The following is a 113,423-nucleotide window of genomic DNA, read 5'->3' on the forward strand; positions in this document are numbered from 1 at the left end:
TTCGCGTCTGCCCAGTCATCCACTTATCACACGGTCCCTACAAAACCCTCAGATCGACAAACGGAGAGCCCGCACCTCTGGTTGATCCGCCACCGACCGCCTTTTGTTCACCGCCAGCTCGCCCATCTTGATCAGCCGCGTGCGGGTGACGTTGCGGCTCAGGCCGAGCAGGTTGGCGGTGTGCACCTGGTTGCAATGGCTGAACCGATAGGCCGAACGCAGCAGGGCATCCTCGACCTTCTCGTGCAGGTCGCCGACCTGCTCGTCGAACAGCCGCTGGAACAGCCGATCCAGTGACGCCTCCACCGAATCGTCCACCGCCGGACTGTCATCGGCGCGCTCGATGCGCATGTTCGACAGGCGCAGGTCATCGCGCTCGATCACGCCGTTGCGGCAGATCAGCAAGGTGTGATGAATGACGTTTTCCAGTTCGCGAATGTTGCCCGGCCAGCTGTAGTGGCGCAGCTTGTGCTCGGCTTCGGCCGACAGTGTGGCGCGTTCGTAACCCAGGCGTTTGCAGTAAACCTCGAGGAAATGCCGGGTCAGCGGAATGATATCGCCAGGCCGTTCGCGCAGCGGCACCAGTTCCAGACTGACCACATCCAGGCGGTAATAGAGGTCTTCGCGGAAGTGGCCGGCATTGATCGCCTTTTCCAGCAGCACGTTGGTTGCCGCCAGGACTCGCACATTGATCGGAATGCTCTTGCGCGAACCCAGGCGCACCACTTCACGCTCCTGCAGCACGCGCAGCAGCTTCACCTGAATGGGCATCGGCAGGTCGCCGATTTCATCGAGAAACAAGGTCCCGCCGTTGGCCTCCTCGAACCACCCGGCCTTTGCCGCCAGGGCACCGGTGAACGCGCCTTTTTCGTGGCCGAACAGTTCGGCTTCCACTAGCGACTCGGAGAACGCGCCGCAGTTGACGGCCACGAACGGCTTGTTGCGTCTTGCGCTGAGGTTGTGGATATGGCGCGCGACCAACTCCTTGCCAGTGCCGGTTTCGCCGATGATCAACACACTGGCTTCGCTGGGCGCGACCTGTTCGAGATGGGCCAGCAACGCCTTGGATTTCGGGTCTTCGAACACCTGGGCGGTGGCACGGATGGAGGTGGCGAGGGCGGGCGATGGGGGAAGTGTCAAAAGCTGCATGGCGGCGCCTTCAAGGTGCGGATAAAAAGAAAGGGATCGAGCGGTAAAACATGGAATGAAGGCGATACTAATGGATATAAAAAACGATCGTTAAATACCTTATGAGCATTAGCTTATGTCGTGTCGCGCAATGAGCATGCGCTGCGCATCGCCATTGATCCACCGTCCGCTGCATGAAGTGAAAACTGCAACCCGATCATTTGATTGAAGAAAATCGCGATGCTTAGGTCCGTTCAGTGTTGCCTGAGCAACAGTCAAGTTGGCCAAGTGTTCATAGGCCAACAGCCACTCCAAATGAGTTGACCCTTGACTGCGCCTTATGCCGGATTGAAAGCTTGGAATAACAAACAATTACTTTTCGAACTAGCGGAGTTTGAACATCATTCGCCCGCCGAAGAGGCCGATTGGACTCGCTTCTTCACGATTACCCGTCAACAGGAGCAACTGATGAACAACCTCAAGGCCGCCCTGGAGGTGCGGTGGCATCCGGTACCCGGCGAATTGCTCGACCTGGGCCGGGTGTTCCGCGAACCCTTGGGCGAGCTGCGCCTGCAACGTGCGCCCAAGCGCATCCTCGGTCGCCGCGAGGCGGCATTGCTGGGCGTGTTCGCGCTGGTACTGCATGGTGCGGTGATCTACTGGATCAGTCAGACGCCAACACCGGTACTGCCGACAGTGCCGCCAGAAATTCCACCCATGACGATCGAATTTTCCCAGCCTGCACCACCGCCGGTGGTAGAGACGCCACCGCCGCCGCCCGAGCCGGTCGCGCCGGTTGTCGAACCGCCACCGCCTGTCGAGGATGAGCTGGCGGCCAAGCCAGCACCACCACCGCCGCCCAAGCCAAAGCCTCAGCCCGTGGTCAAGAAGCCGGTGCCCAAGCCGGCGCCCAAGCCGGTCGTGCAACCGCCCGCGCCGCAGCAACCTGTGGCCGCACCGACGCCGCCGGCACCTGCGGCACCACCTGCGCCGCAACCGCTGACACCGGCTTCGGCCAATGCCGGCTACCTGCACAATCCGGCGCCCGAATATCCCGCCCTGGCCATGCGTCGCAACTGGGAAGGGACCGTGCTGCTGCGGGTTCACGTGCTGGCCAGCGGCAAGCCCAGCGAAATCCAGGTACAGACCAGCAGCGGTCGCAGTCAGCTCGATGACGCCGCACTGGCAGCGGTGAAACGCTGGAGCTTCGTTCCGGCCAAACGAGGTGCCGACCCAGTCGATGGCTGGGTCAGCGTACCGATCGATTTCAAATTGCGCTGATCGACTTTTTTGCTGCATGAAGCGGGCTACCTGACAAAAGGCGCATCGCACCACCCAACGCCTTGCTACAGAGAGCCTCACCATGAATCTTCTGACAGAATCTCCCTTCACCTCCGTCGAGCACTCGGTCATCTGGCTGCTCATCCTGTTTTCCGTCGCCACCTGGGGGCTGGCATTGCTCAAGGGCCTGCAGTTCGCTCGGCTCAAGGGCCAGGATCGCAAATTCCACAAGCAGTTCTGGGCGGCGTCGAGCCTTGATTCGGCGGCCCATCTGGCCCAGGAACAACCCGGTGCAGCGGCTCGGGTCGCGCAGTCGGGCTACGCGGCCATCCAGGTCAACGAGCAGGCGCAAACCGACCTGAGCCAGTCGATCAATCATCAGGATGGCCTCGAGCGCGCCCTGCGCCAGCAGATCGTACGTGAGCGGCGCTCGTTGGAAACGGGCCTGGCGGTGCTGGCCAGTATCGGCAGTACCTCGCCGTTCATCGGCCTGTTCGGGACGGTCTGGGGGATCATGTCGGCGCTCAAGGGCATCAGCGCGGCCGGCTCGGCGAGCCTGGAGACAGTGGCGGGCCCCATAGGCGCGGCGCTGGTGGCCACTGGCGTGGGGATCGCCGTCGCGGTGCCAGCGGTGCTGGTCTACAACTATTTCCTGCGTCGCCTGAAGCTGACCGCCGCCGACCTCGACGATTTCGCCCATGACTTCTACAGCCTGGCGCAGAAGCATTCCTTCCGCGTGCTGCAACATCCGGCCCTGACTCGCAGCGGTGCTGCGGCTTCGGGCCACAAAGTGAAGGAGGCGTCCTGACATGGCCTTTTCCACTCAAGACACGGACGAGGTGCTCAGCGAGATCAACGTGACGCCTTTGGTAGACGTCATGCTGGTGCTGTTGGTGGTGTTCATCGTCACCGCGCCGTTGCTGACCAATTCGATCCCGATCAACTTGCCCAAGACCGAAGCGGTGGCGCCTGCCGAGCAGAAGGACCCGCTGGTGGTGAGCATTGACGGGCAGGGCAAACTGTTCATCAACAAGGACGAAATCCAGCCGGACCTGCTCCAGACCAACCTGCAGACCGCCAGGCAGAAAGACCCCGATGTGCGCGTACAACTGCAGGCCGACGACGGCGTCAACTACGGCGAAGTGGCCCGCGCCATGGCCTCCATCGAAAAGGCAGGCATCACCAAACTGGCGGTGATCACCGCCAAGTAGCAGCCGATTTGATGTGGGAGCGGGCCCTGCCCGCGAAGGCAGCGATGTGGAGTCACTTCGCGGGCAGAGACCCGCTCCCACAAAGTTCACTCCCACACTGTGGGAGCGGGCTCTGCCCGCGAAGGCAGCGATGTGGAGTCATTTCGCGGGCAGAGACCCGCTCCCACAAATTCACTCCCACACTGTGGGAGCGGGCTCTGCCCGCGAAGGCTCCACCGCACACTACCTGAAACACTGCGGCGCTCTTCTCGCGAGTAGCCCGCAGCCAAACCTGAAAGCCGATCCAATGTGGCAGCATGGAACCCACCGCTGTGCGAGGCAGTCCAGATCTGCACCACGCACACAGGGAACCACGCCGTGAAAGTAGGCATCATTTCCGACACCCATGGTCTGCTGCGGCCCGAGGCCGTGGCAGCGCTGCAGGGTTGTGAACGGATCATTCATGCCGGCGACATCGGCAAGGGTGACATCGTCCAGCACCTGGCTGCCATCGCTCCGGTGCAGGTCGTTTCGGGCAATAACGATGTCGGCATGCCATGGGCCGATTCGGTGGCGGATGTGCTGCATTTCGACCTCGAAGGCTGGCCCACCTTGCTCATCCACGACATGGCCGACGTACCCGCTGCATTGCGCAGCGACACCCGCTTGGTCATCACCGGCCATTCGCACAAGCCGCTGATCCAATGGCGCGGCGAGTGCCTGTACATCAACCCCGGCAGCGCCGGCCGCCGCCGCTTCAAGCTTCCGGTCACCCTGGTCGTGCTAGACGTGCAACCCCACGCCCTGCAACCGCAACTGATCGACCTGCTGCCCTGAACCGAACGCTCAACGCACCAGCGAATCCGAGCCGATCTCGGCGATGGATTTGGCCCCGGTCAACACCATGGCCACGCGCATTTCCTTTTCGATCAGATTCAGCAGATTGCTCACGCCCGCACCGCCGGCTACCGCCAGGGCATAGATGAAGGCACGGCCCAGCAGCACAGTATCGGCGCCCAGCGCAATCATGCGCACCACATCCAGCCCGCTGCGGATACCCGAGTCGGCCAGTATCGCCAGATCGCCCTTCACCGCATCGGCGATTGCAGGCAGCGCTCGGGCGCTGGACAGCACGCCGTCGAGCTGGCGTCCGCCATGGTTGGACACGACGATGCCATCGGCACCGAAACTCACGGCATCGCGAGCGTCCTCGGGGTCGAGAATGCCCTTGATGATCATCGGCCCATCCCAGAATTCGCGGATCCACTCCAGGTCCTTCCAGGAAATCGACGGATCGAAATTGCTGCCCAGCCAGCCGATGTAGTCGGCAAGCCCGGTAGGGTTGCCACGGTAGGTGGAGATATTGCCCAGGTCGTGCGGCCGGCCATGCAGGCCCACATCCCAGGCCCAGGCCGGGTGCGTCACCGCTTGCCACATGCGCCGCATCGGCCCGTTGGCGCCGCTCATGCCCGAGTGCGCATCCCGGTAGCGTGCGCCGGGCACCGGCATGTCGACGGTGAAAATCAGCGTCTTGACCCCGGCGGCGCGAGCGCGCTCCAGGGCGTTCTTCATGAAACCGCGATCCTTGAGCACGTACAGCTGAAACCACATCGGCCGGGAAATGGCTGGCGCGACTTCCTCGATCGGGCAGACCGACACCGTCGACAGCGTGAACGGAATGCCCTTGGCATCCGCCGCCTTGGCCGCCTGCACCTCGCCACGACGGGCAAACATGCCACACAGACCAATCGGCGCGAGCGCCACCGGCATGGCCAGGGCTTCACCGAACAACTGCGTTTCCAGACTCAACTCGGACATGTTGCGCAGCACCCGCTGACGCAGGGCGATATCGGCCAAGTCGCTGACGTTGCGCCTGAGCGTGTGCTCGGCGTAAGCGCCGCCGTCGATGTAGTGGAACAGGAAGGGCGGCAGGCGACGTTGCGCGGCGGCGCGGTAGTCGGTGGAAGCGGAAATGATCATGGGCGCGTCATCTCCCGCACAAGGAGGGCAGGCTGGGCCACAGGTGTCATCGGCATGGTTCGGGTTCCCCGATTGTTGTTGGAGGTCTGCCAGCAGTGAATCTGAATTGGTATGACCAATTTACAATCCGTTGGCTACAGATTAAGAGCGGCGCAGGGCGTCTGTCAATTTGCCCGCCTGCGGGGATGTTCGGCGAGAGGAATAGACACCGCAGTGGTCTATCGGCTACCTACCTGAACACCAGGCCTTCACACCCATGAACACCCCTCGCATCGGCTTCGCCTGCCAATACCGACATTCGATTCGCGCCCTGACCCTGGCCGAACTGAAGCTCATCGAAGGCGCCTACAACCCGCGAACCACCACCCTGCGCTGGATGAACAGCGTCGCCACCCAGGTGGCCCACGAGAAACTTCAGGAAGTGATCACCCACAACCTGCAAGCGCAGCTGCAATTGCTCGATTACGTGGCGCAGCTGCCCGAAGCCCTGCGCATGCTGCGCCTGAGCAGCGACTTGCTGCCGTTCTACAGCCATCCGCAGGTGGCAGCGTTCTACCAGCAGCCCGAACGTCAGGCCTGGCTGGCAGAGCGTTTCGCGCAGATGGGCGATCGCGCGCGCAGTGCCGGCATCCGCCTGTCTTTCCACCCCGGTCAGTTCTGCGTGCTGGGCTCGGACAAACCCCCGGTGGTGGAAAACAGCCTGGCGGAATTCGAGTACCACGCCGACATGATCCGCATGATGGGCTACGGCGTGCAGTTCCAGGATTTCAAGTGCAACGTGCACATCGCCGGTCGCCTCGGCGCCGAGGGCATCCGCGCCATCTGGCCGCGTTTGTCGGAGGTGGCGCGCCGCTGCATCACCTTCGAGAACGAAGAGAAAACCTACGGCGTCGACGACTGCCTGCAACTGGCCGACCTGGCACCGGTGGTGCTGGATATCCACCACTGCTGGATCAACGAGAACGACTACATCGCCGTGGACGATCCCCGCGTGGATCGCATCATTGACAGTTGGCGGGGTGTGCGGCCGGTCATGCATTACTCGCAGCCTCAGGAGCGCCTTCAGGAACTGGGCTTCACCGCCGAGCAGAAGCTGGAGATGGAAGCGCTGCTGCAGGTGGTCTCCAAGCGTGACCTCTATGGCCACAGCGAACTGATGTGGAACCACTGGACCAACCGCTACGCCCTGCAGTTTCTCGAGCGCTTCGACATCATGTTCGAAGCCAAGCACAAGAATCAGGCGACCCTGGCGTTCTACCAGAGTTACATGCTGTAACCACTGCGTACCCTCCAGGGGGCCGAACCCAGAGCGGTGGCATGGGTCTGCATTGATGACTATCGACGCCTGCACACTCGAGGAATCCTTGCATGACGCCCACGCCGGTTACCGCTGTTTCCCTGCTGCACGCCCGTGGACCACGCCGATGACGGATCGAGCGACCCACTCACTGGCCTTCGACCATTTCGAACTCGACGACGAACAGCGCCGCGAAGCGCTGTTTACCTTGGCCAACGGCGTGATCTCGTGGCGTGCGTGTTCGCCCGAAGCCTGCGCCGTGCCGCGTCCGCAAGGGCATTACCCCGGCCTCTACCGTGCAGGCTGGTACGACGATGCCGCGCGCCAGGTCAACGGCACCACGACCCATATTGCAGCCTTGGTCAATCTGCCCGACCCCTTCGGCCTGACCTTTTCGCTGAACGAGCAGCCATGGTTCGCGCTTGCCGAAGACACCTTGCGCAGCTATCACCAGCACGTCGACATGCAGCGCGGTGTACTGACCCGTCGGCTGTCGTTGCTGCTGGGCGGAACACCGGTCGAGCTGGTAGAGACCCGCTTCGTCAGCCTGGCCAATGCGCAACTGGCGGTGCTGCGCTGGGAGCTGCACGCGCAGACACCGCTGACTGGCCTGCGCGTGCGTGCGACGCTGGACAACAGCCGCGGCAACTACCTGATCGAGCGCGACCGCGACTACGAAGGCCGACGCCTGCGCAGCCATCGCTGGGAGCACCTGCCCGACGGCCGGGCAGGGGTGGTGGCGACCCTGGAGGACCCATCGCGCAAGGTGGCGGTGGCAGTGCAGACCGTAGCGCCGTGCCAGTGGCAGGGTCAGGTGGTGGACGATCGCCTGGTGCAGGAGGGTACGGTGGAGTGGCCCGAGCAAGGCCCGCTGGTGCTGGAAAAGCGCGTGATCGTGCAGGTCGATGACGAATTCCATGGGCTGTCCAGCAGCATGGCGGCATTGCCCGACGCCCCCTATGCAGCGTTACTGACCGCCCACCAACAGGCATGGCAAGACACCTGGGAATACGGACGCATCCGCGTGGCCGATCCGGCAGTGGATCATCCGCTGCAGTTCGCCGGATGGCATATCCAGCAGACGGTTTCGCCGTTAAGCATCGGCCGTGACCTGGGCTTTCCGGCGCGCGGATGGCAGGAAGGCTATTTCGGCCAGGTGTTCTGGGACGAATTGTTCGCCTTTCCGCTGTTCGCCACGCACCGTCCGGAACTGGCCAGTTCATTGCTCGACTACCGCCACACACGCCTGCCGGCCGCGCGGCGCCGAGCGGCCCGATTGGGCTACGGCGGTGCCATGTTTCCCTGGCGCAGCGCCCACGACGGCGAAGAGCAGACCCAGCCGTTCCAATACTACCCGCTTTCCGGCCACTGGGTGCCCGACCCGACGCACTTGCAGCGCCACATCGGTTCGGCCGTGGCCTACGACGCCTGGACGCTCTACCTGGCGACCGGCGACGAGCAGCAACTGGCCGGCAAGATCGGTGATCTGATCATCGAAGTCGCGCGTTACTGGGCCAGCGTGGCCCGCTATGACGAGTCTCGGCAACGCTATGTCATCGAAGGCGTGATCGGTCCCGACGAGTACCACAACGCCTACCCCCATGCCGAGCAACCGGGCTTGGACAACAACGCCTACACCAACCTGATGGCCGTCTGGACCCTGTGCCGCGCGCTGGACGTGCTACAGCGATTGCCCACCGTCCTGCGCGAGGACCTTGTCGAGCGCCTGGCGCTGCGCCCCGACGAGGCATCGCACTGGGAGCATGTCAGCCGCAACATGTTCCTGCCGTTCACCGCCGATGGCGTGCTCGACCAGTTCGAAGGCTTCGACAGGCTGCAGCCCGCGCCGGACGAGTGGAAGCGTGAAGACAATCCGCGCCTGGACTGGATGCTCGAAGCCCGGGGCGATCACTGCGACCACTATCAGGTGAGCAAGCAGGCCGACACCCTGATGCTGTTCTACCTGCTGTCACAGGATCAGTTGCAGGCGCTATTCGACCGCTTACGCTACCCATTCGACAGCGACATCGCCCGGCGGACCATGGACTATCACCTGGGCCACGTCTTCCACGAATCCAGCCTGTCGAAAACGGTCTGCGCCGGTGCGCTGGCCCACACCGACAGCGACGCTTCATGGACCTACTACCAGCATTGCCTGCGCACGGATCTGGACGCCAAGTCCGACAGCGGAGTCCGCGAGGGCGTGCACTTGGCGGCGATGTCCGGCGCGCTGGACGTGATGCAGCGGCATTACCTGGGCGTGTGTCCGGCGGTGGAAGGGTTGCGGGTGTTCCCGACGCCACCGCCCGGCCTGGGCGACGTCAGTCTCGCCGTGCAGTTTCATGGGCAGTGGGTGGACGTGACGCGGGTCGATGAAGTGATCACCGTGCACCTGCGGGCACTGTCGACCCAGGCGATTACTTTGATTCACGCGCTGGGCACGGAACAGCTCGAACCCGGTTCGTCGGTCAACCTCATCGGCTGAGTTCAGCGGGCGGCGAATACGGCTTCAGGACGCCTCATCGATCGGCGCAATCAGTTCGACACCCTGATTGCGCACATTGCCAACCGCCTTGCCCACTGCATGCCATCGAAAGTCGGCCACCGGCCGGCCTTCGTGCTGGGCGATCTCGATACTGCGCTCGGCACTCAGGTCGGCTTCCAGCCACTCCTGTGCCTGCTCCGGCGCCAGCACTACCGGGCGGCGGTCGTGGATGTCGACCATGCCTTCATTGCTGGCATCGGTGATGATCACGAAACCATCGCCTTCACCGGGCTCAAGTCCGGGCGTGACCTGGGCGAGGGCGGCGAAGAACATCGGCTTGTCGTCCGCAAGATGAATGAACCAAGGTTGTTTTTTCTTCGGGTCATTGGCGTCTTTGACCCACTCATACCAGCCGTTGGCGGGTATCAGCACGCGCCCATTGGGCCACAGCTGCTTGAAGAACTTTCCCGTCGCGACCGTCTCGACCCGCGCGTTGATCGGGGCAGGGCGCTTGCCCTGGGCCCAGAACGGCGCCCAGCCCCACTTCACCGAATCGATCGACAAGCCCTGCTCGGTGCCCTGCAACACCATGGCCCGCTGCGTCGGCGCAATGTTGTAGCGCGCCTGCGGCTGCGGGTCGACATAGCTGATGACCTGCTGACGCGGGGCCAATTCACGCAGATAGACGTCCATCGCTTCGTACATCGAGTAGCGACCACACATGGTGTTCTCCGTCAGATTGTCGCGGTCTCTTGTTGACCTCCAAGGTCCTACAAAGTTAACTGTATATTCGTACAGTATCAATACCAGGCAATCCCATGATCACTATTCTTGGCCCGCTCGCTCCGGGCAGCACCGCGCATCCGCTGTATTCATTCAAGGTCCCGGCCGGTTTTCCCTCGCCCGCCGCCGACCATATGGAGCAGCGCATTTCGCTGGATGAACTGCTGGAGATCCGCGCACCGCACATCTACCTGGTGCGCATCCAGGGCGACAGCATGCAGGGCGCGGGGATCTTCTGCGGCGACCTGGTGATCGTGGACCGCTCCATCGAGGCCGAACATGGCCATGTCGTCATTGCTGCGGTGAACAGCGAACCCATGTGCAAGCGCCTGCACAAGCGCGGTCGCGAGGTGATCCTCAAGTCGGCCAATCGCGAGTACCCGCCGCGCTACATCATGGAGGGCGACGAGCTGTTGATCTGGGGCGTGGTGACCTTCAGCGTACGTGCCCATGAAAAGGAATGAACCGGTCTTCGCGCTGATCGACTGCAACAGCTTCTACGCCAGTTGCGAACGAGTGTTTCGACCGGATCTGGCCAAGACGCCGATCGTGGTGCTGTCCAACAACGACGGCTGCGTGATTGCCCGGTCGGCCGAGGCCAAGGCGCTGGTGAAGATGGCGTCGCCGTATTTCCAGATCAAGGACTTGCTGCGCCAGCACGGTATCGTGGCGTTTTCCTCCAACTACGCGCTGTACGGCGACATCAGCGAACGGGTGATGTGCATCATCGAGTCCATGGTGCCCGCGCTCGAGGTCTACAGCATCGACGAAGCGTTCGCCGACCTCACCGGCATGCACCAGGACCTGGACGCACTGGGCCGCGACATTCGCGAACAGGTCTACCGGCGCACCGGCATACCGGTGGGGGTAGGGATTGCCGGCACCAAGACCTTGGCCAAACTGGCCAACCATGCCGCGAAGAAATGGCACAAACAGCTGGGCGGGGTGCTGGACCTGCGCGAAGCCGGTCGCCGCGATCGCCTGTTGAAGGTCACCTCGGTGAGCGACGTCTGGGGCATCGGCCGCAAGATGAGCGCACACCTGCAGGGCATGAACATCGCCACCGCCTGGGATCTGAGCTGCGCTGATCCTGCGCTATTGCGCAGCCGCTTCAGCGTGGTGATCGAAAAGACCGCCCGCGAACTGGGCGGCACACCGTGCCTGGCGCTAGAAGACCCCGATCCGCCCAAGCAGGAAATCTGCTGCAGCCGGATGTTCGGCAAGCGCCTGACCGAGATCGCCCCGATCCGCGAGGCAGTAGCCAGCTATGTGATGCGGGCCTCGGAGAAGCTGCGTGCGCAACGTTCGTTGTGTCGGCAGCTGCGTGTGAGCATTCGCACCGGCATGCTCAACCCACTGGAAGCCAAGTACGCCAATGGCGTGGTGGTACAACTGCCGTACCCCACCGACGATGTACGCCTGTTGACCAAGGCAGCGGTGCAGGGCCTGGAATTCATCTTTCGCAGCGGCTTCACCTACAGCAAGGCCGAAATACTCCTGCTGGGCCTGTGCCAGCGCGGCGAGTTCACCGACGACCTGTTCGCCAGCGCCCAACCGGCCACCGCCGAACGCCTGATGCAGGTGCTCGACGCGGTCAACGGTCGCTGGGGCAGGGGGACTTTGCGTCCAGCGGCTGTGCCGACCAACCCGGACTGGGGCATGCGTCGGGAGATGATGAGCCAGAGTTATACGACGCAGATCGAGCAGTTGTGGACGGTCAGGGGGTGAGCGTTCCGCCGTCGGGGCTGAGCATGGGCACATCCTCATCGGCACGATGAACAGCGAACCCATGTGCAAGCAACAACATCAACGTTGACCCACAACCAGGGACGAAAAGCGACGCGTCATGTCGGGATTAGACAACGCCTGGTTGTGGCTATCTATTCCTGCGATCCACACAGCTCCAGATCAAGTGCTCCCGGTGTGGAGCGCTGAATCATGTGAGGGCCTTGAGCTCCGAACTATCGCCTTTGCGCGACATGCAAGCGAAATCATATCTGACGGTGGATGGCAATTTGACGGGTATTGCACGTTGAAGCCAGATGCATATGATGCAGACCATAGCAATCGAACGTACATGCAGGAAAAGGTCGCCGATTTCCTTAGGTTTTTGGGCGATGGATTTGGGTACAAGAACTATCTGATCGTCATAGAATGTAGTCAGAAAATCAGCTTAAGTGGTCGAAAATAAGGAGTCCTATGCGCCAAGGTATCTTCATCGGTGCTGCATTGCTAGCAGCATTAGCTGGCTGTGATGATAGCGGCGATATGTTCTGCCCTGACAAAGGTCAAGATTTTTTTGATCAGTCCGTCAAGGCTTACTTCAAAAAACACCCACCTGTAGAAGGCATTGAGAACGTCAAAGTTCTGTCAGGTGCCACTTACAGCACTGCGACCAATTGGTGGGTGGTCCCTGTAGACGTAGGCGAGGATAAGTGGAACGCGCTATTGAGCTGTGACGGGCATTTGGAGCTGTCTGGTCGATAGTGATTCTAAACCATGGTGTTTGATGGTACCCGCCTGAGAGTGCCTGTACTTGGATTTTAGTGCGGTATCTGCTGTGGCCAGCTTCTAGCCTTTATGGGTGGAGGCTCCTTGAAACCCATGCAGGCCGCACTATATTCACTGTCAACGCACTGGCAAGAATGAGGGCAAAGCCAATGATTGTGCTGGCTGAAGGTTTTTCACCAAAATAGGTCATGGCCAACACAACAGAAATGACAGGTGAAAATAAAGTCGCGTAGCTTGCGTATTCGGCGCTCTGAAGTTTTATCAGGTAGAACCAGATATAAAAAACGATCGCGCCCCCAACGATGCCCATAAACAAAATCGCCGCAGCAGCAGATAACGACAAGCTTCCAGGAAACGCCATGATTTCGGTGGGCCAATCTAGAAATAGCGGGGACACCAGGAAGGTGCAAAAGCACCCGAAGGTGACCTGCCAGAATACCTTCACCCGAAAATCTATATCTGTCTTCAATCGCTGGGCGATGAGGGAACCGATCGACCAGGAGAGGGCGCTTGACAGGATGATCAAGTGGCTTGAAGAAAATTCAAGTTTTCCGATAATCAACCAGATGCCTATTGAGCAGAACGTCAGTGAAGCAATGGAAAAACCATCGAGTTTACGATTAAGTATCATCGCAAAAAAAGAGGTAAAGCAAGGCATTGTATAGATTAGGGAAGTGGAGTCGGAAATGCTCAGGCGCTCCAATGCTATATTGTTTAAAACCGGAACGAGAAAAACATTTGGAGCTGCGATAATGAAAAGCTTTAGATAAAGCATGGCGTCTAAGGTGGTGCTGAGGGCATTCACAGGTTTCCAAAATACGGCGTAGAGGAAAAGAACACTGATAAAAGCGCATGCCAATCGGAATGGCCAAGCGCCCAAGGCCTGAACACCAATCTTTGAAACCGGCAAGCCAGCGCCCCAGATCAACGCCATGACAGCTATAAGGAACACGCTTTTTTGAAAGGGCGACATTATCTGATTAACCATAACGAGCAATGAGGGCGATCCGGTTTTGAGCCAGGGGCGCCGTTACCATTGATGAGGGCTGCTGAATTTTTTGCTGCGTTGGTGTTTATAGGGTACGAGCCAGCGATTCGTTTTTTTGTTTTGCATCGAGTTGTTTCTCCAGGCTCCAGGATCGGTTCTCGATTTTTACTAAATCTTTGATTTGACGAAGAAGTCCTGTCAAGTTCAGTCATTGCACAGCAGTAGCATGAGTTCGCGATAGCTCGCTCGATGCTCAGCAATGAGCACGGGTTGAAGCTTGTTCCTACACGCGCTGAACGCTGACACCAAGCCGTGCCGAAAGCCTTGCCAGATTGGCTCGGTCCAGGCCAAGGCTCCTGGCGGCGGCAGTGACATTGCCTCGATGCTGGATCAATGCGCTTTCCAGAAGCTCTCTTTTGTAATCATCCACGGCGGCCTTGTAGTCGACAGGCGTAGACCGAGCTGGGTCAGGCGACTCAGGGAGTTCTGCTTTGAGTGTTGTCGTCGCAGCCGGCAGGTCGAAGTCGTCTGCCATCAGGACGAGCATGTCTTTACGGGCTGAACCTGAAACCCGCTTTTTCGCCTTCAGCACGGCCCTGGTGATCTGGTGTTCCAACTCGCGAACATTGCCGGGCCACGCGTAGTGACCGAGCGCCTGTTTGGCGGGGGCGGCGAACCTGACCGGGGGCAGTGCCATGCGGTACCGGTTTTCTTCGGCGAACGCGCCGGCCAGCAGAAGAATGTCCTCCTTGCGCTCTCGCAGCGGCGGCACGCGCAGCGGATACACCGTCAGGCGATGATAGAGGTCGGCGCGAAAGCGGCCGGTTCGAACCTCTTCAGCCAGGTCTCGGTTGCTTGCTGCCAGCAGCCGGATATCGACCACATGGGAACGATCGGACCCCACGCGCTGTACATCACCACCTTGCAGCACCCGGAGCAGCTTGGCCTGCACCGACAGCGGCAACTCGCCGATCTCGTCGAGGAACAGGGTGCCCCCACTGGCCATCTCGAATTTGCCCAGGCGATTCTCGACGGCGCCTGAGAACGCGCCTTTGACATGCCCGAACAGTTCGCTTTCGACAATGTGTTCAGGCAAGGCGGCGCAGTTGACGCTGATCATCGGCTTGTCGGCGCGGTGAGAGTGGCTGTGGAGCCGACGCGCCACCAGCTCTTTGCCGACCCCCGTTTCACCGGTAATGAGAACGGTCAGTTCACTGGGTGCCACCAGGTCGATTTCCCCCAGCAACTGTTTGAATGCCTCGCTGGTGCCGATCATCCGCTGAGGCCCGCCCTGGTGGGCCAGTCGGTAGGCATCGGCGCGCTTGCGTTCACCCTCGAGGGCGCGCATCAGTTGGTCGAAATGCCCGGCGGCGACCACCGTCGCGGCAGCCAAACGCGCGAACGTTTCCACCGTCTGCAGATCGTCTGCGGAAAATTGACCCACCTTCAACGCGTCCAGGGTCAGAACACCCCAGATCTTTTCGTTGATGCGCAGGGCGCAGCCCATGCAGTCGTGCACCGGCAACGCGCTGGCGCCGATAAGGCCGTCGTAGGGGTCCGGATAAGGGCAGTCGGGCGGAAAAAGTATCGCGCCCGGTGCCTCGATGATGGCTTTCAAGCGTGGGTGGCTGTCCACCGGGTACCGTCGGGCCATGGCATCGACCGCCAGTCCATGGGCGGCCTCGGGGATCAGCACGTGATCGTCAAGACGCAGGATGGCGACGGCATCGGTCGGCACCAACTCCCGTAGCGCATCGAGCACACGCTGATAACGGTGTTCTGCGCTGATCTCGGCCGTGAGGTCACCCAGCAGGGGCAGAAGCGCCTGAAGCGCCCGTGATGACTGAGTCGAAATGACCTTATCTTTCATGTTTGAGTCTTTTTAACCGAGTCGAAACGACTCTTGAAAACCAGCGGTAGCCTGATTTCATTGGGGTTTATTGATGGCATGACGGTTGCTGTGACGATATCACTAATCTGCATCTGGAGTTCACATGCTCACTCAAGCTCAGCGCGACATCATCAAGGCAACCATCCCGCTCCTGGAAACGGGGGGTGAGGCATTGGCGACCCATTTCTACACCATCATGCTGGACGGTCATCCAGAGGTTAGACCGTTGTTCAACCAAGCGCATCAGGCGAGCGGATCGCAACCTCGGGCGCTCGCCAAAGGCGTGCTGATGTATGCCCGCAATATCGACCGCCTGGAAAACCTGGGACCGCTGGCAAGCCAGATCGTCAACAAGCACGTCGCGCTGCAAATCCTTCCGGAGCACTACCCGATCGTGGGTGCCTGCCTGTTGCGCGCGATTCGTGAAGTGCTGGGTGAAAACATCGCCACCGATGAAGTGATAGCCGCTTGGGGGGCAGCCTATCAACAGCTCGCCGACCTGCTGATCGGTGCCGAAGAACAGGTGTACGAAAGCGTTGCCGCAGCACCGGGCGGGTGGCGCGGTGGGCGCTTGTTCCGGGTCGCCTGCAAAGTGCCTGAAAGCAGTGAGATCACGTCGTTCTACCTGGAGCCGGTCGATGGCAAACCAGTCATCGCGCACAAACCGGGGCAATACATCAGCCTGCGTCTGAATATCGAGGGGACCGAGTACCGTCGCAGTTACTCGCTGTCGGCGCCGTCCTCAGGGGTGGGAATGCGCATCAGTGTGAAGCGCGAGCCCACTGGCGTGGCCTCCAATTATCTGCACGATCAGGTCATCGCCGGATCGGTGCTCGAGCTGTTTCCACCCTCGGGCAACTTCACGCTGGCTGAAGGTACCAAGCCATTGGTGCTGATCAGCGGCGGGGTGGGCATCACGCCGACGATCGCCATGGCCGAGACCGCGCTGCAGGCAGGTGAGCGTCCAGTCGTCTTCATCCACTACGCAAGAAATGCCCAGGCTCAAGCGTTCAAGGACTTGCTTTGCGAGTGGTCGCAAGGCTTTCCGCAATTCAAGGGCTACATTGTTCATAACGAAGCCAGTGTCCATAACCAAGCCAGTGCCGATTCAGCAGTACAACCCGATGCCGTCGGCATGCCTTCGATAGAGCAGCTGCAACAATGGATGCCCGAAGACCGAGACGTCGAAGCCTATTTTCTGGGCCCCAAGCCGTTCATGGCGTTCATGAAGCGCAGCCTGCATGAAATGGGCGTGCCGGACGGCCAGGCGCATTATGAGTTTTTCGGACCAGCAGAAAAGCTGGCCTAGTACTGGTCAGGTCAGGTTGGATCGCGAACGCGCACGACCAATCGAGAGGAGGGATAAGAAATGCCGAAATCCGACAGGCTGTCCGAGTGGGGAATCACGCACCCTATCGTTCAAGCGCCCATGGTAGGTGTCTCGACGCCGCAATTGGCAGCGGCCGTTTCCAACGCTGGCGCGTTGGGCTCCATCGGTCTGGGCGCCAGTACGCCAGAGCAGGGGCGTGAGCTGATTCGGCAGACCAGGGCGCTGACCGGCAACCCCTTTAACGTCAATATGTTTTGCCATCGCCCTGCGGTGTTCGATCACGCCAGAAACGAGGCGTGGCTGAAGCATCTTTCGAGTTTTTTGCCGAGTTCGAGGGCGTACCGCCAACGGTCCTGAAGGAAATCTACAAAAGCTTTGTCGACGACCGCGCCATGCTTGAAATGCTCGTCGAAGAGAAACCCGTTGTCGTCAGCTTTCATTTCGGCGCGCCGCCTGCGCAGTGGATCGAAGAACTCAAGTCGGCGGGCATCTACACCATGGGTTGTGCAACCACGTTGTCCGAAGCCCGGCACCTTGAGCAGGCAGGGGTTCAGGCGATCGTTGCGCAGGGCTATGAAGCCGGCGGGCATCGCGGCGTGTTCGATGATGCGTTCGGTAAAGACCAGCAGATGGGGCTGTTTGCGCTGTTGCGCATTATCGTCGCGGCGGTGGATCTTCCAGTCATTGCTGCAGGCGGAATCATGGAGGGGGCTGGAATCAATGCAGCGATGATGCTTGGCGCCAGCGCCTGTCAGTTGGGAACGGCGTTCATCCTGTGCCCGGAGTCCTGTGCAACGCCAGAGCATCGAGACGCATTGAAAGGTCCGAAGGCCCATCAGACCCGGGTGACCAGCTACTTGTCCGGCCGCCCGGCGCGGGGCATTCCGAATCGCCTGTACCTGGAGTCCGGGACCGACAGGGTTCCTCTGCCAGCCGAGTATCCGCTAGCCTACGACGCTGCCAAAGCCTTGCATGGGGCGGCCAGCGCCAAGGGCTGCCACGACTTTGCTGCACAGTGGGCGGGGCAGGGTGCGCCGCTGGCCAGGGAGCTACCTGCACAGAGGCTTGTGCAGGTGCTTGTCGAAGAAATGCAGGCCGCCTCTCGCTTCAGTCACTCATGAAAAAACCGGGCAAGTGCCCGGTTCTTTCATTGACGCTTCAAGGCTATCGGAACGCCGGCACCACCTCATTGATGAATAGCTCCAGCGATTTCTTCTTTTCGGCATGGGGCAGGCTGTTGTCGCACCAGAAGCTGAACTCGTCGACGCCCAACTCCTGGTAGTGCTTGATGCGCGCGATGATCTGCTCGGGTGTGCCGATCATGGTGTTCTTGCGGATGTTCTCCAGTTCGAACTCCGGGCGCTCGGCGAACTTGGATTCCGGGCTGGGTTCCAGGAAGCCGTTGACCGGAGTGGTCTTGTTGCCGAACCAGGCATCGAAGGTGCGGTAGAACCGCGAGATCGCCGTGGCGCCAACCTTCCAGCCTTCGGGGTCGTCGTTACCGTGAACATGGGTGTGACGCAGCACCATCAATTGTGGGCGCGGTACGGTCGGGTTGTTGGCCAGGGCCGCTTCGAACTTGTTCTTCAGATCGACCACTTCCTCGTCGCCCTTCATCAGCGGCGTGACCATCACGTTGCAACCATTGGCGACCGCGAAGTTGTGCGAGTCGGGGTCGCGCGCAGCGATCCACATCGGTGGCGTCCTGACCGGCTTCGGCACGCTGGTGGAGGTGGGAAATTTCCAGATATCGCCGTCATGGGCGTAGTCGCCTTCCCACAACTTGCGCACCACTGGCACCATCTCGCGCAGTGCGTTACCGCCGCTGCTGGCGGGCATGCCACCGGCCATGCGATCGAACTCTACCTGGTAGGCGCCGCGAGCCAGGCCGACTTCCATGCGTCCGTTGCTGATCACGTCCAGCAGAGCGCATTCACCGGCAACTCGCAGCGGGTGCCAGAACGGCGCAATGATGGTGCCGGCGCCCAGGTGAATGGTCGTGGTCTTGCCGGCCAGGTAGGCCAGCAGCGGCATGGGGCTGGGGGAAATGGTGTACTCCATGGCGTGGTGCTCGCCGATCCACACCGTGCTGAACCCGCCTTCTTCGGCCATCAGGGTCAGTTCGGTCAGGTCTTCGAAAAGCTGGCGGTGGCTGGTCTTCTCGTCCCAGCGCTCCATGTGCACGAACAGCGAAAATTTCATCTTGCCTACCTCGGATCTGTTGGCGGTGGTTCGTCCCGGCCAGGGGCGTGCCGTGGCCCGGACAGTCAATGGCGTGGGATATGTCAGGCGAACGCGGGCAGGGCACCCATTTTTCCGCGGCAATAGACCAACGGGGTTTGCGGGGCGCTGGGCACCAGCAGATTCTTGACCGCGCCGACCATGATCGCGTGATCACCGCCTTCGTATTCCCGCCACAGTTCGCACTCGATGACCGCGATGGCGTTGTCGAGGACCGGATTGCCCAGCGCGCTCAGGCTCCATGCGATGCCATCGGCCTTGTTCTTGCCCTTGCTGGCGAAGGCGTAGGCTTCGGCTTGCTGGTCACTGGAGAGCAGATGGATGGCGAAGCGCTTGCTGCGAATCAGGTGAGGATAGGAGTCGGCCTTGTAGTTGGGGCAGAACAACACGAGGGCCGGATCGATGGACAGCGAACTGAAGGCGCTGGCGGTCATGCCCACGAGCTGGCCTTGATCGTCCAGCGTGGTGATCACGGTCACGCCAGAGGGGAACGAGCCCATGACTTGTTTGTAGATTTCGGCATCGATCATCAAAGGTACCTCGGGTTTGTTCGAATATTTATTGGTCTGATGGTATACCAAAGAATTGTTTGTGCAACCCTCAATTTCAGAGCTGCGCAGTGGTCCGGGTGGTCTTTTGAAACAGGTTGGGGTCAGACGCTTGCTTGCGTTTTCTTGGTATACCGTAATATGGTTTGTCTATCAGAAACGGGTTGCGCCTGGTGACCCGGATTCCTACAAGAACAACAACAGACTCGAGTGAAACCCTATGTCCGAGCGTTCATCGCAAGACCCTTTGATCGAGAGCCATACCGTCGAGCAGGTCCCCCACGCCGAGCGCCATGGGCGGGCTCGGGACCTCTTCACGCTGTGGTTCAGCACCAACATCGCGCCGTTGCCGATCGTCACCGGCGCCATGGTGGTCCAGGTCTTCCACCTCAATCTCGCCTGGGGGTTGCTGGCCATCGTGTTGGGGCATTGCCTGGGGGGTGTGGTCATTGCCCTGTCCTCGGCGCAGGGGCCAAGGCTGGGCATACCGCAGATGGTGCAGAGTCGCGGGCAATTCGGTCGGTTCGGCGCGCTGTTGATCGTGTTCTTCGCTGCGTTGATCTACGTCGGTTTCTTCATCTCCAACATCGTGCTGGCCGGGAAATCGATCCACGCCATGGTCGAGCCGATTTCATTGCCTCTGGGCAGCCTCATCGGCGCCCTGGCCGCGACCGCCATCGGCGTGCTCGGCTACCGCTTCATTCACACCTTGAACCGGATCGGCACCTGGGTCATGGGCGGCGCGCTGCTCGCCGGATTCGCCTTCGTGTTCAGTCAGCCGCTGCCGGTCGATTTTCTGACCCGGGGCGGGTTCACCTTGGCAGGGTTCATCGCCACGGTGTCGCTGGGCGTGATCTGGCAGGTCAGTTTTTCGCCCTACGTGTCGGACTACTCCCGCTACCTGCCCAGCGATATCGGCATCGCCAAGCCGTTCTGGGCCACCTACGCCGGCGCCACGCTGGGGACCATCCTGTCGTTCAGCTTTGGCGCCGTGGTGGTGCTGGCAACGCCGCCAGGCACCGAAGCGATGACTGCGGTTGAGCAGGCGACCGGCGTGCTGGGCCCCGTGCTGATGTTGCTGTTCCTGCTCAACATCATCAGCCACAACGCGCTTAACCTGTACGGTGCGGTACTGGCCATCGTCACCGCCGTACAGACGTTCATCGCCCACTGGACGCCGAGTGTGAAGGTGCGCATCGTGCTGTCGGCGCTGGTGTTGAGCGGGTGCTGTGTGGTGGCGGTGGGCGCGTCGGGCGACTTCATCCAGGACTTCATCGGCTTGATCCTGGCCCTGCTGCTGGTACTGGTGCCGTGGGCCTGCATCAACCTGATCGACTTCTACCTGATCAAGTACGGCGACTACGACATCGAGTCGATCTTTGCAGCCGATGGCGGCCAGTACGGCCGCTTCAATTGGCACGCGATCATCGCCTACGCCTGTGGCATCGCCGTGCAGTTGCCGTTCGCCAACACCGCGTTGTATGTCGGTCCCTATGCCCATCTGGTCGAAGGCGCGGACCTGTCCTGGCTGGTGGGCATCGTGGTTACCTGTCCGCTGTTCTACTGCCTGGCGACCCGCAAGCAGCAACGTGCCGAACGACTGCGGGCCGGATACGCCAAGTAGCGCTGGCTACCCGGCGATCAGTTGCAAAAAGGCCCCGATCGTTCGGGGCCTTTTGCGTTGCGGCGATTGCTAGGTGTGTCGACAGATCAGTGTGCGCCGGCCGCCTTGTTCAGGTCGCCGTCTTCCCAGTGCGTGTACACGCAAGCGTCTGCCGCTGCCCAGCGCACCTGGACCTGTTCACCGGCCTGCAGGGGCATACCGGCCGCCGACAAGGCTTTGACCGTCATCGCCGTACCGCCGCGGGTGACAACGCTGCAGGTCTGGCTTTCGCCCAGGAACAGGGTCTCGGTGACGGTGGCCGGAATCTGGTTCCAGCCTGGCAATAGCGGTTGCTCTGCCGCCTGGGCAACGCTCAAGGCCTGGGCCTTCTCCGGACGTACCATCAGCAGCACCTGCTGTCCGGCATTGGCGCCGGGAGTCAGGCGCATGCCCAGGCTGGCGCCTTCGAAGGTGGCGGAACCGTTGCTGGTGGTGGTCAGCTTGAGAAAGTTGGAGTTGCCCAGGAACGACGCGACGAAGGCATTGGGCGGGTTCTGGTAGAGGTCGTAGCCGCTGCCCAGTCCGACGATCTTGCCGTGGCTGAAGATGGCGATGCGCTGCGACAGGCGCATGGCTTCTTCCTGATCATGGGTCACGTAGACGATGGTGATGCCCAGGCGTCGGTGCAACTGCCGCAGTTCGTCCTGCAGATCTTCGCGCAGTTTCTTGTCCAGGGCGCCCAGCGGCTCATCCATCAGGAGGATGCGTGGTTCGTAGACCAGCGCGCGGGCGATGGCCACCCGTTGCTGCTGGCCACCGGACAGCTGCGCCGGGCGGCGGTGGGCGAAGGCCTCCAGCTGCACCAGCTTGAGCATCGCATCGACCTTGCGGTCGCGTTCGGCGCGGCTCAGTTTGCGGATGTCCAGAGGGAAAGCAATGTTGTCGCGTACCGACAGGTGCGGAAACAGCGAGTAGCGCTGGAACACCATGCCGATCCCGCGCTTGTGCGGGGGCACGTTCACCAATGACTGGCCGCCGACCAGAATTTCTCCGGAGCTGGGCGTCTCGAACCCGGCCAGCATCGACAGCGTGGTGCTCTTGCCCGAGCCGCTGGAGCCGAGGAAGGTCAGAAACTCACCGTCCTTGATGTCCAGGTCGATGTTGTCGACGGCGGCGAAGTCGCCATAGTGGCGGTTCAAGCCGCGCAGGCTGACCAGGGTGTCGCCGGCCTGCACGGCCTGTTGTTGTTTGATCACTGCACTCATGTCCAGCTCCTAGGCGTTGACGGGGTTACGGCGACGAATGATTTCGGCGACCACCATGACCAGTACCGACAGGGCGATCAGCAGCGTCGAGGCGACGGCGATCACCGGCGTCAGGTCCTGGCGCAGGGTGGTCCACATTTTCACGGGCAGGGTCTGCAGGGTCGGGCTCGCCATCATCACGCTGAGCACCACCTCGTCCCACGAGACCAGGAACGCGAACAGGCCGCCGGCCACCATGCCCGGCCGAATCGCCGGGAAGGTAACCTTGAAGATTGCCTGCAGGCGCGACGCGCCGCAGATCACCGCGGCATCCTCGATGGACTGGTCGAACAGTTTCAGCGAGTTGATGATCGAGATGATGGTGAAGGGCAGGGCCACGATCACGTGGCTGACCACGAAGGAGAACAGCGTGCCGGTGTAGCCCAGCTTGAGGAACAGCGCGTACACGGCCACGGCGATGATCACCAGCGGCACGATCATCGGCAGGGTGAACAGGGCATACAGCAGCTCGCGCCCCGGAAATTTGCCGCGCACCAGTGCAAAGGCCGTTGGCAGGCCCAGCAGCACGGCGAAGACGGTGGTCAGCGCAGCGACTTTCAGACTCGACCAGGCCGCCGCCATCCACTCCGGGTTGGCGAAGAACTGCAGGTACCATTTGGTAGTCCAGCCCGGAGGTGGAAACACCAGCCATTGGGACGAGCCGAACGACAGCAGCACGATGAAGACGATCGGCAGCAGCAGGAACAGGCCGATCGCAGCTGTGGTGAGGTACAGGCCGACGCGCAGGCGCCGGCTCATGGCATTGGGGGTAAGAAGCAAGATGACTTACCTCGAATTGCTGGCGCCAACCGGGGATTCCGGTTGCAGCTTCAGGTAGAAATAGAACAGCACCAGGGTGATCAGCACCAACAGCGCCGCAGCGGCACTGGCCAGGCCCCAATTGAGGAACGATTGCACCTGTTGCACGATGAACTCGGGCAGCATCATGTTCTGTGCACCCCCCAGCAGGGCCGGGGTGACGTAGTAGCCCAGGGACATGACGAACACCATCAAGGCGCCGGAGAACAGCCCCGAGCGGCACAGCGGCAGGAACACCCGAAAGAAGTTGGTCCAGGGGCTGGCGCCGCAGATGGCACCGGCCTGCAGCACCATGGGATCGATCGCCTGCATGGTCGCCTGCAGCGGCAGCACGATGAACGGGATCATGATGTAGCTCATGCCGATCACCACGCCGGTGAGGTTGTGCACCATCTCCAGCGGCTGGTCGATGATGCCCAGCGCCATGAGCAGCTTGTTGACCACCCCCGACGCCTGGAGCAATACCAGCCAGGAATAGGTGCGCGCCAGCAGGCTGGTCCACATCGACAGCAGCACGATGCTGAAGATCCAGCGGCCCCAGCCGCGCGGAACCAGGGTGATCACCCACGCCAGGGGAAAGCCCAGCAACACGCTGAACAGGGTCACCAGCCCGGCCACCGAGAAGGTGTTGAACAACACCCTGGCGTAGGCCGAGTTGGCGAACAGCTCACGGTAGTTGTCCAGCCCCGGCGTCGGTTCCAGCACACCGCGCAGCAGCAGGCCGATGAGTGGAGCGAAGAAGAACAGGCCGAGGAACAACAGCGCCGGCAGCAGGTTGCCCGAACCCCGCCAGCGCTGGATCAGGCTCGCTCGTGGCTGGACCGCATGCAGTGCATCGGGGCCGCCGGCGGCGCCCCCGGTGCTGCCCAGAGCGGAGGGCGAGGACAGCTTCACTTGACCAGCCATTCGTTCCACCGTGTCGCGATAGAGGGACCATTCTTGGCCCAGTAGGCGAAGTCCAGAGTGATCTGGTCGCCGACGTGCGCGGTCGACAGGTTGGGTGCCAGGACGGAGTCGAGGCGCTGCACGCTTTCGGTGTTGACCGGCGCGTAGGCCGTCAGGTTGGAAAAGTCGGCCTGGCCCCTGGCGCTGGTGGCGTTGGCCACGAAGCGCATGGCAGCCTCCTTGTTCTTCGAACCCTTGGGCACGACGAGGAAGTCGGCCATGGCCAGGTTCTGCTTCCAGCTCACACCCACGGGGGCGCCGTCTTGTTGCAGGGCGTAAACACGACCGTTCCAGAATTGACCCATGGCGACTTCACCGGACGCCAGCAATTGCTGGGACTGCGCGCCGCCGCCCCACCAGACAATGTCCTTCTTGATCGAGTCGAGCTTCTTGAAGGCCCTGTCCAGGTCCAGCGGATAGAGCTTGTCGGCAGCGACGCCGTCGGCCAGCAGGGCGATCTCCAGCACGCCTGGGCTGGGCCACTTGTACAGCGCGCGTTTGCCGGGGTAGGTCCTGGTGTCGAACAGCGCGGTCCAGTCCTGCGGCTTGCCGGCGGCGACCTTGCCTTCGTTGAAGCCCAGCACGAAGGAGAAGTAGAACGAGCCTACCCCGTAGTCCGAGACGAAGCGCGGGTCGAGCTTGCTGCGGTCGATGACCTTGAAGTCCATGGGTTCGAGCAGACCCTCGCTGGCCGCGCGCAGGGCGAAGTCGGCTTCCACGTCGACCACGTCCCACTGCACGTTGCCGCTCTCGACCATGGCCTTGAGTTTGCCGTAGTCGGTCGGGCCGTCCATGACCACCGCCGTGCCGCTGCTCTTGCTGAACGGGTCGGCCCATGACGACTTCTGCGCATCCTGGGTGGTGCCACCCCAGCTGACGAAACTCAGCGTCTCGGCCGCCACGGCAGTGCCTGCCGTGAATGCCAGGGTCGCCGCAGCCAACGCCGCTATCGCACGTTTCTTGAATACCATCGTGTACGCCCTCTTTTGTCATTGTTTGAGCGGGCTGTTTCCACACCCGCGTATCGGGAGCAGTCAGGTCGTGAAGACCTGGTGGATCGATTGCCTCAGGGGCCGTTGCCGTTCAAGGCTCAGGCCTCAGTGGTTGACGCATGAAACGGGATGCTTTCGACCACTTCCAGGTCGTAGCCGGTCAGGCCTGCGTACTTGAGCGGCGGGCCCAGGTGGCGCAGTTTGCCGACGCCCAGGTCCTGCAGGATCTGCGCGCCGGTGCCGACTTCCGAATAGATGCGGGTCTGAGTGCGTGAATAGGGGCGCACCGGCTGGGTCAGGTGCGGGACGCGCTCCAGCAGGGCTTGGGACGATTCATGATTGGCCAGCACTACCACCACACCCGCGCCATGCTCGGCGACTTTTTCCAGCGCGGCCCACAGCGTCCAGTTGGCCGGGCCGGTGTACTCGGCGCCGACCAGGTCGCGCAGCGGATCGATGACGTGCACGCGCACCAGCGTCGGTTCATCGCGGCGGATGTCGCCCATGACCATGGCCATGTGCACGCCGCCCTGAATGCGGTCTTCGTAGCTGACCAGGCGGAACGTACCGTGCACCGTAGGCAGTTCGCGTTCGCCCATGCGGGTGACCGTGTGTTCGTTGCTAAGGCGGTAGTGGATGAGGTCGGCGATGGTGCCGATCTTGATGCCATGGCGAGCGGCGAACAGTTCCAGGTCCGGACGGCGGGCCATGGTGCCGTCATCTTTCATGACTTCGACGATCACCGAGGCGGGCGTGAGACCGGCCAGGCGGGCCAGGTCGCAGCCGGCCTCGGTATGCCCGGCGCGGGTCAGCACACCGCCTTCACGGGCGCGCAGGGGGAAGATGTGGCCCGGTTGCACCAGGTCGGCGGCGCCGGCCCGTGGCGCTACCGCAGCGGCGACCGTACGGGCGCGATCGGCGGCGGAAATGCCGGTGCTGACTCCGCTGGCCGCTTCGATGGACACCGTGAACGCCGTGCCGAAACCGCTGCCGTTGCTGGGGACCATCTGCTCCAGGCCTAGCCGCTGGCAGCGTTCGTCGGTGAGGGTGAGGCAGATCAGGCCACGGGCTTCGCGGGCCATGAAGCTGATCGCTTCGGCCGTGCAGCAGTCGGCGGCAAGCAGCAGGTCGCCTTCGTTTTCGCGGTCCTCGTCGTCCACCAGCAACACCATCTTGCCCTGGCGAAAGTCCTCGATGATTTCTTCGATGCTGTTGAACGCCATGCCTGCACTCTCTTTTACGGGATCTTTCTTTTACGGGCTCTTTGATACGCACTTGGATACGGATCCGGGCTGACCGATCGTGGCTGACCGGTTGGGATAATCAGCTGAATCGTGGTATACCATAATACGCAAACAATCCCCCTGTCGAGGTGAAAATGAAGGCTTATTGGATTGCTCATGTGGACGTCACCGATCCGGCGCAATACGGGTTCTACACCCAGCGCGCACCCGCGGTTTTCGCCCAGTACGGCGGCCGCCTGCTGGCTAGAGGTGGCCGTTCGCAGGCCATGGAAGGCCGGGCCACGCCGCAGCGCAGCGTGGTCATCGAGTTCGATTCGTACGCCCAGGCGCAGGCCTGCTACCAATCCAGCGAATACCAGGCCGCAGCCAGCCTGCGCGCAGGTGCGGCCAGGGCCGAGGTGATCATCGTGGAGGGTTGCGAGGCGATCGGCGGCTAGCGCATGAAGTGAATGCGACCGGTGTCGTCATTGCCCATGTAGATGCCGTAGGTATCGGTCGCGCGTTCCTGAATGTAGCGCTCCAGGATCTGCCGGATGGCGGGGTAGTAGATGCTGTCCCAGGGAATGTCCGCCGGCGCGAAGAACTGCCGCGCGGCGGTTTCCGGACCGAAGTCGTCCGTCACTTCCAGGGCCATGGCGCGGAAGATGATGTACACCTCGCTGATGCGCGGCACGCTGAAGATCGAGTACGGTGAGATGATCTCGGCGCGCACGCCGGCTTCTTCCCACAGCTCGCGCAGGGCACCTTCCTCGGTGGTCTCGCCGCTTTCCATGAAGCCGGCGGGCAGGGTCCAGGTGCCGGGTCGCGGCGGAATGGCACGCTGACACAACAGGTACTTGCCATCGGCTTCGACGATGCAGCCGGTGATGACTTTCGGGTTGACGTAATGCACGTGCCCGCAACCGGCGCAGAAGGTCCGCTCGTGGGTATCGCCCGCCGGAATGCCCAGGCTCAGGCCGCCGGCACCGCAGTGTGGGCAGAACCGGGGAGTGGCCATGTCAGCGTCCGATACGGGGTTCGTCGAGGGCGATGGGCGCAGCGATGTCGCGGACCTTGTGGTCGTCGTTGCGTTGCTGGCGCAACGACTCCAAAGCCACCTTGGCCGCAGCGCGCACGTGATCGACCGAGGCCTGGTGCGCCGCCATCGGGTCGCCACTCTTGATCGCGGCAACGATGCGCTCCATCTCGTCGCTGCTGACGCCGCGGCGGTTTTCCTGCGACACCGAGGTAGCCCGCAGGTAGCTGATGCGCGCCTGCAACTGACGCAGCTGGGTCGCGGCGACCTGATTGCCGGAGCCTTCGAGCAGCACGTCGTAGAAGCCCTGGACGGAGTTGAGCACGTCCGACAGCGCGCGTTCCTCAAGGGCTTTGCGGTTGACCGCCAGCGCCTTTTCCAGGGCGCGGATGTCCTTGGCCTTGGCATTGAGGGTGAACAGCTGGACGATCAGGCCCTCGAGCACGCAGCGCAGTTCATAGATGTCGCGGGCGTCTTCCAGGGTGATGATCGCCACGCGGGGGCCCTTGGCCTCGGCGAACTCCACCAGGCCTTCGGATTCGAGATGGCGCAGGGCTTCACGCACCGAGGTGCGGCTCACGCCCAGGCGCTCGCACAGGTCGCGTTCCACCAGGCGGTCGCCGGGCAGAAGCTGGAAATTCATGATGGCGCTGCGCAACTTGTCGAGCACGATTTCGCGCAGGGTGACGGGGTTGCGATTGACCTTGAAGCTGTCGTCGAGGGGCAGGCGTTTCATCGGGTCCGCTCTGTTGAAAAGGCAAAAAAACAGCGGCGAGTCTAACACGGCACCCGGCGCTGCCGACCCGCGACCGGTGATTTGCCCAGGTTCAGTCGACAGGAGCGCTCAGCGCAGGGTCGGTCAGCCCAGGCTCGGCATCGCACCCAGTTTGCCGCGATGGTAGAGCATGGGGGGCAACGGCTCGCTGGGCAGGATCAGGTTCTTCACCGCGCCGACGATGATGGCGTGGTCGCCACCGTCGTATTCACGCCACAGTTCGCACTCGATGATCGCCGTGGCGTTTTCCAGCAGCGGGTTGCCCAGTTCGCTGAGATGCCAGGCGATGGCGCGGGCCTTTTCCTTGCCCTTGCTGGCGAACGCGTAGGCCTCCGCCTGCTGGTCGGCAGACAGCAGGTGAATGGCGAAGCGCTTGCTGTCGCGCAGGATCGGGTAGGTGTCCGACTGGTAGTTGGGGCAGAACAATACCAGCGCCGGGTCGATCGACAGCGCGCTGAAGGCGCTGGCGGTGATGCCGGCGATGCCGCCTTCCGGGTCCAGCGTGGTGACCACCGTCACCCCGGAGGGGAAGGAGGCCATCACTTCTTTGTAGATGCCGGGCTCTATCATTTCAAATTACCTCAACGCATCACGAATGGGTCGGGCATGGGGGCCTGGGACAGGTTGATCCATACCGTTTTGAGTTCTGTGTAGGCCAGCACCGAATCGATCCCGCTTTCACGGCCATAGCCGCTGTTCTTGAAGCCACCGATCGGTGCCATGGCCGATACCGCGCGGTAGGTGTTGACCCAGATGATGCCGGAGCGCACGTCGCGGGCCAGGCGATGGGCACGGCCCAGGTCACGGGTCCAGATGCCGGCCGCGAGGCCGAATTGCGAGTCATTGGCCATGGCCAGCGCCTGGGCTTCAGTGGAGAATCGAATCACCGACGCTACCGGACCGAACACTTCTTCCTGCATGATTTTCATCGAATGGCTGTCGCACTCGAACAGCGTCGGTTGGTAGTACCAGCCGTCGCTGTCGGTCTGCGCACGCTGGCCGCCCATGCGCAGGGTAGCGCCTTCTTGCACGGCTTGCGCGACCAGATTTTCCACCACGGCCAATTGCTGGGCGGTGGCCATCGGGCCCATCTCGCTCGCTTCGTCCTGCGGGTTGCCGATCTTGATGCGTCGGGCGCGTTCCACCAGGCGCTCGACGAACTCGTCGTAGATCTCGTCCTGCACCAGCAGGCGCGAGCCGGCCACGCAACTTTGCCCGGAGGCAGCGTAGATGCCGGCCACCACGCCATTGATGGCACTGTCCAGGTCGGCATCGGCAAAAATGATGTTCGGCGACTTGCCGCCCAGTTCCAGCGACAGCTTGGCGAAGTTCTCGGCGCTGCTGCGCACCACATGCCGCGCGGTGGCGGCACCGCCGGTGAAGGCGATCTTGCGCACCAGCGGGTGGCGGGTGAGGGCGGCGCCGGTGCTTGGGCCATACCCGGTGACGACGTTGACCACGCCCGGCGGAATGCCGGCTTCGAGGGCCAGGCGGGCCAGCTCCAGCAAGGTCGCGCTGGCGTGTTCGGATGGCTTGAGGACGATGGTGTTGCCGGCGGCCAGGGCCGGCGCCAGCTTGATCGCCGTCAGGTACAGCGGGCTGTTCCAGGGAATGATCCCGGCGACCACGCCGATGGGTTCGTGCACGGTGTAGGCGAACAGGTCAGGTTTGTCGAGCGGCAGCGTACCGCCTTCCAGCTTGTCGGCCAAGCCTGCGGTGTAGTGGAAAAATTCAGGCAGGTAGCCCACCTGGCCGCGGGTTTCGCGAATCAGCTTGCCGTTGTCACGGCTCTCCAGCTGCGCCAGCGCCTCTTTGTTATCGGCAATCAGGTCGCCCAGCCGGCGCAGCAGCTTGCCCCGCGCCGTGGCGGTCAGCCCGCGCCAGGCCGGCGATTCGAATGCCCGCTGTGCGGCCTGCACGGCGCGGTCGACATCGGCCTCGTCGGCGTCGGGCAGCAGCGCCCAGGGTTGCGCGAGCGCCGGGTTGTGACTTTCGAAGGTCTTGCCGGACAGCGCATCGACCCACTGGCCGTCGATGCACATCTGAAAGCGTGAAAGGGTCATGCGACGATCCCCTGTGCCTGATTGTCCAGGCGCTGGGCCCGGGTAAGAAATTTCAATAGCGTCTGGTTGACCAGCCGAGGCGATTCCACGGGCATCATGTGCCGTTGTTCGGAGAGTATCGCCACTTCGGCATGGGGGATGCGCTCGGCCATTTCACGGGCCATCTGCGGCGTGGAGCCCGGATCGAGTTCGCCCGTTGCAATCAGCGCTGGCGCTTGGATGCGGCCCAGGTCGTCGGCCCCGTACATGTCCTGGGTAGCGAACAGCTCGTAGGTGGTCAGGTAGCCCTGGGGGTCGTTGCCGGCCAGCGTCTCGCGCAGCGCTGTGATCTGCGCCGGGTTGGCCGCCTGATACTCGCGGCTGAACCAGCGCGACAGCGCGGCCTCGGCGTTGGCATCGGGGCCGTGTTCGGCAGCTTGCCCGGTGCGTGCCATCACGCCGGCGCGCTGTTCGGCGCTGCGGTTGAACACGCTGTTGAGCACCACCAGGGCCTGTAGCCGCTCGGGATAGTGCAAGGCAAACGCCCGTGCCACCAGCCCACCCATCGAGAACCCGATGACCGTTGCCGCCGGCAACTGCAAGTGATCCAGCAATTCGAGCAACTGCTCGGCATAACCCAGCAGCGCCGTGCCAGGCGCGGGCTGCGCGCTGGCGCCATGCCCCAGCATGTCGTAGGCGATGACCCGATAGTGCGGCATCAGCCCGACGAACTGGCCTCCCCACATTTCCTTGTTCAAGCCCACGCCATGGATGAACACCACGGGCGGGCCGTCACCGGCGGCAAGGTAACTGGTACCGGCCGCAGTGCGTTCAGCGGTAAGCCGAATCATGGAGCGCTCCTGAGTCAGGTGGATCACTGGGCCTTTTCGGCGGCCAGTTCTTCCAGGTCGATGTAGCGGTTGCCGATGCGCGGATGCAGGCGCCCGCCGTTGGCACAGCCCAGGACTACGACGATTTCGTCGGCGCGCGGCGCGTCCTCGATCTGCATTTCCAACGTGACGTAATGGGAGCGCAGGCCTTCGTCGTCCTTGTGCATCATCGGAATCTGAATCGAGGTGCCGGGCCCGCCACGCTTGTTGGTGAAGCTCAGGTAGCTCTTGGCTTGCACCGCCTCGCGGTAGTGGTTGCCGAAACGCAGGGTATGGATCACCGCCGAAGCGTGCTCGATCTCGCCATCGGCACCGACCACCGCAGCCTTGCCGTAAGCCTCGATCTTGTCGGCACCACCGATGCTGGCCACCAGACGCTCGACCATCAAAGCCCCGAGGTCCGAGCAGTTGGCCTTGATCTCCGGCTTCAAGTCATCCACGAAGCCGCGGCCCAACCAGGGGTTCTTGATGACGACCGCCAGGCCGACCATGGTCACCGGAGTGTCGGTGGTCTTGCCGCCTTCGATGCGGGTCTCTTCGGAGTAGGTGACGATTTTGCGGATCTCGAAGCTCATGCCTGTTTCCTTCTTGGAGGGTGTGTATCCGGTATTATGGTATACCAAGAACAGGCTTCGGCAAGCGTTTTTTATCGACGGGCGCTATAGCCCTATAGCAGCGGCGCAGGCCGCGTCCGGCTTTACCGCGATCCCGCAAGTACACCGCATATACCGCCGACGCGGCTTGCGCCGCTGCTACAGGGGGGGCGGTGTTGCAGATGTGAATGCTTGCGTTGTTGCAGGATTTGCACAGATCCATGGGTACCATGCTCCCTCACTGACGAGGGTATCCATGTTCGATTGGGAAGATCTGAGGCACTTTGCGGCCTTCGTGCGAGCCGGCTCGCTGGCGTCGGCAGCCAAGGCGCTGGCGGTAGACCATGCCACCGTGGCCCGGCGCATTGCTTCACTGGAAACCGCGCTCAACCTCAAGCTGGTCGATCGTCGCTCTCGCGCCTACGTACTGACGCACCAGGGGCTGCGGATTGCCGAGTTCGCCGAGCAGATGAGCGCTTCTTCGTTCGCCCTGGAGCATTACGCCGGTGCCGACCAGCCGGACGTGCAGGGCGAAGTGGTGCTGTCGGCGCCGCCAGTGTTGCTGGGCAGCCTGATCGCGCCCCATGCCGGTGCCTTGCTGGCGCAGCACCCGGCACTGTCGCTGCGCTTGGTGGGCACCAAGTCGCGGACCTCGCTGGCGCGCCGGGAGGCGGACGTTGCGGTCAGCCTGGCGCGGCCGCTGGAGTCGACTTTGGTGGCCCGTCTGCTCGGGCACCTGGACTATGCGCTGTACGCCAGCCCTGCTTACCTGGCGCAGGCAGCGAAGCCGCGCTTCATCGGCTACGACGCTTCGCAAGCCAAATCCATCCAGCATCGCTGGCTGGTGGAGCAGGCCAAGGGGGGCGAGTTCGTGCTGTGCAGCAATGACCTGCGCGTGCAGGCGCTGGCGGCCGCCGGCGCGGCGGGTATCGTCTGCCTGCCGGCGTTCATCGCTGCCGAACATGCCCTGCAACGGGTCGATCCGGAGGCGGACACCTTGAACATCGAAGTCTGGATGGCGTTTCACGAAGACGTGCGCGCCACGCCACGCATCCAGGCAGTCGGCGAATTCGTGCGCACCTGCATGGCCGTGCTGCCGCGCTTGTGAATTTCTGCATAGCTCAGGTGCGACGCCTGGGGGTTATGTCGGTGGGCGGTGGGCGCTAAGGTAACGGGCATCGGATCGGCATGTCGCGCGGTCCACCGCAGGAGCCACTCCATGAAATACGTCAAGCTGGGCAACACCGGCCTGGATATCTCCCGCCTGTGCCTGGGCTGCATGACCTTCGGCGAACCCGATGCCGGTACCCACCCCTGGACCCTGGGCGAAGACGCCAGCCGCCCGATCATCAAGCATGCGGTGGAGCAGGGCATCAACTTCTTCGACACGGCCAACAGCTACTCGGCCGGCACGTCCGAAGTCATCGTCGGCAAGCTGCTCAAGGAATTCACCCGTCGCGAAGAAACCGTGATCGCCACCAAGGTGTTCTTCCCGGCCAACATGTGGGAGGGTTCGAACAAGCCCAACGAGCAGGGCCTGTCGCGCAAGGCGATCATGGCCAGCATCGATGCCAGTCTGCAGCGGCTGGGCACCGACTACGTCGACCTGTACCAGATCCACCGCTGGGACTACCACACGCCGATCGAAGAGACGATGGAAGCGCTGCATGACGTGGTCAAGGCCGGCAAGGCGCGCTACATAGGCGCTTCGTCGATGTACGCCTGGCAGTTCGCCAAGGCCCAGCAGGTCGCGGCCAGTCATGGCTGGAGCCGCTTCGTCTCGATGCAGAACTACCTCAACCTGATCTACCGCGAAGAAGAACGTGAGATGATTCCGCTGTGCCTGGACCAGGGAGTGGGGCTCATGCCCTGGAGCCCGATGGCCCGTGGCAGGCTGACCCGCCCGCACGGTGTGCAGACCGAACGCACCCGTACCGACATTTCCGGGCAGTCGTTCTATGCCGCCACCGAGGCCGAGGATGGCAAGGTCATCGATGTGGTCGAGCAGATCGCCCAGGAACGTGGCGTGCCCATGGCCCAAGTAGCACTGGCCTGGGTGTTGAACAAGCCCGGCGTGTCGGCGCCGATCGTCGGTGCCTCCAAGGCCACGCAGTTGGACGATGCCCTGGCTGCACTGCAGCTGTCGTTGACCGAAGAAGAAACGGCGCGCCTGGAAAAGCCCTATGTACCGCACGCGGTGACCGGTTTTTCCTGATCAGCAGAGGCACAGGTGGGTCGCCCCAGACCCGTGCGGATGCTATGGTTGCTGCGCGATCCACTGCCTGAGTTGAACATGACCGAGCCATTTCCCTTTTCCCGAGAGGGCATGAGCGAGCAAGTACGCTGCCACGACTGGGCAGCGACCCCACTGGGACCGATCCACAGTTGGCCTGCAGCCCTGCGCATCGCCGTCGACATGTTGCTGGCGTCGCGCTTTCCCGGCTGTCTGGCCTGGGGTCCCGAACGCATCATGCTGTACAACGATGCGTTCGCGCCCTTGCTGACGGGCAAGCCGCCAGCGCTCGGGGTACCGATACACATCGTCTGGAGCGAGGTGTGGGACGAGATCGAGCCGATCATGGACCGTGCCTTTGAAGGCGAAGCGACCTTCATCGAAAACTTTCCCCTGGTCATCGATCGCAACGGCAGGGCCGAGCAGGCGTACTTCACGTTCTGCTACAGCCCGGTACGCGATGAGCACGGCACTATCGTCGGCATGCTCGATACGGTCATCGAAACCACGGCGACCCTGAAGGCCAGGGAAAAGGCCGAGCAGGCCGCCGAGGATTTCGAACGCGAAGCCATGGCACGTACGGCCGAGCGCAACCGATTCTGGGACCTGTCGTCCGACATCATGCTGGTGACCAGTTGCAAGCTGGAGGTCAGGGCCATCAACCCTGCCTGGTCGCGGGTACTGGGCTGGGATGCCGAAGAGCTGCTGGGCCGGCATGCGGTCGACCTGATTCACCCCGACGATCACGATGCCGTGGCCGTTGCGATGGTGCCGCTGTACCGCGGTGAACGCCTGCATGACATGACCTGCCGAGTGCGGCACCGCGATGGCAGCTATCGCTGGATCGCCTGGGCCGCCGTGCCCACGGACAACGCGTTCCACTCCGTGGGCCGCGATGTGACCGAGGAGCGCGAGCGCGCCGTGATGCTGCAGCAGGTCGAAGAGCAACTGCGCCACAGCCTCAAGATGGAAGCGGTCGGGCAGTTGACCGGCGGCCTGGCCCACGACTTCAACAACCTGCTGACCGGCATCAGTGCCAGCCTGGAGCTGCTTCGCCAGCGGGTCGAACAGGGCCGCACCACCGAGCTCAAACGATACATCGACGCTGCATTGGGTGCATCGGCTCGGGCCGCGACGCTGACCCACCGACTGCTGGCTTTCTCCCGGCGTCAGACCCTGGCACCACGTGCCGTCGAGCCACCGGTGCTGATCGCCGACCTCGAAGACCTGATCCGCCAGACCCTGGGCCCGAGCATCGAATTCAGCGCCCAGAGCGATGACGATGTGTGGTGGGTGCGCGTGGACGCCAACCAGTTGGAAAGCGCACTGCTCAACCTGTGCATCAACGCGCGCGATGCGATGCCCGAAGGCGGCAGCCTGTGGTTGCGCGCACGCAATCACCACCAGTTCGCTCGGGCTCGCACCGAGAACGATCTGCAGCCGGGTCAGTACGTGTGCCTGAGCGTGACCGACAGTGGCACTGGCATGGACCCGCAGACCGTGGCGCGGGTGTTCGATCCGTTCTTCACCACCAAGCCGCTGGGGCAGGGCACAGGGCTGGGCCTGTCGATGGTCTACGGCTTCGTGCGCCAGTCCGGCGGGCAGATCCGCATCGATTCCACGCCCGGACAGGGCACGGCCATGCACCTGTTCCTGCCGCGGCATGAGGGCGAAGTGGTCGCGCCATTGCCGCTGCCCAGCGGCTCGCCGATGGACACCGAAGCCACCGGTGAAACCATCGTGCTGATCGATGACGAGGGCACGCTGCGACAGATGGTTGGCGAAGCGTTGCGGGAAAAAGGTTATCGCGTGCTGGAAGCGGCGAATGGCGTGGAAGGTCTATCGCTGGTGCAGGGCGGGGTCAAGGCGGACCTGCTGATCACCGACATCGGCCTGCCCGGTGGGCTCGACGGCCGCCAGGTGGCGGACGCCGCTTGGTCGCTCGAACCCTATCTGAAAGTCCTGTTCATCACCGGTTACGCGGATCAGAAGGTAGACGCCGAGAGCTTATCCACCGCCGCTTCCCAGGTGCTGACCAAGCCCTTCACCCTGGATCACCTGACCTCCACCGTGCGCTCGATGCTGGCCAGGCGCATCTAGACCGGACTAGCTGGCGCCGCTGCCTGCATCCGCTTCACGGTGCTTTTCGATGGTGCGCGTGCGTTTTTCCAGCACCAGGTACACCACGCAGGCAATCGCCAGGGGCAACAGGAAATACAGCGCACGGTAGGCGATCAACGCCGCCAGCAGCGCACCCTTGGAGTACTGGCCCTGCAACAAGGTGATGAAGATGGTTTCTAGCACACCCAAGCCCGCAGGAATGTGCGTGATGACCCCGGCGATGCTGCTGATCAGCAGGATCGCCAGAATGGTCGGGTAGCCCACTTTATCCGGCAGCAGCGACCACACCAGCAGACCCATCAAGCTCCAGTTCAACGCACCCAGGCAGGCCTGGGTCAGCGCCATTTTGAACGAGGGCAGAAGGATCTCTTGCTTGCGAATGGTCCAGGTGCGCTTCTTCGAGAAGCGGCAGGCCGCCAGATACGCTAGCCCCAGCAGGATGATCACCACACCGATGATCTGCAGCCCGGTGCTGCCGATCTTGAAGCCCTCGGGAAGCGCCGGCAGGCCCATGGCGAACAGCGTACCGGCGACGAACAGGTAGCCCAGCCAGTTGGTGATCAGGCACAGGCTCACGATCTTGGTAATGGCCGTGGCATCCAGGCCCAGCTTGGAGTACAGCCGGTAACGCAAGGCGATCCCACCGACCCATGAGCCCAGGTTGAGGTTGAACGCGTAGCAGACGAATGCCAGTGGCAGCACCTGCCGATTGGGCACGTCGTGGCCGATGTATCGCTTGGCCAGCACGTCGTAGCTGGCGAACGTCAGATAGCTTGCCGCGACGATACCGGCGCCGATTAGCAAGGTGCTCAACTTGTAGGAGCTCAGCGCATGCTTGACCTCCTGCCAGTCGAGGTTCTTGACCAGCATGAACACCAGTACCGGGACCAGGATGAAACACAACACGGTCATGCCGCGCTTGGCCCACACCCACTTGCTGGATTTCGGCGAAGCCTTCGGCGCGCTCGGCGATGAGGTCGTCATACCGTCTCCTTGCGATCCAGCACTGGGGCCTGGCAATGCTGCGGTTCGACATCGATCAGCGGCACCAGCTTGGGCGAGTGCGCCGGGATGAAACCCACCATCGCCGGGAAATGCCGCAGGAAGTGGAAGGTGAGGAAGATGATCGGCGCCCGCCACCAGTAGCCGCGCAGCACGCGTTGCAGGCTGATCGACTTGCAGGTGCTGCGCGCCAGCTCCTCCAGGTGGTCGTGCAGGCGTTCGTTGAAGCGGCGGTCCTTGATGATCAGGTTACCCTCGAGGTTCAGCGACAGACTCAACGGGTCGAGGTTGCTGGAACCCACGGTCGACCATTCCCGGTCGATCACCGCGACCTTGCCATGCAACGGCCTCTGGCAGTATTCGCGGATGACCACGCCGTCCCGCAGCAGGTAGTTGTAGAGCAGCCGCGAGCACAAACGCACCAGCGGCATGTCCGGCATGCCCTGCAGAATCAGCGTCACGTCCACGCCGCGGCGGGCCGCGTTGCGCAGTTCGCGCAGGAAGCGGTAGCCGGGAAAGAAATAGGCGTTGGCGATGATGATCCGTTCGCGTGCGCCCCGAATGGCCTTGAGGTACTGCTCTTCGATATCGGTGGTGTGCTGGTCGTTGTCGCGGATACTCAGCATCAGCCGGGCACTGGCGCTGTCGGCGTCCGGCGAGGGACTGCGCGAGCGCCATGGCGCGCGGCTGCGCACGACCTTGCTGGTGCGATCGAGCAGGGCCAAGGTGGCACGGTGCAGATCCGCCACGATGGGGCCACGCACGCGCACCGCGTAATCCTGCTTGGCCATCGGCTCGCCCGAGTCAGCCAGGTGGTCGGAGCTGTAGTTGATGCCGCCGACGAAGCCGATTTCGCCATCGATCACGGCGATCTTGCGGTGCAGGCGACGGAACAGGTTGGTCCGCACGCCCATCACCCGCGGCTGCGGATCGAAGGCCAGCAGCTGCACACCGGCGTCGGCCAGTTCGCGCAGGAACTGAGTACTCAGTTCAGCCGTGCCATAGCCGTCCACCAGCACTTCCACGCGCACGCCGCGTTGCGCCGCTTCGATCAGCACCCGTTGCAGATTCTTGCCCACTTCGTCCTCATAGAGGATGAAGGTTTCGATCAACACTTCTTCACGGGCCTGGCCAATGGCCTCGAAGACCGCCGGAAAGAACTCCTCGCCATTGATCAGCAGCTGGATTTCGTTGTTGTCACGCCATTGCTCGCTCATAGGCGAACCTCCACTGCGAGGGGCACATGATCGGAAAGATGGGACCAGGGTTTGCGCGACAGCACCTTGGGCATGTGGGCCGTCGCGTTGCGAATGTAGATACGGTCGAGCCTGAGCAGGGGCAGCCGCGCCGGGAACGTCTTGGCCGCGCTGCCGAAGGCTTCGACGAACACTTCGGTCATGTGGCAGCCGGCCAGGGCTTCGTCGGCGCGCACGCGCCAGTCGTTGAAATCCCCGGCAACGATGACGGCTGCGGCGGGGTCGAGGCTGTCGAGCAACCGGCACAACAATGTCAGCTGCTGCTGGCGCTGGCTCTCACGCAGCCCCAGGTGCACGCAGATGGTGTGCACTTCGCCGTGCCCAGGCACGTCAAGGACCGAATGCAGCAGACCGCGTTCCTCGGTTCCGGTGACGCTGACGTCGAGGTTCTCGTGGCGCACGATGGGGAATTTCGACAGCAGCGCATTGCCGTGATCGCCATCGGGGTACACCGCATTGCGGCCGTAGGCGTACACCGGCCACATGCTGTCGGCCAGGAACTCGTATTGGGGAACGTCCGACCAGTTGTCGTAGCGCTGGCCATGGGAGCGATGCATCCCGAGCACTTCCTGCAGGAACACGACATCGGCGCCCAGCGTCCGCACGGCCTCGCGCAACTCGGGCAGCACGAAGCGCCGGTTCAGCGGGCTGAAGCCCTTGTGGGTATTCACCGTCAGAATATGCAGGGAGGTTACCGCCACAGCGTCCTGGGGTAACGGCTGAGGATTGGGGGTGGTCATTCTGAAGCTCCTGAGGGGACGACAGGGGCACTTTGGCCCATATGGTCCGACTCGGAAGCGATTGTGAAGGTTCAACGGTGCCCTTATCGTCGCTGGCGATAAAGGCACACCAGATGTTTCCCGCTGCCGCGGCTATCTGAGCAGATTGCCCTTGGACGTTTCCCGCAAGGTCAGGATGGCCAGCAGCGCGCACACCGCCGCACCCGCCATGAAGTAGCCCGGTACCAGCAGATTGCCGGTTCGGGTGATGATCGAGGTCACCACATAGGGTGTGATCCCGCCTCCCAGGATCGCACCCAGGTTGATGCTGATCGCCATCGCCGTGTAGCGCACGCGAGTCGGAAATTGCTCGGCGTAGGTGGGGTAGCCTACCGATTGCACGATCGGCATGGGCAGGGTGGCGACAAACATCGCCAGCGCCGCGATCCACAGGCTGCCATTGTCCATCAGCATCATCATCGGCACCACCAGCACGGCATAGCCGACGAAGCCGATGGCCAAGGCCTTGCGCCGACCGATGCGATCCGACAGGCCGCCCCAGAACGGCATCATCGCCGCCATGCACAGGCTGATCACTGCAATTACCCAGTAGACCTTGGATTTGTCGAAATGCAGGTAGGTGGTCAGGTAGATGTTCATGAACACCATGCCGATGAAATAGCCGGCATTCTGCGCAGACGCGAACACGATGACCCGCAACAGCGCCGGCAGATTCTTGCCGAACACTTCCTTGACCGGCGCAACCGGTGGCTTGTCCTTGGCCAGGAAAGCCTTGAATTCCGGTGTTTCTTCGACGTTATGGCGCATGTGGAACGAGAAGATCACCAGCGGGATGGACAGAAAGAACGGAATGCGCCAGCCCCAGGCCTGCAACTGCTCGGCGCTGAGCAGCCCGGTGGTGATACCGCAGACGATCGCCCCCAGCGCCCCTCCGACGGCCACCCCCAGCGGGGTGAACGCGCCGAAGAAACCACGCCGGCCATTGGGCGAAGACTCTGCCACGAACGCCGCAGCGCCCACCACTTCGCCGCCGGCGAAGAAACCTTGGGACAAGCGCAGCAGCACCAGCAACACAGGGGCGGCGAGGCCGATCTGCGCGGTGGTGGGCAGCACGCCAATCAGCGCCGTAGCGGTGCCCATGCCGATCACGGTACTGAGCAGCACCCGACGTCGTCCGATACGGTCGGCCAGACGGCCCAGCAGTACGCCACCGATCGGGCGTATGACGAAAGCGATGCCGAACACCGCCAGGGTGGCGAGCAGGGCCGCCGCCGGACTGTCACCGGGAAAGAACAAGGGCGCGATGATGATCGCCATGTAGCCGTAGATGCTGAACTCGTAATATTCCACCGCAGTGCCAGTCGCCGAAGCCATGGCTGCACGCCTGGCAATGACGGCTGAATGCACTGAGCCCTGGGTGACGCCTGCCTCGACGTCAGTGCGCCGCATTGGGGTACTTTCAGAAAGAACACCGGACATGAATACCTCCCGCTTTGGCTCGAGGCCAGGAAATTGGATGGCAGAAAGTGCTGCCTGAAAAGGCGTAACAAAAACCGGCAGTGCACCGTCCATCCGCGCACTGCGTGCGGATGCCCTGATGCCTTTGTTCGAAGCGCAACGTCCTTACTGCGAAGCCACTGCGGCAGCTGCAAGAGGAGGTTGGCAATTGAATCGGGGAAGAGGAGGAGGCCTGGGTGCGCCGTCGCTCTGCTGGCGACGGTCGCTTGCGTAACGGATTACTTGGCGAACAGCTGACTCATGTCCTTGAACGCCTTGAACTCCAGCGCGTTGCCGCACGGGTCGAAGAGGAACATGGTGGCCTGTTCACCCACCTGGCCTTGGAAACGGATATAGGGTTCGATGACGAACTGGGTACCGCGCGCCTTCAGGCGTTCGGCCAATGCTTCCCACTGCGCCCACTCCAGAATGATGCCGAAGTGCGGGACCGGTACATCGTGACCGTCCACGGGGTTGCTGTGCACGCTTTCCTGGGAAGCCGTCTTCGGGTGCTCGTGGATAACCAGTTGATGCCCGTAGAAATCGAAGTCGACCCACTGCGCACTGGAGCGGCCTTCGGAGAGCCCGAACACTTCACCGTAGAAATGACGTGTGGCCGCCAGGTCGTAGACAGGTATAGCGAGATGAAAAGGAGAAAGGCTCACGGTGGTTTCCTATGGCTTCGTTTTGATCTAAAGCCATTCTTGTCCGTGAATGCGTGAGATAAAAGCGTAAATCCTGTGTTCTGAGCACGAAATATTTCGATTGATTCTGCATTCGATCAGGGTTTTGCACCTTGATTGTTCATGCTGCCCCACAACGGTTCAATTCTCGGCTGGAAACCTTGTATCGTCACCCCACATCGCCGGCCTCCAGAACGCAGCTTCTGAAGATGTTGAAAAGTGCCGAGTGCTTTTGCCGGTATTTCGACACCAATACGATCTCCCGGAAAAACGTCAGCTCGTGCAGCTCCAGCACCCTCACGTCCGCCGAATGCTCCAGCCATAGACCCGCCCTGGGGACCAACGCGACGCCAAGGCCACTGCCGACCATTTTGACAATGGCGTCCAGCTCATCCAGCTCCAGTGCCTGCCGCACATGGAGCTTCTGTTCCTTGAGAAACTGGGTGACCAGGCGCCCTCCGAACGAGCCGCGGTCATACCGGACAAAAGGCTGTTGCGCCAGGATCGCCAGCGGGTCGTCGCCTGCAACCTCTTTCGCCGCGATCAGGACGAAGGCCTCGCGCGCGATGACTTCGGCATGCAGGTCCTTGGGCAGCGCAAACGGCGGCTTGATCATAATGGCCAGGTCCAACTCGCCTGCGTCCACCTGGCTGAGCAGGTTCAACGACACACCCGGCACGAGGTGGGTTTCGATGAAAGGCGCCTGCTTTCTCAACGCCACCAACGCCTGCGGCAGGATCCCGGTCTGCACCGTGCCGATGGCCCCAATGCGCAGCGAGCCGTGGAAATCATTGCCACTGTCCGCCGCGCCCATACGCTCGAAAAGCCGCAGGATCTCTTCAGCCAACGGAATGGCCCGCTGCCCGGCAGCATTGATGGTCGCCGCACGCCCGGTCCGATCAAACAGCCTGACACCCAGGGTCTGCTCAAGACTCTTGATCTGCGCGCTGACCGCCGACTGCGTCAGCCCCACCTGCTGCCCGGCCGCCGCGAAGGTGCCCCGTTGCGCGACGCAGATGAATGTCTTGAGTTCTCGGATCATGGGGTGCCTTGGAGAGTTGTGGGTAGTGCAAAGCTTCTGTCACAGACTGAACAACCGAAGCATCATTCTCAAAACTCAAGCCTCATCAAATCTGTTATGTTGTGTCTTAATGGTCGATATAGAAAATAGGCCACAAAGTATTGGATTTAGCGTTGGCCAGTCCAGATTGTTAACGTAGCGATTGCGTCTGTACAGCACAGGCTAGGTACAAACCATGTTGGAATTGAGCTTCAGCAAACCCGATGAGATCGTCAAGCGTCTTTGCGATCGATTGCGCACTGAGCGCTTGGCGTTGAACATGACCCAAGCCGAGTTGGCGGGGCGTGCCGGTATCGGCGCCAATACCGTGTCCAACCTTGAAGCAGGGCGCAATGTCGGCTTCGAGAACGTGGTAAGGGTAGCGATGGCCCTTGGCAGAACCCGAGAGCTCGAGGGCCTATTCCTGCCCAAGCTGGACAGCATCGAAGACATTCGCCGCTATGAAAACAGCGCCAAACGTGTTCGTTCAACGAGGAAAGCCGGCAATGCCTGAGCAGGTAGATGTGTTCTACGAAGGCTGGGGCGAGCGCTGGAAGTGGGGCACACTGGTGTCCACGACTGCCCTGACGGGGCGTCCGCTGATCGTATTCGAGTACAGCAACGAAGCCAGACAAAGAGGTTTGGAGCTGTCGTCCTACACACTGCCGTTACAGGGCGCTCTGTTGCGCCAGGACTTTCCGGAGCACCAGTTGCACCTGCCAGGTCCCGTCTATGACGCGTTGCCGGACGGGTGGGGCATGTTGCTGATGGACCGCATGTTCAGGCGTCGAGGGCTCAGCACGGCGCGTATTGGCCCGTTGCAGCGGCTTGCCTACATCGGCAATAACGCCATGGGCGCGATGACGTTCGAACCGAGGGTCCCGGAAGGACAAGCGTCTGACGTTCACATTCCATTGGAACAGCTCGCTGCAGGCGTCCGGGAAGTGCTTCAAGGAGAAGGTGGCGAATTCCTGCAGACGTTGCTGCTGGTTGGTGGCTCGCCGCAAGGCGCCAGGCCAAAGGCGCTGGTGTATCGCAACCCCGCAACAGGCGGATTTACTACAGCGGCCACACCGGGTTTCGAAGCCTGGTTGGTCAAGTTCCCTGCCAAGGAAGAGCATGCTGAAGTCTGCGCGGTCGAAATGATCTACGCCGAATGCTTGCGCATGTGTGGCATCCAGACCCCAAATACACAGTACTTCAGTTTGCCCAATGGCCTCGCGGCCTTCGCCAGCAAGCGATTTGACCGCCGTAATGGCTTGCGTATACCCATGCAGAGCCTTGCGGCTTTCACCGGGGCCGATTATCGATCGCCGGGAGTGTTGGACTATGTCAATTTCTTGCGGGCCACCCGGATGTGTACCAACGACGTGCGAGCAATGGCAACGGCCTTCGAGCGTGCGGTCTTCAATGTCGCGCTCAACAACCGGGACGATCATCCCAAGAACTTTGCCTACATCATGACGCAAGAGGGTCAGTGGGAACTGTCGCCAGCCTATGACGTAACATTCTGCGAAGGACCAGGCGGTTATCACCAGATGGATGTGATGGGTGAAGCGCTGTCGATCTCTCGCGCGCAAATGCTGCGGCTCGCTCAAGAGGCTGAAATATCCCCCGACGATGCAGGCAGAATGATCGACCGTATCTGTGGTGTGGCCAGTAGGTTTGCAACCCTTGCCGAGGATTTGTATCCAGGCGTTATCACTCGAGACACTTTGCGGATGATTCAGCATCGCATCGATGAGAACGTTGGTCGGTTACAGGATGGTCCTACGCATCCCTGAAAGCGTGATGTCGCGGGGGCGCTCGCCTGCGTGATCGCCAGCGGTACTTTCATTATCGGCTGATACAGCCAACGGCTCAGGAGCTAAGTTCAATGGTCAACGTCTCGCAGGCACCGTTGATTCTCATCACAGGAGGCAGTCGTGGGGTCGGTGCGGCAACCGCCCGGCTGGCCGCGGCCAGAGGTTATGACGTGGCTATCAGCTATGTGGCCAACGAGTCCGCAGCGCTGGCCGTGGCGGCGGATGTGGAAGCATTGGGGCGCAAGGCCCTGGCAATGCGGGCCGACAGTGCGGACCCCCAAGAGGTGGCCGAGTTGTTCGCCACCATCGATCGCACATTCGGGCGCCTCGACGTACTGGTCAATAACGCCGGCGTGCTGGCGCCTCAGTCACGCTTGGAGGACTTGGGTTACGAGCGGATGCAGCGCATCTTTGCCGTCAATGCCATCGGGCCAATACTCTGTGCCCAGCAGGCAGTGAAGCGTATGTCCACCCGCCACAACGGTCCGGGCGGCGTGGTGATCAACGTCTCTTCGGCCTCGGCCCGCCTTGGCAGCCCGAACGAGTACGTCGATTACGCGGCATCGAAGGGTGCCTTGGAGACGTTCACCATCGGCTTTGCAAAGGAGGTGGCTCGGGAAGGCATACGCGTCAACTGCATTCGCCCCGGACATATCTACACCGAAATGCACGCCAGTGGCGGTGAGCCGGGACGGGTCGATCGTGTCAAGGATTCGATCCCCATGGGGCGGGGCGGTCAGCCGGAGGAAGTGGCACGCGCGATTCTGTGGCTGGCCAGCGAGGAGGCATCGTTCGTTACCGGTACATTCCTCGACGTCACGGGCGGCAAGTGAGTCAGGGGTATGGATTCTAAGGAACGGCAGGCTGTCTCGCCTTGCGGCTCAAACCCGGTGTCTTGCCCGTGATGCGCTTGAATGCACGGCTGAAAGCGGCCTGTGAGGTATAGCCCAGACGCTGCGCCACTTCTTCGATCGGCAGCCGTTCCAGTGTCAGCCACTGGGTCGCGAGCCGCATTCGCAGTTCGGTGACATAGCGCAGCGGGGACATGCCGATCGTCACTTGAAAGCGGTCTGCGAAAACCGAACGTGATGTATGGCAGTGCTCGGCCAGTTGCGCAACCGTCCAGTCGCGGCCGGGTTGTTGATGCAGTGCAAGCAGTGCGCCGGACAGGCGTGGATCGCGCAAGGCGGCGACGAGGCCCGAAGCGTTCCCGCAGGCGCACTCCACCCAGCCGCGAACGATCATGGCGGCCACCACATCGGCCAGCCGCGCAAGAATACCGGCGAAGCCCACGCGTGCAGCGCTGACCTCGCGCTCCATGGTCGTCAGGATAGGCACTAGCCCAGGATAGCGCTGGCCACCGGCATCGATCAGCATCAGACCCGGCATCAGCTGGCCGAGGCCATGGATACTGCCCAGCTCGAACTCCATACAACCACTGAACAGAAGGGTACTGGGCGTGGGGCAGGTATCGGTTCCGATATCCACTGCGCTGACGGTATCCCCGAGGGCGGCTCCATTTAAACGGTCAATGTCCTGAACCGGCACGTCGGGGTGGGAAAGCAGTTCATGGGCCGCGCCATGGGAGATGAACACAGCGTTGCCGGCAGACAGCTCATAGGTGGTGCCATCCTCCATATGCAGCACTGCAGTCCCGACGGCCACGAAGTGAAACCAGGCGTGCCCCGGTTTTGCCGCGAAACCCAGCCCGAAGCGTGGACCTGCGTTGATACGCCGGTAGTCGACGCCCCGCAGACGCATGCCCTGCAACAACTCGTTGATGAGATCCGAGGACTGAGCGAACTGTTCTAACGACATGGTTCAGGTGCTTTGGTCAAAAATTAGGGTTTTTGGATCATAGATCATCCAGCTTTCGGCGCCTAGACTGCGGCTCGCAATGAAAATTGGGAGATCCGAGTAATGACCGACTGTGTATGCAATGCCCCATCCGACCCTTATGCTGGCGACGGCGCGAACGAGGCGCCCGCGACCCCCGCGTGGATGGCCGTCTTCTCACTGGCGATGGGCGTCTTCGGATTACTGACCGCAGAGTATCTTCCGGCCAGTCTACTCACGCTGATGGCGACTGACCTGGGCGTTTCCGAAGCGCTGGCCGGCCAGGCGGTAACCGTGACCGCCGTGGTGGCGCTGTTCGCCGGTTTACTGGTGCCAGGCCTGACTCGCAGCATCGACCGACGTTGGGTGTTGTTGGGTTTCTCCACGCTGATGGTCGCCTCCAATCTGTTGGTTGCCGTTTCCTCCAGCTTCGCCGTGCTGCTGTTGATGCGCATCCTGCTGGGTATCGCCCTTGGCGGATTCTGGAGCATGGCGGCGGCGGTCGCGATGCGCCTGGTGCCGAGCGCGTTGTTGCCCCGGGCGCTGTCGATCATTTTCAGCGGCATCGCCATCGGTACGGTCGTTGCCGTGCCGATGGGCAGCTATCTGGGCGGCTTGTATGGTTGGCGCAGCGCGTTCTTTGCCGCGGCTGCGGTTGGCATCGTGACGCTGGCGTTCCAGTCGTTCACGCTGCCCCGGCTTGCGCCACGCCGGCCGGCGCGCCTGCGTACCGTACTCGAGGTGCTGCTGCGTCCGGGCATCGCCATGGGCATGTTCGGTTGCGTGCTGGTGCACAGCGGCCACTTTGCCATGTTCACCTATGTCCGGCCCTTCCTTGAAGGGACCACCGGCATCGGCGCGCAAGGGCTGTCGCTGATGCTGCTGGGGTTCGGTGTAGCGAACTTCGCCGGCACACTGTTGGCCGGGAAACTACTGGAGCGCCATCCGCTGGCCACGCTCGTATCGATGCCCGCGCTGGTCGGCGTTGCAGCACTGGGATTGGTGCTGTTGCCGGCCTCGGTGCCGGGGCAGGCAGTACTGGTGGCGATCTGGGGCCTGGCCTTCGGCGGCGTACCGGTGGCATGGTCAAACTGGGTGGCCAACGCAGTGCCAGACCAGGCGGAAAGTGCTGGAGGCATGGTGGTGGCATCGGTGCAGTCGGCCATCGCCACCGGCGCCGCTGCCGGGGGAGCGATGTTCAGCCTTGGTGGCAGCGCGGCTGTGTTCGTCGCGGCGGCTGTGCTGATGCTGCTGGCGGCGTTGTTGATTGCGGCGAGGGTGCGGGTTTCTTCTGGTCGTGGGGTTGGCGAGCCTAAGCCTGCGTTGCATCTGTGATTCCGGTCAGTCTTGCGGCAAGTGCTTGCAGCGCCGCCAGGATCAGCGCCTGCTAGCGCTGGCGTGCTTGATCGCCGAACGGCGTCTGGGAGAACCTGAGGATGTCGACAATGTCGGCGCGCACCGGGTTAAAGACCTGATACTGCGGCATCCTTAGTACCTGAAGCGACTTATGGAATCTTGATACCCAACGCATTCAGCGATGGTGTATCCATTTGGCCGTTTATGGTCAGCCCACTGTCCATCTGAAAGGCCATCAATGCACCACGGGTCGCTTTACCCATTACCCCATCAATGGAGCCTTGGTAATACTGGCGTACCATGAGCGCGGTCTGCACACGGGTGACCAGGTCGTTTTTCTGCTCATTGGTAGCGCGGCTCTTTGAAGTGCTCGAAGTTGCTCCGTTGGTTGTGTCAGACGACTGGTAGAGGCTATTGCGGCTTGGGGCGCTGCTTGAAGCACTCGGCGTGCTGTAGCTTTGGGTGCTGGTAGCGGGCGGGCTGTAATAGCGAGGTGCGCTGTAGCCACCCGAGCCGCTGTAGTGAGAGCTGTGCGAACTATGAGACCGGTGAGAGCTGTGCGAGCGATGTGCTGCATAGATGTTGACGGCGTCTGGCGCATTGAGCGTATCGGCGAATACCGGGGGCTGTAGCTTGTCGTTGGGTTGCCAGTTCGCATCGGCGAGCGACAGATGGCCCGCCTGGGCAAGGGTGGTACTTGCCACTGGCAGCAGGCTTATCCCACTGATCAGGACTTTCCAGCGGTCGAGCAATTTCACTGTGCACTCCTTGCATAGGCGCTGAAGGCCTCGGTCGATAGTCGTTGTACACCGCGGCTTTGCCAACGGTCGGTGTGGGATTTGAAGAAACCAGAGCAATGTTTGACGGCAGCGCATTGCTGGCAGGTATCGATGAACAGGTTCTTCCAATCCGAGATGCTCTGGCGGGCGAAACGCGAGAGATGGGCCGGAATCAAGCACAAGGGCAGGTTGTAGATTGAAACCGGTACTCCTCGGTTGAACAGGAAATACACGGCCTGGCTCAACGGTTCTTGATAGTCCAGCGGGTCAATCCACAATTCTTCGTAGTTCTTCCTGGCCAGGCCGGTACTCTCGATCCCCATTAGCGCAACGTGTCGCACGAAGGGCAGATTTCTGAACACGTAGTGGGCGAGCTCTGGCAAGCGTGGCGTGGTCAGGCGATTGAGCACCACGCGTATCTCTATGATCTGGTTGGCGCGCGCCAGATTGTAAAGACCTTGCAGAGTTTCGCTGAACGCGCCTGGTGCCTGCACCACATGGTCATGGTCTTCAGCATTGTCGGCATACAGCGGGATGCCCCAGCTCAGCTGAGGGTGTCCTATGGCAGAGAGCGCCGCGATCCAGCTCGGATCTTGGAACAGGCGCGCGTTGCTGAGCACGTGAATGGATTTCTGCGGCAGAACGGCTTTGCATTTGGCCAGAATTTCGAGCAGGCCGTCGCGATAGATTGTTGGTTCTCCGCCGCTGATTCCCAGATTTTCCTCGACTCGGTCCATCAGGTCGATCAGCCGTAGGTTCTCCTCGATATGCCAGCGGTCATCGATATCTTTGGGCGGCTGCGAACACATCAAACAGAGGCTGTTGCAACGATCGGTCATGAACAGCAGGTTGCTGTCCGAGCCTCGTCGATAGAGCACTCGCACCAATGGGTTACCGGGTGTGATAGCAATGACATCGCCGGGCTGCACGACATCCGCATCTTTGGGCGTGTGCAGGTGTGGCCGCGCGCTGTCGAAGTCGCCGATCAATGGCTCCGGAATCAGGAAACCACCCACTGGTAATGAGAGTAGATGCGGGCTCCGTAGCCGCTCTTCGTTTGGCAGCCAAAGCAGCAGGTCACAGAACTCAGCGCTTCCCGCACAAACCGCCAGGCCTTGTTCGATGAACTCATCCAGAGTAATAACCTTGAGCAGCTTCGGCTCATTCAGGTGATGGATTTCGAAGTGGGTCTCTTTGCGCAGCATCGCCATCAGCCCCCGTAACCGGGGAACTGGACATCGTTGTAGGAGCGCCTGTTCAACCAGGACAGCAGAACCCTCTGTACGTTGTCGTCGCCATCGCAAAGCAGGCCGAAGAGATGCTTCAGCAGCCCCATGTTCTTCTTGCAGAAGCTGCTGAACACTCGGTGCCCGATCGGGTCAGCTTGACGGGCATAGTGTTCGATGGGGTCAGCACCGCAGTACGGGACAAGTGCGCAATCGGAGCAGCCTGGCAGCGCCTCTGCTACGCCACTGGCGAGCAACGCATTCATAACGGGCGATGCGAGTAATTCGGACAAGGGTTGCTGGACGGTGCCGAGCCTCAATCCGTCTTCACCCATCTCCAGCAACATTCGGGCTTCGTCCGAGGGATAGACGTAACCGTCATAGTTGTAGACCAGCGCCGCAGTACCTGCGCCAGCAGGGGAACGCAGGTCTACATACCCGGAGGAGAAGGGTGTCAGGATATTCTTCAGCAACAGGCTCGCATAACTCTCCGAGAGGTATACACCCTGTTGGTTGATATCCAACAGATAGGCCAGTGCCTTCTTGTAGAAAGCCAGGTACCGCTCAATAGGGTAATCAAGTCGCTGAGCACTTTTGGTGGCAAACCCATAAGGGCTAAGAGGCCGAAGCGAGATGGTGGAGAAGCCCTGGCTTACATACTCATCGATGATCGCTTCAGGTTGCTCGAGGCTTCTTGAGGTCAGCGTGGTCAGCGCGGAAACTGCATCATGTCCAAGGCGCTCACGGACCCACTGGATGCCTTTTACAGTGCGTTCGTAGGAGTCTCGTGACGGCGTAGGGCGGTTGGCATTATGCAAGGGCGCCGGCCCATCCAGCGAGGTCGAAAACTGGATGCGATTTTGCTCTGCGAAGTCGAGTATTTCCTCTGTCACGTGGTGCAGCGTGGTGGTGATAACGAACTGGATATCCCGTTGTTCGACCACGTTCCGTTCAACGATCCATTCGACAATCTGGCGGACGCGCTGGAAGGCCAGAAGCGGCTCGCCACCCTGAAACTCTACAGTCAAGGCGGGAGCGTTCGATTCGAACAGGCGATCGACCGCGGCCTGTGCATCCGCTTCCGACAGATCGTGGCCGGATCCTCCCAGAGGGGCCCGCGACACCTGGCAGTACTGGCAGGTGTGGTTGCAGCGCAATGTAACTACGAACAAGTGCAGTGCAGGGCCTTGGAAGAGGAAGTCCTTTCGGCTGCGATACTGTGCGGCCATTTCCGGAAACGGGTCGTGGCGGTCCGGTTCGTAAATGAAGTGGCGGGCCAGCAGGTCCTTGTAAAAAGGCGTACTTGCTTGAGCGTCGAAGTAACTGAGGGCTCGTAATTGCGCGTCGTTCACGTGCATGTACTCACCGGTATCGGAGGTGAGCAGGATGTCACGGTCATGTCCCGTGTTCATGCGCATGAATCGAAAAGGCAGCAAGCGGTAATGCTTGGCGTCTGTCGCAATCAGGGTCACTGCGAAACCCCACATCCAGCGAGCGCGGCTCGGGCCAGGACTTCGCGCAACCCTGCTGTTTCGCGGTTGATATGGTCGCGTAGGGCGAAGTCGTTCAGATGCTGGAGGATCAGTGAGTGAGCCTGCTCCGGGGAAAGCGTTAGCTTTGCTTCAGCGGGGTAGGCCGTGAGGCTTATCTGATTGGTTTCAATACCGACCTGGATCGCGACAGTGTCGGTCAAGGAATAAGCGGCGCGTTGCACCACGCTGAGCGGGTAGGCTGCGCTGTCGAGTTTCAGCGTGACTGGCCATGTCATCGGAACCGGTCCTTCAAATCCGTTGAGAACATGTGGATTTTGCCGGTTGCCAGGGCATTATGCCATCATCTTTTTTTCTACAATCGTCTACGAGTGTCGCGGCGCATAGCAGATAAAAGCTAGAACGCCAGTGTTTTCATCATTCTTCAAAAAGGTCAGCGTGGGTTCCTGCTCGAACGAATACGATTTGATCTTGTTTGCTTTCTGTAGCCAAGCGGTAAATCAGCAGGAAATCCCCGCCGACATGACATTCCCGAAAGCCAGCCCAGTTTCCCTTCAACGGATGATCTACCCATTCAGGCGCCAAAGCTCCTTCATTAGAGACCAACAGCATCATGACTTCCTTGAGTAGGTTGAGATCAAAACGACCGGAGGGGGAAAGTCACTCCCAGTCTTTCAGGAAGGTCTTCGCGTGGTCAGACACGCGAGGTAGCGTCGCACGTTTACTCGCCGCTGTTTTTCTTGAAGTCATCGAACAACTCGTCTAGTGATTCAAAGCGTGCCTTTTTATCTCGCGTGATCTCTTCCGCTTCGGACAAAGCTAAGCGGGTCTTCGCATTGGGAACTTTTAGCTCTAGTGGAAAAGCCTGATCAACCGCAATACGGTGTAAAAATATCCGAACGGCTTCGGACATGCTCATACCTATATGGCCGAGAGCAGCGTTGGCCTGAGCTTTGATGTCATCATCGACACGGACATGCAGCATGGATGTTTGGGTAGCCATATAGACCTCCTGAATGAATGGCAAGCAGTGTGTCGCAATTGAGATACGAGGCAGGTGGTTGCCGATGGAGAGGGCCTTTGGCCCTGGCAGGACAGCTTACGTGGCTGCCTAGAGATATCAGAGACTCTCAGGATCCCCAAAAAACATCTGAATCCGCGACCTCAACCACCGCTCCCCCGGATCATTATCCTGCGACCCTCGCCATGCCAGATGCAGCTCGAACGAAGGCGTGTCCAGCGGCAGCGGCTCTGCGCGCACGCCGCCAGCGGCAGTGAGGGAGTCGGCGGTGTAGTCGGGTACGGTGGCGACGATGTCGGTGCCGGCGAGCAGGGTGCTCAGGCCGTTGAATTGCGGGACGGCGAGCACTACGTGACGGGTGCGGCCGTGTTTCTTCAGTTCTTCGTCGATGAAGCCGCTCAGGTCGCCGGCGAACGACACCAGCGCATGGGGGCGGGCGCAGAACTCGTCGAGGGTCAGGTTGCCCGGTTTGGTGTCGGCGCGCAGCAGCATGGGGCGGTTGCGTCGCAGCACCTTGCGTTTGGCGTTGGCCGGCAGGTCGTCGGTGTAGCTGACGCCGATGGAGATTTCCCCGGAGGCGAGCAGGGCCGGCATGAGGATGTAGTTGGCGCGGCGGATCACCAGCACGATGCCCGGCGCTTCGGCGCGGATGCGCTTGAGCAGCATGGGCAGCAGGGCGAACTCGACGTCGTCGGACAGGCCGATGCGGAACACCGCGGTGCTGGTGGCCGGGTCGAACTCGGCGGCGCGGCTGACGGCCGTGGAGATGGAGTCCAGCGCCGGCGAGAGCAGGGCGAAGATCTCCATGGCCCGCGCCGAGGGTTCCATGCTGCGTCCGGTGCGCACGAACAGGGGATCGTCGAACAATCCGCGCAGGCGTGACAGCGCGGCGCTGATGGCCGGCTGGCCGAGAAAGAGCTTTTCGGCAGCGCGGGTGACACTGCGTTCATGCATCAGGGTTTCGAACACGATCAACAGGTTCAGGTCGACGCGACGCAGGTCGTTACGGTTCATCTATAGGCCCGCTGGAACATGAAGAAGAGGTGCAGGCGTGAATATTAAGGGCAAAGGCTGCTACCCTGCACCGGAAAATTTCGGTTTGGGCCATCCTCATGTCCGCGCCGCAGAGCGGTCGCTGGGTCGAATCGATGGCGAGCATGTCGACTATTAACAGGCGCTGATAGCTTATGCGCGAATGCCCAGATAAAGTTCAGGGCATTAGAGGTTTACAAGGCGAGGTTTGCGATGTCCCGCACGATCCGTTTTCATAAATTTGGCCCGGCGCAAGTCTTGACGTGCGAAGAGCACGCAGTGGCATCGCCCGCTCCGGGCGAAGTTCAGGTCCGTGTCGAGGCGATCGGTATCAGCTGGTATGACGTGCTCTGGCGGCAGAACCTGGCGCCCTCGCAAGCTCGCTTGCCGGCGGGCCTCGGTCAGGAGATGGCGGGCGTGGTGACCGCGGTGGGCGAGGGTGTCGAAGGTTTCGCGGTCGGCGACAAGGTTGCCAGCTTTCCGGCGCAGAGCCCTAACGAATACCCGGTCTATGGCGAGGCGATCCTGCTGCCGGCCACGGCCCTGACGCGCTACCCCGACATTCTCTCGCCGATCCAGGCGGCCGTGCATTATACGCCGTTGCTGATCGCCTACTTCGCCTACGTCGAACTGGCGCGTGCCAAGCCTGGGCAAACCGCCTTGGTGACCGACGCCAGCCACTGTGCCGGACCTTCGTTCGTGCAGTTGGGCAAGGCGCTGGGCCTGAAGGTGGTGGCCGCCACGCGCAATCCTGCCGAGCGCGACTACCTGCTATCGCTGGGCGCCGAGAAGGTGGTGGTGACCGAGGAGCAGGATTTGCTCATGCAGATCGACAAGTTCACCGGTAATCGCGGAGTGGACATGGTGCTGGATGGCCTGGGCGGGCCGCAGATGTCCGTCCTGGGTGACGTATTGGCGCCCCGTGGCAGCCTGATCCTGTATGGCCTGCAGGGCGGCAACCAGACGCCGTTCCCGGCCTGTGCCGCGTTCCAGAAGAACATCCAGTTCCATGTGCATTGCTTGGGCAACTTCCTCGGCAAGCCGGAACTGGGCATCATCCAGGATGCCGAGGCGTTGCAGCGCGCGCTGCGTGATATCAACCAGATGACGGCGGACCGGGTACTGGTACCGCAGGTTGCCAAGGTGTATCCGTTCGATGAGTTCGTCGAGGCGCACAAGGCCATGGACGAATGCCCCTGCGGCGGGCGCATCGCGTTGCAGCTGTAACTTGTCGAAGCGGCGCCCTGCCTGGGACGCCGTGTTTTCCTAGTGTTTTCCCTCTGATTCACGCTGGTTTGTAAGACCTTTCGCTGCCTTTTTTCAGATCCATCCGATTGCGCTCGACGCCGGTACAAGCGCCTCATGAGGCTTGTGCGGCCTTGCCGTGCCCTGCTGATCTGCACTGCCTTTTGCCGACTTTCTGTATCTTTTAATCGAAAGGCGGCTCTTCATAATGCGCGCTCTATGCCCGTCTCCGGGGCTTGGCAAGCGCGGTTCGAAGCGTGGCAGTCTTCCGGCGGGTTCCTGGCCAGAACTCGGAAACCACCCATGAGCGCAATGCACCAGCAAGCCATGAATCATGTTTACCAGCAGGTGCTGTCACGTTTGCTGGGGTCCTTTTCGCCCGCCCGGCGCATGGCGGTTCAGCCATTGATCCAGCGGCTGATGACGGCCGCCGGAGGGGCGCAGCGTCTGGGCAGCTATCGAATCGTCTACCGGCTCTGCGGCAGTACCGCTGGCAACTGCAACCTGGCGTTGTTGCGAGCCGCGCAACTGACCTTGGCTGCCCGCAACCAACCGACCTTTTTCATCCGCGCCGCGGTCGGCAATCAGGCCCTGCTCGACGATGCCCGCAACAGCAATGTGCAGAGGGTCTGCAACGCGTTGTTTCTGCACGATGATCCACGAGTCGAACTGCTGGCCTTCGATAACGAAACGCTGCAGCCCTATGAATACCGTCATGCCAGCGTCAACCAACGGCGCCTGAACCTGCGCACGGAAATGCTGAGCGTTGCCCATGAACTCGACACCTTGGTGCCAGCAGCATTTCAGCAGCATGGGTATCGCGCGATGGCTAGGATCTACCAGCGCTTGCTGGGCTATCGGGCGCCGGCCGACGCCATCGTGCTCGATCAGCCGCTGTTACAACGTCGGCGCTTCGTCGCCTGGGCTCTGCGCGAAAGGCGCCGCGCGGGCGGGGCGCGCGTCGCGCGTCATCATTGGCAAGCGAGCGATTGCCTGCAGCTCGTCGATGCTGGCGTTGAGTCCATGCCCCGCGGACAACGGATAGATCTGCCCGCCGGTGTGCATTTGCTGGGTGCACATGACCTGCTCGGCGAGCTGGTGGCTGGAGACGAAGCGCTGTGTCACTTTCTGGGCTGCCAGCCAGTGCAGGCGCTGTTCGATCTACGGGAAACCCGCTACCCGCTAATGGTGTGGTTGGCCTACCTGAGCGGCCTGCGCAACCAACAGTTGCACGTTGGCAGCTTCGAACAGGGGCTGGATGCGTTTCGCCATTCCATCGCACGCGTGGTGCCTGGGCCGGTAGAGTCGGCGCACCTTTCATCCCGAGCGCTGCCACGCGACGCTGCAGAACAGATGCAAGCTCGTCTGTGCACCTGGTATGGAATGGACTCGGCCCACGTGAGCTGCGCCGTGTACGCTCCGTTCAATGACCGCGGGGCACGTCTGGAGGCATTCCTGGCGGCGTGCCATCCTGGCATGCAAGTGACTGCGCCTTACCTGCATCAGGGGTTGCGTGGTTCCAAGGTGCCTGCGCAGGTCGTGCAGTGGCTGGAGTCGGTCAGCGGCCTGCCGCTGGCGACGTTGCAGCGGCTCTACCAGAGGCCCAGATTGTCATGAACGGCGCTGCCAAGGACAAGGCCGGCGCGTTCGCTTACCAAGGTGTCTACCGCTATCTGCTGCGCCTGATCGACGGGATCGAGCCAGGGGCGCGCATCAAGTTGCCGTCCTTGCGGGTATTGGGGCGAACGCTGGATGTTTCCGTTTCTACAGTGCAGGCCGCCTATGGGCTGCTCGAGGCCGAAGGACGCATCGAGCCGGTGGCCAAGTCCGGCTATTACGCCCGTGGCTCCACGGCGTTCGGGCCGGCGCTGGCCAGTCCCGATCTGCTCCAGCGCGTCCTGGCAGGTGCCTGCCAGTCCAACATGGAGGTGTTCAGTCGAGCCGCACCTGCGCCCAGAGCCGACGCGTTGAAAACGGTGCTGCGCTTCGAGGTCGAGTTGGCCAGGCGTTATCCCGCTGGGCTGGGCAGTACCGTGCAGCCCTGTGGCGAGCTGGAGCTGCGCCACGCCCTGGCGGCCCGCTACACCCGTTGCCTCGAGCACCACTGGTGCGCCGACGATGTCTACATCGGCAGCGATCTGCTGAGCGTGTTGCACATGACCTGGACGGCGATGCAACTGCAAGGTGCAGTGGTCGTTGTGCTGGTGCCGTGCGCCTGGCGCATTCTGCGGACCTTGCAGCAGGCGGGTGCGCGAGTGGTGGAGCTGGCGCTCGATGCGCAGGGCAGGGTGCCGATGCAGCGGTTGCAGGAGGTGCTTGTGGGCCGGCAAGTCCGCCTGATGGTGCTCGGCGCGTCTTTCCATGCACCTCACGGTACCTGCATCGATGACGCCGACAAGCGCACCATTGCCAGCTTGTTGGAACGGCACGGGGTGTGGGTGGCGGAGGACGATACCGAGGGCGACCTGTGTTTCGAGGCAGCGTTGCGCTTTCGCGAACTGCTGGCACCGCAACGTCTGCTGATCTTCGGCTCGCTACAGCATCTTTTAGGCGCCGAGGCACCTTTCGCCTACCTGCTGTCGCGACAGTGGCAAGGCCGCTTGCAACAGTACTGCCTGCAACGCGCGACGGTAGCGCCGCCGTTGCGGCAGAAGGTGCTGGCGCGATTCATCAGCGGCGGCGGCTACGACGACCATCTGAGCCCGCAGCGCGAATCGCTACGCCAACAGGTTGTGGCCTTCACCGCAATCCTGCGCAAGCATCTGGACGAGCGGTTGCAATTGGCAAAGACCGAAGGCGGGGCGTGCATATGGGCGCGCTCGCGCTACCCGGTCGACATGCGCAACGTCTTCGAAGACCTGCGCAGACAACGGCTGCTGATCGCCCCCGGGGACGTTTTCAGCCTGCAAGGGCATTGTCACCAGCACCTGCGCCTCAATGGTTGCGGACATTCGATGACGCAATGGGAGCGCTGTGCCAAGGCCCTTGCACTAGCGCTGGAAGCTCACGCAGTGTAGGGCGCCATCGGTCCATTTCCGATTGCCTTGGCTTTTTTCTGTATGTATAACCAGTGGCTTTTACGACTCTGGTTTGGCGACAACGTGGCATTTGCACCGCTTGAAGACCCTTTCTACTACCTGGCCAATTTCCGTCGCGTGCTGGCGTGGCTCGAACAACGCTACCTAGACGTGCTGGACGCTGAAGAGCTGGGTTTCATCCAGTGTTTCGAGACGCTGCCGCAGCCGTCACAGGCGCTGTTGGTGCGCATGATCATGCGCAAGGGCGAAATGTTTCGCGCCAGTCGCCTCGACTACGCCGAGATCGGTTGCCCGAAGCAGGCCGCCGAGCCGTTGCTGGCCAGTGGTTATCTAATGGATCAGGCACCCTTGACCCTGGAGCAGGTGGGCGAGGTGCTGCTCAAGCCGGAAATCGTCGCCTGTTTTTCGGCCCATCTTGCCAAGCCGTCGTTGCCCAAGCCGCAACTGCTGCTGGCCCTCGCCGAACAGGAATGGCCGGCGCAGCCTTTCGCCGCCTGGTGTCCGACGTTGGCCGATACCTTGTACTGCCTGACCGTGCAGGCCCTCTGCGATCGTCTGCGGTTGTTGTTCTTCGGCAACCTCCATCAGGGCTGGACCGAGTTCGTGCTGGCCGACCTGGGCGTCTATCGTTACGAGTCGGTGCAACTGGCGCCCGAGTCTCGGGGCCTGACCCATCGTGACGATGTGGCGGCGGGGTTGGCCCTGCATGCCTGCAGCGAAGCTATCGAAGCCGGTTTGCCGTGTGAAGAGATTCACCGGCAGTTGCTGGCGGTGACCACCGACAAATCGTGGTTGCAGAGCCGTCGCCAGAAGCTGTTGTTCAGGCTGGGGTACGCCTGCGAGCGCCAACAGGATCTGCAGCAGGCCCTGGTGGTATACCGCAGCTGCGAGTTCGCCCAGGCCCGGGCGCGGATCATTCGCGTGCTTGAACTGTGCGGCGACTTCGCCGAAGCGCTGGCGCTGGCCGAGCAGGCCACCCTGGCGCCGCTGAATCCCGCCGAGGCGCAGCAATTGCCACGGATGTTGCCGCGCCTGCGTCGACACCTGGGGTTGCCTGCCGAACCCAAGCGTCAGGCCGCCAAGGTCGCGCGCCTGGACCTGACGCTGGTGCTGTGCGAGCAGCGCCTGAGCGTCGAGCGCCGTGTGGCGGCCTCGTTGCACAGCGAAGACGCTCCGGTGCATTACGTCGAGAACACCCTGTTCAATGCGCTGTTCGGCCTGCTGTGCTGGAAGGCGATTTTCGCGCCGTTGCCCGGCGCGTTTTTCCACCCGTTCCAGAACGGCCCGGCCGACCTTCACCAGCCCGACTTCCGTCAGCGCCGCCGTGAGCTGTTCGACGCGTGCCTGGGTGAGCTGGACGACGGACGCTACAAGCACACCATCCGCCAGACCTGGCAGGAGAAGCGGGGCCTGCAGTCACCCTTCGTGCATTGGGGCATGCTCGACGAAACCTTGCTCGAGCTGGCGCTGGGCTGCATTCCGGCGCAGCACCTCAAGCATTGTTTCGACCGCGTTCTGGAAGACGTCAAGGCCAACCGCACTGGCATGCCCGACCTTATCCAGTTCTGGCCGTCCGAGGGTCGCTACCTGATGATCGAAGTCAAAGGGCCAGGCGATCGCTTGCAGGACAACCAGCTGCGCTGGCTGGAGTTCTGCGCTCGCCATGGATTGCCGGTGCAGGTCTGTTACGTGGAGTGGGCAGGACAGGCCGCGTGAGCTATACCGTGGCCGTGCGGGCCTTATGCGAATTCACGGCCAAGGTCGGCGACCTGGACCTGCGCTTCACGCCATCGCCGTCGGCTCAGGAAGGCATGCTTGGCCACCGCCGGGTCACCCAGGGCCGCGATGCCGGCTACCAGAGCGAAGTCACCCTCAGCGGTCAGTACCACGAACTGCTGGTGCGCGGCCGTGCCGACGGCTACGACCCGGCGCTCAACCGCCTGGAAGAGATCAAGACCCACCGCGGCGATCTCGATCTGCAGCCCGACAACCATCGCCAACTGCATTGGGCCCAGGCCAAGGTCTATGCCTGGCTGATGTGCCAGCAGTTGCAGCTGACGCGCATGGATGTGGCCCTGGTGTATTTCGATGTCGACTACGACAAGCAGACGGTGTTCAGCCAGCAGTGTCAGGCGCAGGATCTGGAGGCGCATTTCGAACGGCTGTGCTCGCGCTTCCTGAATTGGGCGCGTCAGGAACTGGCCCGCAGCGCCGAGCGGGACGCCGCCTTGCGCGCCTTGAGCTTCCCCCATGCCGACTTTCGCGTCGGCCAGCGCGAGTTGGCGGAGACCGTGTACAAGGCGGTCAGCACCGGGCGCTGCCTCATGGCTCAGGCCACCACCGGTATCGGCAAGACCCTGGCCACCCTGTTTCCGTTGCTCAAGGCAATGGTCCCGCAGCAACTGGACAAGATCTTCTTCCTCAGCGCCAAGAGCCCCGGCCGCGCCCTGGCCCTGGAGGCCGTGGCGCAGCTGCATCGCCAGCCGGGCCTGCCGCTGCGCACGCTGGAAATGGTCGCGCGGGACAAGGCCTGCGAGCATCCGGACAAAGCCTGTCACGGCGAATCCTGTCCGTTGGCCAAGGGCTTCTATGACCGTCTGCCCGCGGCACGCGAAGACGCGGTACGCCTGCAGATTCTCGATCAGGCTCAAGTGCGTCAGACGGCCCTGGCGCATCAGATCTGTCCGTATTACCTGAGCCAGGAGCTGGCACGCTGGGCCGACATCGTCATTGGCGACTACAACTATTACTTCGACCTCAATGCCTTGCTGTTTGGCCTGGCGCAGGAGCGTCAATGGCGCCTGGCGGTGCTGGTCGATGAATCCCACAATCTGGTCGACCGGGCGCGCGGCATGTACAGCGCCACCCTCGACCAGCGCACGCTGCAAGCCGTACGCGTGTCGCCGCCCGCCAAACTCAAGAGTCCGTTGCAGCGCCTGAATCGCGAATGGAATGCGCTGCACGCTGATCAAGTCGCGCCGTATCAGGCGCACGCGCGCTTGCCGGACAAGCTGATCCTCACGCTGCTGCGCTGCATCAGCCTGATTGGCGACGAGATGAACGCCCAGCCCCAAGGCATCGATCCGCAGTTGCTGGACTTCTATTTTCAGGCGCTGCAGTTCACCCGCGTCGCCGAGCTGTTCGACGAGCACTATGTGTTCGACGTCAGCCGCCGCGATGCGCCCGGCAAGCGCGTGCAGTCGCAGTTGTGCCTGCGCAACATCGTTCCGGCGCCCTTGCTCGGGCCGCGGATCGCTGCGGCTCGCAGTACCGTCCTGTTTTCGGCCACGCTCAGCCCGCGACGCTATTACGCCGACCTGCTCGGCCTGCCCAAGGACCACGCCTGGATCGACGTGCAATCGCCGTTCAGTGCCGATCAGCTGGAGGTGCGCATCGTCGACGACATCTCCACGCGCTTCAACCATCGCCAGGCGTCGCTGGGCCCTATCGTGGAGTTGATCGCCAGGCAGTATCAGGCGCGACCGGGCAACTACCTGGCGTTTTTCAGCAGCTTCGACTATCTACAACAGATCGAGGCCTTGCTGGCCGAGCGTTATCCCCACATCGAGCAATGGGCTCAGGCACGCAAGATGGATGAAGGCGCGCGGCGGGACTTTCTTGCCCGTTTTACTTCCACCAGTCGAGGTGTAGGTTTTGCGGTGCTGGGCGGGGCATTCGGAGAGGGCATCGATTTGCCAGGCGATCGCTTGATCGGGGCCTTTATCGCGACCTTGGGGTTGGCCCAGTTCAATCCGGTGAACGAGCAGATCAAAGGGCGAATGAACGCGCTGTTCGGTGCGGGGTATGACTACACCTATCTTTATCCTGGGCTGTGCAAGGTGGTGCAGGCGGCGGGCAGGGTGATTCGTGGTCAGGAGGATCGGGGGGTGGTGGTGCTGATCGATGACCGGTTTGCCGAGGCGCGGGTCAAGAGTTTGTTTCCGCGGTGGTGGGCGGTTTAGTGTTCGGCTTGAGGGCCTCTTCGCGGGCAGAGCCCCGCTCCCACAAAATGAAAACCTGTGGGAGCGGGGCGGGCGGCGAGCTCTCTGCCCGCGAAGAGGCCACCACTGACACCCAGAAAAAAACCCGCCGAAGCGGGTTTTTTCATGCAGCCAGTCTTCAGCCTTTCACCACCACCGAACCCAACTGGAAGCCGGCGTGTTGCACCAGCTCCAGCAGCGGTTGCGGGTACACGCCGAGCAGGAATGCCAGCACCGCGATCGCCAGCAGCATCACGCCACCGGTGCGCTGTTCCCACTTGAGCGGGGCATCGGTGCGGCGCAGGTTTTTCTCCATCAGGTACAGAGTCACCATCACCCGCAGGTAGTAGAACACACCGATGGCGCTACCGATCACCAGCGCGCCGGTCAGCCACCACAGCTGCGATTCGACGCCCGTGGCGATGATGTAGAACTTGCCGATGAAACCGGCCGTCAGCGGAATGCCGGCCAGCGATAGCATCATCACGGTCAGCACGGCGGTGAGGTATGGACGGCGCCAGAACAGGCCGCGGTATTCGTACAATGCGTCGGCGTCACGGCCGTTGTAGGGCGAGGACATCAGGGTGATCACGCCGAAGGCACCCAGGCTGGTGATCACGTAGGTCACCAGATAGACACCGATCGCTTCCAGGGCCAGGCCCTTGCTGGCAACCAGCGCGATCAACAGGTAACCGAAGTGGGCGATGGAAGAGTAACCCAGCAGGCGCTTGAGGTTGCTCTGGGTCACCGCCAGCAGGTTGCCGATCAGGATCGACGCCACCGCAATCACCGCCAGCACATCGCTGAGCACACCACTGCTGGCGGCTGGCGAGAGCTGGAACAGACGCACCACCACGGCGAACACCGCGACCTTGCTGGCTGTTGCCAGAAAAGCGGCAACAGGTGCAGGGGCGCCTTCGTACACGTCCGGCGTCCACAGGTGGAAGGGCACCAGCGAGAGTTTGAACGCCAGACCAACCAGCATCATGGCCAGGCCCAACTGTGCCAGCGCACTCGGCACGCCGGTGGCGGCCAGCGCCAGGCCGATGCCCGAAAAGCTCAGGCTGCCGGCATCGGCGTACAGCAGCGCCATGCCGAACAGCAGGAACGCCGAACCGGCGGCCGACAGCACCATGTACTTGATGCCGCCTTCCAGCGAACGCTTGTTGAAGAAGGCGTAGGCGATCAACCCGTAGGTCGGCACCGACAGCAGCTCCAGGCCGATGAACAGACCGGCAAGGTGCTGCGCGCAGACCAGTACCAGTCCACCCAGGGCCGCCATCAGGATCAGCAGGTAAAGCTCTTCGCGGTTGCCCGGGTAGCCCGAGGAACCATCGCCCAGATAGGCGTGGGCCAGGGTCACGCAGGCCAGCGTTGCCACCAGGATCAGCGCCATGTACAGCGCGGCGAAATTGTCCACCTGCAGCAACGGCGTGACGGTGATGGGCGTGAGCTTGAGCACCGGCAGGATCGACAGCAGCGCCAGGTTCAGCCCTGCGCACGAAAGCAGGAAGGTTTGCGAATGGTTGCGCCGCCAGGCGATCGCCAGCATCACCGCAACGACGGTGACCGTGGTGATCAGCAGCGGCGCAAGCGCAATAAAGTGTTGAATCGTCAGGTCCATAGCGCTCTTACCGGGCCGAAGCGAGTTGAGTGAAGGCGGTGCCGAACCACTGCTGCACACCGGTCATGGTGGCGGCGGAAGTGTCGAGGAAGGGCTGCGGGTAGACGCCAAGCAGAATCAGCAGGCCCGCAAGGCCCAGCACCATGATCAGTTCGCGGTTGTCCATGCCGGCCAGTACCGCGTCCGACTTGGAAGGGCCGAAGTAGGCACGGTGGATCATGATCAGCGAGTAAACCGAGCCGAACACCAGGCCGGAGGTGGCCACGGCGGTGATCCACGGTGCCACGGTGAAGCTGCCCAAAAGGATCAGGAACTCGCCGACGAAGTTGCCGGTGCCTGGCAGACCCAGCGAAGCGGCCGCGAAGAACAGGCTGATCGCTGGCAGGTAGGCGATGCGCGACCACAGACCGCCCATCTCACGCATGTCACGGGTGTGCAGGCGTTCGTACAGTTGACCGCTGAGGATGAACAGCGCGGCGGCCGACAGACCGTGGGCCAGCATCTGCACCACGGCGCCCTGCAAGGCCTGCTGGGTACCGGAGTAGATACCGATCAGCACGAAGCCCATGTGCGAGACGCTGGAGAAGGCGATCAGGCGCTTGATGTCGGTCTGCGCGAACGCCAGGAAGGCGCCGTAGAAAATACCGATCAGGCCCAGGGTCATGGCGATGGGTGCGAATTCCGCCGAGGCATTGGGGAACAGCGGCAAGGCGAAGCGCAGGATGCCGTAGGCCGCGGTTTTCAGCAGGATACCGGCCAGGTCCACGGAACCGGCGGTCGGCGCCTGTGCGTGAGCGTCGGGCAGCCAGGAGTGGAACGGCACCACCGGCAGCTTCACCGCGAAGGCGATGAAGAAGCCCAGCATCAGCAGGTATTCGACATGTTCCGGCAACTGAGCCTTGAGCAGGTCACTGTAGTTGAAGGTCATCACGCCAGTGTTGCTGTAGTTGAACAGCACCAGGCCCAGGATCGCCACCAGCATGATCAGGCCGCTGGCCTGGGTGAAGATGAAGAACTTGGTCGCGGCATAGATCCGGGTCTTCTTGCCGTCCGAGGAGCTGTGACCCCAGAGCGCGATGAGGAAATACATCGGCACCAGCATCATTTCCCAGAAGAAGAAGAACAGGAACAGGTCCAGTGCCAGGAACACACCGACCACGCCGCCCAGGATCCACATCAGGTTGAGGTGGAAGAAGCCGACGTGGCGCTGGATCTCTTTCCACGAACACAGGACCGAGAGCATTCCCAGCAGGCCGGTGAGCAGAATCATCAGCAGCGACAGGCCGTCCAGTGCCAGGTGCACGCTGATGCCGAAGCGCTGGATCCAGTTGAGCTTGAACTCGTAGGCCCAGGCCGGTTCGCCACCGGGTGCAGGGGCCAGGGTGTAGTCGCCATGGGCCCACAGCCAGAGGCCGAGAGCAAGTTCCAGGGACATGGTCAGCAAGGCGATCCAGCGGGGCAGGGTAGCGCTGCTGCGCTCCGCTACCCAGCACAGAAGGCCGCCGATGAAGGGGATCAGGATCAGCCAGGGCAAAATCATGACGGGCTCGTTTCCTTTCGCAAAGTCACAGGATTCATATCAGACCGCCGCCAGCACGACAGCGCCGAGCACCAGCACGGCGCCCGCGGCGATCGAAGCGGCATACCAGCGCAACTGACCGGTCTCGGTACGGCTCATGGCGTTGTTGCCGCCCTTGGCCGTACGCGGGATCAAGCCAATCACCTGGTCGACCGGGTCCTTGCGCAACAGGTGGCTGATCAGCAGATAAGGTTTGACGAACAGCTTGTCGTAGATCCAGTCGAAGCCCCAGGCGGCGAACCACCAGGCCGACAGCATCCGGCCGATACCGCTGTTGGCGACCGACGTGGCGAAGCTGCGCTTGCCGAGGAACAGCATGGCTGCCAGCAGGATACCGGCCAGGGCGATGGCGCCCGACGCGATCTCCAGGCTGTGCTTGGCTTCGCCACCGGCATGGCCGACGCTCTGCGGCAGCACACCGGCCAATGGCGGATGGATCCAGGCACCGATGAAGGTCGACAGCACGATCAGCACGCCCAACGGCAACCAGTGGGCAACCCCGTGGCCGGCATGGGCCTCGGTCTTGGCTTCGCCGTGGAAGGTGATGAAGATCAGGCGGAAGGTGTACAGCGAGGTCATGAACGCACCCACCAGACCGGCGTACAGCAAGCCGTTGTTGCCGCTGGCGAAGGCTTCCCAGAGGATCTCGTCCTTGGAGTAGAAGCCGGCCGTCAGCAACGGCAGGGCCGCCAGGGCCGAACCGCCGACGATGAAACTGGCGTAGGCCAGCGGCAGCTTCTTCCACAGGCCGCCCATCTTGAAGATGTTCTGCTCGTGGTGGCAGGCGACGATCACGGCACCGGAGGCGAGGAACAGCAGCGCCTTGAAAAAGGCGTGGGTCATCAGGTGGAAAATCGCGCCGTCCCAGGCGCCAACGCCCAGGGCCAGGAACATGTAGCCGATCTGGCTCATGGTCGAATAGGCCAGGATGCGCTTGATGTCGGTCTGCACCAGCGCGGCGAAGCCGGCCAGCACCAGGGTGACACCACCGACCACGCCCACCAGATGCAGAATGTCCGGGGCCAGGGAGAACAGGCCGTGGGTCCGGGCGATCAGGTAGACGCCTGCGGTGACCATGGTCGCGGCGTGGATCAGTGCCGACACCGGAGTAGGACCGGCCATGGCGTCTGCCAGCCAGGTCTGCAGGGGCAGTTGCGCGGATTTACCCACGGCGCCACCGAGCAGCATCAGCGTGGCCAGGACGATCCAGAAATCGCCGACCTTGAAGTGCTCGGGCGCACGCACCAGCAGTTCCTGAATGTTCAGCGTGCCCAGTTGCTGGAACAGGATGAACAGGCCGATGGCCATGAACACGTCGCCGATGCGGGTGACGATGAACGCCTTGAGCGCTGCGTTGCCGTTGTTGCGGTTGCCGTAGTAGAAACCGATCAACAGGTACGAGCACAGGCCCACGCCTTCCCAACCGAAGTAGATGAACAGCAGGTTGTCGCCCAGGATCAGGAACAGCATGCTGGCAATGAACAGGTTGGTGTAGGCGAAGAAGCGCGAGTAGCCCTCTTCACCGCGCATGTACCAAGAGGCGAACAGGTGGATCAGGAAACCCACGCCCACTACCACGCCGAGCATGGTGATCGACAGGCCGTCCAGGTACAGGGTGAAGTTGGGTTCGAACCCGTCCACCGACATCCAGCGCCACAGCAGTTGGGTGTATACGCCACCTTCGGGTGGAGCAACGTTGAACTGCCAGATGACGTAGGCGGCGACGATCGCCGACAGGCCGATGGAGCCGACGCCGATCAGCGCCGAGAGGTTTTCCGAGAAGCGCCCGCGGGAGAACGACAGCAGCAAAAAGCCGATCAGCGGGAATACGAAGGTCAGAAAGATCAGGTTCATCCGCGCATCTCACTGGCAGCGTCGATGTCGAGCGTGTGGAAGCGGCGATACAGCTGCATCAGGATCGCCAGGCCAATCGAGGCCTCGGCCGCTGCCAGGGTGATCACCAGGATGAACATGATCTGTCCATCGGGTTGACCCCAGCGCGCACCGGCCACGATGAACGCCAGGGCAGAGGCGTTCATCATGATTTCCAGACTCATCAACACGAAAAGAATGTTACGGCGGACCATCAGGCCGACCAGACCAAGGGTGAACAGGATGCCGGCGACTGCCAGGCCATGCTCTAGAGGGATAGCGGGCATCTGTTTACTCCTTTTCCGTGCGGCCGAGGTGGAACGCCGTCACCGCTGCGGCGAGCAGCAGCATCGACGCCAGTTCGACCACCAGCAGGTAAGGCCCGAACAGGCTGATGCCGACGGCCTTGGCGTCGACCGTGGTCTGACCGATACCGGCAGCGCTGGGGTTGGCGAACAGCACGTACAGCAGTTCGAGCAGCAGCAGCGCACCGAGGAAGACCGGACCTGCCCAGATACCGGGCTTGAGCCACACCCGTTCCTGCTGCACCGAGGCCGGGCCCAGGTTGAGCATCATCACCACGAAGACGAACAGCACCATGATGGCGCCGGCGTAGGCGATCACTTCGAGCACACCGGCGAACGGTGCGCCCAGGGCGAAGAAGGTCATGGCCACGGCGATCAACGAGATGATCAGATAGAGCAGGGCGTGTACGGGGTTGGTATTGGTGATCACCCTGAGGGTGGACACCACCGCGATACCCGACGCGAAATAGAAAGCGAATTCCATCTTTCTTCCTTAAGGGAGCAAGCTCTTCACGTTGATCGGCTGGGCTTCGTTCTGCGCGGCGCCTTTGGGCTTGCCGGCGACGGCCATGCCGGCCACGCGATAGAAGTTGTAGTCGGGGTTCTTGCCGGGTCCGGAGATCAGCAGGTCTTCCTTCTCGTACACCAGGTCCTGGCGCTTGAACTCGGCCATCTCGAAGTCCGGCGTGAGCTGGATCGCGGTGGTCGGGCAGGCTTCTTCGCACAGGCCGCAGAAGATGCAGCGCGAGAAGTTGATCCGGAAGAAGTCCGGGTACCAGCGACCGTCCTCGGTTTCTGCTTTCTGCAGCGAGATGCAGCCTACCGGACAGGCCACCGCGCAAAGGTTGCAGGCCACGCAGCGCTCTTCGCCGTCAGGGTCGCGGGTCAGGACGATGCGGCCGCGGTAGCGCGGCGGCAGGTACACGGCTTGCTCGGGGTATTGCAGGGTGTCGCGCTTACGGAAGCCATGGCCGAAGACCATGATCAGGCTGCGCAGCTGCGTGCCCGTTCCTTTTACGATGTCACCGATATATTTGAACATGGGTCAATTCCTCACTGAACCGTGCCGGCGGGCGTGTTCAACAACACGATCGCGGCGGTCACCAGCATGTTGATCAGGGTCAGTGGCAGGCAGAACTTCCAGCTGAAATCCATTACCTGGTCGTACCGGGGGCGCGGGATGGAAGCGCGCAGCAGGACGAACAGCATGATGAAGAACGCGGTTTTCAGTGCGAACCAGACGAACGACAGTTGCGGCAAGATCCCGAAAGGCCCGTGCCAGCCGCCGAAGAACAGCGTCACCAGCAAAGCCGAGATCAGGATGATGCCGATGTATTCACCTACGAAGAACATGCCCCATTTCATCCCGGCGTATTCGATGTGGTAACCATCGGCCAATTCCTGCTCGGCCTCGGGCTGGTCGAACGGGTGACGGTGCGTCACGGCAACGCCTGCGACGAAGAAGGTACAGAAGCCGAAGAACTGCGGAATGATGAACCACAGGTTCTGCGCCTGGTACTCGACGATGTCGCGCATGTTGAAGGAACCGGCCTGGATCACGATGCCCATCAGCGACAGGCCCATGAACACTTCGTACGACACGGTCTGCGCGGAAGCCCGCAAGCTGCCCAGCAGGGCGTACTTGTTGTTGCTCGCCCAACCGGCGAACAAGACGGCATACACCGACAGGCCGGCCATGGCGAAGAAGAACAGCAGTCCGATGTTCAGGTCGGCCACGCCCCAGGTGGGGGTGATCGGGATGATCGCGAAGGCGATCAGCAGGGCGCTCATGGCCACCACCGGTGCCAGGGTGAAGATCACCTTGTCGACGAAGGGTGGGTTCCAGTCTTCCTTGAAGAACATCTTCAGCATGTCGGCCGCGATCTGGAACATGCCGAACGGACCGACCCGGTTCGGGCCGTAGCGATCCTGCCACCAGCCCAGCAGGCGACGCTCGACGAAGCTGAGCAGCGCGCCGCAGATGACCACCGCCAGCATGATGACCAGGGCCTTGACCACACCGATGATGATGTCGATCACTTCAGGGGTGAACCAGGTCATTGTGCTGCCTCCTGCAGGCCTTCGACGGACGCGCCGGCGAACGCCGGTGGGATCCCGGCCAGGCCGGCGGGCAAGCCCACCAGGCCGGCGCCCAGTTCCTCGCTGATGCGCAGCGGCAGGCGCAGGGCCTGGCCAGCCAAGGTCAGGCTGAGCAGGGCACCGTCGTTGACGCCCAGGCGGTCGGCTTCGGACTTGGCCAGGGCCACGTAGGCCTGGGGAATGCGCTCCTGTACCGGCGCGGCACGCGAGGAATTCTCCTCGCTGCCGAACAGGTGGTAGAACGGCACCGCTTGCCAGGTACCGCGCGCCGGAGAAAACGCGCCGGGAACGCTGGCGAACCAGCCGAGGCCATCGCCCTGGCTTTCGATCAGGCGCGTACCGGGGTCACCGGCACGCAGGTGACCACCCACTTCGTCCTGGAACTTGTTCCAGGCCTGCGGCGAGTTCCAGCCCGGCGACCAGGCGAACGGCACCTGCTGATGCGGTTCGACGGAGCCCGAGTAGCCTTCCATGGAGAACGAGAACGCCGTGTCGGTATCTTGCGGTGTCCGTGGCTCGTGCACGCTGATGTTGGCGCGCATGGCGGTACGGCCGCTGTAGCGCAGCGGTTCGCGTGCCAGCTTCAGGCCCTTGATGCGGAACGAGGCCGACGGTGCGGCATCGACGATGCGCGCCAGTTGCGGTGCGCTGTTGGCCACCGCGGCGGTCACGTGATCGAGCTGAGTCCAGTCCACCGGCTTGTTCAGCAAGGTGCTGCGCAGCGCGTGCAACCAGCGCCAGCCTTCGTGGATCAGGATGCTGGAATCCAGGTAGACCGGGTCGAACACCTGGAAGAATCGCTGGGCGCGGCCTTCCTGGCTGACCAGGGTGCCATCGCCTTCGGCGAAGCTGGCGGCCGGCAGGACCAGATGGGCGCGCTCGACGGTGCGGGTGTGCTGGTGGTCGGCAACGATGACCACCTTGGCGGCGTTCAGCGCAGCGTCGACCTTGGCAGCGTCGACACGGGTGTAGAGGTCGTTTTCGAGGATCACCAGCGCGTCGGCATGGCCATCGATCACGGCCTGCAGTGCGTCGTCGACCGAGTCGCCGCCGAGCATCGCCAGGCCCATGCTGTTGGCTTCCGGGACGATCAGGCTCAGCGAACCGGCCTTGTCGCGGCCCTTCAAGGCCTTGGCGATATTGCCTGCGGCTTCGATCAGGGCGTTGCAACCCAGCGAAGTCCCACTGACGATCAGCGGACGCTTGGCCGCCACCAGGGCATCGGCGATACGCTGCGCCAGTTCCAGGGCTTCGCTGTCCAGACCGGCCACCGCTGGTGCGCTCGGGTCGATCGCGTGGGCAACGGCAAACCCGATGCGCGCCAGATCTTCCGGCGCGGCGTGGACGCACTCTTCGGCAACGTCGTCGAGTTTGGTGTCGGTCAGGCTGGCGATGAACAGCGGGTTCAGCTCGTGCTGACCGATGTTCTTCACTGCGGCGTCGAGCCATGGCTGCACGCGCATGGCTTCGGCCATCGCCTCGGCCTTGCCTTTCACCGATTGCCGCAGTGCCAGTGCCATGCGCGCCGCGGTCTGGGTCAGGTCTTCACCGAGCACGAACACCGCGTCGTGGTCTTCCACCTCGCGCAGGCTCGGGATAGGCAGCGGGCTGCTGCGCAGCACCTGCAAGGCCAGGCGGATGCGCGAAAGCTCGCCGGCTTCGATACCGCTGTAGAAGTGCTGGGCACCGACCAGTTCGAGCAGGGCGTAGTTGCTTTCCAGGCTGGCACGTGGCGAGCCGATGCCGACGATGTTGCGGCCACGCAGCAGGTCGGCGGCCTTGTCCAGCGCCTCGTCCAGGCCCAGCTTGCGGTTGCCTTCGGCCAGCAGCGGCTGGCGTGGGCGATCCTTGCGGTTGACGTAGCCATAACCGAAGCGGCCGCGGTCGCACAGGAAATAGTGGTTCACCGAACCGTTGTAGCGGTTCTCGATACGGCGCAGCTCACCGTAGCGCTCGCCCGGGCTGATGTTGCAGCCACTGGAGCAGCCGTGGCAGATGCTTGGGGCGAACTGCATGTCCCACTTGCGGTTGTAGCGCTCGGAGTGGGTCTTGTCAGTGAACACACCGGTCGGGCAGACCTCGGTCAGGTTGCCGGAAAACTCGCTTTCCAGGGTACCGTCCTCGACCCGTCCGAAATAGACGTTGTCGTGGGCGCCGAACACGCCCAGGTCGGTGCCGCCAGCGTAGTCTTTATAGAAGCGCACGCAGCGATAGCACGCGATGCAGCGGTTCATCTCGTGCGCGATGAACGGGCCCAGCTCCTGGTTCTGGTGGGTACGCTTGCTGAAGCGATAGCGGCGTTCGTTGTGACCGGTCATCACGGTCATGTCTTGCAGGTGGCAGTGACCGCCTTCCTCGCACACCGGGCAGTCGTGCGGGTGGTTGGTCATCAGCCATTCGACGACACTGGCGCGAAAGGCCTTGGATTCTTCGTCTTCGATGGAGATCCAGGTGTTGTCGGTGGCAGGCGTCATGCACGACATGACGATGCGACCACGGGTGTCGTTCTCGTCGGTGTACTGCTTGACTGCGCACTGGCGGCAGGCGCCGACGCTGCCCAGCGCCGGGTGCCAGCAGAAATACGGGATGTCGAGGCCCAGCGACAGACAAGCCTGTAACAGGTTGTCTGCGCCATCGACCTCGAGCGCTTTGCCGTCTACGTGGATAGTGGCCATGGTTCAAGTTCTTCGTTGGCCCGTTGTCAGCGGGCGTGGCTAATGGAAATCTTGTTATTCGCCCGGCGCAGCCAGCGATGGCGCGTCAACGGGCGATACCGGCGGCACGGGCCGCCGGGCGTGCATCGAGTCAGGCGCCGGCCATGGTGGGGGTGGCCACCTGGGTCAGGCTGCCTGGCGTGACGGGCTTGATGCCCGCCTCGAACTCGGCACGGAAATATTTGATCGCGCTGCCCAAGGGCTCCACGGCACCGGGCGCGTGGGCACAGAAGGTCTTGCCGGGGCCGAGGAAACCGACCAGGCCCAGCAGGGTTTCGATGTCCCCTGGCTGGCCGTTGCCGGTCTCGATGGCGCGCAGCAGCTTGACGCTCCACGGCAAGCCGTCGCGGCAAGGGGTGCAGAAGCCACAGGACTCGCGGGCGAAGAACTCTTCCATGTTGCGCAGCAGCGACACCATGTTGACGCTGTCGTCCACGGCCATCGCCAGGCCCGTACCCATCCGGGTGCCGACCTTGCCGATGCCGCCGGCGTACATCTGCGCATCCAGGTGTTCGGGCAACAGGAAACCGGTACCGGCGCCGCCGGGCTGCCAGCACTTGAGGGTGAAGCCGTCGCGCATGCCACCGGCATAGTCTTCGAACAGCTCGCGGGCGGTGATGCCGAACGGCAGCTCCCACAGGCCGGGGTTCTTGACCTTGCCGGAGAAGCCCATCAGCTTGGTGCCGTGGTCTTCACTGCCTTCGCGAGCCAGCGACTTGTACCAGTCGATGCCGTTGCCGACGATGGCCGGCACGTTGCACAGGGTTTCGACGTTGTTCACACAGGTCGGCTTGCCCCACACGCCGACGGCGGCAGGGAAGGGCGGCTTGGAGCGCGGGTTGGCGCGGCGACCTTCCAGGGAGTTGATCAGGGCGGTTTCTTCACCGCAGATGTAACGCCCGGCACCGGTGTGCACGAACAGCTCGAAGTCGAAACCCGACCCCAGGATGTTCTTGCCCAGCAGGCCGGCGGCCTTGGCTTCCTGCACCGCGCGGTTCAGGTGCTTGGCGGCGGTGGTGTACTCGCCCCGCAGGAAGATGTAGCCGCGATAGGCTTTCAGCGCACGGGCGGAGATCAGCATGCCTTCGATCAGCAGATGAGGCTGCTGCTCCATGAGCATGCGGTCTTTCCAGGTGTTGGGTTCCATTTCATCCGCGTTGCACAGCAGGTAGCGGATGTTCATGGATTCGTCTTTGGGCATCAGGCCCCATTTGACGCCGGTGGGGAAGCCCGCACCGCCGCGGCCCTTGAGGCCCGAATCCTTCACCGTCTGCACGATGTCGTCCTGCGACATGTCGGCGAACGCCTTGCGGGCGGCGGCGTAGCCGTCCTTGGCCTGGTACTCGTCGAGCCAGATCGGCTCGCCGTCGTCGCGCAGGCGCCAGGTCAGCGGATGGGTTTCAGCGGCGCGGGCAATGGTATTGGCCGGGCCGAACGAGGTGAGCTTCATACGTAGCCCTCCAGCAGTTGGGCCACGCCAGCGGGCTGGACGTCGCCAAAGGTATCGTCGTCGATCATCAGCGCCGGGGCCTTGTCGCAGTTGCCCAGGCAGCACACCGGCAGGAGGGTGAAGCGGCCGTCGGCGGTGGTCTGGCCCAGGCCGATGCCCAGCTTGCTCTGGATTTCGCTGACCACCGACTCGTGGCCACCGATGTAGCAGACCATCGAGTCGCAGACGCGAATGATGTGGCGGCCCACAGGCTGGCGGAAAATCTGGCTATAGAAGGTGGCCACGCCTTCGACGTCACTGGCCGGAATGCCCAGTATCTCGCCGATGGCGTACAACGCGCCGTCGGGGACCCAGCCACGTTCCTTCTGGACGATCTTCAGGGCTTCGATGGACGCCGCGCGCGGGTCTTCGTAGTGGTGCAGCTCGTGCTCGATGGCCGAGCGCTCGGTTTCGCTCAAGGCGAAACGGTCTGTCTGGATAAGCGTGCTGTTCATGCTTAGCGGTCCACGTCGGCCATAACGAAGTCGATACTACCCAGGTACGCGATCAAGTCCGCGACCATGCTGCCTTTGATCACCGAGGGGATCTGCTGCAGGTGCGGGTAGCTTGGGGTGCGTATGCGGGTACGGTAGCTCATGGTGCCGCCGTCGCTCGTCAGGTAATAGCTGTTGATGCCCTTGGTCGCTTCGATCATCTGGAAGGATTCGTTGGCCGGCATCACCGGGCCCCACGAAACCTGCAGGAAGTGCGTGATCAAGGTTTCGATGTGCTGCAGCGTGCGCTCCTTGGGCGGCGGCGTGGTCAGCGGATGATCCGCCTTGTACGGGCCTTCGGGCATGTTGCGCATGCACTGTTCGATGATCCGGATGCTCTGGCGCATTTCTTCCACGCGCACCATGCAGCGATCATAGGCGTCGCCGTTGTGGGCCAGCGGCACTTCGAACTCGAAGTTCTCGTAGCCCGAATACGGACGCGCCTTGCGCAGGTCGAAATCGCAACCGGTGGAGCGCAGGCCGGCACCGGTGACGCCCCATTCCAGGGCTTCCTTGGTGTTGTAGGCGGCGACGCCGATGGTGCGGCCCTTGAGGATGCTGTTCTGCAGCGCGGCCTTGGTGTATTCGTCGAGGCGCTTGGGCATCCACTCGATGAAGTCCTTGACCAGCTTTTCCCAGCCGCGCGGCAGGTCGTGGGCGACGCCGCCGATGCGGTACCAGGCCGGGTGCAGGCGGAAACCGGTGATGGCTTCGATCACCGTGTAGGCCTTCTGCCGGTCGGTGAAGGTGAAGAACACCGGGGTCATGGCGCCGACGTCCTGGATGTAGGTGCCCAGGAACAGCAGGTGGCTGGTGATGCGGAAGAATTCGGCCATCATGATGCGGATGGTGTCGACCTTCTGCGGCACCTTGATGCCGGCCAGCTTCTCGACGGCCAGCACGTAGGGCAGGTTGTTCATCACCCCGCCCAGGTAATCGATGCGGTCGGTATAGGGGATGAAGCTGTGCCACGACTGGCGCTCGGCCATTTTCTCGGCACCACGGTGGTGGTAGCCGATGTCGGGCACACAGTCGACGATCTCTTCACCGTCCAGTTGCAGGATGATGCGGAAGGCACCGTGCGCCGAAGGGTGGTTCGGGCCCAGGTTGAGGAACATGTAGTCCTCGTTGGTGCCCGAACGCTTCATGCCCCAGTCTTCGGGCTTGAAGCGCGCGGCTTCCTCTTCCAGCTGCTGCTTGGCCAGGGTCAGGCTGTAGGGGTCGAATTCGGTCGCGCGCGCCGGGTAGTCCTTGCGCAGCGGATGGCCTTCCCAGGTCGGCGGCATCATGATGCGCGACAGGTGCGGGTGGCCGGCGAAGTCGATGCCGAACATGTCCCAGACTTCACGCTCGTACCAGTTGGCGTTGGGCCAGATACCGGTGATCGTCGGCAGGTTCAGATCGCCTTCGTTCAAGGCCACCTTGAGCATGACGTCGCTGTTACGCTCGACCGACAGCAGGTGGTAGAACACGGTGAAGTCGCCGGCGCTGGGGATCGCGCGGCGATGGGTGCGCAGGCGCTCGTCCACACCGTGCAGGTCGTACAGCATGCTGTAGGGCTTGGGCACGTTGCACAGGAACGTGAGGATCTCGACCAGCTTGGCACGAGCCACCCACAGTACCGGCATGCCGGTGCGGGTTTCCTGGGCGAGGAAGGCCTCGGGGCCAAAGCGCTGGTTCAGTTCGACGACCACGTCTTGGTCGTCAGCCTTGTAAGGCGGGATATACAGAGCGGTGTCCGCTGTTGTCATGGTCTCGGTCGCTATCGGTCAACTACGGTGTGAAGCCAGGGTTCTCGCCTGCCGTTGCAGGCGTGGAAGGCGCTGGATCAGACTTCGTCGGGGCTGCGCAGGTTGGTTACCGCGATACGCTGTTCGCGGCGCTGTTCCTTCTGCGACGGCATCTCGGCGCGGTACACGCCTTGATCACCGACGACCCAGGACAGCGGGCGACGCTCTTGGCCAATCGACTCCTGCAACAGCATCAGGCCTTGCAGGAAAGCTTCAGGGCGCGGCGGGCAGCCAGGCACGTAGACGTCCACGGGGAGGAACTTGTCGACCCCCTGAACCACCGAGTAGATGTCGTACATGCCACCGGAGTTGGCGCACGAACCCATGGAAATGACCCACTTGGGTTCGAGCATCTGCTCGTAGAGACGCTGGATGATCGGCGCCATCTTGATGAAGCAGGTGCCGGCGATGACCATGAAGTCGGCCTGGCGCGGCGAGGCCCGGATAACTTCGGCGCCGAAGCGGGCGATGTCGTGGGGCGCCGTGAAGGCCGTGGTCATTTCCACGTAGCAGCACGAGAGACCGAAGTTGTACGGCCACAGGGAGTTCTTGCGACCCCAGTTGACCGCGCCGCTGAGGACGTCTTCGAGTTTGCCCATGAAGATGTTCTTGTGAACCTGATCTTCTAGGGGGTCGGAAACAGTTTCCCTGGTGCCGATGGGATACTGCTCGTTGGGAGCATCGGGGTCGATCCGGGTGAGATTGTATTGCATTGCCAAAGCCTCATTGTTTCAGCTTCGCCTGCCGCTTGCGACGAGCTTCCGGAGCCCAGTCAAGGGCGCCCACTCGGAACAGGTAGACAAGACCTGCCAACAGAATTGCTATGAAAACGAGAGCTTCGACGAATCCGGTCCAGCCGCTTTCGCGGACGGACACAGACCAGGCAAAGAGAAAGAGGGCTTCGATATCGAAGATCACGAACAGCATCGCGACCAGATAGAATTTGGCGGAAAGGCGCAGACGGGCGCTGCCGACCGGCAGCATGCCGGATTCGAAGGGTTCGTTCTTGCTGCGTCCGAAGGCTTTGCTGCCCAGCAGGCTGGAGAGCCCGAGCATGAACGCGCACAGACCGGCAACACCGAGAAGGAAGATGGCAAAGCCCCAGTTGTGGGCGATGAGTCCTGTCGAATCGGGCATGCTGGTTTCCTTGGCAGGGGCCTGGGCCGCTGAATTGAATGAAGTGTCGCAGTGACGATATGTCGCAGCAGAATCGATCGCGGTGATTTTATGGGTAAAAGCCAGGCAAGTAAATTTCGGATCGCAAATTAATTCGTATCATTACGCACATAGGCTTATTCAATGTAGCTCATGCTGGGGTTTTGGCAGGGTTTATGAAGAATATTCAACGCTGACAAGCTTTTACCGTCACTGTGTTTATATCTTAATGATAATTAATATCATTTACGGGCTAGTGCTGTTGTTCAAGTTGGGATAATTAACTGCGCTGAGTGTTTTACTGGGATATTCGATTGTCGGCATTGCGCCAGATCAATCGATCATGCAAAAAAACCGCCAGGCATTCGCCACGGCGGCTTCAAACCACACCCCCTCCCTTGTGGGAGCGGGTTCTACCCGCGAAAGCCACACCACGGTCCGCCAGATACACCGCACCAATCCTTTCGCGGGCAGAGCCCGCTCCCAGAGGGATCGATGGCAGCCCCTTGTGGGAGCGGGTTCTACCCGCGAAGGCCACGCTGCGGTCTGCCAGATACAACGTGGCGAATTCTTCGCGGGCAGAGCCCGCTCCCACAGGGATCGATGGCACCCTCCTGTGGGAGCGGGTTCTACCCGCGAAGGCCGCGCTGSGGTTTGGCAGGTACAACGCGCTGAATCCTTCGCGGGCAGAGCCCGCTSCCACAGGGATATCTGCTACCCAAGAAGGCAGCTGCTCCCCTGGGGGAGCAGATGCCTAGGGGGTCAGTGGAACTGCTCTTCCTCGGTGGAGCCGGTGAGTGCAGTGACCGACGAGGCGCCGCCCTGGATCACGGTGGTCATGTCGTCGAAGTAGCCGGTGCCCACTTCCTGCTGGTGTGCCACGAAGGTGTAGCCCTTTTCCGCATCGGCGAACTCTTGCTCCTGCAGCTTCACGTATGCGGTCATGTCGTTGCGCGCGTAGTCGTGGGCCAGGCTGAACATGCCGTGCCACATGTTGTGGATCCCGGCCAGGGTGATGAACTGGTGCTTATAGCCCATCGCCGACAGCTCACGCTGGAATTTGGCGATGGTTGCGTCATCCAGGTTCTTCTTCCAGTTGAAGGATGGCGAGCAGTTGTACGAGAGCAACTGGTCCGGGTACTCGCGCTTGATGGCCTCGGCGAAGCGACGTGCCTCGTCCAGATCCGGCTTGGCGGTTTCGCACCAGATGAGATCGGCATAGGGCGCGTAGGCCAAACCGCGGGCGATCGCCTGATCCAGACCAGCACGCACTTTGTAGAAGCCCTCGGGCGTACGGGTGCCCGTCACGAACGGCTGGTCGTAAGGGTCGCAGTCCGAGGTCAGCAGGTCGGCCGCGTTGGCATCGGTCCGCGCCAGGATGATCGTCGGCACGCCAGCGACGTCTGCAGCCAGGCGCGCGGCGGTGAGCTTCTGTACGGCCTCCTGGGTCGGCACCAGCACCTTGCCGCCCATGTGCCCGCATTTTTTCACCGAAGCCAGCTGATCTTCGAAGTGCACGCCGGCGGCGCCTGCTTCGATCATGCTCTTCATCAGTTCATAGGCATTGAGCACGCCACCGAACCCGGCTTCGGCATCGGCCACGATCGGTGCGAAGTAGTCGATGTAGCCCTGGTCGCCTGGGTTCTTGCCCGCTTTCCACTGAATCTGGTCGGCCCGTCGAAACGAGTTGTTGATGCGCTTGACCACGGTCGGCACCGAGTCGACCGGGTACAGCGACTGGTCGGGGTACATGGATTCGGCGGAGTTGTTGTCGGCCGCGACCTGCCAGCCCGACAGGTAGATGGCCTGAATGCCGGCCTTGACCTGCTGCACCGCCTGGCCGCCGGTGAGCGCGCCCATGCAGTTGACGAAGTCCTTGTCGGGGCGGAATGACGGCTTGGCGCCCTGGGTCACCAGGTTCCAGAGCTTCTCCGCGCCAAGGCGGGCCAACGTGTGCTCGGGTTGAACCGAGCCGCGCAGGCGGACCACGTCGGCGGGCGAGTAGTTGCGCGTTACACCTTTCCAGCGCGGGTTTTCAGCCCAGTCTTTTGCAAGGGCCGCTTCTTGTTGTTCGCGTGTCAGTGCCATGGAGATAAACCTCGTGCATAGGTTCGATGATGGGGTGCTGCGCCAGGCGCTGCGTGTGCCGAACACTTGATCGGCGCTCGCCGAACCTGCGCGTGCCGGTGGGCAGGAGGAGCGGTTCGGTGAGGGCGAGGCCATCATGCCCCACGGATTTTCTGCACGTCAAACGTTTTGTAGTTAAAAATACAAAGCACTACATTTCTTTCGAATCAGCGACTGGGCGGTCAGTTTTCGGGGCCTTGGTCGTCCGCATGTCTTTGGAGCAGGCGGCGAGCCATCGGCTCAATCCAGCGCGTCGACTTTCACGCGCACGGTGGTGTCGTTTCGGCCTTGAGTGCTGTACTGGCGGGCGATGCCTTGCTGATTGATGCTCGAATGTTCGTTCATCCCAGCCACGGTGATCCATTCGCCGAGCCGACCACTGAGAGTGGATTGAGTGCTTTGCACGTTGACCACGTCTGCCCGTTCCTGGCTCATGCGGTCGTTGTTTGTAGCGATGTTGAGATGCACTACATCGCCGGTCAGGCTGGCCGTGACGTAGAAGCCTTGAGTCACCTCGCGGTATTCGGTCTGCGCTTGCAGGCGACCATAGGCGTCGGTGCCGGCTGTGGTCAGCGGGACGCTTTGGCCGATCTGGATCAGGGCGGGGCTGCCTTCGCTGGCCTGTACCTGCTGCACGCCACCGCTGCGGTTGTCGGTGCCGTACTGGATGATGCGCGTGGTGCCGCCGCCGTTGACCCGATAGCCGCGCTGGTTGGCCGTATTGCTGTCGCTGGTGTCGACGCTGATCAGCAGCCTTCGCGCCGGCTTGTCCAGCTGTTCGAGCAAAGCGGTAAGTTCGTCGAGCTTGTCCGGTTCGGCGTTGACCACCAACTGGTTGCCATAGGCCGCGACGGTGCCGTCACGTCCCACCAGCTGCTGGGCAATGGGAAGAATGTCGGCACTGGTGCGATAGTGAAGCGGCAAGACCTGTGTGGCGGCGTTGGCCCCGGTGGCGAGGCACAACAGCAGGCTGGCGAACAGAAGGTGCAGCGGCATGTCCATGATCTCCGCATTGAGTGTGCGGACCAGTATGGCACGCTGGAGCCGCCGGTCGCGGTGCATCAGACAACCCGCAGCGCGCGTTCGCGGCCGATGGCCGTTCCTACAGGTCCGACGCATTCCTGCTTGTAGGAGCGGTCCGTGGCCGCGAACGGTGCGCTGGGGTGTGTCGGGCAGACCGCAGCGCGATCAATCCTGCGTGCGGACCATGTCCACATGGGGCAGGCCGGCTTCGAGAAATTCGCCGCTGACGACGCGGAAGCCATGGTGTTCGTAGAACGCCGTGGCGTGCACCTGAGCACTGAGTTTCTGTTCGCGCAGACCCAGCGAATTGGCATGGGCGATGACCGCTTGCAGCAGTTTGTCGCCCACCCGCAGCCCACGCCAATCCTTGAGCACCGAGACTCGCCCGATCTCGCCGTCGGCAAGCAGGCGGGCAGTACCTACCGCGTAGTCGCCTTCGACGGCCAGGAAATGCACCGCGCTCAGATCGTCCTCGTCCCACTCGAGTTCGGCCGGAATCGACTGCTCGGCGATGAACACCGCCTCGCGAATGCGCCGGATGTCTCGGTTGTCCTTGTGCCAGTCGGCCACGCGCACTTCGATGCTATTCATCGATGGCGAACCCCAGGCTCCCTTGCTTCACCAACTCGCAAAGCAACGCGCGACCCTGCTCGTCATTCATCCACGGCCCCAGGTTGTCGATGTGCAAGGCATCGGCCGCGCAGATCAACTTCAGCAGATCGCGCAGCTCGCCCGGCAATAGGCGGCTCTGGCCGCTGGCGAACAACAGCAGGTCCTCGTCGACTTCCGACCAGGCCAAGCGCGCGCTCGGGTTGCGCACCAGCAAGGCACCCTGTTCCAGCTCCGCCAGAAGATCGGCTTCGGCCACTTCTTCACCTGCCACGAGCTCCGGGTAGCGTGGTTCGGTCATGAACTGGCCGAACCAGGTCAGCAGCAGGCGCTCGTCGCTCATGTGCTCGGCCAGCAGGCGCTTGAGGCGGTCCAGCGCGTCGTGCTGAATCTGGTGCGGGTCGACCGCAGGCACGGCATCGGCGTCGCTGTAGCGTTCTTCGTCCGGCAGGAACTGGCTGAGGAAGTCGGTGAAGTGGGTCAGCACTTCGGCTGCGCTCGGGGCGCGGAAACCTACCGAATAGGTCATGCAGTCGTCCACGGCCACACCGCAATGGGCCAGGCGCGGCGGCAGGTACAGCATGTCGCCCGGCTCCAGCGTCCACTCTTCGCTCTGCTGGAAGTCGGCCAGGATGCGCAGATCCGGATGATCGAGCAGCGGGCTCTGGGAGTCGCACATCTGCCCGACTTTCCAGTTGCGCTTGCCCAGGCCTTGCAGCAGGAACACGTCGTAATTGTCGAAGTGCGGGCCTACACCACCGCCGGGCGCTGCGAAGCTGATCATTACATCGTCGATGCGCCAGCTTGGCAGAAAGCGGAAGTGCTCGAGCAGTTCGGCCACTTCCGGCACGAACTGGTCGACGGCCTGGACCAGCAAGGTCCATTCGGTTTCCGGCAGCTTGCTGAATTCATCTTCGGCGAAGGGGCCGCGACGCATTTCCCATGGCTGAGCGCCGTGCTCGATGACGATCCGCGACTCGACTTCTTCTTCCAGCGCCAGGCCGGCCAGCTCGTCGGCGCTCAACGGATTTTCGAAATCGGTGAAGGCCTGGCGCACCAGCAGGGGTTTCTTCTGCCAGTAGTCACGGAGGAATTCAGCGGCAGTCAGACCGCCCAGTATTTGAAGTGGGGTATTAGATTTCATGTGTAACCTGCTGAATAATATTGCTTTTATAGCCGGAATAAAAACGCCCGGCGAAGCCGGGCGTCGAAGCGTCGGTGGCGAGTGTCAGACGCGTTTGGCCTGAGCGGCCGCATTGCCGATGTAATTGGCTGGCGTCAACTGCTTGAGCTCGGCCTTGGCCTGATCTGGCATGTCCAGGCCGTCGATGAAGGTCTGCAGGGCTTCAGGGCTGATGCCCTTGCCGCGAGTCAGCTCCTTGAGCTTCTCGTAGGGGTTCTCGATGTCGTAGCGGCGCATGACCGTCTGAATCGGCTCGGCCAACACTTCCCAGCACGCGTCCAGATCTTCAGAAATGCGTTGAGTGTTGATCTCCAACTTGCTGATTCCCTTGAGACTTGCCTCGTACGCGATGACGCTGTGGGCGAAGCCTACACCCAGGTTGCGCAGTACGGTGGAGTCGGTCAGGTCGCGCTGCCAGCGCGAGATCGGCAGCTTGCTCGCCAGGTGCTGGAACAGCGCGTTGGCGATGCCCAGGTTGCCTTCCGAGTTCTCGAAGTCGATCGGGTTGACCTTGTGCGGCATTGTCGAGGAACCGATTTCGCCAGCGATGGTGCGCTGCTTGAAATAGCCCAGGGAGATGTAGCCCCAGATGTCGCGATCGAAGTCGATTAGGATGGTGTTGAAACGGGCGATGGCGTCGAACAGCTCGGCGATGTAGTCGTGCGGCTCGATCTGCGTGGTATAGGGGTTGAAGCCCAGGCCCAGCTCGTCTTCGATGAAGGCGCGGGCGTTGGCTTCCCAGTCGATCTGCGGGTAGGCCGAAAGGTGTGCGTTGTAGTTGCCTACCGCGCCGTTGATCTTGCCCAGCAGCGGCACTGCCGCCACCTGAGCGATCTGGCGCTCGAGGCGGTACACCACGTTCGCCAGTTCCTTGCCCAGGGTCGTTGGCGAAGCGGGTTGGCCGTGAGTGCGCGACAGCATCGGCACGTCGGCGAAGCGGTGGGCCAGTTCACGGATCGACTCGGCGATCTGGCGCATCAGCGGCAACATGACGTCGTCACGGCCTTCGCGCAGCATCAGGGCGTGGGACAGGTTGTTGATGTCCTCGCTGGTGCAGGCGAAGTGGATGAACTCGCTGACCTTAGCCAGCTCCGGCAGCTTGGCGGCCTGCTCCTTGAGCAGGTACTCGATGGCTTTGACGTCGTGGTTGGTGGTGCGCTCGATTTCCTTGACGCGCTCGGCGTGCTCCAGGGCGAAATCACTGGCCAGCACGTCCAGCACGGCGTTGGCCTCTGCCGAGAAAGCCGGTACTTCGGCGATTTGCGGATGCGTGGCGAGGCGCTGCAACCAGCGCACCTCGACCAGGGCGCGGAAGCGAATCAGGCCGTACTCGCTGAAGATGGTACGAAGGGCCTGGGTTTTGCCGGCGTAGCGGCCGTCTACAGGGGAAACCGCAGTGAGCGAAGAAAGCTGCATGGGTATTCTCGGACAGTCGGGCTTTGAAAAGGGCGCGAATTATACATGAAAAAAGCCGGTTGGGCGGCGCGGGCCGACCGTTCGGCCGTTCATCCGCGCATCAGGGGGTACAGCTCTCGCAGCAGTTTGCGGCGGCTGATCACCAGCTGCCAGCGATGCCCGCCCAGTTGCCGCCACAGCCGCGCCGAGCGAATGCCGGCCAGCAACAGCGCGCGAATCTTCGAGGCGTTGTTGGGTTGCTGCAGGTGGCGCGTATCGCCATGCACCTGAATGCGCTGGCGCAGTGTGCTCAGGGTGTCTTGGTAGAGCGCGCCGGTGGCCGCGATGACGTTCTCATGGCCCTGGCCGAAATGCTCCACCTGATTCTGGATCTGCGGGATGCGCTTGCCGATGATGTCCAGCATCTCGCCACGTTTGGCCAACTGCCGCTCCAGACCCAGCATCGACAGGGCATAGCGCAGCGGCTCGCGCTGCAGGCTGCCAGGATCGCGCTCCAGTGCGCTGGACAGCGCGCCGTAGCCTTCGCGCAGATGGCTGTCGTCACCGCCGTAGACTTGCAGCGTATTCTGCGGGTCGACCACCAGCAGGCTGCCCAGCAGGCAGGCAACCTCGGCCTCGGCGGCAGAACCGGTCTTGGCGATCCGGTCGACCAGCACGGCCGCCTGGAACACCGCACCTAGCGCTACCAGTTGTTCCTGCAGGTTGTTCATGACTGTCTCCAGGGCTCGGCGACTTCGATGACGCCGCCGCCCAGGCAGATTTCGCCGTCGTAGAACACCACCGACTGACCCGGAGTGACCGCCCGTTGCGGCTCGTCGAACACGGCGCGATAGCCTTCGGCGGTCTGTTCCAGGGTGCAGACCTGATCGCTCTGCCGATAGCGGACCTTGGCGGTCAGGCGCCGCGGCTCGGTCAGGTCCACCGGGTTCACCCAATAGATTTCCGAGGCGAGCAGGGCGCGGGAGAACAGCAGCGGGTGTTCGTTGCCCTGACCGACGATCAGTTCGTTGTTGGCCAGGTCCTTGATCAGCACATACCAGGGATCGTCACCAGCGTCCTTCAGCCCGCCGATACCCAGGCCCTGGCGCTGGCCGATGGTGTGGTACATCAAGCCATGGTGGCGGCCGATGACGTCGCCGGCGGTGGTCTTGATTTCGCCTGGCTGCGCGGGCAGGTACTGCTTGAGAAAGTCGCTGAAGCGTCGTTCGCCGATGAAGCAGATGCCGGTGGAATCCTTTTTCTTGGCGGTCGCCAGGCCGTGCATCTCGGCAATCGCGCGCACTTCCGGCTTTTCCAGTTCACCCACGGGGAACAGCGTACGGGCGATCTGCTCGCCACCCACGGCATGCAGGAAGTAGCTCTGGTCCTTGTTCGGGTCCAGGCCCTTGAGCAGTTGGGTCTGCCCGTCGATGTCGCGGCGACGCACGTAGTGACCGGTGGCGATCAGGTCGGCACCCAGCATCAGCGCGTAGTCCAGGAACGCCTTGAACTTGATCTCGCGGTTGCACAGGATGTCCGGGTTCGGCGTGCGGCCAGCCTTGTACTCTTCCAGGAAATGCTCGAAGACGTTGTCCCAGTATTCGGCGGCGAAGTTGGCCGTGTGCAGCTTGATGCCCAGCTTGTCGCAGACGGCCTGGGCGTCCGCCAGGTCCTCGCGCGCCGTGCAGTATTCGGTTCCGTCGTCTTCTTCCCAGTTCTTCATGAACAGGCCTTCCACGTGGTAACCCTGCTCCATCAGCAGAAGGGCGGACACGGACGAGTCGACGCCGCCGGACATGCCGACGATGACGCGCTGCTTTGCACAGTGGCGGGGAGCTGGCTCACGCATAGGGATTCGATGGGGTCTCTGAAAAGGACGCGATTCTAACAGGGTAAGCTGCAAAACGCTCAGGTGCGAATCAGCTCCAGGCTGTGCAGCGGTCCGTTCAGGTAGTCGTCCAGGCATTGCATGACCAGCTCGCTGCGCAGCCGATGGCCCTGTGCGGCCAGCTCGTCGCGGGTCAGCCAGGTTGTGCCGCTGATGTCCGGATCCAGTTCGAGCTCGGGGTTCAGGTGCAAGGGGCGTGCACTGAAGCAGATGCGCTGGTAGGTCACGCCGTTGCTGGGCGCGGTGTACAGGTACACGCCCACCACACCGGTCAGTTCGACGTCCCAGGCGGTTTCTTCCAGCGTTTCGCGCAGCGCTGCCTGCAGCAGATTTTCGTCGGGTTCCAGATGGCCGGCAGGCTGGTTGAGCACCAGCCGTCCGCCTTTCATTTCCTCGACGAACAGAAAACGCCCGTCGTCCTCGATGATGGTGGCGACGGTGATGTGGGGTTGCCAGGTCATGGTGGAATCTCCTGTTGATGGGGCTCTCGTAGGAGGGGGGCGCGGCCGCGAAACAAGCACCGCAGTGCATCAGCCAATTCGCGTTGCCTTTTTCGCGGCCGATGACCGCTCCTACGAGAGGTCGCGGATGCCAGAAAAAGTCAGCCCCGGCACAAGGCCGGGGCTGAGGGTGTTACCAAGGCAAACCTTACACCAGCGAAGCGATCGCGGCGTTCAGGGTTTCACTCGGGCGCATGGCCTTGCGGGTCAGCTCGGCATCGGCGTGGTAGTAGCCACCGATGTCCACTGGCTTGCCCTGAACGGCGTTGAGTTCGGCGACGATCTTCGCCTCGTTCTCGGCCAGGGTCTTGGCCAGCGGGGCGAACTGCGCCTTGAGGGCGTCGTCGTCGTTCTGCTCGGCCAGGGCCTGGGCCCAGTACAGCGCCAGGTAGAAGTGGCTGCCGCGGTTGTCGATGTTGCCGACCTTGCGCGATGGCGACTTGTTGTTGTCGAGGAACTGGCCGGTGGCCTTGTCCAGCGTTGCGGCCAGTACCAGCGCCTTGGGGTTGTCGTAGGTGCTGCCCAGGTGCTCCAGCGAAGCGGCCAGGGCCAGGAACTCACCGAGCGAATCCCAGCGCAGGAAGTTTTCTTCCACCAACTGCTGGACGTGCTTGGGGGCCGAACCGCCAGCGCCGGTTTCGAACAGGCCACCGCCATTCATCAGCGGTACGATCGACAGCATCTTGGCGCTGGTGCCCAGTTCCATGATCGGGAACAGGTCGGTCAGGTAGTCGCGCAGCACGTTGCCGGTGACAGAAATGGTGTCCTGCCCTGCGCGAATCCGCTTGAGCGAGAACGCCATGGCATCGACCGGCGACATGATCTGGATGTCCAGGCCATTGGTGTCGTGGTCCTTGAGGTACTTCTGCACCTTTTCGATCATCACGGCGTCGTGGGCGCGCGCCGGGTCGAGCCAGAACACGGCGGGGGTGCTGCTGGCGCGGGCGCGGTTGACGGCAAGCTTGACCCAGTCCTGGATCGGCGCGTCCTTGGTCTGGCACATGCGGAACACGTCACCGGCCTCGACCTTCTGCTCCATGAGCACGCGGCCATTGCTGTCGCTGACGCGAACCACGCCATCGGCGGCGATCTGGAAGGTCTTGTCGTGGGAGCCGTACTCTTCGGCTTTCTGCGCCATCAGACCGACGTTGGGCACGCTGCCCATGGTGGTCGGATCGAAGGCACCGTGCTTCTTGCAGTCTTCGATGGCGGCCTGGTAGATGCTGGCGTAGCAGCGATCCGGGATCACCGCCTTGGTGTCCTGCAGCACGCCTTCGGCGTTCCACATCTTGCCCGAATCACGGATCATGGCCGGCATCGAGGCGTCGACGATGACGTCGCTGGGCACGTGCAGGTTGGTGATGCCTTTGTCGGAGTTGACCATGGCCAGGGCAGGGCGCGTGGCATAGACGGCCTGAACGTCGGCTTCGATCTGCGCCTGCTGTTCCGCCGGCAGCGATTTGATGCGTGCGTACAGATCGCCAATGCCGTTGTTCAGGTTGAAACCGACCTGCTCCAGCACGTCGGCGTGCTTGTCCAGCGCCTGCTGGTAGAACTCGGCGACGATCTGGCCGAACATGATCGGGTCGGAGACCTTCATCATGGTGGCCTTTAGGTGCACGGAGAACAGCACGCCTTGCTTCTTGGCGTCCTCGATCTCGGCGGCGACGAAGGCGCGCAGGGCCTTCTTGCTCAGCGCGGCGCAGTCGATGATCTCGCCAGCCAGCACCTTGGTCTTTTCCTTCAGTACGGTGGTGCTGCCGTCATTGCCGACCAGCTCGATCTTGACGCTGCCATCGGCTTCGATCAGGGCGCTTTTTTCGCTGCCGTAGAAGTCGCCGCTGCTCATGTGGGCTACATGGGACTTGGAGTCGGCCGCCCAGGCACCCATCTTGTGCGGATGCTTGCGTGCGTAGTTCTTGACCGACAGCGGGGCGCGGCGGTCGGAGTTGCCTTCGCGCAGGACCGGGTTCACGGCGCTGCCCTTGACCTTGTCGTAGCGGGCGCGGGTGTCCTTGTCGGCGTCGGATTCGGCGGTGTCCGGGTAGTCGGGCAGGTTGAAGCCCTGATCCTGCAGCTCCTTGATGGCGGCCTTGAGCTGCGGTACCGAAGCGCTGATGTTCGGCAGCTTGATGATGTTCGCTTCAGGCGTGGTGGCCAGGGTGCCCAGCTCGGCGAGATCGTCCGGGACGGGTTTGCCGGCCTGCAGACGCTCGGGGAAGCTTGAAAGGATGCGCGCTGCCAGGGAGATGTCGCGCGTCTCGACGGCGATGTCCGAGGAAGCGGTGAAGGCTTCGATGATCGGCAGCAGCGAATAGGTGGCCAGGGCTGGCGCTTCGTCGGTGAAGGTGTAGATGATCTTTGAGCGGGTGGGCATAATCGAATTAACTCTCTTCTTTGCTGAGCGTGCACAGAATCTCGAGATGCGCAGGATAGGCGCTTTCGCTCGTTGTCATCAATGAGGCGAAAAGTCGAGCATTCGTCGCGGTGATGTGGGATGCATCAGTAGAGCGTCAAGCGGTCGACCGGCAACAAACGGCCCCAAGAATGGCCCCAAGACAACTCGCACGAGCGGACCGGTCCGACCAGGGTGACCCTGTGGTCACTGCGGCAGTATACCACTGGTCGTGGCGTTGAATACTGTGTAGGGGGCACAAAGCTGCGGCGCCGGGTGCACTGGAAACACATATGCCTGAAACGAGACAGGCCATCCGTCTGGATGGCCTTTCTGTGTTTGCATCGAACCAGACGGTGGTGCAATGACGGCGAGTAAACGCTCCGGTTGCAGGGCGTGGGCCCACGGAACGCTTGCTCGCGATCACTGTGCCAGCTTGAGCATCACGCGTCCGCGGACTCCTTGGTCTGGTTGTCGGACGTGGCAGTGGCTGCTTCGGACGTTGCTGTCTGCGCCGCCTGGATTTTCACCGCGTGCAGACCCTTGGGGCCCTGGATAATGTCGAAGACCACGGCCTGACCTGCCTTCAGCGTCTTGTAGCCTTCCATACCGATGGCGGAGAAATGGGCGAAAAGATCCTCGTCCTTGCCGTCCTCGATGATGAAGCCGTAGCCCTTGGCATTGTTGAACCACTTGACTTTACCACTGTGCATACCCATATCCCTCTGCAAAGGACTCCAGCTCTGGAGTATCATCCACTTCATGCGCAATCAATCGATTGAAAAAATTTGGTTGACTGCGCGGACCTTTCTTCCCCAATGTGGGTTCTACTGTTTGTAACACCGTTTTGCCGATAGTCAAGGTCATGCGGCGGCCGAGTCAAAATTCGGTCACAAGGTCCAACCCACTACTTCTATTCGCTCAACGATGAATCTTCTTTCCATGCATGCATTCAGTCAGATTCGACTAACCTTCAATCAAGACCGCCCGCAGTCGCACGAGGACGATTCGGCAGGCATTGCCGTTCAGGAATCCAAGCCGGCATTACAGGCCCCACCGATGTACAAGGTGGTTCTATTCAACGACGACTACACCCCGATGGATTTCGTCGTCGAAATCCTCGAGGTTTTTTTCAATCTGAATCGTGAGCTGGCGACCAAGGTCATGCTGGCCGTCCACACCGAAGGACGGGCAGTATGCGGATTGTTTACCCGAGACATCGCCGAAACAAAGGCCATGCAGGTCAACCAGTACGCCAGGGAAAGCCAGCATCCGCTACTCTGTGAAATCGAGAAGGACGGTTAACGCCGACCACTTGGGTATGAGGTGAAGCTATGTTAAACCGCGAGCTCGAAGTCACGCTCAATCTTGCCTTCAAGGAAGCCCGCTCCAAGCGTCATGAATTCATGACCGTGGAGCACCTTCTGCTGGCGCTATTGGACAACGAGGCAGCCGCCACCGTTTTGCGGGCGTGCGGCGCCAATCTCGACAAACTCAAACACGACCTGCAGGAGTTCATCGACTCCACCACGCCGTTGATCCCCGTGCATGACGAGGATCGCGAGACCCAGCCGACCCTGGGCTTCCAGCGTGTGCTGCAGCGCGCCGTGTTCCACGTGCAAAGTTCGGGCAAGCGAGAAGTCACCGGCGCCAACGTGCTGGTGGCGATCTTCAGCGAACAGGAAAGCCAGGCCGTGTTCCTGCTCAAGCAGCAGAGCGTGGCCCGAATCGATGTGGTCAACTACATCGCCCACGGCATTTCCAAGGTACCGGGCCACGGCGACAGTTCCGAAGGCGAGCAGGAGATGCAGGATGAGGAAGGTGGTGACACCTCCACGTCGAGCAACCCGCTGGACGCCTATGCCAGCAACCTAAACGAACTGGCACGCCAGGGCCGCATCGATCCGCTGGTAGGGCGCGAGATCGAGGTCGAGCGCGTTGCGCAGATCCTCGCCCGTCGCCGCAAGAACAACCCGTTGCTGGTGGGCGAGGCAGGCGTGGGCAAGACGGCCATCGCCGAGGGCTTGGCCAAGCGCATCGTCGACAGTCAGGTGCCCGACCTGCTCGCCAACAGCGTCGTGTATTCCCTCGACCTGGGTGCGTTGCTGGCCGGCACCAAGTACCGCGGTGATTTCGAGAAGCGCTTCAAGGCGTTGCTCGGTGAGCTGAAGAAGCGTCCGCAAGCCATCTTGTTCATCGACGAGATCCACACCATCATCGGTGCGGGCGCGGCGTCGGGCGGGGTGATGGACGCCTCCAACCTGCTTAAGCCACTGCTGTCCTCCGGGGATATCCGTTGCATCGGTTCGACCACGTTCCAGGAATTCCGCGGCATCTTCGAGAAGGACCGTGCCCTGGCACGACGCTTCCAGAAAGTCGATGTGTCCGAGCCTTCGGTGGAAGACACTATCGGTATCCTGCGCGGCCTCAAGGGGCGTTTCGAGCAGCACCACAACATCGAGTACAGCGACGAGGCGTTGCGTGCCGCTGCGGAGTTGGCTTCGCGCTACATCAATGACCGGCACATGCCCGACAAGGCTATCGACGTCATCGATGAGGCCGGTGCCTATCAGCGTCTGCAACCTGAAGCCAATCGGGTCAAGCGCATCGAAGTGCCTCAGGTCGAGGACATCGTGGCCAAGATCGCGCGGATTCCGCCAAAGCATGTGACCAGCTCCGACAAGGAACTGCTGCGTAATCTGGAGCGTGATCTCAAGCTCACCGTATTCGGCCAGGACGCTGCCATCGATTCGCTGGCCACCGCCATCAAGCTTTCGCGTGCGGGCCTCAAGGCGCCGGACAAGCCGGTCGGCTCGTTCCTGTTCGCAGGTCCCACCGGTGTGGGCAAGACCGAGGCTGCGCGGCAGTTGGCCAAGGCGCTGGGCGTGGAGTTGGTGCGCTTCGACATGTCCGAGTACATGGAGCGTCATACCGTTTCACGTCTGATCGGTGCGCCGCCCGGCTACGTTGGTTTCGACCAGGGCGGGTTGCTGACCGAGGCCATCACCAAGCAGCCGCACTGTGTGCTGTTGCTCGATGAAATCGAGAAGGCTCACCCTGAAGTTTTCAACCTGCTGCTGCAGGTGATGGACCACGGGACCCTTACCGACAATAACGGTCGCAAGGCGGACTTCCGCAACGTGATCCTCATCATGACCACCAACGCCGGTGCCGAAACCGCTGCACGTGCCTCGATCGGGTTTACCCATCAGGACCACTCTTCGGACGCCATGGAAGTGATCAAGAAGAGCTTCACGCCCGAGTTCCGCAACCGTCTGGACACCATCATCCAGTTTGGCCGCCTGAGCCACGAAGTCATCAAGAGTGTGGTCGACAAGTTCCTCACCGAGCTTCAGGCGCAGCTGGAAGACAAGCGTGTGCAACTGGAAGTCACCGACGCCGCTCGCGGCTGGTTGGCGGCCGGTGGCTACGACGTGCAGATGGGCGCGCGGCCGATGGCGCGCTTGATTCAGGACAAGATCAAGCGGCCGTTGGCGGAAGAAATCCTGTTCGGCGAGTTGGCCGAGCATGGCGGCGTGGTGCACATCGACATCAAGGACGGCGAGCTGACCTTCGATTTCGAGACCACGGCTGAGATGGCATGACGGCCTGACGCGGCTCGCGCCGCTGCTACATGGGTTTGTATGATCCCTGTAGCAGCGGCGCAAGTCGCGTAGCTTTTAATGTCCAAACCCTGCGCACACAAAAACGCCCGGCAATGCCGGGCGTTTTCATGTGTCTCGGTTCAGCGAGCGCGGTAGGTGATGCGCCCTTTGCTCAAATCATAGGGCGTCAGTTCAACACGCACCTTGTCACCGGTCAGAATACGAATGTAGTTCTTGCGCATCTTGCCGGAGATATGCGCGGTTACGACGTGCCCGTTTTCCAACTCCACGCGAAACATGGTGTTGGGCAGGGTGTCGACGACAGTGCCTTCCATTTCGAAGCTGTCTTCTTTCGACATGCAGTAAAACCCTCGGTATCCAGTTGATGGCCCGGTGCAACTGCGCCAGGCAAAAGCGGCGTGCATTGTGCCCGAAAAAGGGGGCTCAAGCCAAGGGGTTCAGTTAAGAGTCACCCATCTCTGGTTGATAAGCAGCTCGATCGGGCGATATTGGGTCTTGTAATTCATCTTTTGACAGTTCTTGATCCAGTACCCCAGATACACCGCATCCAGATTCAAGCGACGGGCTTCCTCGATCTGCCAGAGAATCGCCAGGCGGCCCAGACTGCGGCGCTCCTCGGTCGGTTCGTAGAAGGTGTACACGGCAGACAGGCCGTTGGGCAGTACGTCGGTCACAGCAACCGCCACCAGCTTCCCCTCCAGGCGGAATTCGTAAAAGCGGGAAAAGGGCAGGTCGCGCACCAGGAAGGTCGAGAATTGATCCCGGCTGGGCGGAAACATGTCGCCGTCGGCGTGACGCTGCTCGATGTAACGCTGGTACAGATCGAAATACTCTTCGGTGAAGCGCGGAGTGGCGCAGGTCACCTGCACGTCGGGGTTGCGCTTGAGGATGCGTTTCTGCTGGCGTGAAGGGGTGAAGCCTGCTGTCGGGATGCGCGCCGGCACGCAGGCGCTGCAGCGCTGGCAGTGCGGCCGGTAGAGATGGTCGCCGCTGCGGCGGAAACCCATTTCCGAGAGGTCAGCGTAGACATTGACGTCCATCGGCTGGCTCGGATCGAGAAACAAGGTCGTGGCTTGCTCGTCGGGCAGGTAGCTGCACGAATGGGGTTGAGTGGCATAGAACTTCAAGCGCGCCAACTCAGTCATGATGGACCCTCGGAATGAAACCAGTACGTTCAGTGTATGCCAGTGCTGGATAACTCGCCTAGCGCCGCCACGTCGCGCTGTTGGGCTGGTTCAGGTATTGGTTCAGATAGTCGGCAAATGTCTCGCGGGCAATGCTTCGGGCACCCAGGCTGTGCAGATGGTCTGTCGGCATCTGGCAATCGATCAGCACGAACCCGGCTTGCTGCAGGTGTTCGACCAAGGTCACGAAACCGACCTTCGAGGCATTGTCGGCACGGCTGAACATCGACTCGCCGAAGAACAGCCGGCCCATCGCCAGGCCGTAGAGCCCGCCCACCAGCGCATCGCCGTCCCACACTTCGACCGAGTGGGCGTGACCCTGCTCGTGCAGGGCAAGGTAGGCACGTTGCATGTCGTCGGTGATCCAGGTCCCGTCCGTGTAGTTCCGTGGCCCGGCGCACTCGGCAATCACTGCCGCGAAGTCACGGTCGAACGTGACCCTGAAACAGCCCTGGCGCAGCACTTTGCGCAGGCTGCGGGAAACGTGCACTTCGGCGGGCAGCAGCACGGTGCGCGGGTCGGGTGACCACCACAGAATCGGTTGGCCTTCCTCGAACCAGGGGAAGCAGCCGTGCCTGTAGGCCTGGATCAGGCGCTCGGGACTGAGGTCGCCGCCAGCGGCGAGCAGGCCGTTGGGCTCGCGCATGGCTTTGCTCAGGGGTGGAAAGACCAATTCGTTTCGTTTGAGCCAAGTCAGCATGGTTGTTCGCTACGGCAGGGGAGGGTGGTACGGGTGGGCGATGGGTTCATCCTGCCATGATCCGGCTGGCCCGCCAACGTGCACCGCCGATGCAGCGCGGTCTGCCTGCACGATACCGGACAGGATTGGGGTGGCCGCTTTCATGTAACTTTTCTGCGCTTTTGCAGTCCCACGTGACTGTTCTTCAAGATCCGCGCGTAAGGTCTTGTCGGCAAAGGCAATGTGCGGTCGAATCAACCGATGATTCGGTTCGACGACGGTGTCCGAAAGCGCACGGCGGCAGATGCTCATATTGCGGATGCGCGAATTGCCGACAAACCCGTACAATGCAATCTTTGCAGGGCCCGTTCCCAACCGATACTGGCCATTTGCTGTGTTTTTAGTCATTCATCAGTTGCGCGCTCCAACAGGCGCAGGAAATCAAGCGTTTTGAAGAAATCCACTGCCTCATCCGCTCCCGCATCGGTGCCTGTCTGGCGTCAGCAGATGCACTACCGCCTCAAGGAAGGCGCCCTGATCGCCATGGGCGCGCTGTGCCTGTATCTGTGGATGGCGTTGTTGACCTACGACCAGACCGATCCGGGCTGGAGCCATACCAGCAGCAACATGGACCAAGTGCAGAACGCTGCAGGCCGCGCCGGTGCGTTCGCCGCCGATATTCTGTTCATGGTGCTGGGTTATTTCGCCTACATCTTCCCGCTGTTGCTGGCCGTCAAGACCTGGCAGATCTTCCGTCAGCGCCATGAGCCCTGGCAGTGGAGCGGCTGGCTGTTCTCGTGGCGCCTGATCGGCCTGGTGTTCCTGATTCTCTCCGGCGCGGCGCTGGCGCACATTCATTTCCATTCCGCCGGCAGCCTGCCCGCGTCAGCCGGGGGTGCGCTGGGCGAAAGCCTGGGCAACCTGGCGCTCAGTGCCCTGAACATCCAGGGCAGTACCCTGCTGTTCATCGCGTTGTTCCTGTTCGGTCTGACGGTATTCACCGACCTGTCCTGGTTCAAGGTCATGGACATGACCGGCAAGATCACCCTCGATCTGCTCGAACTCATGCAGGGCTCAGTCACCCGCTGGTGGGCGGCGCGTGCCGAACGCAAGCAACTGGTGGCCCAACTGCGCGAAGTGGACGAGCCAGCCTACGCCGCGCCGCGGATGAGCGAACCGCGGGATCTGGCCAAGCCCAAGCCCGCTCGGCCTTTGCCGGTGGAACCGACGCTGTCGAGCCAGCCGAGTCCGCAGCCTCGTCCCGTGGCGCCGATCATGCCGGCCTCCTCGGTCGCAACCAATCCTGCACCGGCTCAGATCGCGCCGAGCCAGCCTGCGCGACCTGCGGTGCCGATCAAGCCGTTGAGCGAAGAAAGCAGCCTCGGCGCATCCAGTGCCAAGCCTGCCGAGCAGAGCGCGCGGGTGCAGAAGGAGAAACAGGCGTCGTTGTTCGTCGACAGCGCCGTGCAGGGTACGCTGCCGCCGATTTCCATCCTCGACCCGGCCGAGCAGAAGAAGGTCAACTACTCGCCCGAGTCGCTCGCGGCTGTCGGGCAGTTACTGGAGGTCAAGCTCAAGGAATTCGGCGTGGAAGTGACCGTCGATTCCATCCACCCCGGCCCGGTCATCACCCGCTACGAGATTCAGCCTGCGGCCGGCGTCAAGGTCAGCCGGATTTCCAACCTGGCCAAGGATCTGGCGCGTTCGCTGGCCGTGTTGAGCGTACGGGTGGTCGAAGTCATTCCCGGCAAGACCACCGTGGGTATCGAGATTCCCAACGAAGACCGGCAGATCGTGCGCTTTTCCGAAGTGCTGTCCTCGCCCCAGTACGATCAGGCCACGTCGCCCGTCACCATGGCCCTGGGTCATGACATCGGCGGCAAGCCGGTCATCACCGACCTGGCGAAGATGCCGCACCTGCTGGTAGCCGGTACCACCGGTTCCGGTAAGTCGGTGGGCGTGAACGCGATGATCCTGTCGATTCTGTTCAAGTCGGGTCCTGAAGACGCCAAGCTGATCATGATCGACCCCAAGATGCTCGAGCTGTCGATCTACGAAGGCATTCCGCATTTGCTGTGCCCGGTGGTCACCGACATGAAGGACGCGGCCAACGCGCTGCGCTGGAGCGTGGCCGAGATGGAGCGGCGCTACAAGCTCATGGCTGCCATGGGCGTGCGCAACCTGGCGGGCTTCAACCGCAAGATCAAGGATGCCGAAGAGGCTGGCGAACCGCTGAGTGACCCGCTGTACAAGCGTGAAAGCATTCACGACGAGGCGCCGTTGCTCAAGACCCTGCCGACCATCGTGGTGGTGGTGGACGAATTCGCCGACATGATGATGATCGTCGGCAAGAAGGTCGAAGAGTTGATCGCCCGTATCGCCCAGAAGGCCCGTGCTGCCGGTATCCACCTGATCCTGGCCACCCAGCGACCGTCGGTGGATGTCATCACCGGCCTGATCAAGGCCAACATTCCGACCCGTATGGCGTTCCAGGTGTCGAGCAAGATCGACTCGCGGACCATCATCGACCAGGGTGGCGCCGAACAACTGCTGGGTCACGGTGACATGCTCTACATGCCGCCAGGCACCAGTCTGCCGATTCGCGTACATGGCGCCTTCGTTTCCGACGAAGAAGTACACCGCGTGGTCGAGGCCTGGAAGCAGCGGGGCGTGCCGGATTACAACGAAGACATCCTGGCCGGCGTCGAAGAGGCCGGCAGTGGCTTCGAAAACAGCGGCGGTGGCGGTGACGGTGACGACAGCGAGAGCGATGCGCTTTACGACGAAGCGGTGAACTTCGTCCTCGAAAGCCGTCGCGCGTCCATCTCGGCAGTGCAGCGCAAGCTCAAGATCGGCTACAACCGCGCGGCGCGGATGATCGAGTCGATGGAAATGGCCGGTGTGGTCACGCCGATGAATACCAATGGCTCGCGCGAAGTGATCGCGCCGGGCCCGATGCGCGACTGATGCAACGCTCGCGCCTTACCCTAGAACGAGGATTCCCATGCGCCTGATTCGCATGCTGTTGGTTTCTGCTTTGGCCCTGTCCAGCCTGTCGGTGCATGCCGACCAGAAGGACGTGGCGCGCTTGACGCAACTGCTGGAAAAGTCCCAGACGTTGACCGCCCGCTTTTCCCAGTTGACCCTGGATGGCAGCGGTACCCAGTTGCAGGAAACCGCTGGGGAGATGGCCCTGCAGCGCCCTGGCCTGTTCAACTGGCACACCGATGCGCCCCAGGAACAGCTGATGGTTTCCGACGGCAAGAAAGTCTCGCTGTGGGACCCGGACCTGGAGCAGGTCACCATCAAGAATCTCGACCAGCGCCTGACCCAGACCCCGGCACTGCTGTTGTCTGGTGACGTGTCCAAGATCAGCCAGAGCTTCGACATCAGCGCCAAGGAAGCCGGTGACGTGATCGATTTTGTGCTCAAGCCCAAGACGCGTGACACCTTGTTCGACTCGCTGCGCCTGTCGTTCCGCAAGGGCATGATCAACGACATGCAGTTGATCGACAGCGTTGGCCAGCGCACCAATATCCTCTTCATGAACGTCAAGGCCAACGAGCCGATCGCTGCCAGCAAGTTCAAGTTCGACATCCCCAAAGGGGCGGACGTGATCCAGGAATAATTCGAGGTCGATTGCCAGCCCATGGACCTGTTTCGCAGCGATCCCATCGCCCAGCCGCTGGCTGCCCGCCTGCGCGCAAGCAACCTGGACGAATATGTCGGCCAGGAGCATCTGCTCGCCCGTGGCAAGCCGTTGCGCGAAGCGTTGGAGCAGGGCGCCCTGCACTCGATGATCTTCTGGGGTCCGCCGGGCGTGGGCAAGACCACCCTGGCGCGGCTGCTGGCGAAAGTCTCGGACGCGCACTTCGAAACCGTCTCGGCGGTGCTGGCCGGGGTCAAGGAGATTCGCCAGGCGGTCGAGGTGGCCAAGCAGCAGGCCGGTCAGTACGGCCGTCGCACGATTCTGTTCGTCGACGAAGTGCATCGCTTCAACAAGTCCCAGCAGGATGCCTTCCTGCCCTATGTGGAAGACGGCACGCTGATCTTCATCGGTGCCACCACCGAGAATCCTTCCTTCGAGCTCAATAACGCCTTGCTCTCGCGGGCTCGTGTCTACGTGCTCAAGAGCCTGGACGAGGCGGCCCTGCGGCGTCTGGTCGATCGCGCGCTGAATGAGGAGCGGGGTTTGGGCAAGCGTCGGCTGCGCCTGGGTGACGAAGCCTTCGCCATGCTCATGGCGGCCGCCGACGGTGATGGGCGCCGCGTGCTCAACTTGCTGGAGAATGCGTCGGACCTCGCCGAAGACGGCGAGGAAATCGGCACCGAACTGTTGCAGAGCCTGCTGGGCGACACCCGTCGGCGTTTCGACAAGGGCGGCGAGGCGTTCTACGACCAGATCTCGGCCCTGCACAAGTCAGTGCGCGGTTCCAATCCGGATGCGTCGCTGTACTGGTTCGCGCGCATGCTCGACGGCGGTTGCGACCCGCTCTACCTGGCGCGGCGCGTGGTGCGGATGGCCAGCGAAGACATCGGCAATGCCGATCCGCGCGCGTTGCCCCTGTGCCTGTCGGCGTGGGACGTGCAGGAGCGCCTGGGCAGTCCGGAGGGCGAGTTGGCCGTAGCCCAGGCGATCGTCTATCTAGCGTGCGCGCCCAAGAGCAACGCTGTGTACATGGGCTTCAAGGCGGCCATGCGCGAAGCAGCCGAGCACGGTTCCCTGGAAGTGCCGCTGCACCTGCGCAACGCCCCGACCAAGTTGATGAAGCAGTTGGGCTATGGCGACGAGTACCGCTACGCCCACGACGAGCCCGACGCCTACGCGGCCGGCGAGGACTATTTCCCCGAACAACTGAGCCCGCGCCACTACTACCGACCTGTGCCCCGCGGCCTGGAATTGAAGATCGGCGAGAAGCTCAAACACCTGTCCAGCCTGGACGACAATAGCCCCCGACGGCGGAGAACCGAGTGATCCCGACCATCATCGCGGTCTCCCTGGGTGGGGTGGTCGGCACCTTGCTGCGGCTGTTTACCGCCACCTACATCAATGCGAACTGGCCACGCCTGTTCTATACCGGTACGCTGGCCGTCAATATTGTCGGCTGCCTGATCATCGGCTACCTGTACGGCCTGTTCATGATTCGCCCGGACATTCCGGTCGAAATCCGTTCGGGACTGATGGTGGGGTTCGTGGGCGGCCTGACCACCTTTTCCTCATTTTCGCTGGACACCGTGCGCTTGCTCGAAAGCGGCCAGGGACTGGTTGCCATGGGCTACTGCGCAGTGAGCGTATTCGGCGGCCTGCTGGCCACCTGGGCCGGCCTGGCACTGACTAAAATCTGACCAATACTGATAAACGAGAGACCGACATGCTCGATTCCAAACTGTTACGTAGCCAGCTTCAGGACGTAGCGGATCGCCTTGCCAGCCGTGGCTATGTCCTAGATGTGGCACGCATCGAGGCGCTGGAAGCCCAGCGCAAGACCGTGCAGACCCGCACCGAGCAACTGCAGGCCGAACGCAACGCGCTGTCCAAGTCCATTGGCCAGGTCATGAAGAGCGGCGGCGACGTCGACGCGTTGAAGGCGCAGGTCGAGTCCATCGCCGAAGAATTGGGCCGCGGCAAGGTCGAGCTGGAGCAATTGCAGGGTGAGCTGGACGGTATCGCCCTGGGCATTCCCAACCTGCCCCACGAATCGGTCCCGGTCGGCGAAGACGAAGACGGCAACGTCGAAGTCCGTCGCTGGGGTACGCCTGCCACCTTCGACTTCCCGGTGCAGGACCACGTCGCGCTGGGTGGCAAGACCGGCGGCCTGGATTTCGAAACGGCGGCCAAGCTGTCCGGTGCGCGCTTTGCCATCATGCGCGGCCCTATCGCTCGCCTGCACCGTGCCCTGGCGCAGTTCATGATCAACCTGCACGTCAGCGAGCATGGCTACGAAGAAGCCTACACCCCGTACCTGGTCCAGGCACCGGCCTTGCAGGGCACCGGCCAGTTGCCCAAGTTCGAGGAAGACCTGTTCAAGATCAGCCGTGACGGCGAGGCCGATCTGTATCTGATTCCAACGGCCGAAGTGTCGCTGACCAACATCGTGGCCGGCGAGATCCTCGACGTCAAACAGCTGCCCCTCAAGTTCGTTGCCCATACTCCGTGCTTCCGCAGCGAAGCCGGTGCGTCGGGGCGCGACACCCGTGGCATGATCCGCCAGCACCAGTTCGACAAGGTCGAGATGGTCCAGGTGGTCGAGCCGTCCAAGTCCATGGAAGCGCTGGAAAGCCTGACTGCCAACGCCGAACGGGTGTTGCAGGCCCTGGAGCTGCCGTACCGCGTCCTGGCGCTGTGCACCGGCGACATGGGTTTCAGCGCCGTGAAGACCTACGACCTGGAAGTCTGGGTGCCGAGCCAGGACAAGTACCGCGAGATTTCCTCGTGTTCCAACACCGGTGATTTCCAGGCGCGCCGCATGCAGGCCCGCTTCCGCAATCCGGAAACCGGCAAGCCTGAACTGGTGCACACCTTGAACGGCTCGGGCCTGGCGGTCGGTCGTACCCTGGTGGCGGTGCTGGAAAACTATCAGCAGGCCGACGGCAGCATCCGCGTGCCCGAGGTTCTCAAGCCTTACATGGGCGGCCTCGAGGTCATCGGCTAAATGGAGTTCCTACCGCTTTTCCACAAACTGCGCGACAGCCAGGTCCTGGTGGTGGGCGGGGGCGAGATCGCCCTGCGCAAGTCGCGCCTGCTGGCCGAAGCGGGCGCGGTGCTGCGGGTGGTTGCGCCGAGCATCGATCCGCAACTGGCCGAGCTGGTGCGCGGCAGCGGCGGACAGATGCTCGACCGAGGCTACCTGAGCCACGACCTGGACGGCTGTCAGCTGGTGATTGCCGCCACCGACGATGAACCGCTCAACGCCCAGGTGTCGGCCGATGCCCGCGCGCGCTGCGTCCCGGTCAACGTGGTCGACGCTCCGGCGCTGTGCACGGTGATCTTCCCAGCCATCGTCGATCGCTCGCCGTTGGTGGTGGCGGTCTCCAGTGGGGGTGACGCGCCCGTGCTGGCCCGTCTGATCCGCGCCAAGCTGGAAACCTGGATTCCCTCGACCTATGGCGAGCTGGCCGGCCTGGCGGCGCGCTTTCGGCAGAAGGTCAAGGCGTTGTACCCGGACGTCACTCAGCGCCGTGCGTTCTGGGAGGAAGTGTTCCAGGGCCCAATCGCCGACCGTCAACTGGCCGGGCAGGGCGCCGAGGCCGAGCGCATGCTGCAGGCCAAGGTCGACGGCGCGCCGCCCCATGCGCCCGGTGAGGTGTACCTAGTGGGCGCGGGGCCTGGCGATCCGGACCTGTTGACCTTCCGTGCTCTGCGCTTGATGCAGCAGGCCGACGTGGTGCTGTACGACCGCCTGGTCGCGCCGGCGATTCTCGATTTGTGCCGCCGCGACGCCGAGCGTGTGTACGTCGGCAAGCGTCGCGCCGAGCACGCCCTGCCGCAGGAACAGATCAACCAGCAGCTCGTGGCGCTGGCCCAGCAGGGCAAGCGTGTGCTGCGCCTCAAAGGCGGCGATCCGTTCATCTTCGGTCGTGGCGGTGAAGAGATCGAAGAGCTCGCCGCTCACGGTATTCCCTTCCAGGTGGTGCCCGGCATCACTGCGGCCAGTGGTTGTGCGGCCTATGCCGGGATTCCGCTGACCCACCGCGACTACGCGCAATCGGTGCGCTTCGTTACCGGGCACCTCAAGAACAACACCAGCGACCTGCCCTGGCACGATCTGGTGTCACCGGGGCAGACGCTGGTGTTCTACATGGGCCTGATCGGTTTGCCGATCATCTGTGAAGAGCTGATCCGCCACGGGCGTGGCGCGGATACACCGGCGGCGTTGATCCAGCAGGGCACCACAGTGAACCAGCGGGTATTTACGGGCACGCTGGCGGATCTGCCACGCATGGTTGCCGAGCACGAAGTGCATGCTCCGACCTTGGTGATCGTGGGTGAAGTAGTGGTGCTGCGGGAAAAACTCGCCTGGTTCGACGGCGCGCAATACCGCTGAGCAGGGGCACACCGATCAACGCCGACGCACGCCGGCGATGATCGGTGTGCCGCTGTGCGGATCACGCAACAGCTCGCACTTCACGCCGTATAGCCGTTCGATCAATGCCGAGGTCACCACCTCTACCGGTGGGCCTTCGGCAACGATCCGCCCATCGTGCATGGCCACCAGATGATCGGCGTAGCGGCAGGCGCTGGAAATGTCGTGCACCACCATGACCACGGTCTTGCCGACGGCGGCGAGGTCGCGAATCAGTTCGAACACTTCAATCTGATGGCCCAGATCCAGGGCAGACGTCGGCTCGTCCAGCAGGAGCAGAGGTGTGGCCTGGGCGATTGCCATGGCGATCCAGGCGCGTTGCCGCTGGCCGCCGGACATCGACTCCAGAGGGCGGTCGGCCAGCGCTTGCAGGTCGGCGGCCGCCAGCGCGGCCTCGACGATACGCTGGTCGTGCTCGGACCACTGGCGCAGCAGGCCCTGATGGGGTTGTCGACCGAAGCGAATCAGCTCCTGGACCGTCAAACCATCGGGCGCCGAAGCGTCCTGAGGCAACAGGGCCAGGCGCTGGGCGACCTGGCGGGTCGGCAGGCGGGCGATGTCCCGGCCGTCGAGTACTACCGCGCCGTGGGTGGCTCTATGCAGCCGACAGAGACCGGCGAGCAGGGTCGACTTGCCGCATCCATTGGGGCCGACGATGGCGGTGACCTGATGGCTGGGGACGTCCAGGGAAAGGCGCTCGATCACGGATGTGCGGCCATAGCCCAGGCTCAGGTCCCGCGCGTTCAGGCGGGCAGGTTCAGCGTTGGCATCCAGCAGGGCCGGGTCCAGACTCATGGGGTGCTCCGTACGGGTTGGCGGATCAGGATCCACAGCAGATAGGGGCCGCCGATGACGGCGGTGACGATGCCCACCGGGATTTCCACCGGCGCCAGGACGGTGCGGCCGCTCCAGTCGGCGCAGACCATGAGCAGGGCGCCGGCCAGCCCGGCATTGACGACAGCGACGCCGCGGTGTCCGGACAGGTAGCGCGCCATCTCTGGCGCAGCCAGCGCGATCAGTCCGACTGGCCCGACCACGGCCACGGCCAAGCCGGTCAGCAGGACCGTCAGGGCCAGGGTCAGCAGGCGCACCCGTGCTACGTCGATGCCCAGGCCGCGGGCAACGCTGTCGTTGAAGCGCAAGGTGGCCAGTGCCCGGTTCAGCCCTTTCGCGCAGGGAATTGCCAACAGCACCGCAATGCCCAGCACCTGCACCGCCAGCCATGGTCGGGCGCTGAGGCTGCCGACGGTCCAGGGGTAGGCCTGGTTGGCGCTGTCGAGGTCGGTGCGCGCGAGCATCAGGTTGGTCAGCGCGCCGAACACTGCCCCAACGCCAATGCCCACGACGATGAATCGATACCCCCGTGCGCCGCTGCCGCCGGCCAGGCCGAAGGCCAGCGCGGCGGCGGTCATGGCGCCGATCAGTGCCAGGGCGGGCGGTGCGAGGCTGGTGGGCACGGCCACGATGGAGGCGACGGCGAACGCCGTGGCACCGTCGTCGATGCCAATCACGCCGGGGGTGGCCAGGCGATTGCGCGCCAGCGTCTGCAACAGGCAGCCGGCGATGCCCAGTGCGGCGCCGGTGAACAGCCCGGCCAGCAGTCGCTCCAGCCGCAGTTCGCGGACCAGGAAAACCTGCATCGGCTCACCGACCCCGAACAGGGCGCGCACTGCGGTGATGGCGTCGATGTTGGCTGAACCGCTGGCCAGACTCAGCGCGCCGGCCAGCACCAAGGCAAGGCTCAGGATCAGGCCGGCCAGGCAGGCGCGACGGTCGACCAGCACCGACCAGTTGCCGCTGCGCAGCAGCCAGTGGCCTGGAGGGATCGAGCGCTTCACAGGCGCGGCATCCGCTGTCCGCGAACCACGGCGATCAGAATCGGCGCGCCGATGAACGCGGTGATGACCCCGATGGGCAATTCGTAGGGGCGCACGGTCAGACGCGAAATGATGTCGGCGCTGATCAGCACGCAGGGGCCAAGCAACAAGGCCGGTAACAAGGTGCGGCGGATGTCCGGCCCGACCAGGCGGCGTGCCATGAACGGCACGATCAGGCCGACGAAGCCGATTGGCCCCGCCGCCGCAGTGGCCGTACCCACCAGTATCGCCACGGCAACCAGGGCCCACATACGGGTCAGTTGCGGATGGTGGCCTAGCCCGGCGGCCACGCGCTCGCCCAAGGCCAGGCTGGCCAGTGGCCGAATGGCCGGAAGCAACAGCAGCAATCCGCCGATCACACCGGGCAGGCTCCAGAGCAGGGTGTCGCCGGAGCGACCGGCGAGGGCGCCGATCACCCAGAAGCGGATTTCGTCGGCACTGCGCTGATCGTGCAGCAGGATCAGCGAAGTCAAGGCTGCCAGCAGGCTACTGAACGCCGCGCCTGCCAGTACCAGCCGCACCGGGTCGTCGCCCAGGCTGCCGACGCGGCTGACCAGCAGCACCAGCGCACAGCCCACCAGCGCGCCGGCGACGGCAACGCCGAGGTTGACCGTGGCCGAGCTCGCGCCCAGAGCTACGGCGATCACCACGGCCAGCGAAGCGCCGGCACTGACCCCGAGCATGCCTGGCTCAGCCAGGGGGTTGCGCGTGGTCGCCTGCAGCACGATACCCGCCGCACCCAGCGCGGCACCGACCAGCAGGCCGAGCAGGGTTCGCGGCCAACGCAGCTGGAACAGCACGAAGCGCTCCTCGCTGCTGCCCTGGCCCAACAAGGTGCACAGCGCACGCCAGGGCCCGGTGTCGCCGGCCCCCAACAGCAGGCTCGCCAGCATGGCTAGTGCCAGCAGGGCGGCACACTGATACACCCTCCAGCGGTAGCGGTGGACCAGGGTTGGCGCGGGCAGGGTGTGGGTCATGAACAGAACCGGGCTCAGGGCGCGAGGATGCGTTGCAGGTCGTCCAGCACCTTGTGCGCGGCCAATGGCCCCGACCCGCTGGCCCAGACCTGACCGTCGACGGTCGCCACATGGTTATGCCGCACGGCGGACAGACGCGTGAACGCCGGTTGCTGGCGTGCCGCTTCCAGAGCGCTGGCACCGTCGGCGTTCAGGCTGGCGACGAACAGCCAGTCGGCGTCGATCCGGCTCAGGTTTTCCAGGCTGAGGACATCGCTGTGCGGCCCTTTCAGGCCGTTGGCCAGTTCGGTGGTCTGCAACCCTACCTTGTGCAGCATCTGTCCGACGAAGATCCTGCCGGACATGGCGATCGGGCCTTGGGGGTTCCAGCGCACCACAGAGATTCGCTGATCGGCGGGCAGACGCGCCTTGAGCTCGGCGGCGCGCTGGTCGATGGCGGCGAGCACCTGCTGGCCTTGCGCCTGACGATCCAGGGCCAGCGCATAGAACGCGGTGGTGGCCTGCCAGTCGTTCATGCTCGAGTTCTTCGACGCCACTGTCGGCGCGATGCGGCTATAGGTGGCGAACAGTTCCTGACTGACGCCGGCGGGCGCCAGGATCAGGTCGGGCGCCAGCTTGAGGATCGCCTCCAGATTCGGCGCCCGCGCCGTACCGACGATTTGTGGCTGGCCGGCGCGTTCCTGCAGGTAGGCCGAGACCTGATCGCTGCCGCGGGTTGAAACGGTACCTACCGGTTGCACGCCAACCGCCAGCGCGGCGTCCAGGCTGCTCTCGTCGAGGGTGATCACCCGAGTGGGCGAGCCTTGCAGGGTGACGGCCCCATAGGGCGTGTCGAGGGTGCGTGGTGCGGCCAGCGCCCAGGTGCTGGCGAGCAGGGTGCAGAGCGCGAGGCACAGTGGCTTGAGCATGGTTCAGATCCTTCTTAGAACGAGGTGGTGACGGACGCGAAGTAGGCGCGTCCGGGTTCGTTGTAGGTCTGGGCGCCGGCCGAGCTGGCGCCGCCTTCACGGTATTGGCGCTTGTCGAACAGATTGATCACGCCGACCCGCACACTCAAATGTTCGTTGAACGCATAGCCGCTGCTCAGCCCGGCAATCGCGTAGGGAGCGACGTCTTTCTGGGCCAGGTCGTCGTAGACCGCACCGGTACGGGTATTGAGCGATGGCGCTTCCTGCTTGCCGAACCAGGTGGCATTGGCCTGGAACGACAGTTTTTCGCTGGCCTGCCAGTCCAGAGTGGTGTTGAGGGTGTACTTGGGGATCACGCTGAGCGGCTCCCCGGTATCACGGTTCTCGGACTCGATCATGTAGGTCAGGTTGGTGTTCCAGTCCAGCTCGGGGGTGAGGGTGATGAACAGATTGCCTTCCACGCCCTCGACCACCGCCTTGCCCGAGTTCTCCCATTGCAGCACGCGGGCGCCACTGTTCAGGCGGTGGAGCGGATCGATCCCGCCGACGATCTTGTTCTTGTAGTCATTGCGGAAGTATGTCGCGCTCGTGCGCCAGGTGCCCTTGTCGTAAGCCAGCCCCAGCTCCTTGTTGACGCTGATTTCGGGCACCAGGTTTTCATTGCCCACCAGGTAGCAGCCGCCGTTGTTGGTCTGGGCGATGCTGCAACCCTGGCCACGGCTGTACAGCAGGTAGTTGGGGTTGGACTGGTAGAGGTTGGGCGCCTTGTAGGCACGTGCGATGCCGCCCTTGAGGGTCAGATCGTCGGTCAGCTTGTGCGAGGCGTTCAGGCTGGGGCTGAAGTTGTCGCCGAAGGTCTCGTGGTGGTCGTAGCGCAGGCCCGGGGTGACGATGGTATCGGGCGTCGCCTCGATGTTGTCTTCCACGAACACGGCGAAACTGCGCGCGGTGATCTTGTCGGTGCTGCGGTCCACGCCCAAGGCGCCTGCGGCACCGCCATTGCCGTCGAACGATTGCGAACTGAGGGCGCCAGGGTCGCTCATCGACTCGTACAGGTACTCACCGCCCAGGGTGAGGACCTGATCTGTGCCCCAGCTCAGGGGCAGGTTGACCTCGCTCGCCGCGCGGGTGTTGCGCAACCGTGATTCGAAGCGTCCGGAGCCGTTGGGCGCGCCCTCCGGGCCACCGGCGAGGCCTTCGCGCAGCCGGTTGTTGCGGGTGAAGTCATAGGTCAGGGAGGACTGGCTGCTGCCCCACTCATAGTCGCCGTGGTGGGTGATGCCGAAGCTCGAGCGGTGCAGCACGTTGCTCTCCTTGCCCAGCTGGCTGTTGACGAAGTCGCTGCCGACGTTGTTCATCGTGTCACCGGTGTAGATGTTGCCCTGGCGACTGTAGCTGGCTTCCAGGTCCACGGTGTTCTCGGGGTCGAGCTTCCAGCTCAGCAGGCCGTTGACGTCCTTGTTGCGTACGCCTTCGCGACCGGCGACCAGCGAGCCGGGATCGGCCTGGTAGCTGCTGTTGATGTCGGCGTCGTCGGCATCGGTCTTGTTCGCGCTGCCATACACACGGAAGATCAGATCATCGGTCAGCGGTCCGCTGAGGTTGAAGTTGGCCCGCTTGCCGGCGCCCTCGGCGCTGTCTTCGGGTTGCAGGGCGTAGACGGTCATCGACCCGTGCATTTCGTCGGTCGGCCGTTTGGTGATGATGTTGACCACGCCGCCCATGGCCCCGGAGCCATAGCGCGCTGCGGCCGGACCCCGGAGGATCTCGACGCGTTCGACTTCCTCGGCCGGTACCCAGTTGGTTTCGCCACGGGTGTCGCGGTCGCCGTTCCAGCCGTAGCGCACGGCATTGCGCGACGAGGACGGCTTGCCGTCGATGAGGATCAGGGTGTTCTCCGGGCCCATGCCGCGCAGGTCGATCTGGCGGTTGTTGCCGCGGTTGCCGCTGGCGCTGTTGCCGGTCAGGTTGACACCCGGCTCGCGACGAATGATTTCCGACAGGTCGTTGGTGGGCGGGCGCTTCTTGATGTCCTCGGCGGTGATGATCGACACCCCGGGTGCCTGCTTGAGCTCCTGCGCGGCGGTTCCCAGAATCCGGGTTTCCTCCAGCTGCAAGGCCTGCTCACTGCCATCCACGGGCAGGTCGGTAGGTTGAACCGGGATACGCTGGGAATTCGTGGATGCCGATTCGGCAAAAGTCGGGGGTGCAAGCGCGGCCAGCAAGGCGACGGACAGGTGGCTCAGGTTCAAGCGCATCGGGGCTCTCCAGCAATTCAGTGGCGTGACGAGAGCGACCGGGAAGGGGAAGAGCTATGGAGCAGCTATGGTCCGGAGCGCTCGACACGAGGTGCGAGCGCAGATGATATGTTTTCGCATTTGAGAGTAAAGCGCATTTACAATCTATACAGTTTGTCTGTAACTAGATGTAAATGACGCTGCAAAGCGATTGATCGAGGCTTCGACGATGTGGTTGCCGACACACCGGTTGCACCGATAATCGCTGCCGCGTCTATTTTGGAATGGGTCGAACGTCCTGAATCACGGCATTGCCACGCCTGACCAGCACAAAGCTGTCACCCATCTGCACCCATTGGCTGTCGATGTCCGGTTGCTTGAGGCCGGCAGCCTTCCAGCCCGTGAAGGCCGATTCAGGGAGGGCATAGTTGGGCGGAACACGGTCGCCTTTGCTCAGCGAAACCATCTGCGCACCGGTGCCGGGCGCTTGCAGGACTTCGATGGCGAAGGTGGCGGTCGACGCAGCCGTCAACAGTGCGCCCGTGATGCACAGCGAAGCGAATAGGGTGCGGCGCATCGGCAGAGCTCCCGAATAATTGGCGGTGAGCCATTGTCGCCCCATTCGCCACGCACGGCCAGTGCGCGGCGAGGGAGCACGGGTCAGTCTCGAGCCAGGGCCAGGGCAACGCCTTGGCCACCACCGATGCACAGGGTTGCCAGACCCTTGCGGGCGTCGCGGCGCAGCATCTCGTGCAGCAAGGTCACCAGAACCCGGCAACCCGAAGCACCGATCGGGTGACCCAGGGCTATGGCACCGCCATTGACGTTGACCTTGCTCGCGTCCCACCCCAGGACCTGGCCCACCGACAGCGCCTGGGCGGCAAAGGCTTCGTTGGCCTCGATCAGGTCCAGTTGGTCCAGGCTCCAGCCGGCCTTTTCAAGGCAGCGGCGCGTCGCCGACACCGGGGCGATGCCCATCACCGCCGGATCGACGCCGGCATTGGCGTAGGCAGCGATGCGCGCGAGCACCGGCAGGCCCAGCGCTTGCGCCTTGGCCGCACTCATCAGCAGGACCGCGGCGGCGCCGTCGTTGAGCGACGACGCATTGCCAGCCGTCACGCTGCCATCGGGCTTGAAGGCGGGCTTGAGCTTGCCCAAGGTTTGCGCGGTGGTGCCGGCGCGGGGCTGCTCGTCGATCGTGAAGGGCAGGGGGTCGCCCTTGCGCTGCGGCACGTCGATGGGCGTGATCTCGGCGGTGAAGCGACCTGCCTCGATGGCCGCCACGGCCTTTTGCTGGGACTGCGCCGCGAAGGCATCCTGCGCTTCTCGGCTGATGCCGTATTGTTCGGCGAGGTTTTCCGCAGTGATGCCCATGTGGTAGTCGTTGAAGGCGTCCCACAGGCCGTCCTTGATCATGCTGTCGACCAGGGGCGCGTTGCCCATGCGCAGCCCAGTACGGGCCGCTGGCAATACGTAGGGCGCCAGGCTCATGTTTTCCATGCCACCGGCAATCACCACCTCGGCATCGCCGCAACGAATGGCCTGGGTCGCCAGGTGCACGGCCTTGAGCCCCGAACCGCAGACCTTGTTCAGCGTCATGGCCGGTACCGCGCTGGGCAGGCCGGCAAACAGGGCCGCCTGACGCGCCGGGTTCTGCCCGGCACCGGCCGTGAGCACCTGCCCCAGAATCACTTCGTCGACCTGCGCCGGGTCCAGGCCGGTCTGTGCAAGCAGCCGGCGAATCACCGCGGCGCCCAGTTCGACGGCGGGCACGCTCGCCAGTGAACCCTGGAAACTGCCTACGGCAGTGCGTGTGGCGGCAACGATAACGACGTCTTGCATGAAGGAGTCCTCGGTAGGTGGGCCAGTGGCCTTGTTCTTGTGGGGCGCGGACAGCGCACGACGTACCGGAAATACAGCGACGGCACAGGGCGATTGTCGGCCCTGTGCACTGATTTGATAAGTTGCATTTTCAAACGGGTTGATAAGCAAAGCGGAACAATGATGAAGACGGCCGCCGCGATCAGCCGCCGGTCATGTTCATGAAACGCACCACCTGCACATCGTCGTCAAGGCGGAAGTTGTGGCTCCATGGCTTGAGCTGCATGGCCTTGATGATTGCCTGTTCGAGCACTTCCGGCTGGCCGGGATGCTCGCGCAGCACCTGCTTGAGGTCTGCCGAATGCTCGTTCCCCAGGCACAGCAGCAGCCGGCCTTCGACGGTCAGGCGCACTCGGTTGCAGGTCGCGCAGAAATTGTGGCTGTGCGGCGAGATGAAGCCGATGCGAGTGCCTGGCGCCTGAGGAATGCGCCAGTAGCGCGACGGGCCTTGGGTGGAATCGGTGGACGGCAGCAATTCGTAGCGTTCGGCGAGCCGTGCGCGGACCTGCTCGCTGGAGTAGAAGGCCTCGGCGCGGCTGTGCTCGCTGATCGCACCCAGGGGCATTTCCTCGATGAAGGAAATGTCCAGGCCGCGCTCGATGGCGAAGGCCACCAGATCGACGACTTCGTCATCGTTGCGGCCCTGCATGACCACGCAGTTGAGCTTGGTATGGCGGAAACCGGCAGCATTGGCCGCGTCGATGCCGGCGATCACCTTGTCCAGGTCGCCGGTACGGGTGAGTTCGCGGAAACGTGCCGGGTCGAGGCTGTCCAGGCTGATGTTCAGGCGCTTGAGCCCGGCGTCGAACAACGGCTGGGCCAAGGTCGCCAGCTGCGAACCGTTGGTGGTCATGCACAGTTCCTGAAGGCCGGGCAGGGCGGCGATGCGTCGGCACAGATCGACGATGCCCGAACGCACCAGGGGTTCGCCCCCGGTCAGGCGGATCTTGCGCGTGCCCAGGGCGACGAAGCTGGCTGCCACCTGTTCGAGCTCTTCGAGGCTGAGGATCTGTTTGCGCGGCAGAAACGTCATGTCTTCGGCCATGCAGTACACGCAGCGGAAATCACAGCGGTCAGTAACCGACAGTCTCAGGTAATCGACTTTGCGGGCGAAGCCATCGTGCAGGGTGCGCTCAGGGGTGTGCATCAGGGGTACCAATAAAGGGCATGACCATTTCGACTGCCAACGCCGCACAGGCGTTGCAAAAAAAATGCAGACCTTGAAGGTACGCGCCACACCGGGGTCAAGCCAATCGCTTTTTTCAATGCGCCCATCGACAAGGTCGATGAGCGCCCCCGGTGCGGATACCGATCAGGGCATCTGCGGCAGCTCGTTCGGGCGCAAGTCGAACACCAGCACCTCGGCATCGACCCCGTTGGCCAACTGCAGCACGGTTTCCTGCCGCAGGCGCACGCCATCCCCTTCGGTCAGGCGCTGGCCGTTGAGTTCGACACTGCCGGTGGCCACATGCACATAGGCGTAGCGGTTGGCCGCAAGCGTAAGCGTGGCCTGTTCCTCGCTATCGAACAACCCGGCATAGACCCGCGCATCCTGGCGGACATGCAACGAGCCTTCGGCGCCATCGGGCGAGATGATCAACTGCAGGCGGCCGCGTTTCTGCTCGGCGGAAAAGTGCTCCTGCTGATAGCGCGGCTTGGTGCCTGCCGCTTCGGGCACGATCCAGATCTGCAGAAAGTGCACGGGATCGACGTCGCTGTGGTTGAACTCGCTGTGGGCGACGCCGTGGCCCGCGCTCATCAGCTGCACATCGCCGGGGCGAATCACCGAGCCGGTACCCAGGGTGTCCTTGTGCGCCAGTGCGCCTTCCAGCACGTAGGAGAAGATCTCCATGTCGCGGTGCGGGTGCTGACCGAAGCCCTTGCCGGCGCTGACGCGGTCGTCGTTGATCACCAGCAGGTCGGAGAAGCCCTGTTCCTGAGGGTTGCGGTAATGCCCGAAGGAAAAGGTATGGAAGGATTGCAGCCAGCCGTGGTTGGCGATACCGCGATCCGAGGCTTTGCGAAGTGCGAGCATGACGTTCTCCCGAGTGAAGGTGCCCAGCGGTGGAAATGCTGTGCGATGGATCAAGAGTATGCGTTCTTCGCAAGAGGATAAATCCGTCAAAGCGGTCAGGACTGTCGCGCTGAAGTTGACAGTGAACCGTGGTGCATTTCGTGATGCCTGTAGGGGGCCGGTTATAAGCTAATGCTGCATAGTTATAAATGGCTATAACAGAAGTTGATATCCTGCCGCCCGGCTACCGCTCCCGCGATGCTGAATCTGATGTGTAGGACGTAAGAATGGAAGTAGGTACCTGGGGTTTCACCATTGCCGGATTGGTCGTCGGCTTCATCGTCGGCATGACGGGCGTCGGCGGCGGCTCACTGATGACGCCGATTCTGCTCTGGTTTGGCATCAATCCAGCCACGGCGGTCGGCACCGATCTGTTGTACGCGGCCATCACCAAGGCCAGTGGCGTCTGGGTCCATGGACGCAACAAGAACATCGACTGGAAGATCACCGGCTGGCTGGCGCTGGGCAGCGTGCCCGCGGCAGCGTTCGTGCTCTGGTACCTGAAAAGCCTGAATGCCGAACCGCAGGCCATGGGCGTGGTGATCAAGCAGGCGCTGGCGGTCGTGCTGTTCCTGACGGCGTTGGCGATCCTGTTCAAGAAACGTCTGCAAGCCCTGGCCAGCCGCCATGCCGGGGATCGCTACAACCTCAGCCCGAAGACCCTCAACGCGCTTACTGTGGTAACTGGTGTCGTGCTCGGAGTGATGGTCTCGCTGACCTCGATCGGCGCCGGTGCCTTGGGGACGGTGGCGTTGTTCATGCTGTATCCGTTCCTGGCGACCCGACGGCTGGTGGGCACCGAAATCGCCCATGCCGTGCCATTGACTCTGGTCGCGGGCATGGGGCATGCCAGCATGGGTAACATGGACTGGTCATTGCTCGGGCATTTGCTGCTCGGCTCGCTGCCGGGGATCTACTTGGGTAGCCATCTGTCCGGGCGGGTTTCGGACGGTATCCTGCGGCCCTGCCTGGCGGTGATGCTGCTGTTGATCGGTTACAAGCTTGCCTTCTAAGCTCACTGACGCAGGCCTATGGGGAGGACAGACATGGTGAACGCCATCGACATCCGTCCGGCAGCGCCGGACCAGATACCCGCGGTTCTCGACTATGTCATGGCCGCCAGGGCCTCGATCTTCCCGCAGCTGGACGCCACCCAGGTGCCGCACGATCTGGCCCGCTTCGACGAGGTGTACCTGGCTTCGAACCAGGGCTGTTTTCTGCTCGCCTGGCAGGAAGGTCGCATCGTCGGCGCCATCGGCTACCTGCCCTATGACCAGCGCTTCAGCCAGCTGCAATTGACGGCCAGGGACACGGTCGAGGTGGTCAGGCTGTTCGTCTCGCCGAGCTGCCGGGGCGCCGGGGTTGCCAGGGCGCTGTACGCAGCGCTGCTGGCGCAGGCGCGCCGGGCTGGTGTGGCCACGTTGTATCTGCACACCCATCCGTTCCTGCCCGGAGCGATCGCGTTCTGGCAGAAACAGGGCTTCGAGGTGATCGACGTCGAGTCCGATCCCGTCTGGCAGACGACGCACATGTGCCTCTATCTCGGCGCAGCGTCGAACAGGTCCACGCCTGCTTCAAGCTGAACCAACGGCCATGGGCGCCGGTCGGTGATAGACACACCGACAGCCAAGGAGCTCCCATGAAGCCCTATGTAATCTGCCACATGATGTCCTCCGTCGACGGTCATGCCCTCACCGACGGCTGGGCCCGGCCGTTCAAGAACGCCGCCGGCGAGCTGTACGAGCGCTTGGCTAAACAGTTCGACTTCGACGCCTGGGCCTGCGGGCGCGTGACGATGCAGGAAATCGCTCACGACGAGGGGTATCCGTCCGGCCTGGCCAAGGGGCCGATCGAGCGGGCGCATCATTTCGCCGATCGCTCGGCGAGTGCCTACGCCATTTCCATCGACCCCCAGGGCAAGGTCGGCTGGAAGTCCAACACGGCGTTGGAGTCACACATCGTCGAAGTGCTCACCGAAGCGGTCAGCGACGACTATCTGGCCTATCTCCAATCGATCCAGGTGTCTTACATCTTCGCCGGCAAGGACTCCCTCGACCTGCATCAGGTGGTGGATATCCTTGGCCGGGAATTGGGCATCAAGCGCTTGGTCGTCGAAGGCGGCCCCCACGTCAGTGGCTCGTTCGTCAACGCCGGGCTGGTCGACGAGATCAGTGTCCTCCTGTTGCCGTTGGTGGATGGCCGGGGCGAGCATCCGGCGTCGTTCGAGATCGATGCCAAGCAGTGGCAGCAGCCGACCTACCTGACCCTCGACAGCGCCGAGGTGCAAGAGGGCGGCGCGGTGTGGCTGCGTTACCGGCAGCAGGAGCAGCCCACCGCCTAAGTTCCTGACACAGGTTCAAGCGAGGGTCTGCGCGGGCA

General features: G+C 62.5%; 103 protein-coding genes and 4 pseudogenes (1 of these 107 only partly in view). 37 read left to right on the forward strand and 70 right to left on the reverse strand.

The genetic code is table 11. The features are described from left to right. Positions 1-48: 48 nt before the first annotated feature. Positions 49-1,149 (reverse strand): sigma-54 interaction domain-containing protein, encoded by a 1,101-nt coding sequence (locus ASF66_RS01545; RefSeq protein ID WP_056842441.1) that lies wholly within the window; start codon positions 1,147-1,149, stop codon positions 49-51. 447 nt (positions 1,150-1,596) lie between these two features. Here ASF66_RS01545 and ASF66_RS01550 point away from each other — a divergent pair, with 447 nt between their 5' ends. The 4 genes from ASF66_RS01550 (at position 1,597) to ASF66_RS01565 (ending at position 4,436) form a co-directional block, all read left to right on the forward strand. Beyond that, positions 1,597-2,409 carry an energy transducer TonB gene (locus ASF66_RS01550; RefSeq protein WP_056842442.1) on the forward strand — a complete coding sequence of 271 codons (813 nt, stop codon included), beginning with the start codon at positions 1,597-1,599 and terminating at the stop codon, positions 2,407-2,409. A gap of 82 nt (positions 2,410-2,491) precedes the next feature. Further along, entirely contained in the window at positions 2,492-3,217 is a 726-nt protein-coding gene (locus ASF66_RS01555) for a MotA/TolQ/ExbB proton channel family protein (RefSeq protein WP_056842443.1), read from the forward strand. 1 nt (position 3,218) lies between these two features. Next, complete coding sequence (locus ASF66_RS01560; protein ID WP_049860037.1) at positions 3,219-3,620, forward strand: ExbD/TolR family protein; 402 nt, start codon at positions 3,219-3,221, stop codon at positions 3,618-3,620. 357 nt (positions 3,621-3,977) lie between these two features. Next, positions 3,978-4,436, forward strand: a complete 459-nt coding sequence (locus tag ASF66_RS01565) for a metallophosphoesterase family protein (protein WP_056842444.1) — start codon at positions 3,978-3,980, stop codon at positions 4,434-4,436. Positions 4,437-4,445: 9 nt separating this feature from the next. Here ASF66_RS01565 and lldD read toward each other — a convergent pair whose 3' ends face one another. Beyond that, the gene (lldD, locus tag ASF66_RS01570) at positions 4,446-5,579 is read right to left on the reverse strand and encodes an FMN-dependent L-lactate dehydrogenase LldD (protein ID WP_056842445.1); all 1,134 of its coding nucleotides are present in this window, start codon (positions 5,577-5,579) and stop codon (positions 4,446-4,448) included. 256 nt (positions 5,580-5,835) lie between these two features. Between lldD and uvsE the strand changes: the two genes are divergently transcribed. After that, positions 5,836-6,855, forward strand: coding sequence for a UV DNA damage repair endonuclease UvsE (gene uvsE / locus ASF66_RS01575; RefSeq protein WP_056842446.1), 1,020 nt, complete (start codon positions 5,836-5,838; stop codon positions 6,853-6,855). Between the two features lie 55 nt (positions 6,856-6,910). Further along, positions 6,911-9,361 carry a glycoside hydrolase family 65 protein gene (locus ASF66_RS01580; RefSeq protein WP_236707033.1) on the forward strand — a complete coding sequence of 817 codons (2,451 nt, stop codon included), beginning with the start codon at positions 6,911-6,913 and terminating at the stop codon, positions 9,359-9,361. A gap of 24 nt (positions 9,362-9,385) precedes the next feature. Here the strand turns inward: ASF66_RS01580 and ASF66_RS01585 are convergent, their stop codons facing one another. Beyond that, positions 9,386-10,084 carry an SOS response-associated peptidase gene (locus ASF66_RS01585; protein ID WP_056842448.1) on the reverse strand — a complete coding sequence of 233 codons (699 nt, stop codon included), beginning with the start codon at positions 10,082-10,084 and terminating at the stop codon, positions 9,386-9,388. A gap of 95 nt (positions 10,085-10,179) precedes the next feature. Here ASF66_RS01585 and ASF66_RS01590 point away from each other — a divergent pair, with 95 nt between their 5' ends. The 4 genes and pseudogenes from ASF66_RS01590 (at position 10,180) to ASF66_RS01600 (ending at position 12,631) form a co-directional block, all read left to right on the forward strand. Further along, positions 10,180-10,608 (forward strand): LexA family protein, encoded by a 429-nt coding sequence (locus ASF66_RS01590; RefSeq protein ID WP_056842449.1) that lies wholly within the window; start codon positions 10,180-10,182, stop codon positions 10,606-10,608. Next, positions 10,595-11,872: a translesion error-prone DNA polymerase V subunit UmuC gene (umuC, locus tag ASF66_RS01595; protein WP_056842450.1), complete on the forward strand. Its 1,278-nt coding sequence runs from the start codon at positions 10,595-10,597 to the stop codon at positions 11,870-11,872. The genes ASF66_RS01590 and umuC overlap by 14 nt, the downstream gene beginning before the upstream one ends. Before the next feature lie 167 nt (positions 11,873-12,039). After that, positions 12,040-12,180, forward strand: a pseudogene (locus ASF66_RS21855) (Com family DNA-binding transcriptional regulator); the annotation flags it as partial. Between the two features lie 163 nt (positions 12,181-12,343). Further along, positions 12,344-12,631 (forward strand): hypothetical protein, encoded by a 288-nt coding sequence (locus ASF66_RS01600; RefSeq protein WP_056842451.1) that lies wholly within the window; start codon positions 12,344-12,346, stop codon positions 12,629-12,631. A gap of 91 nt (positions 12,632-12,722) precedes the next feature. On the opposite strand, the gene ASF66_RS01605 is transcribed toward ASF66_RS01600, so the two are convergent. Together ASF66_RS01605 and norR are read right to left on the reverse strand one after the other, a co-directional pair. Beyond that, positions 12,723-13,628 (reverse strand): DMT family transporter, encoded by a 906-nt coding sequence (locus ASF66_RS01605; RefSeq protein ID WP_162240066.1) that lies wholly within the window; start codon positions 13,626-13,628, stop codon positions 12,723-12,725. A gap of 298 nt (positions 13,629-13,926) precedes the next feature. Then, complete coding sequence (gene norR, locus ASF66_RS01610; RefSeq protein ID WP_056842453.1) at positions 13,927-15,513, reverse strand: nitric oxide reductase transcriptional regulator NorR; 1,587 nt, start codon at positions 15,511-15,513, stop codon at positions 13,927-13,929. Positions 15,514-15,637: 124 nt separating this feature from the next. On the opposite strand from norR, the gene hmpA reads away from it, so the two are divergent. Together hmpA and ASF66_RS01620 are read left to right on the forward strand one after the other, a co-directional pair. Further along, positions 15,638-16,843 carry an NO-inducible flavohemoprotein gene (gene hmpA / locus ASF66_RS01615; RefSeq protein ID WP_056842454.1) on the forward strand — a complete coding sequence of 402 codons (1,206 nt, stop codon included), beginning with the start codon at positions 15,638-15,640 and terminating at the stop codon, positions 16,841-16,843. A 60-nt stretch (positions 16,844-16,903) separates the two neighbouring features. Then, positions 16,904-17,985 (forward strand): annotated as a pseudogene (locus tag ASF66_RS01620) (NAD(P)H-dependent flavin oxidoreductase). Positions 17,986-18,028: 43 nt separating this feature from the next. Here the strand turns inward: ASF66_RS01620 and ASF66_RS01625 are convergent. Together ASF66_RS01625 and ASF66_RS01630 are read right to left on the reverse strand one after the other, a co-directional pair. Continuing rightward, complete coding sequence (locus ASF66_RS01625) at positions 18,029-19,066, reverse strand: LLM class flavin-dependent oxidoreductase (RefSeq protein WP_056842455.1); 1,038 nt, start codon at positions 19,064-19,066, stop codon at positions 18,029-18,031. Between the two features lie 83 nt (positions 19,067-19,149). Further along, positions 19,150-19,635 carry a flavin reductase family protein gene (locus tag ASF66_RS01630; protein ID WP_056842456.1) on the reverse strand — a complete coding sequence of 162 codons (486 nt, stop codon included), beginning with the start codon at positions 19,633-19,635 and terminating at the stop codon, positions 19,150-19,152. A 238-nt stretch (positions 19,636-19,873) separates the two neighbouring features. Here ASF66_RS01630 and ASF66_RS01635 point away from each other — a divergent pair, with 238 nt between their 5' ends. Further along, on the forward strand, positions 19,874-21,277 hold the full coding sequence (locus ASF66_RS01635; protein ID WP_049860052.1) for a purine-cytosine permease family protein: 1,404 nt from the start codon (positions 19,874-19,876) through the stop codon (positions 21,275-21,277). Positions 21,278-21,363: 86 nt separating this feature from the next. Here the strand turns inward: ASF66_RS01635 and ASF66_RS01640 are convergent, their stop codons facing one another. The 5 genes from ASF66_RS01640 to ribBA all read right to left on the reverse strand — a co-directional run bounded on the left by ASF66_RS01640 (position 21,364) and on the right by ribBA (position 26,539). After that, positions 21,364-22,521: an ABC transporter ATP-binding protein gene (locus tag ASF66_RS01640; protein WP_056842457.1), complete on the reverse strand. Its 1,158-nt coding sequence runs from the start codon at positions 22,519-22,521 to the stop codon at positions 21,364-21,366. Between the two features lie 9 nt (positions 22,522-22,530). Then, complete coding sequence (locus ASF66_RS01645; RefSeq protein ID WP_049860054.1) at positions 22,531-23,340, reverse strand: ABC transporter permease; 810 nt, start codon at positions 23,338-23,340, stop codon at positions 22,531-22,533. A 6-nt stretch (positions 23,341-23,346) separates the two neighbouring features. Then, positions 23,347-24,285 (reverse strand): ABC transporter permease, encoded by a 939-nt coding sequence (locus ASF66_RS01650; RefSeq protein ID WP_056842458.1) that lies wholly within the window; start codon positions 24,283-24,285, stop codon positions 23,347-23,349. Then, positions 24,270-25,295, reverse strand: a complete 1,026-nt coding sequence (locus tag ASF66_RS01655; protein WP_056842459.1) for an ABC transporter substrate-binding protein — start codon at positions 25,293-25,295, stop codon at positions 24,270-24,272. Before ASF66_RS01655 ends, ASF66_RS01650 begins: the two co-directional genes overlap by 16 nt. A gap of 119 nt (positions 25,296-25,414) precedes the next feature. Beyond that, a complete protein-coding gene (ribBA, locus tag ASF66_RS01660; RefSeq protein ID WP_056842460.1) occupies positions 25,415-26,539 on the reverse strand; it encodes a bifunctional 3,4-dihydroxy-2-butanone-4-phosphate synthase/GTP cyclohydrolase II in 1,125 nt (374 codons plus the stop codon). 155 nt (positions 26,540-26,694) lie between these two features. Between ribBA and ASF66_RS01665 the strand changes: the two genes are divergently transcribed. Beyond that, on the forward strand, positions 26,695-26,997 hold the full coding sequence (locus tag ASF66_RS01665; RefSeq protein WP_056842461.1) for a DUF1330 domain-containing protein: 303 nt from the start codon (positions 26,695-26,697) through the stop codon (positions 26,995-26,997). Here ASF66_RS01665 and ASF66_RS01670 read toward each other — a convergent pair. From ASF66_RS01670 to ASF66_RS01695, 6 genes are all read right to left on the reverse strand, one after another. Beyond that, the gene (locus ASF66_RS01670) at positions 26,994-27,557 is read right to left on the reverse strand and encodes an NUDIX hydrolase (RefSeq protein WP_056842462.1); all 564 of its coding nucleotides are present in this window, start codon (positions 27,555-27,557) and stop codon (positions 26,994-26,996) included. The two genes, ASF66_RS01665 and ASF66_RS01670, sit on opposite strands and share 4 nt — an antisense overlap. Before the next feature lies 1 nt (position 27,558). Continuing rightward, positions 27,559-28,311 (reverse strand): GntR family transcriptional regulator, encoded by a 753-nt coding sequence (locus ASF66_RS01675; protein ID WP_056842463.1) that lies wholly within the window; start codon positions 28,309-28,311, stop codon positions 27,559-27,561. 123 nt (positions 28,312-28,434) lie between these two features. Further along, positions 28,435-28,920, reverse strand: a complete 486-nt coding sequence (locus tag ASF66_RS01680) for a flavin reductase family protein (RefSeq protein WP_056842464.1) — start codon at positions 28,918-28,920, stop codon at positions 28,435-28,437. An 11-nt stretch (positions 28,921-28,931) separates the two neighbouring features. Continuing rightward, a complete protein-coding gene (locus tag ASF66_RS01685; protein ID WP_049860062.1) occupies positions 28,932-30,413 on the reverse strand; it encodes an aldehyde dehydrogenase in 1,482 nt (493 codons plus the stop codon). Continuing rightward, a complete protein-coding gene (locus ASF66_RS01690) occupies positions 30,410-31,243 on the reverse strand; it encodes an alpha/beta fold hydrolase (RefSeq protein ID WP_056842465.1) in 834 nt (277 codons plus the stop codon). The genes ASF66_RS01685 and ASF66_RS01690 overlap by 4 nt, the downstream gene beginning before the upstream one ends. 23 nt (positions 31,244-31,266) lie before the next feature. Beyond that, a complete protein-coding gene (locus ASF66_RS01695) occupies positions 31,267-31,857 on the reverse strand; it encodes an amino acid synthesis family protein (RefSeq protein WP_056842466.1) in 591 nt (196 codons plus the stop codon). A gap of 274 nt (positions 31,858-32,131) precedes the next feature. Here ASF66_RS01695 and ASF66_RS01700 point away from each other — a divergent pair, with 274 nt between their 5' ends. The 3 genes from ASF66_RS01700 to ASF66_RS01710 all read left to right on the forward strand — a co-directional run bounded on the left by ASF66_RS01700 (position 32,132) and on the right by ASF66_RS01710 (position 36,208). Continuing rightward, positions 32,132-32,983, forward strand: a complete 852-nt coding sequence (locus tag ASF66_RS01700) for a LysR family transcriptional regulator (protein WP_056842467.1) — start codon at positions 32,132-32,134, stop codon at positions 32,981-32,983. Positions 32,984-33,094: 111 nt separating this feature from the next. Continuing rightward, positions 33,095-34,090 (forward strand): aldo/keto reductase, encoded by a 996-nt coding sequence (locus tag ASF66_RS01705; protein WP_056842468.1) that lies wholly within the window; start codon positions 33,095-33,097, stop codon positions 34,088-34,090. A gap of 78 nt (positions 34,091-34,168) precedes the next feature. After that, on the forward strand, positions 34,169-36,208 hold the full coding sequence (locus ASF66_RS01710) for a hybrid sensor histidine kinase/response regulator (RefSeq protein WP_236707034.1): 2,040 nt from the start codon (positions 34,169-34,171) through the stop codon (positions 36,206-36,208). 6 nt (positions 36,209-36,214) lie between these two features. On the opposite strand, the gene ASF66_RS01715 is transcribed toward ASF66_RS01710, so the two are convergent. From ASF66_RS01715 to ASF66_RS01740, 6 genes are all read right to left on the reverse strand, one after another. Continuing rightward, positions 36,215-37,213 (reverse strand): lysylphosphatidylglycerol synthase domain-containing protein, encoded by a 999-nt coding sequence (locus ASF66_RS01715; protein ID WP_056842469.1) that lies wholly within the window; start codon positions 37,211-37,213, stop codon positions 36,215-36,217. Beyond that, positions 37,210-38,448 carry a cardiolipin synthase ClsB gene (gene clsB / locus ASF66_RS01720; RefSeq protein ID WP_049860073.1) on the reverse strand — a complete coding sequence of 413 codons (1,239 nt, stop codon included), beginning with the start codon at positions 38,446-38,448 and terminating at the stop codon, positions 37,210-37,212. The genes ASF66_RS01715 and clsB overlap by 4 nt, the downstream gene beginning before the upstream one ends. Further along, positions 38,445-39,227, reverse strand: a complete 783-nt coding sequence (locus tag ASF66_RS01725) for an endonuclease/exonuclease/phosphatase family protein (RefSeq protein ID WP_043190162.1) — start codon at positions 39,225-39,227, stop codon at positions 38,445-38,447. Before ASF66_RS01725 ends, clsB begins: the two co-directional genes overlap by 4 nt. Before the next feature lie 132 nt (positions 39,228-39,359). Next, the gene (locus tag ASF66_RS01730; RefSeq protein ID WP_236707035.1) at positions 39,360-40,601 is read right to left on the reverse strand and encodes an MFS transporter; all 1,242 of its coding nucleotides are present in this window, start codon (positions 40,599-40,601) and stop codon (positions 39,360-39,362) included. Positions 40,602-40,963: 362 nt separating this feature from the next. Further along, a complete protein-coding gene (locus ASF66_RS01735) occupies positions 40,964-41,389 on the reverse strand; it encodes a VOC family protein (protein ID WP_043190159.1) in 426 nt (141 codons plus the stop codon). Between the two features lie 187 nt (positions 41,390-41,576). After that, positions 41,577-42,449, reverse strand: a complete 873-nt coding sequence (locus tag ASF66_RS01740; RefSeq protein WP_056842471.1) for a LysR family transcriptional regulator — start codon at positions 42,447-42,449, stop codon at positions 41,577-41,579. Between the two features lie 214 nt (positions 42,450-42,663). Between ASF66_RS01740 and ASF66_RS01745 the strand changes: the two genes are divergently transcribed. The 3 genes from ASF66_RS01745 (at position 42,664) to ASF66_RS01755 (ending at position 45,105) form a co-directional block, all read left to right on the forward strand. Next, positions 42,664-42,981, forward strand: coding sequence for a helix-turn-helix domain-containing protein (locus tag ASF66_RS01745; protein ID WP_049860076.1), 318 nt, complete (start codon positions 42,664-42,666; stop codon positions 42,979-42,981). After that, positions 42,974-44,251 carry a type II toxin-antitoxin system HipA family toxin gene (locus ASF66_RS01750; RefSeq protein ID WP_056842472.1) on the forward strand — a complete coding sequence of 426 codons (1,278 nt, stop codon included), beginning with the start codon at positions 42,974-42,976 and terminating at the stop codon, positions 44,249-44,251. The genes ASF66_RS01745 and ASF66_RS01750 overlap by 8 nt, the downstream gene beginning before the upstream one ends. 92 nt (positions 44,252-44,343) lie before the next feature. Beyond that, positions 44,344-45,105 (forward strand): SDR family oxidoreductase, encoded by a 762-nt coding sequence (locus ASF66_RS01755; protein WP_056842473.1) that lies wholly within the window; start codon positions 44,344-44,346, stop codon positions 45,103-45,105. Between the two features lie 16 nt (positions 45,106-45,121). Here ASF66_RS01755 and ASF66_RS01760 read toward each other — a convergent pair whose 3' ends face one another. Then, positions 45,122-46,090 carry an AraC family transcriptional regulator gene (locus tag ASF66_RS01760; RefSeq protein ID WP_056842474.1) on the reverse strand — a complete coding sequence of 323 codons (969 nt, stop codon included), beginning with the start codon at positions 46,088-46,090 and terminating at the stop codon, positions 45,122-45,124. Positions 46,091-46,192: 102 nt separating this feature from the next. Between ASF66_RS01760 and ASF66_RS01765 the strand changes: the two genes are divergently transcribed. Continuing rightward, positions 46,193-47,443 carry an MFS transporter gene (locus ASF66_RS01765; protein WP_056842475.1) on the forward strand — a complete coding sequence of 417 codons (1,251 nt, stop codon included), beginning with the start codon at positions 46,193-46,195 and terminating at the stop codon, positions 47,441-47,443. Positions 47,444-47,498: 55 nt separating this feature from the next. Here ASF66_RS01765 and ASF66_RS23065 read toward each other — a convergent pair. From ASF66_RS23065 to ASF66_RS01800, 8 genes and pseudogenes are all read right to left on the reverse strand, one after another. Beyond that, positions 47,499-47,594: pseudogene (locus ASF66_RS23065) on the reverse strand (type II toxin-antitoxin system RelE/ParE family toxin); the annotation flags it as partial. Positions 47,595-47,613: 19 nt separating this feature from the next. Then, the gene (hxsA, locus tag ASF66_RS01775; protein ID WP_056842476.1) at positions 47,614-48,222 is read right to left on the reverse strand and encodes a His-Xaa-Ser repeat protein HxsA; all 609 of its coding nucleotides are present in this window, start codon (positions 48,220-48,222) and stop codon (positions 47,614-47,616) included. Continuing rightward, the gene (gene hxsC, locus ASF66_RS01780) at positions 48,219-49,454 is read right to left on the reverse strand and encodes a His-Xaa-Ser system radical SAM maturase HxsC (RefSeq protein ID WP_056842477.1); all 1,236 of its coding nucleotides are present in this window, start codon (positions 49,452-49,454) and stop codon (positions 48,219-48,221) included. The genes hxsA and hxsC overlap by 4 nt, the downstream gene beginning before the upstream one ends. Beyond that, positions 49,454-50,941: a His-Xaa-Ser system radical SAM maturase HxsB gene (gene hxsB, locus ASF66_RS01785; protein ID WP_056842478.1), complete on the reverse strand. Its 1,488-nt coding sequence runs from the start codon at positions 50,939-50,941 to the stop codon at positions 49,454-49,456. Before hxsB ends, hxsC begins: the two co-directional genes overlap by 1 nt. Further along, entirely contained in the window at positions 50,938-51,237 is a 300-nt protein-coding gene (gene hxsD / locus ASF66_RS01790; RefSeq protein ID WP_056842479.1) for a His-Xaa-Ser system protein HxsD, read from the reverse strand. The genes hxsB and hxsD overlap by 4 nt, the downstream gene beginning before the upstream one ends. 139 nt (positions 51,238-51,376) lie before the next feature. Beyond that, positions 51,377-51,595: pseudogene (locus ASF66_RS22820) on the reverse strand (type II toxin-antitoxin system YafQ family toxin); the annotation flags it as partial. Between the two features lie 85 nt (positions 51,596-51,680). Beyond that, positions 51,681-51,962, reverse strand: a complete 282-nt coding sequence (locus ASF66_RS01795) for a type II toxin-antitoxin system RelB/DinJ family antitoxin (RefSeq protein ID WP_056842480.1) — start codon at positions 51,960-51,962, stop codon at positions 51,681-51,683. 117 nt (positions 51,963-52,079) lie between these two features. After that, a complete protein-coding gene (locus ASF66_RS01800) occupies positions 52,080-52,994 on the reverse strand; it encodes a LysR substrate-binding domain-containing protein (RefSeq protein WP_043190139.1) in 915 nt (304 codons plus the stop codon). A 231-nt stretch (positions 52,995-53,225) separates the two neighbouring features. Between ASF66_RS01800 and ASF66_RS01805 the strand changes: the two genes are divergently transcribed. From ASF66_RS01805 to ASF66_RS01825, 5 genes are all read left to right on the forward strand, one after another. Then, on the forward strand, positions 53,226-54,239 hold the full coding sequence (locus ASF66_RS01805) for a zinc-dependent alcohol dehydrogenase family protein (protein ID WP_056842481.1): 1,014 nt from the start codon (positions 53,226-53,228) through the stop codon (positions 54,237-54,239). Between the two features lie 321 nt (positions 54,240-54,560). Then, positions 54,561-55,874 carry a hypothetical protein gene (locus ASF66_RS01810; RefSeq protein WP_156463109.1) on the forward strand — a complete coding sequence of 438 codons (1,314 nt, stop codon included), beginning with the start codon at positions 54,561-54,563 and terminating at the stop codon, positions 55,872-55,874. Further along, positions 55,871-57,274: an aminotransferase class I/II-fold pyridoxal phosphate-dependent enzyme gene (locus ASF66_RS01815; RefSeq protein ID WP_056842483.1), complete on the forward strand. Its 1,404-nt coding sequence runs from the start codon at positions 55,871-55,873 to the stop codon at positions 57,272-57,274. The genes ASF66_RS01810 and ASF66_RS01815 overlap by 4 nt, the downstream gene beginning before the upstream one ends. Positions 57,275-57,316: 42 nt before the next feature. After that, positions 57,317-59,011 carry a VRR-NUC domain-containing protein gene (locus ASF66_RS01820; RefSeq protein WP_056842484.1) on the forward strand — a complete coding sequence of 565 codons (1,695 nt, stop codon included), beginning with the start codon at positions 57,317-57,319 and terminating at the stop codon, positions 59,009-59,011. Continuing rightward, on the forward strand, positions 59,008-61,257 hold the full coding sequence (locus ASF66_RS01825; protein WP_056842485.1) for an ATP-dependent DNA helicase: 2,250 nt from the start codon (positions 59,008-59,010) through the stop codon (positions 61,255-61,257). Before ASF66_RS01820 ends, ASF66_RS01825 begins: the two co-directional genes overlap by 4 nt. Before the next feature lie 157 nt (positions 61,258-61,414). On the opposite strand, the gene nuoN is transcribed toward ASF66_RS01825, so the two are convergent. The 23 genes from nuoN to cspD form a co-directional block, all read right to left on the reverse strand. Next, complete coding sequence (nuoN, locus tag ASF66_RS01830; RefSeq protein WP_056842486.1) at positions 61,415-62,899, reverse strand: NADH-quinone oxidoreductase subunit NuoN; 1,485 nt, start codon at positions 62,897-62,899, stop codon at positions 61,415-61,417. Between the two features lie 7 nt (positions 62,900-62,906). Continuing rightward, positions 62,907-64,439, reverse strand: a complete 1,533-nt coding sequence (gene nuoM, locus ASF66_RS01835) for an NADH-quinone oxidoreductase subunit M (RefSeq protein ID WP_049860088.1) — start codon at positions 64,437-64,439, stop codon at positions 62,907-62,909. Positions 64,440-64,478: 39 nt separating this feature from the next. Continuing rightward, positions 64,479-66,332, reverse strand: a complete 1,854-nt coding sequence (gene nuoL / locus ASF66_RS01840) for an NADH-quinone oxidoreductase subunit L (protein ID WP_056842487.1) — start codon at positions 66,330-66,332, stop codon at positions 64,479-64,481. Then, positions 66,329-66,637, reverse strand: coding sequence for an NADH-quinone oxidoreductase subunit NuoK (nuoK, locus tag ASF66_RS01845; RefSeq protein ID WP_043190115.1), 309 nt, complete (start codon positions 66,635-66,637; stop codon positions 66,329-66,331). The genes nuoL and nuoK overlap by 4 nt, the downstream gene beginning before the upstream one ends. A gap of 4 nt (positions 66,638-66,641) precedes the next feature. Further along, entirely contained in the window at positions 66,642-67,139 is a 498-nt protein-coding gene (nuoJ, locus tag ASF66_RS01850; RefSeq protein ID WP_049860090.1) for an NADH-quinone oxidoreductase subunit J, read from the reverse strand. A gap of 9 nt (positions 67,140-67,148) precedes the next feature. Further along, positions 67,149-67,697 (reverse strand): NADH-quinone oxidoreductase subunit NuoI, encoded by a 549-nt coding sequence (gene nuoI / locus ASF66_RS01855; RefSeq protein ID WP_043190109.1) that lies wholly within the window; start codon positions 67,695-67,697, stop codon positions 67,149-67,151. Positions 67,698-67,708: 11 nt separating this feature from the next. After that, positions 67,709-68,716 (reverse strand): NADH-quinone oxidoreductase subunit NuoH, encoded by a 1,008-nt coding sequence (gene nuoH, locus ASF66_RS01860; protein ID WP_043190106.1) that lies wholly within the window; start codon positions 68,714-68,716, stop codon positions 67,709-67,711. Then, positions 68,713-71,430, reverse strand: coding sequence for an NADH-quinone oxidoreductase subunit NuoG (gene nuoG, locus ASF66_RS01865; RefSeq protein ID WP_056842488.1), 2,718 nt, complete (start codon positions 71,428-71,430; stop codon positions 68,713-68,715). The genes nuoH and nuoG overlap by 4 nt, the downstream gene beginning before the upstream one ends. A gap of 130 nt (positions 71,431-71,560) precedes the next feature. Continuing rightward, positions 71,561-72,919: an NADH-quinone oxidoreductase subunit NuoF gene (gene nuoF / locus ASF66_RS01870; RefSeq protein WP_049860092.1), complete on the reverse strand. Its 1,359-nt coding sequence runs from the start codon at positions 72,917-72,919 to the stop codon at positions 71,561-71,563. After that, complete coding sequence (gene nuoE, locus ASF66_RS01875; RefSeq protein ID WP_049860093.1) at positions 72,916-73,413, reverse strand: NADH-quinone oxidoreductase subunit NuoE; 498 nt, start codon at positions 73,411-73,413, stop codon at positions 72,916-72,918. Before nuoE ends, nuoF begins: the two co-directional genes overlap by 4 nt. Before the next feature lie 2 nt (positions 73,414-73,415). Beyond that, positions 73,416-75,203, reverse strand: coding sequence for an NADH-quinone oxidoreductase subunit C/D (nuoC, locus tag ASF66_RS01880; protein WP_056842489.1), 1,788 nt, complete (start codon positions 75,201-75,203; stop codon positions 73,416-73,418). A gap of 77 nt (positions 75,204-75,280) precedes the next feature. Continuing rightward, positions 75,281-75,955 (reverse strand): NuoB/complex I 20 kDa subunit family protein, encoded by a 675-nt coding sequence (locus ASF66_RS01885; RefSeq protein WP_043190091.1) that lies wholly within the window; start codon positions 75,953-75,955, stop codon positions 75,281-75,283. Between the two features lie 10 nt (positions 75,956-75,965). Then, complete coding sequence (locus ASF66_RS01890; protein WP_043190089.1) at positions 75,966-76,379, reverse strand: NADH-quinone oxidoreductase subunit A; 414 nt, start codon at positions 76,377-76,379, stop codon at positions 75,966-75,968. 780 nt (positions 76,380-77,159) lie between these two features. Then, positions 77,160-78,485, reverse strand: a complete 1,326-nt coding sequence (gene aceA, locus ASF66_RS01895; protein ID WP_049860096.1) for an isocitrate lyase — start codon at positions 78,483-78,485, stop codon at positions 77,160-77,162. A gap of 279 nt (positions 78,486-78,764) precedes the next feature. After that, positions 78,765-79,520, reverse strand: coding sequence for a secretin N-terminal domain-containing protein (locus ASF66_RS01900; RefSeq protein WP_056843400.1), 756 nt, complete (start codon positions 79,518-79,520; stop codon positions 78,765-78,767). A 192-nt stretch (positions 79,521-79,712) separates the two neighbouring features. Next, a complete protein-coding gene (locus ASF66_RS01905; protein ID WP_056842490.1) occupies positions 79,713-80,138 on the reverse strand; it encodes a GNAT family N-acetyltransferase in 426 nt (141 codons plus the stop codon). Beyond that, entirely contained in the window at positions 80,131-81,300 is a 1,170-nt protein-coding gene (locus ASF66_RS01910) for a ribosomal protein uL16 3-hydroxylase (RefSeq protein WP_049860098.1), read from the reverse strand. The genes ASF66_RS01905 and ASF66_RS01910 overlap by 8 nt, the downstream gene beginning before the upstream one ends. An 84-nt stretch (positions 81,301-81,384) precedes the next feature. Then, entirely contained in the window at positions 81,385-82,755 is a 1,371-nt protein-coding gene (gene purB, locus ASF66_RS01915; protein WP_056842491.1) for an adenylosuccinate lyase, read from the reverse strand. An 89-nt stretch (positions 82,756-82,844) separates the two neighbouring features. Next, positions 82,845-83,465 carry a high frequency lysogenization protein HflD gene (gene hflD, locus ASF66_RS01920; protein ID WP_056842492.1) on the reverse strand — a complete coding sequence of 207 codons (621 nt, stop codon included), beginning with the start codon at positions 83,463-83,465 and terminating at the stop codon, positions 82,845-82,847. Next, positions 83,462-84,583, reverse strand: coding sequence for a tRNA 2-thiouridine(34) synthase MnmA (mnmA, locus tag ASF66_RS01925; RefSeq protein WP_056842493.1), 1,122 nt, complete (start codon positions 84,581-84,583; stop codon positions 83,462-83,464). Before mnmA ends, hflD begins: the two co-directional genes overlap by 4 nt. 59 nt (positions 84,584-84,642) lie before the next feature. Then, a complete protein-coding gene (locus ASF66_RS01930) occupies positions 84,643-85,083 on the reverse strand; it encodes an NUDIX hydrolase (protein ID WP_049860102.1) in 441 nt (146 codons plus the stop codon). 187 nt (positions 85,084-85,270) lie between these two features. Further along, the gene (locus ASF66_RS01935; RefSeq protein WP_056842494.1) at positions 85,271-87,499 is read right to left on the reverse strand and encodes an NADP-dependent isocitrate dehydrogenase; all 2,229 of its coding nucleotides are present in this window, start codon (positions 87,497-87,499) and stop codon (positions 85,271-85,273) included. Positions 87,500-87,960: 461 nt separating this feature from the next. Next, a complete protein-coding gene (gene cspD, locus ASF66_RS22825) occupies positions 87,961-88,230 on the reverse strand; it encodes a cold shock domain-containing protein CspD (protein WP_049860221.1) in 270 nt (89 codons plus the stop codon). 229 nt (positions 88,231-88,459) lie between these two features. Here cspD and clpS point away from each other — a divergent pair, with 229 nt between their 5' ends. After that, complete coding sequence (clpS, locus tag ASF66_RS01945; protein WP_043190060.1) at positions 88,460-88,822, forward strand: ATP-dependent Clp protease adapter ClpS; 363 nt, start codon at positions 88,460-88,462, stop codon at positions 88,820-88,822. 29 nt (positions 88,823-88,851) lie between these two features. Continuing rightward, positions 88,852-91,122, forward strand: coding sequence for an ATP-dependent Clp protease ATP-binding subunit ClpA (gene clpA, locus ASF66_RS01950; protein ID WP_049860104.1), 2,271 nt, complete (start codon positions 88,852-88,854; stop codon positions 91,120-91,122). Positions 91,123-91,262: 140 nt separating this feature from the next. Here the strand turns inward: clpA and infA are convergent, their stop codons facing one another. The 4 genes from infA to ASF66_RS22390 all read right to left on the reverse strand — a co-directional run bounded on the left by infA (position 91,263) and on the right by ASF66_RS22390 (position 93,414). After that, positions 91,263-91,481 (reverse strand): translation initiation factor IF-1, encoded by a 219-nt coding sequence (infA, locus tag ASF66_RS01955; protein WP_002553999.1) that lies wholly within the window; start codon positions 91,479-91,481, stop codon positions 91,263-91,265. 99 nt (positions 91,482-91,580) lie between these two features. Beyond that, positions 91,581-92,288 carry an arginyltransferase gene (locus ASF66_RS01960; RefSeq protein WP_056842495.1) on the reverse strand — a complete coding sequence of 236 codons (708 nt, stop codon included), beginning with the start codon at positions 92,286-92,288 and terminating at the stop codon, positions 91,581-91,583. A gap of 58 nt (positions 92,289-92,346) precedes the next feature. Next, positions 92,347-93,027: a leucyl/phenylalanyl-tRNA--protein transferase gene (aat, locus tag ASF66_RS01965; RefSeq protein ID WP_056842496.1), complete on the reverse strand. Its 681-nt coding sequence runs from the start codon at positions 93,025-93,027 to the stop codon at positions 92,347-92,349. Between the two features lie 9 nt (positions 93,028-93,036). Next, positions 93,037-93,414, reverse strand: a complete 378-nt coding sequence (locus tag ASF66_RS22390) for a hypothetical protein (protein WP_156463110.1) — start codon at positions 93,412-93,414, stop codon at positions 93,037-93,039. A gap of 42 nt (positions 93,415-93,456) precedes the next feature. On the opposite strand from ASF66_RS22390, the gene ASF66_RS01970 reads away from it, so the two are divergent. From ASF66_RS01970 to cysG, 6 genes are read left to right on the forward strand one after another with little or no spacing between them, the layout of a single operon-like run. Then, positions 93,457-95,973, forward strand: a complete 2,517-nt coding sequence (locus ASF66_RS01970) for a DNA translocase FtsK (protein ID WP_082484384.1) — start codon at positions 93,457-93,459, stop codon at positions 95,971-95,973. Between the two features lie 37 nt (positions 95,974-96,010). Further along, positions 96,011-96,634, forward strand: coding sequence for an outer membrane lipoprotein chaperone LolA (lolA, locus tag ASF66_RS01975; RefSeq protein ID WP_049860108.1), 624 nt, complete (start codon positions 96,011-96,013; stop codon positions 96,632-96,634). 21 nt (positions 96,635-96,655) lie between these two features. Beyond that, a complete protein-coding gene (locus tag ASF66_RS01980) occupies positions 96,656-97,981 on the forward strand; it encodes a replication-associated recombination protein A (RefSeq protein ID WP_049860109.1) in 1,326 nt (441 codons plus the stop codon). Further along, complete coding sequence (crcB, locus tag ASF66_RS01985; RefSeq protein ID WP_049860110.1) at positions 97,978-98,352, forward strand: fluoride efflux transporter CrcB; 375 nt, start codon at positions 97,978-97,980, stop codon at positions 98,350-98,352. Before ASF66_RS01980 ends, crcB begins: the two co-directional genes overlap by 4 nt. Before the next feature lie 26 nt (positions 98,353-98,378). Further along, positions 98,379-99,659, forward strand: coding sequence for a serine--tRNA ligase (gene serS / locus ASF66_RS01990; protein WP_049860111.1), 1,281 nt, complete (start codon positions 98,379-98,381; stop codon positions 99,657-99,659). Next, positions 99,660-101,051 carry a siroheme synthase CysG gene (gene cysG, locus ASF66_RS01995; RefSeq protein ID WP_056842498.1) on the forward strand — a complete coding sequence of 464 codons (1,392 nt, stop codon included), beginning with the start codon at positions 99,660-99,662 and terminating at the stop codon, positions 101,049-101,051. A 15-nt stretch (positions 101,052-101,066) separates the two neighbouring features. On the opposite strand, the gene ASF66_RS02000 is transcribed toward cysG, so the two are convergent. The 9 genes from ASF66_RS02000 to ASF66_RS02040 all read right to left on the reverse strand — a co-directional run bounded on the left by ASF66_RS02000 (position 101,067) and on the right by ASF66_RS02040 (position 111,005). Further along, positions 101,067-101,885 carry an ABC transporter ATP-binding protein gene (locus ASF66_RS02000; RefSeq protein ID WP_056842499.1) on the reverse strand — a complete coding sequence of 273 codons (819 nt, stop codon included), beginning with the start codon at positions 101,883-101,885 and terminating at the stop codon, positions 101,067-101,069. Beyond that, positions 101,882-102,928, reverse strand: coding sequence for a FecCD family ABC transporter permease (locus ASF66_RS02005; RefSeq protein ID WP_056842500.1), 1,047 nt, complete (start codon positions 102,926-102,928; stop codon positions 101,882-101,884). The genes ASF66_RS02000 and ASF66_RS02005 overlap by 4 nt, the downstream gene beginning before the upstream one ends. Then, entirely contained in the window at positions 102,925-103,944 is a 1,020-nt protein-coding gene (locus ASF66_RS02010; protein WP_056842501.1) for a FecCD family ABC transporter permease, read from the reverse strand. Before ASF66_RS02010 ends, ASF66_RS02005 begins: the two co-directional genes overlap by 4 nt. A 14-nt stretch (positions 103,945-103,958) precedes the next feature. Continuing rightward, positions 103,959-104,852: an ABC transporter substrate-binding protein gene (locus ASF66_RS02015; RefSeq protein ID WP_056842502.1), complete on the reverse strand. Its 894-nt coding sequence runs from the start codon at positions 104,850-104,852 to the stop codon at positions 103,959-103,961. Between the two features lie 14 nt (positions 104,853-104,866). Further along, the gene (locus ASF66_RS02020) at positions 104,867-107,110 is read right to left on the reverse strand and encodes a FepA family TonB-dependent siderophore receptor (protein WP_056842503.1); all 2,244 of its coding nucleotides are present in this window, start codon (positions 107,108-107,110) and stop codon (positions 104,867-104,869) included. 253 nt (positions 107,111-107,363) lie between these two features. Continuing rightward, entirely contained in the window at positions 107,364-107,666 is a 303-nt protein-coding gene (locus ASF66_RS02025; protein WP_056842504.1) for an RcnB family protein, read from the reverse strand. Positions 107,667-107,749: 83 nt separating this feature from the next. Then, positions 107,750-108,931 (reverse strand): acetyl-CoA C-acetyltransferase, encoded by a 1,182-nt coding sequence (locus ASF66_RS02030; RefSeq protein WP_056842505.1) that lies wholly within the window; start codon positions 108,929-108,931, stop codon positions 107,750-107,752. 181 nt (positions 108,932-109,112) lie between these two features. Continuing rightward, entirely contained in the window at positions 109,113-110,117 is a 1,005-nt protein-coding gene (moaA, locus tag ASF66_RS02035; protein WP_056842506.1) for a GTP 3',8-cyclase MoaA, read from the reverse strand. Positions 110,118-110,282: 165 nt separating this feature from the next. Then, positions 110,283-111,005 (reverse strand): pirin family protein, encoded by a 723-nt coding sequence (locus ASF66_RS02040; RefSeq protein ID WP_056842507.1) that lies wholly within the window; start codon positions 111,003-111,005, stop codon positions 110,283-110,285. A gap of 266 nt (positions 111,006-111,271) precedes the next feature. Between ASF66_RS02040 and ASF66_RS02045 the strand changes: the two genes are divergently transcribed. Genes ASF66_RS02045 through ASF66_RS02055 form a run of 3 tightly spaced genes read left to right on the forward strand, consistent with a single transcriptional unit; the run spans position 111,272 to position 113,385 of the window. After that, positions 111,272-112,057 carry a sulfite exporter TauE/SafE family protein gene (locus ASF66_RS02045; protein WP_056842508.1) on the forward strand — a complete coding sequence of 262 codons (786 nt, stop codon included), beginning with the start codon at positions 111,272-111,274 and terminating at the stop codon, positions 112,055-112,057. A 33-nt stretch (positions 112,058-112,090) separates the two neighbouring features. Then, complete coding sequence (locus ASF66_RS02050) at positions 112,091-112,627, forward strand: GNAT family N-acetyltransferase (protein ID WP_056842509.1); 537 nt, start codon at positions 112,091-112,093, stop codon at positions 112,625-112,627. 56 nt (positions 112,628-112,683) lie between these two features. Further along, the gene (locus ASF66_RS02055) at positions 112,684-113,385 is read left to right on the forward strand and encodes a dihydrofolate reductase family protein (protein WP_056842510.1); all 702 of its coding nucleotides are present in this window, start codon (positions 112,684-112,686) and stop codon (positions 113,383-113,385) included. Between the two features lie 15 nt (positions 113,386-113,400). Here the strand turns inward: ASF66_RS02055 and prpF are convergent, their stop codons facing one another. Beyond that, positions 113,401-113,423: the 3' end of a 2-methylaconitate cis-trans isomerase PrpF gene (prpF, locus tag ASF66_RS02060; RefSeq protein ID WP_056842511.1), read on the reverse strand. It continues 1,162 nt past the right edge of the window; 23 of the gene's 1,185 nt are visible here — the last part of the coding sequence; its start codon lies off the right edge, out of view — the gene reads right to left on this strand; its stop codon occupies positions 113,401-113,403.

The organism is Pseudomonas sp. Leaf129, assembly GCF_001423465.1.
GTDB lineage: Bacteria > Pseudomonadota > Gammaproteobacteria > Pseudomonadales > Pseudomonadaceae > Aquipseudomonas > Aquipseudomonas coleopterorum.

Coding starts and splice junctions, on each gene's coding strand:
- ASF66_RS01545 (WP_056842441.1), bottom strand. CDS start 1,149: ATGCAGCTTTTGACACTTCCCCCATCGCCCGCCCTCGCCACCTCCATC.
- ASF66_RS01550 (WP_056842442.1), top strand. CDS start 1,597: ATGAACAACCTCAAGGCCGCCCTGGAGGTGCGGTGGCATCCGGTACCC.
- ASF66_RS01555 (WP_056842443.1), top strand. CDS start 2,492: ATGAATCTTCTGACAGAATCTCCCTTCACCTCCGTCGAGCACTCGGTC.
- ASF66_RS01560 (WP_049860037.1), top strand. CDS start 3,219: ATGGCCTTTTCCACTCAAGACACGGACGAGGTGCTCAGCGAGATCAAC.
- lldD (WP_056842445.1), bottom strand. CDS start 5,579: ATGATCATTTCCGCTTCCACCGACTACCGCGCCGCCGCGCAACGTCGC.
- uvsE (WP_056842446.1), top strand. CDS start 5,836: ATGAACACCCCTCGCATCGGCTTCGCCTGCCAATACCGACATTCGATT.
- ASF66_RS01580 (WP_236707033.1), top strand. CDS start 6,911: ATGACTATCGACGCCTGCACACTCGAGGAATCCTTGCATGACGCCCAC.
- ASF66_RS01585 (WP_056842448.1), bottom strand. CDS start 10,084: ATGTGTGGTCGCTACTCGATGTACGAAGCGATGGACGTCTATCTGCGT.
- ASF66_RS01590 (WP_056842449.1), top strand. CDS start 10,180: ATGATCACTATTCTTGGCCCGCTCGCTCCGGGCAGCACCGCGCATCCG.
- umuC (WP_056842450.1), top strand. CDS start 10,595: ATGAAAAGGAATGAACCGGTCTTCGCGCTGATCGACTGCAACAGCTTC.
- ASF66_RS01600 (WP_056842451.1), top strand. CDS start 12,344: ATGCGCCAAGGTATCTTCATCGGTGCTGCATTGCTAGCAGCATTAGCT.
- ASF66_RS01605 (WP_162240066.1), bottom strand. CDS start 13,628: ATGTCGCCCTTTCAAAAAAGCGTGTTCCTTATAGCTGTCATGGCGTTG.
- norR (WP_056842453.1), bottom strand. CDS start 15,513: ATGAAAGATAAGGTCATTTCGACTCAGTCATCACGGGCGCTTCAGGCG.
- hmpA (WP_056842454.1), top strand. CDS start 15,638: ATGCTCACTCAAGCTCAGCGCGACATCATCAAGGCAACCATCCCGCTC.
- ASF66_RS01625 (WP_056842455.1), bottom strand. CDS start 19,066: ATGAAATTTTCGCTGTTCGTGCACATGGAGCGCTGGGACGAGAAGACC.
- ASF66_RS01630 (WP_056842456.1), bottom strand. CDS start 19,635: ATGATCGATGCCGAAATCTACAAACAAGTCATGGGCTCGTTCCCCTCT.
- ASF66_RS01635 (WP_049860052.1), top strand. CDS start 19,874: ATGTCCGAGCGTTCATCGCAAGACCCTTTGATCGAGAGCCATACCGTC.
- ASF66_RS01640 (WP_056842457.1), bottom strand. CDS start 22,521: ATGAGTGCAGTGATCAAACAACAACAGGCCGTGCAGGCCGGCGACACC.
- ASF66_RS01650 (WP_056842458.1), bottom strand. CDS start 24,285: ATGGCTGGTCAAGTGAAGCTGTCCTCGCCCTCCGCTCTGGGCAGCACC.
- ASF66_RS01655 (WP_056842459.1), bottom strand. CDS start 25,295: ATGGTATTCAAGAAACGTGCGATAGCGGCGTTGGCTGCGGCGACCCTG.
- ribBA (WP_056842460.1), bottom strand. CDS start 26,539: ATGGCGTTCAACAGCATCGAAGAAATCATCGAGGACTTTCGCCAGGGC.
- ASF66_RS01665 (WP_056842461.1), top strand. CDS start 26,695: ATGAAGGCTTATTGGATTGCTCATGTGGACGTCACCGATCCGGCGCAA.
- ASF66_RS01670 (WP_056842462.1), bottom strand. CDS start 27,557: ATGGCCACTCCCCGGTTCTGCCCACACTGCGGTGCCGGCGGCCTGAGC.
- ASF66_RS01675 (WP_056842463.1), bottom strand. CDS start 28,311: ATGAAACGCCTGCCCCTCGACGACAGCTTCAAGGTCAATCGCAACCCC.
- ASF66_RS01680 (WP_056842464.1), bottom strand. CDS start 28,920: ATGATAGAGCCCGGCATCTACAAAGAAGTGATGGCCTCCTTCCCCTCC.
- ASF66_RS01685 (WP_049860062.1), bottom strand. CDS start 30,413: ATGACCCTTTCACGCTTTCAGATGTGCATCGACGGCCAGTGGGTCGAT.
- ASF66_RS01690 (WP_056842465.1), bottom strand. CDS start 31,243: ATGATTCGGCTTACCGCTGAACGCACTGCGGCCGGTACCAGTTACCTT.
- ASF66_RS01695 (WP_056842466.1), bottom strand. CDS start 31,857: ATGAGCTTCGAGATCCGCAAAATCGTCACCTACTCCGAAGAGACCCGC.
- ASF66_RS01700 (WP_056842467.1), top strand. CDS start 32,132: ATGTTCGATTGGGAAGATCTGAGGCACTTTGCGGCCTTCGTGCGAGCC.
- ASF66_RS01705 (WP_056842468.1), top strand. CDS start 33,095: ATGAAATACGTCAAGCTGGGCAACACCGGCCTGGATATCTCCCGCCTG.
- ASF66_RS01710 (WP_236707034.1), top strand. CDS start 34,169: ATGACCGAGCCATTTCCCTTTTCCCGAGAGGGCATGAGCGAGCAAGTA.
- ASF66_RS01715 (WP_056842469.1), bottom strand. CDS start 37,213: ATGACGACCTCATCGCCGAGCGCGCCGAAGGCTTCGCCGAAATCCAGC.
- clsB (WP_049860073.1), bottom strand. CDS start 38,448: ATGAGCGAGCAATGGCGTGACAACAACGAAATCCAGCTGCTGATCAAT.
- ASF66_RS01725 (WP_043190162.1), bottom strand. CDS start 39,227: ATGACCACCCCCAATCCTCAGCCGTTACCCCAGGACGCTGTGGCGGTA.
- ASF66_RS01730 (WP_236707035.1), bottom strand. CDS start 40,601: ATGGCTTCGGCGACTGGCACTGCGGTGGAATATTACGAGTTCAGCATC.
- ASF66_RS01740 (WP_056842471.1), bottom strand. CDS start 42,449: ATGATCCGAGAACTCAAGACATTCATCTGCGTCGCGCAACGGGGCACC.
- ASF66_RS01745 (WP_049860076.1), top strand. CDS start 42,664: ATGTTGGAATTGAGCTTCAGCAAACCCGATGAGATCGTCAAGCGTCTT.
- ASF66_RS01750 (WP_056842472.1), top strand. CDS start 42,974: ATGCCTGAGCAGGTAGATGTGTTCTACGAAGGCTGGGGCGAGCGCTGG.
- ASF66_RS01755 (WP_056842473.1), top strand. CDS start 44,344: ATGGTCAACGTCTCGCAGGCACCGTTGATTCTCATCACAGGAGGCAGT.
- ASF66_RS01760 (WP_056842474.1), bottom strand. CDS start 46,090: ATGTCGTTAGAACAGTTCGCTCAGTCCTCGGATCTCATCAACGAGTTG.
- ASF66_RS01765 (WP_056842475.1), top strand. CDS start 46,193: ATGACCGACTGTGTATGCAATGCCCCATCCGACCCTTATGCTGGCGAC.
- hxsC (WP_056842477.1), bottom strand. CDS start 49,454: ATGGCGATGCTGCGCAAAGAGACCCACTTCGAAATCCATCACCTGAAT.
- hxsD (WP_056842479.1), bottom strand. CDS start 51,237: ATGACATGGCCAGTCACGCTGAAACTCGACAGCGCAGCCTACCCGCTC.
- ASF66_RS01795 (WP_056842480.1), bottom strand. CDS start 51,962: ATGGCTACCCAAACATCCATGCTGCATGTCCGTGTCGATGATGACATC.
- ASF66_RS01800 (WP_043190139.1), bottom strand. CDS start 52,994: ATGAACCGTAACGACCTGCGTCGCGTCGACCTGAACCTGTTGATCGTG.
- ASF66_RS01805 (WP_056842481.1), top strand. CDS start 53,226: ATGTCCCGCACGATCCGTTTTCATAAATTTGGCCCGGCGCAAGTCTTG.
- ASF66_RS01810 (WP_156463109.1), top strand. CDS start 54,561: ATGAGCGCAATGCACCAGCAAGCCATGAATCATGTTTACCAGCAGGTG.
- ASF66_RS01815 (WP_056842483.1), top strand. CDS start 55,871: ATGAACGGCGCTGCCAAGGACAAGGCCGGCGCGTTCGCTTACCAAGGT.
- ASF66_RS01820 (WP_056842484.1), top strand. CDS start 57,317: ATGTATAACCAGTGGCTTTTACGACTCTGGTTTGGCGACAACGTGGCA.
- nuoN (WP_056842486.1), bottom strand. CDS start 62,899: ATGGACCTGACGATTCAACACTTTATTGCGCTTGCGCCGCTGCTGATC.
- nuoM (WP_049860088.1), bottom strand. CDS start 64,439: ATGATTTTGCCCTGGCTGATCCTGATCCCCTTCATCGGCGGCCTTCTG.
- nuoL (WP_056842487.1), bottom strand. CDS start 66,332: ATGAACCTGATCTTTCTGACCTTCGTATTCCCGCTGATCGGCTTTTTG.
- nuoK (WP_043190115.1), bottom strand. CDS start 66,637: ATGCCCGCTATCCCTCTAGAGCATGGCCTGGCAGTCGCCGGCATCCTG.
- nuoJ (WP_049860090.1), bottom strand. CDS start 67,139: ATGGAATTCGCTTTCTATTTCGCGTCGGGTATCGCGGTGGTGTCCACC.
- nuoI (WP_043190109.1), bottom strand. CDS start 67,697: ATGTTCAAATATATCGGTGACATCGTAAAAGGAACGGGCACGCAGCTG.
- nuoH (WP_043190106.1), bottom strand. CDS start 68,716: ATGACCTGGTTCACCCCTGAAGTGATCGACATCATCATCGGTGTGGTC.
- nuoG (WP_056842488.1), bottom strand. CDS start 71,430: ATGGCCACTATCCACGTAGACGGCAAAGCGCTCGAGGTCGATGGCGCA.
- nuoF (WP_049860092.1), bottom strand. CDS start 72,919: ATGAAGCTCACCTCGTTCGGCCCGGCCAATACCATTGCCCGCGCCGCT.
- nuoE (WP_049860093.1), bottom strand. CDS start 73,413: ATGAACAGCACGCTTATCCAGACAGACCGTTTCGCCTTGAGCGAAACC.
- nuoC (WP_056842489.1), bottom strand. CDS start 75,203: ATGACAACAGCGGACACCGCTCTGTATATCCCGCCTTACAAGGCTGAC.
- ASF66_RS01885 (WP_043190091.1), bottom strand. CDS start 75,955: ATGCAATACAATCTCACCCGGATCGACCCCGATGCTCCCAACGAGCAG.
- ASF66_RS01890 (WP_043190089.1), bottom strand. CDS start 76,379: ATGCCCGATTCGACAGGACTCATCGCCCACAACTGGGGCTTTGCCATC.
- aceA (WP_049860096.1), bottom strand. CDS start 78,485: ATGGCACTGACACGCGAACAACAAGAAGCGGCCCTTGCAAAAGACTGG.
- ASF66_RS01900 (WP_056843400.1), bottom strand. CDS start 79,520: ATGCCGCTGCACCTTCTGTTCGCCAGCCTGCTGTTGTGCCTCGCCACC.
- ASF66_RS01905 (WP_056842490.1), bottom strand. CDS start 80,138: ATGAATAGCATCGAAGTGCGCGTGGCCGACTGGCACAAGGACAACCGA.
- ASF66_RS01910 (WP_049860098.1), bottom strand. CDS start 81,300: ATGAAATCTAATACCCCACTTCAAATACTGGGCGGTCTGACTGCCGCT.
- purB (WP_056842491.1), bottom strand. CDS start 82,755: ATGCAGCTTTCTTCGCTCACTGCGGTTTCCCCTGTAGACGGCCGCTAC.
- hflD (WP_056842492.1), bottom strand. CDS start 83,465: ATGAACAACCTGCAGGAACAACTGGTAGCGCTAGGTGCGGTGTTCCAG.
- mnmA (WP_056842493.1), bottom strand. CDS start 84,583: ATGCGTGAGCCAGCTCCCCGCCACTGTGCAAAGCAGCGCGTCATCGTC.
- ASF66_RS01930 (WP_049860102.1), bottom strand. CDS start 85,083: ATGACCTGGCAACCCCACATCACCGTCGCCACCATCATCGAGGACGAC.
- ASF66_RS01935 (WP_056842494.1), bottom strand. CDS start 87,499: ATGCCCACCCGCTCAAAGATCATCTACACCTTCACCGACGAAGCGCCA.
- cspD (WP_049860221.1), bottom strand. CDS start 88,230: ATGCACAGTGGTAAAGTCAAGTGGTTCAACAATGCCAAGGGCTACGGC.
- clpS (WP_043190060.1), top strand. CDS start 88,460: ATGCATGCATTCAGTCAGATTCGACTAACCTTCAATCAAGACCGCCCG.
- clpA (WP_049860104.1), top strand. CDS start 88,852: ATGTTAAACCGCGAGCTCGAAGTCACGCTCAATCTTGCCTTCAAGGAA.
- infA (WP_002553999.1), bottom strand. CDS start 91,481: ATGTCGAAAGAAGACAGCTTCGAAATGGAAGGCACTGTCGTCGACACC.
- ASF66_RS01960 (WP_056842495.1), bottom strand. CDS start 92,288: ATGACTGAGTTGGCGCGCTTGAAGTTCTATGCCACTCAACCCCATTCG.
- aat (WP_056842496.1), bottom strand. CDS start 93,027: ATGCTGACTTGGCTCAAACGAAACGAATTGGTCTTTCCACCCCTGAGC.
- ASF66_RS22390 (WP_156463110.1), bottom strand. CDS start 93,414: ATGACTAAAAACACAGCAAATGGCCAGTATCGGTTGGGAACGGGCCCT.
- lolA (WP_049860108.1), top strand. CDS start 96,011: ATGCGCCTGATTCGCATGCTGTTGGTTTCTGCTTTGGCCCTGTCCAGC.
- ASF66_RS01980 (WP_049860109.1), top strand. CDS start 96,656: ATGGACCTGTTTCGCAGCGATCCCATCGCCCAGCCGCTGGCTGCCCGC.
- serS (WP_049860111.1), top strand. CDS start 98,379: ATGCTCGATTCCAAACTGTTACGTAGCCAGCTTCAGGACGTAGCGGAT.
- cysG (WP_056842498.1), top strand. CDS start 99,660: ATGGAGTTCCTACCGCTTTTCCACAAACTGCGCGACAGCCAGGTCCTG.
- ASF66_RS02000 (WP_056842499.1), bottom strand. CDS start 101,885: ATGAGTCTGGACCCGGCCCTGCTGGATGCCAACGCTGAACCTGCCCGC.
- ASF66_RS02010 (WP_056842501.1), bottom strand. CDS start 103,944: ATGACCCACACCCTGCCCGCGCCAACCCTGGTCCACCGCTACCGCTGG.
- ASF66_RS02015 (WP_056842502.1), bottom strand. CDS start 104,852: ATGCTCAAGCCACTGTGCCTCGCGCTCTGCACCCTGCTCGCCAGCACC.
- ASF66_RS02020 (WP_056842503.1), bottom strand. CDS start 107,110: ATGCGCTTGAACCTGAGCCACCTGTCCGTCGCCTTGCTGGCCGCGCTT.
- ASF66_RS02025 (WP_056842504.1), bottom strand. CDS start 107,666: ATGCGCCGCACCCTATTCGCTTCGCTGTGCATCACGGGCGCACTGTTG.
- ASF66_RS02030 (WP_056842505.1), bottom strand. CDS start 108,931: ATGCAAGACGTCGTTATCGTTGCCGCCACACGCACTGCCGTAGGCAGT.
- moaA (WP_056842506.1), bottom strand. CDS start 110,117: ATGCACACCCCTGAGCGCACCCTGCACGATGGCTTCGCCCGCAAAGTC.
- ASF66_RS02040 (WP_056842507.1), bottom strand. CDS start 111,005: ATGCTCGCACTTCGCAAAGCCTCGGATCGCGGTATCGCCAACCACGGC.
- ASF66_RS02045 (WP_056842508.1), top strand. CDS start 111,272: ATGGAAGTAGGTACCTGGGGTTTCACCATTGCCGGATTGGTCGTCGGC.
- ASF66_RS02050 (WP_056842509.1), top strand. CDS start 112,091: ATGGTGAACGCCATCGACATCCGTCCGGCAGCGCCGGACCAGATACCC.
- ASF66_RS02055 (WP_056842510.1), top strand. CDS start 112,684: ATGAAGCCCTATGTAATCTGCCACATGATGTCCTCCGTCGACGGTCAT.